We start from the raw sequence: 115343 nt of genomic DNA, 5'->3' as shown, positions 1-115343 counted from the left end.
GCTGGTACCCTTGCTTGAACAGCGCACGCTGGCCGCGACCTTCGACTTCAGCTACCTGGGCGCAGGCGATGGCAGTTTCACCATGCGTCCGAACTCGGATATGCCAGACGGCTACGATCCTCGAACCCGGCCCTGGTTCAAGGCAGCGCGTGACGCGGGCAAGACTATCCTCACCAGCCCCTATGTTGATGCAGCGACTGGTGCATTGATCATGACCATTGCCACGCCGGCGGGCTCGGGTGTTGCGGGTGGTGATCTGAACCTGAAGACTATTTCGCAGATCATTAACGCGCTGGACTTCAATGGTATGGGTTACGCCTTCATGGTCAGCAGCGACGGCACCATCCTGGTCCACCCCGAAGCAGACCTGCAGATGAAAACGCTGCGCGAGATATATCCGCAGAATACGCCGCGCATCGAACGTACTCTCAGCGAAGCCATGCTGAATGGTCAGCCGCGGCTACTAACCTTCGTCCCCGTCCCGGGGCTGCCGGGTGCCGACTGGTACGTTGGTCTGTCGATTGACCGCGATAAGGCCTTTGCCAGTCTGACCCAGTTCCGTTACTCGGCCTTGCTGGCAGTTATCGTGGTGGTGGTAATCATTGTGCTGCTGCTCGGTGTGCTGATGCGCTATCTGCTGCAGCCGCTGGTGTCTCTGGGATCGGCACTGGAAAACATCGCTGAAGGCGAGGGTGATCTGACCCGCCGCTTGCCGGTCACCAGTCAGGATGAGTTTGGTCGGTTGGCGAGCGCCTTCAACCGTTTCGTCCAGCGTATTCACGAGTCGATCAGCCAGGTCGCCAACACCAGCGGCGCGCTGCACGACGTGGCACGTCAGGTGGTTGACGCTTCCAATGCCAACATGGCCAGCTCGGATGAGCAGGCCAGTCGCACCAACAGCGTTGCTGCGGCCATTAACGAACTGGGCGCGGCAGCGCAGGAAATTGCTCGTAACGCCGCCGACGCCTCTGCACAGGCTAGTCAGGCTCGGCAGGGGGCGGAGCAGGGCTCCTCTGTGGTTAGTCAGTCAATCACAGCGATGCAGGAACTGTCGGCCAAGATCAGCGAATCCAGTGAGACGATCCAGGCGCTCAGCCACAAGACTGCCGACATCGGCCGGATTCTGGAGGTGATTCAGGGTATCTCCGAGCAGACCAACTTGCTGGCATTGAACGCTGCGATCGAGGCGGCGAGAGCAGGCGAGGCCGGACGGGGGTTCGCTGTGGTAGCCGATGAGGTGCGTAACCTGGCCCACCGTACCCAGACGTCCGCGAGCGAGATTCACGAGATGATCGAGAATTTACGCACCGACGCGAGTGCGGCAGTCAGCATCATGACCGATAGCCAGCAATACAGTCAGCACAGCGTTGAAGTGGCCGGTCAGGCGGGTGAGCGCCTGACTGAGATCACCCATGGTATCGGCGATATCGACAACATGAACCAGTCGGTTGCAGCTGCGACCGAGGAGCAGACCTCGGTAATCGAGAGCCTGAACGTCGACATTACCGAGATCAACACGCTTAACCAGGAAGGCGTCGACAACCTGCAGGCGACTCTGAGGGCCTGCGCTTCTTTGGAGGATCAGGTTACCCGGTTGCGCCAGTTGGTCGGTAGCTTCCGCATCTAGGGTCAGCCCACCGTCGGGTCGTGCGAGTGCGCTCTCGGCGGGCAGCGTCCGGCTGAATCGGTCTTTCCGGCTGGCAGCCGCCAGGCCAGGGACAAGTGGTTGTGTTGATCGAAGGGCGAAAAAAAGCCCCGCCAGCGTGAACTGGCGGGGCTTTTCTATGCTGGGAAGGATTACATCTGTGACTGCAGGTAGTTCTGCTCGCCGACCATCTTGATCAGGCGCAGTTGCTGCTCAAGCCAATAGGCATGGTCTTCCTCAGTGTCTGCCAACTGGACTTCCAGAATCTCGCGGGTCTGGTAGTCACCTGCGCGCTCGCACAAGGCAATGGCGTTGGCCAGATTTTCGCGCACCTCGTATTCGAGCTTGAGGTCTGACTCGAGCATTTCCTGCACGGTGGAGCCGGGGGTGATGGGCGAGGGGCGCATGTCGGGCTTGCCCTCAAGGAACAGCAGACGCTTGAGAATAGCATCAGCGTGCTGGGTTTCCTCTTCCATCTCATGGTTGATGCGCTCGTACAGCTTGGCGTAACCCATGTCTTCGTAAAGGCGTGAATGCAGGAAATACTGATCACGTGCGCCCAGCTCACCGCGCAACAGATCGATAAGACAGTTAACGACGTCCGGATGGCCTTTCATGGCTGTGTACTCCACTGGCATTTAAGTGCCGATCATTGTGCCGAAGCCGATCGGCCGTGTCACGCCTAAATTTTATGGAAAATCCAATAATTACAATGGTTTATTGGCTTGTTGGTCGTAGAAAAAAAGATAAGCAGAGGCATTTGCGCTCGAGAACTTTTCTCGGCATGCCGTAAGTAGTTGATATTGGGAGTAAAGCAGAAAAGCAGAGACGTGGAGCGGGTGAAGGGAATCGAACCCTCGTATGCAGCTTGGGAAGCTGCCGTTCTACCATTGAACTACACCCGCGCAGGCGCCTTTTTACCAGAGTCGCCTGCGCGAGGGAAGGGGGTCAGAGCTGCCGGCTGGCCTGCATCAGCAAATCGTAGCTGTGCTGACGTGCGTGCTGGTCGAAGATCGGGCTGTTGACGATCAACTCGTTTGCGCCGGTTCGCTCCAGTAGTTCGGCCATTTGGGTCTTCACACCTTCGAGGTCGCCAATCAGGCTGCCAGCCAAGGTCGACATTACCTGATGGCGCTCGTGGGGCTGCCACAAGGACTCCATGTCGTGCGTTGGCGGTGGCAGTTGGCCCGGCGTACCGCGAATCAGCTTGAGAAAGGCCTGCTGGTGTGAACTGGCCAGATAGTGTGCCTGCTCACGGTCATCGGCGACGTAGGCATTGATGCCAAGCATCGCGTATGGCTCGTCATATTGCTCGCTCGGGCGGAAGCTTTCGCGGTACAGCCTTAGCGCGCTGAACAGGTAGTCGGGAGAAAACTGCCCTGCGAAGGCGAAGGGCAGACCGAGCCGTCCTGCCAGCTGAGCGCTGAAGGTGCTGGAGCCGAGCAACCAGATTGGGACGTTCAAGCCGTTGCCGGGCACTGCCCGCAAGCGTTGTCCCGGCTCAACAGGTGCGAATAGACGGCGCAACTCTTCCAGCATCTGCGGAAAGTCTTCGCCGTCGGTACGGCCACGGCGCAGTGCATTGGCTGTGGCTGGGTCGGTGCCCGGTGCACGTCCAAGACCAAGGTCGATGCGACCGGGGTAGAGTGATTCGAGGGTGCCGAACTGTTCGGCGATCTGCAGCGGCGCATGGTTGGGTAGCATGATGCCGCCGGAGCCAATGCGGATTCGCTGGGTGCTGCCCGCCAGATATCCCATGACCACTGATGTGGCGGCGCTGGCGATGCCCAGCATATTGTGATGCTCGGCAACCCAGTAGCGCTGGTAGCCGAGCTCTTCGCAGTGCAGTGCCATTGCCTGGGCGTTGTGTAGCGCATCAGCGGCAGTCGCGCCCTCGCTGATCGAACAGAGATCCAGCACGGAAAGGGGAATGGTCGAGTTAGGCATGTCGGTTCCTGCACATCGGTTTGCAATCACGCTATGCTAGCGTCGTTTGGCAACAGACGACACTGCGGAGCGTCAATCCGCCTTGCATGCCTGTGGCAGCATGCAGTCAGTAGATCGACTTTTGGCGGTAACCCATACCAGGTTGGCGTCTCTTTCTTGGGGGAGAAGTACCATGCAGAATCGTCTGGCAGGGCGCTATCTACGCCGGTGTGGGTTGCTGGGCCTGCTGTTGTTCGCGCAGGCCTGGTTGTCGAGCCAGTCGATGGCGGCGCAGATCACAGTGACGGATGCTGCCGGCGAGCCCTTGGCCAACGCGGTGTTACTGATTGACGGGGTGCCGCCCCGACCTGATGCGAGTTATTTGATGGATCAGGTTGACCGGCAGTTTGTACCCCATGTGCTGGTCGTTCCGGTTGGCGCTCAGGTAGATTTTCCCAATAGCGATGATGTGCGACATCACGTTTACTCCTTTTCCGAAGCCAAGCCCTTTGAGTTGCGTCTGTTCAAGGGTGAAGAGGCGCCGCCGGTCATGTTCGAGCGCCCCGGTGCGGTGGTTCTGGGCTGCAATATTCATGACGCTATGGTGGGCTACATTCTGGTGACCGAACACCATCGATTTGCCGTCAGCGATGCGGCAGGGCTGGTCTCACTGCCTGATTTGCCTGCCGGCAGTTGGCCGGTTTCCTGGTGGCACCCCGCCCAGTTTCAGCAGCCGCCGGTAGCCTTGGGTGAGCTCGACCTCAGCCAGCAGGGGCAGACAGTGAGCCTGCCGATTACACCAGTGGTTGAAGGCACGGCACCAACGTTGTCTCCGCTGCAACAACGCTTCAAGTCGCTGCAGTAACGCCATGCATATGCGCTATCTGCGTACGCGCCTGATCCTGACGTCAGTAGGCCTTTTGGCGCTGGTGCTCGGGGCCGTTTTTCTGGTCGTTTATACGGCAACTGACTTATCTGCCAAGCGTCAGGCGCAAAAGCAACTTGAGGTGGGTAGCAAGGTGTTCAGCAATGTGCTGGAGGCGCGCGCCCGCGAGTTGAGCAATGCCACCGAAATTCTGGTCGCCGACTTTGGCTTCAGGCAGGCGGTGGCGACTGGTGATTTGCCGACCATCCGTTCCGCACTGCTTAATCAGGTTAGGCGCATTGGTGCCGATCAGGCCATGCTGTTCGACGCGCAGGGAATCATGCGTATCGCCTCTGTCAGGGAGGGCGATGCCGAGCCGGTCGACGTGCAGGCGATGCAGCGATTTTCCGATCAGGCGATGATTGCGATCATTGATGAGCGGCCCTACCTGCTGGTTGATGCGGTGGTGCGAGCGCCGGTTACCTTGGGGCAGGTGGCGATGGCGTTCAGTCTCGATGAGGCGCTGGCGCGTGAACTGCAGAAGTTGACCGGGCTGGACATTCGGTTTGTCAGCAGCCACGACGATGCGGTGATGAGCAGTTTCTCGACGCTGACCGATAGCGCGCTGGAGATGGACTCTGCCGACGGCGGACCAATGCAGGACACCGAAGGCTATCTCGCGACAGTCATCACCCTGTTGGATCAGGCCGGGTACCGGGTACTGGTGCAGTTGGCTAGCCCGATGGGCGAGACCTTGGCCAGTTTCGATCTACTCAAGCGTGAGCTGCTGATTATCACGCTGATCGCGCTACTTGCGTCTTCGCTGCTTGCGGTGCACCTGTCTGGCAGCTTGGCTCGACCGGTTGCGATGCTGGCAGAGGCGGCCACACGGATCGGGCGTGGTGACTATTCCGGCCAGGTTCGGCTTGAGCGCCACGATGAGTTGGGTTTGCTGGCTGAACGAATTGACGCGATGCGATCCGGCATCGCCGAGCGCGAAGACCTGATCATGCACAACGCCTTACATGACCCGCTGACCGGACTGCCGAACATCGGGGTAGTGCGGAGCCAGCTCGACGACGCGATCGCGAGCGGAATGGGCGGGGTGCTGGCGCAGTGCAATCTGCTTACGGCTGAGCTGTTGCTCAAAGCGCGCGGCCAAGAATTTCTCGATGCTCTTATACGTCAGTCAGTCGCCAGTGTGGACGGCGTGCTGCCGGCCAACGCCCTGCTGGCATGGCAACCGGGCAGCGGGTTTTTGCTGCTGCTCAAGGGCTGCGAGCTGGAGGAGGCTGTCGTGATCATCGATGGTTTACTGGCGCGACTTGGGGAAAAAATGCAGGTTCAGGATATCAAGCTCAGCTCGCAGTGGTTGGCCGGGCTGGTGGCTTGGCCCCTGCACGGTCGTGATCCCCAGGAGCTGCTGCGCCAGGTCAGTATCGCGCTTAACGATGCGGCGCCGGGCCGAGAACGGATTGCCGTGTATCAGGCACAAAGCGACCAGGCTTATCAGCGGCGCATTCGTCTGGCGCGGGATCTGCGCTACGCACCGCAGCACCGGGAACTGAGCGTGGTCTTCCAGCCCAAGCTGGATCTGGCGTCCGGCGAGATTCGGCAGGTTGAGGCGCTGATGCGCTGGAAGCACAGCGAACTTGGTGTGATCGGGCCTGATGAGTTTATTACCCTCGCCGAGCAGACGGGCAGCATCGGCATGCTTACTCAGTGGATGATGGCCGCGGTGTTGTCGCAGCTGCGGAGCTGGATTGATCGCGGTATCCACTTGCAGGTGGCCATGAATATTTCCGCTCGCGACCTTGATGATCCGGAGTTTCCGCATCGCATGGAGCGCTTGCTGCGCGCCCAGCAGATCAGCCCGGACTACCTTTCGCTGGAAGTGACTGAAAGCGCGGTCATGCGCGATCCGCGGCGCAGTTTGGACAGCCTGCTGGCCCTGCGCGAGCTGGGCATCGCGCTGGCAGTCGACGACTACGGCACGGGCTACTCGTCGCTCGCGACCCTCAAGAGCTTGCCAGTGCAGGACTTGAAAATCGATAAATCCTTTGTGCTCCAGCTGACCGATAACAGCGATGATGCGGTGATCGTAAAATCGACCATCGAGCTGGCTCACAACATGGGGCTGAAGGTGATCGCCGAGGGCATCGAAAACGCTCAGGCCCTTAACTGGCTGAAGGAGCGTCATTGCGATGTCGCCCAGGGCTACTTCATCAGCCGCCCACTGGCGGCGGCTGACCTGGAGCGCTGGATGGTTGAGACGCGCGGAACCTTCGCGTGAGTGGAGCAGTTGTGAAGAAAAGTCTGATGTGCGCGGCATTGTTGTTTAGGGCCGGGAGTGCGCTTGCCGACCCTGGTGGGCGTTTGTTGGCGACCGGCGGGATTACAAGTATTGAAGGTGCTGCCGGTGGCGGTATCGTGCCCTGGGCCGTGCTGTCCGGATACGGCACCCGGGAGGAGTGGGGCGGAGACGTGTTTGCGACCCGTGTCGACACCGGTGACTATCGCCTCGACGCCTTTGGTGCGGCGCTGGCACTGGGTAATCGCCTGGAGCTGTCGGTCGCCCGGCAGCGGCTGAATACGGATGCGCTGACCAAGGCAGCTGGCCTGCCGCACAAGAGCCTTAATCAGGACGTTTTTGGGGTAAAGCTGCGGCTCTTCGGTGATCTGGTCTACGACCGCCTGCCACAGGTTTCGCTGGGCGCGCAGTACAAGCGCCAAACCAACTTCCTGATTCCGTCACTGGTCGGCGCCCAACGGGACTCGGATACCGAGTTCTATCTGGCGGGGTCGCGACTGTTTTTGGGCGCAGTGGGGGGCTACAACCTGCTGGTCAACGGTACGCTGCGCTACTCGCGGGCCAATGAAACCGGCCTGCTGGGCTTTGGTGGTGATCGGCGCGATAGCCGCACGCTGCTCAAGGAGGGAAGCGTAGCGCTGCTGCTCAACCCGCGCTGGGTCGTGGGGGTCGAGTACCGCGAGAAACCGGATAATCTGTCGTTTGCCGGTGAGAGCGATTGGCAAGATGTGTTTGTCGGCTACTTTCCGAGCAAGCGCATGGCCCTGGCTGCCGCTTGGGCGGATCTAGGTGAAATTGCCACGCTCGATGGCCAGCGTGGTCTGTTCCTTTCCATGCAGCTGAGCTACTGAGGTCATCATGCGGAGACAATTACGTGCGACGGCCTGCGCTGCGCTGGTTCTGATCGGCATGGCTGGCTGTGCCAGTCAACCGCCGGCGAATGACAGTCTGTATCACGCCCTGGGGGAGCAGGCGGGTATCAATCGTGTGGTGGAGGGGCTGCTGTATCGCATCGCCGACGATCAACGTATTGCTCACCACTTCGCCGATACCGATATCGCGCGCTTGCAGGAAAAACTGCAGGAACAATTCTGTGTGGAGGCTGGTGGCCCCTGCGAATATACCGGCGACAGCATGGCGCAGGTGCATGCCGGTTTTGGCTTCACGGAGGCCGATTTCAACGCGTTGGTTGAAGACCTGATTGCGGCAATGGAGGCAGAGCAACTGCCGGTAACCGTGCAAAATCGTCTGCTTCAGCGCTTGGCGCCGATGCGCGCTGATATTATTTACCGCTAGTCGCGGGTACTTGGCTCGTCGGCATCCAGGACGCTGACCTCAGTAATCAGGCTGGCCGATGGCATGCCGATGGCGGCGCCCTGGGCAAAGTGAATGCCCAGTTCCTGAACCTTTCTGAGTACTGCAGGGCTGTGTACGAACTCGGCGACGGTCTGCATGCCGAGTTCTTCGGCGAATTGCACGATGCCCCGACACAAGGTGACAGCGGTCGGGTTGTCCTCCAGCTGGCGAATCAGGCTGCCGTCGATCTTGATCAGGTCAACATTGAGTCGCATCAGGTGCTCGAAGTTGGAATAGCCAGTGCCGAAGTCGTCGATGGCAATACGGCAACCCAGCGCCTTGGCGCGGTCGATAAATTGGCGCACCGCGGCGTAGTTTTCGATCCCCTCTGATTCCAGAATCTCGAAAATCACCTGTTCGCCGACGGCGTGGGTGTCGACCGTGTGGATGATGTAATCGGCCAGTTCCGGGTCCAGCAGGTCTTCGCAGGACAGATTGATCGAGAAGCTGCAGTGCTGGTTGGCGAAGCGCTCAATCGCGCTGTCGATCATGCAACGGGTGATCGCGCGATACAGCCGCACCTTTTTCGCCAGGTCGAGGAAGTGAATCGGGCTGACCGGTTCGCCGTGTTCATCGATCATCCGCACCAGGCACTCGTACTTTTCAATGCGTCGGCTGTTGACGTCCATGATCGGCTGAAAGAACGCGACGATGCGGTCCTCGTCCAGTGCGGCGCGTAGACGGTTGGCGCCAAGCAAGTTCTGTTCATACCCCTCTCGCACGCCCTTGCTCGCGTCGTAAAAGACGAAACTTTCGTTGTCTGCGCGCGCGAGCTCCAGCGCGATGTTGGCCGCAGGTAACAGTTGTTCGCCGGTCAGGTCTTGTGCGTCGCGCTGGTTGCAGCACGCAACGCCTACGCTGGCGTTGAGCGGGATATCCTGCTCCTGCCAGTGGATCTGCAGATTGCTGATGAACTTCAGCAGCCGGGTCAATGCGGGTGTGAGCTGCTCCTGGCTGTGATGGCCGGGCAGCCAGATGGCCAGTTCGTCTGCGGGCATGCGATACAGGCGGCTGCCTCGCCAGTCAGCGCGCTCATTCAGGTGCTGCTGCAGCGCCTTGGCCAGGGTCGAAATCACGTGGTCGCCGCACTGGTGGCCGTAGAAGTCGTTAATTTCCTTGAACGCATCGAGGTTGAGCAGCAGGAGACTTGCGGTGTGCGTCTTCTTCAGGTCTGCCAGCAAACGCTCGCGGTTGGGCAGGTGGGTGAGGGTGTCGGTGTAAAGGTTGTGCAGCTGGCGCAGCGTGCCGGCCACCAGATACAGAATCAGCGCCGAGATGATCAGCATGATCGTGCCGGCGAGCAGCTGAATGCGGGTGCTGCTTTCGCGCATCGGTGTGAGCACCGCATCAATCTCCGCCTGTGGAACGCCGATGCCAAAGATCATGCCGGCGCGGGTGGGCGAGAAAAACAGGCTGTAGTCCTGCTGGTCGACCCGATGCAGCAGCTGCTGCACTGGCGAGGCCAACTGTCGGGAGTTGATCACCGGAACCGGTTGCTCTTGCAGTTTCTGATGCAGCTCCAGCGCCGTCACGCTGTCGATCAGTTGTTGGGCTCGGTCGACGTCAGCGGCATCGGACAGGCTGGAGAGATTGCGGTTGTCATGGTCAAGCAGGAACGCGAAGGTGCTGGGCGTGACCTCGACGCGGCTTACCGTGCGGATGATGTCGTCGGCAAGCCAGTCGGTCATCGCCAGGCCGATGGCTCGCCCCTGTAAATCGCGGACCAGGGTCGCGTGGCTGATCACTACAGCGTTGATGCTGCTCTTGTAGTAGGCCGAGGTCCATTGTTTTGCCGGTGAAATCGGTGTGGGCAGAGCGCGCAGCTGCTGGAACCAGTCGCTCACGCGTTGCTGCTCGCTGGCGTTCAGGGGCTCGACTTGAATGTCCTGACCCTGACGGTAGGCATAGCGTGCGCTACGTCCTCCGTCCACGTACCAGAGGCTGCTGCCGTAGCTGTCGGGGAAGTCCTGCAAGGCATTGCGCACGGTATCGGTCAGCGCGGCTGGGGTTGGCGTCGATTGCGCAAGCAGACCGCCAGCGCGCGCGAGGCCGCGGGTGCTCTGTTCCATCAGGCGGTGATGGGCGTTGATGCGGTCGAGATTGGCATAGAAGGTGTCGGTTATCTGCTGTTCGCGCAGTTTGCCCATCGCATTCTCGGCAAACTCCAGGTTCAGGCTGGCGATCAACCAACTGCCGACCAGAAACAGGCCGACCAGCAGGCTGAGAAGAACCATGATTGCGCGTTTGACTGGCAGCATTCCCATTACCTGAGGACGATCAGCGGTTGTTGATATGCTGCTGCAGGGCGCTGCGCGCGCTGATCAGCTGCTCGTTGCTGAGTTGGCCTGACAGCTGTTCAACGTAGCGTCGGCCACGGGACTCTCCATTGACCAGCGCCAGGCTGAGCCAGAAGTAAGCCTGCTCCAGATCCTGTGGGCCGCCATCGCCTTGCATGTAATCCAGCCCCAGACGGTATTGAGCTTCGGCTGAGTCGCGTTCTGCAGCTTCGCTCAGCCAGTGGCGCGCGGAGGCCGTGTTGGGATGGCTGCGAGCCAGTTGCAGCATCGACGGTACGTGGTCAGCCAGCGCTGCGTGGCGCAGTTGACCTTCGGCTTTGTCTGGGCTGACGGCGGTGCCGGTGCCGTTCAGATACGCCTTTGCCAACTGATAGCGTGCGCCGGGCTGGCCGCTGTTGGCCGCTTTTTGCAACCAGGCGAAGGCTTCTCTGTCCGCTTCACTGCTGCGTTGCTGCTGCAGCAGATCCGCTAGCAGCAGTTGGCCTGCGGTGTTGCCCTGTTCGGCTGAGGCGCGGGCCCAGCGCAATGCCGTGCCATTTTGGCCGGAGCTCTCGGCAATGCTCGCCAGATGATGCTGGGCTTTGGCGTCGCCGGCTTCGGCTGCGGGGGTGCAGGCGCTGGTTGCCTGGCTGTAATTGCGAATCGCGAACAGGAGGTAGCAGTTTTCCTGCTGGCTGGTCGCTGTGCCACTGCCTGCGCTTTGCGTTGTTTGCGTTGTTTGCGTTGTGCTGGGTTGCGGTACCCGATCGGCAAAGTCGCTGACCTGCTGTGGGCAGGAGAACTGATAGCCTGCGCGCAGACGCTGGAGGTTGGCCCGGGTCGCCTGTTGAGCCTGATAGCGCTGTCCGATGGCTTGGCAGCGACTGTCGCGTTCTTCACGTACCAGTGGAAGGTAGTCGGCGTAATCCGTGTCGTCCGCGTGTGCATCGAGATAGCGGGTCAGGGGGTCGATGTACTGCTGCGCGAACAGGGCTTCAACTTCAGCGTGACGCTCCTCAGCGGCCGGGTCGCCGGTCAGTCTGGCAGCGAGGTCGGCCAGGCGTTGGCTCTGGGTTTTGATCATTTCACCCGAACGGCTAAGCAAGCTGTCGGGTTGAGAAAGGCTTTGGCATCCGGTGAGGGTGATGCTCAGTCCCAGTAGCAGAGCGATGTGCGCGCGCATGATACCTCTCGGGTTGCGGCCAGTCGGACGACTCTGGCCACGGTGGCAATGGATGGCGAAGCTCGGTCGGCGGCGATGCCCTTGTCGAGTTCTGAGTATGGCCTTCCGTTGCCTTGATAGCGCGAAGCAGTTTATCAGAAGGCACGCATGGCCTGTGCAGCGCTTGGTTACACGTAAACGTCCTTAGGTAGACCTGATCCGGCCCGCCTTGTTCCGAAATTGGAACGCTTCTTGCGTAGACCCCGGTACAACGCAACATTGCGTCAAATATTTGATCTGGGGACCTTTTCGCCAATGGCTGTTGATCGCGCACAAGTGATGGGAAATATGCGGACCAATCTGGCCGGTCTGCGCCACGGCAGTCTGGGTATCCCGATTCTGCTGCTGGTGATGCTCGGCATGATGATGCTGCCGATCCCGCCGTTCCTGCTGGACGTGCTGTTCACCTTCAACATTGCGCTGTCGCTGGTGGTTCTGCTGGTCGGTGCCTATGCGCTGCGGCCGCTCGACTTTGCGGTGTTCCCGACGATCCTGCTGGTCGCTACTCTGCTGCGTCTTGCTCTGAACGTTGCCTCAACCCGCGTGGTTCTGCTCTACGGCCACGAGGGCGGTGATGCCGCCGGCAAGGTTATTCAGGCCTTTGGTGAGGTGGTGATCGGCGGTAACTACGTTGTCGGTCTGGTGGTGTTTGCGATCCTGATGATCATCAACTTTGTGGTGGTCACCAAGGGCGCGGGGCGCATCTCGGAAGTCAGTGCGCGTTTCACCCTGGATGCGATGCCCGGCAAGCAGATGGCGATCGACGCCGATTTGAACTCCGGACTGATCGATCAGGATCAGGCCAAGGCTCGTCGTCAGGAAGTCGCTCAGGAAGCCGAGTTCTACGGCTCGATGGATGGTGCAAGCAAATTCGTCCGTGGTGACGCGGTTGCTGGCCTGCTGATTCTGTTCATCAACGTGATTGGTGGTCTGGCCATCGGTATGGCGCAGCATGGCCTGCCGTTCGCCGAGGCTGGCCGCATCTATGTGCTGCTGACCATCGGTGACGGTCTGGTTGCCCAGATTCCGTCGCTGCTGCTGTCGACTGCGGCGGCGATCATGGTTACCCGGGTGTCTACCTCGGAGGACATGGGCGCGCAGGTACAGCGTCAAATGTTTGCCTCACCGAAGGCACTGGCAGTAGCGGCGGCGATCCTGATTGTCATGGGTCTGATTCCCGGCATGCCGCACTTTTCCTTCCTCAGTCTGGGGGCGATTGCCGCCGGCGGGGCCTATTTCATCGCCAAGCACCAGCAGGCCAAAGCGGAAGAGAAACAGGTGGAAGAGCGCCAGCAGGCGCAGGTGCCGGCCGTTCAGGCGCCAGAAACCCGTGAACTGGGCTGGGATGACGTGACGCCGGTTGACATGGTCGGGCTGGAAGTCGGTTATCGGCTGATTCCGTTGGTGGATCGTAACCAGGGTGGGCAGCTCTTGGCGCGCATCAAGGGCGTGCGCAAGAAACTCTCGCAGGATTTGGGTTTCCTGATGCCGTCTGTACATATTCGCGACAACCTCGATCTGGCGCCCAACGCCTATCGTTTGACGTTGATGGGAGTAGGGGTGGCGGAGGCCGAGATTTACCCTGATCGGGAGCTGGCGATTAACCCGGGTCAGGTATTTGGCGAGGTCAAGGGTATACCGGGCAAGGACCCGGCGTTTGGTCTGGATGCAGTCTGGATCGAACAGAACCAGAAGGATCAGGCGCAGTCACTCGGCTATACCGTGGTGGACGCCAGTACCGTGGTCGCCACCCACATCAATCAGATTCTCTTCAAGCATGCTCACGAACTTATCGGCCATGAGGAAGTGCAGCAGCTGATGCAGGTGCTGGCCAAGGCCTCGCCGAAGCTGGCCGAGGAGCTGGTGCCGGGCCTTATCTCACTCTCCAATTTGCTCAAGGTGCTGCAGGGCTTGCTGCAGGAGCAGGTGCCGGTACGTGACATTCGGACCATTGCCGAGGCGATCGCCAACAACTCCAACAAGAGTCAAGATACCGGCGCGTTGATCGGCGCGGTGCGGGTCGCGCTGAGTCGCTCAATCGTGCAAAGCATTGTGGGGCTTGACTCTCAGCTGCCTGTGATCACCTTGGAACCAAGGTTGGAACAGATGTTGCTACAGAGTCTGCAGAAGGCAGGTCAGGGCGCAGACGACGGTATGTTGCTTGAGCCCGGCATGGCCGAGAAGTTGCAGCGCTCGCTGGCCGAAGCAGTACAGCGGCAGGAAGTGCAGGGCAAGCCGGCAATATTGCTGGTAGCGGGGCCGATTCGGATGATGATGGCCAAGTTCGTACGCTACGCAGCCCCGGGAGCCCATGTACTGTCCTACCAGGAAATTCCGGACAGCAAGCAGGTGACCATCATTGCGACGGTCGGCCAGAACTGAGCTGCAGACTCTGAATGAATGACAGCAGCCGCCAGCGGGCGGCGCCAGAAAAGCGACGAGGTCAGCCATGAAAGTCAAACGTTTCTTTGCCGCAGACATGCGCCAGGCGATGAAGCTGGTTCGCGATGAACTGGGCGCGGATGCGTCGATCATTGCCAATCGCCGGGTTGCCGGTGGTGTTGAGCTGACCGCTGCACTGGACTATGAGGCGCCGCGCCTGACCGCGCCGACGCCCGGCCTGGACACCGAGTTGAAGAAGACCCAGGAGCGCATCGTCGCTGCGCGCGCCGAGCTGGAAGTAGGTTCGATGGCCTCCCACGACCAGCCGCTGGTTAATCGCCAATTGTTTGGTGACACCATGCGTCACGCCGCGCGTCAGGGTTCTGTCGAGGCGCGTGATCTGCTGGATCGTCTGATTCAGGAGCCGGTTGAGCAGGCTGCGCCAGTAGCCCGTCCTGCGGCGGCTGAGGTTGCGCCCGTCGCCGCTGCCGTTGAAGACGCCAGCCTGAGCGCCATGCGTGCTGAAATTGCCGGTCTGCGTGAGATGCTGGAGTCGCAGCTGGGTGGCTTGGCGTGGGGGCAGCTCAATCAGCAAAAGCCCAAGCAGGCAGGGCTGTGGCGCCGTCTGACCCAGATGGGGTTGCCCGCGGAGGTTAGCCAGGATCTGCTGCGTCAGGTTTCTGACGTGAGCGATCCGCGTCAGGCTTGGCGCATGCTGCTGGCCTATCTGGCACATCGCGTGCCGGTGCTGCGCGAAGAGCCGCTGGATGCCGGTGGTGTGATCGCACTGGTTGGTCCGACAGGTGCTGGCAAGACCACCACGCTTGGTAAGCTGGCCGCCCGCTACGTGCTCAAGCACGGGAGTCAGCACGTTGCCCTGGTCACTATGGACACCTACCGTATTGGCGCTCACGAGCAACTGCGTACGCTGGGCCGGATTCTCAACGTGCCGGTCAAGGTGGTCGATGAAAATCAGGACCTCAACGACGTGCTGGCCGATTTTGCCGGCAAGCGCCTGGTGCTGATCGACACCGCCGGTTTGCAGGCCAATGATCCCTATCTGCGCGGTCAGCTGGATACGCTGGCGCGGCAGGGGCGCCGGGTGCGCAATCTGCTGGTGCTCGCAGCGACTAGCCAGCACCGGGTAATGAAGGCGGCCTACCATACTTACAAGGCGTGCGGCCTGTCCGGCTGCATTCTGACCAAGGTCGATGAAGCAGCTACGCTGGGTGAATCACTGGGGCTGGCGATGGAGCAGGGTTTGCCGGTAGCCTATCTGGCAGATGGCCAGCGCATTCCCGATGACATCAGTCGGGCGGTAGGGCACCAGCTGGTCAGCCGTGCAGTCAGCATGGCCGGCAACGAAGCGCCAGCAGATCAGACCATGGCGGACGTATTTGCCGGTATGATGCACACCCAGCAGGCAAGTTAAGCAACTTCACAGAATTAAGGTAATCAGCGCAGATGGGCAGCAATCATCCGGTTCAGGTAATCGCAGTCACCGGTGGCAAGGGTGGCATCGGCAAGACCAACGTGTCGGTGAACCTCAGTCTTGCTCTGGCAGAGATGGGGCGGCGGGTCGTTCTGCTGGACGCTGACCTTGGTCTGGCGAATGTCGACGTGCTGTTGGGGCTCAAGCCCAAGGCAACGCTGGCGGACGTGCTCGACGGCAAGTGTGACCTGCGCGATGTTCTGGTTACCGGTCCTGGCGGCATTCGCATTGTTCCGGCTGCCTCGGGCGCTGCCAACATGGTCAGCCTCAATCATCAGCAGCATGCGGGCCTGATTCAGGCGTTCAGCGAAATCGGTGACAACATCGACGTGCTGATCGTCGATACCGCGGCAGGTATCGGCGACTCAGTTGTCAGTTTTGTGCGCGCCGCTCAGGAAGTACTGGTGGTGGTGTGCGACGAGCCGACTTCCATCACCGATGCCTACGCCCTGATCAAACTGCTCAACCGTGATCACGGCATGACCCGTTTTCGCGTATTGGCCAATATGGTGGGCACGCCCCAGGAAGGCCGCATGGTCTTTGCTAAGCTCACCAAGGTAACTGACCGGTTTTTGGATGTTGCGCTGCAGTATGTCGGTGCGGTGCCATTCGATGAAGCGGTGCGTAAGTCAGTGCAGAAACAGCGCGCGGTGTTTGAAGCGTTCCCGCGCAGCAAAGCCTCGCTGGCCATTCGCGCCATTGCTCAGAAAGTGGATGCATGGCCGTTGCCGGCCAATCCCCGTGGGCATCTGGAGTTCTTCGTCGAGCGTTTGGTGCAGCCGACAGGATCGGGTCTATGACAGCACAGGCTGGCGGATTGAGCATGTATACACGAGCACAGAGTTCAGCAGGTCAGCAGGATCGTCTCGTCGAGCAATATGCTCCGCTGGTAAAGCGTATTGCCTATCACTTGCTGGGGCGTTTGCCATCCAGCGTTCAGGTTGAAGATTTGATGCAGGCCGGGATGATCGGCCTGCTCGAAGCCTCCCGCAAATTTGATTTCGGCAAGGGTGCCAGCTTTGAAACCTATGCCGGCATCCGCATTCGTGGTGCAATGCTGGACGAGGTGCGCAAGGGCGATTGGGCGCCTCGCTCCGTCCACCGCAACACCCGGATGGTCAGCGACGCCATGCGCGCCGTTGAAGCGCGTCTGGGACGGGACGCTAAAGATCACGAGGTTGCGGCCGAACTGGATATGAGTCTTGAGGAGTACTACGCGATCCTCAGCGATACCGCCGGCAGCAAATTGTTCAGCTTTGACGATCTACTGGAGTCAGGTGCGCCGGCCGATGTGCAGGGTGGCGAGGAGCCGCTGTCCGGTCTGCAGGATGAACGCTTTCGGGGGGCACTGATCGAAGCGATCGATACGCTTCCGGAGCGCGAGCGACTGCTTTTGTCGCTTTATTACGAGGAGGAGCTTAACCTCAAGGAAATCGGAGCGGTACTTGGTGTAAGTGAATCGCGGGTCAGCCAATTGCACAGTCAATGTGCTGCCCGGTTGCGCGCCAAGCTGGTCAGTTGGCGAAATGATTGATTTTGTCGTCAACATCCGGACAATGCTCGGATTGCTCGACAGGTAGTAGCACTGTGCCGGTCGCCAGAGGGCGACACCAAGGGCGCATCTGACCAGTCTGCTGACGTAGCAGCTGATTGCTCAGAGCTTCTTTATACGGCTTGTTTGGTTATTTGCGATGGGTTTCTGGGGTGCAGGCCTGCACATTCCCTGGTTTGTACGGAGGTCGACTTGGACAAGAACATGAAAATTCTCATCGTTGATGATTTTTCGACGATGAGGCGCATCATCAAGAACCTGTTGCGCGACCTTGGGTTTACCAACACGGCCGAAGCGGATGACGGTAATACCGCGCTGCCGATGCTGCAGAGCGGCAGCTTCGACTTTCTGGTGACGGACTGGAATATGCCGGGTATGAGCGGCATTGATCTGCTCCGCGCGGTGCGTGCTGATGACCGCCTCAAGCATCTGCCGGTACTGATGGTAACTGCCGAGGCCAAGCGTGATCAGATCATTGAGGCCGCGCAGGCGGGCGTCAATGGCTACGTGGTCAAGCCGTTTACCGCTCAGGCGCTGAAAGAGAAGATCGAAAAGATTTTCGAGCGAGTTCAGCCTAAATAATAATTAACCGGGGTAAAGGTTATGGCTTTGAGTAAAGATCCCGGCCAGGCGACTGCTCAGGAGTTTGAACATTCGCTGAAAGACAATGCGCATCAGTTGGTTGGTCATCTTGAAAGTGGCAACTTCGCTGAAGCGCTGCTGGTCATTCATGCCATCAATCAGGCACGTGATCGTGGTCTGTACCACGAAGTGGGGCAACTGACCCGCGCGCTGCACAACGCAATCGTCAATTTCCAGATCGATACCACCCACGCGCTCGGCGCCGAGTCTGAGACGTCGAAAATCTCTGATGCCTCCGATCGCCTGGACTACGTGGTTCAGCTGACCGATAAGGCCGCCAATCGCACCATGGATCTGGTGGAGGTCAGCGCGCCAAAGGTTACCGATCTGGGCCAGCAGGCCAGTGCCTTGAAAGCCGATTGGCAGCGTCTGCAGCGTCGTGAAATGGCTGCAGACGAGTTCCGCGACCTGTACCGACGGGTCGGCGAGTTTCTCGAAGACACTGAGAAAACCAGCAAAGAGCTATCGACCAATCTGAACGATATTTTGCTGGCGCAGGATTATCAGGATTTGACCGGTCAGGTCATCAAGCGCGTCACCACGCTTGTACACGATGTCGAAGAGAGCCTGGTCAATCTGGTTCGAATGGCGGGTCAAGTTGACCGCATTACCGGCATCAATCACGGCGAGACGCCGGAAGAGACAAAAAAATCCTCTTCCAAGGGTGAAGGTCCGCAAATTCATGCCGATACAAGGGAAGACGTTGTTTCCGGTCAGGATGAGGTCGACGATCTCCTGTCCAGCCTGGGATTCTGATGTCAGCTGTGACTGCCGTGCGTTTAAACAGCCGGCAGCTTGACTGTCCACGGTGGCGACCTGGCAGCAACGTTGAATGACCGCACTGCAACCGAAGGTGGTTTCGGTTGTGCATCCAGCGGTCTTCCGATAACACGCCCGAGGGGAGTGGGTGCATGAGTTTCGATGCGGATGAAGAGATTCTCCAGGACTTTCTGGTCGAGGCCGGTGAGATTCTCGAGCAGTTGTCCGAACAGTTGGTCGAGCTGGAAAACCGGCCCGACGACATGGATCTGCTTAACGCCATCTTCCGCGGCTTTCACACGGTAAAAGGTGGTGCCGGCTTTTTGCAGCTGGATGCTCTGGTCGCCTGCTGTCACATCGCCGAAAACGTGTTCGACATCCTGCGCAAGGGCGAGCGGACCGTTACCCCTGAGTTGATGGACGTGGTGCTCCAGGCGCTGGATACCGTCAACGGCATGTTTGCCCAGGTGCGCGAGAGCGAAGAGCCGACCCCCGCTGACCCCGCGCTGCTGGACGCTCTGTCTGCGTTAGCGCAACCCGAGTCTGCTGATGAAGTAGCAGAAGCCCCAGCTTCAGAACCGCAAGAGCCAGTCGCCGAACCCGACGCTGCCATGGCTCCCGCTGCGACCTCGGCACCGGCCGACGGCGACATCACCGATGACGAGTTTGAGCAACTGCTGGATGCCCTCCACGGCGATGGCAGTGCCGCGACTGCAGCGGCGAAGGTCGCGCCAGCAGCGTCTGATGCGGCATCGGACGAAATCTCTGATGATGAATTTGAAGCGCTGCTTGATGAGCTGCACGGCACAGGCAATGCACCGAGCGTGCCCGCGTCCAGCGAGCCAGCCAAAGCAGCGGCTGGTAGTGATGAAATCACCGATGACGAATTCGAAGCCTTGCTGGACCAGTTGCATGGCAAGGGTTCTGCTCCAGGCGTTGCTGATGCGCCGAGCGCAGCTGCTGCGGCTCCCGAAAGCACACCGACTGCTGAGCCGAGCGGCGGTGATCACATAACCGACGATGAATTCGAAGCGCTGCTCGATCAGTTGCACGGCAAGGGAAGTGCGCCTGGTGCTGCCGAGGCGGCTACCGCACCCGCTGCGGCAAAACCTGCGGAAAAGAAAGAACCCGCCAAGGCGCCTGAAGCCAAGGCTGCGGCGGCCAAACCGGCAGCCAAGCCTGCCCCTGCCGCTCCAGCTGCCGCCAAGCCGGCCGCCGCTGCCGAGGCACCGGCGGCGGATACCACTGTGCGGGTTGATACCGCGCGGCTGGACGAAATCATGAACATGGTCGGCGAGCTGGTACTGGTGCGTAACCGCCTGGTTCGTTTGGGCGTGTCCAGCGGCGACGAAGAACTGAGCAAGGCCGTCGGCAATCTTGATGTGGTGACTGCAGACTTGCAGATGTCGGTCATGAAGACCCGCATGCAGCCCATCAAAAAGGTCTTCGGGCGTTTCCCGCGGGTAGTCCGAGATCTGGCGCGTAACCTCAAGAAGGAAATCAACCTCGAGCTGATCGGTGAAGAGACCGACCTGGACAAAAACCTGGTCGAGGCACTGGCCGATCCGCTGGTTCACCTAGTGCGCAACTCGGTTGATCACGGTATTGAACTGCCGGACGAGCGCGAGGCCGCCGGCAAACCGCGTACCGGCAAGGTGGTGCTGGCTGCGCAGCAGGAAGGCGACCACATTCTGCTGACTATCGTCGACGACGGCCGCGGCATGGATCCGGAAATCCTGCGTGCCAAGGCGGTTGAGAAGGGCATGATGGATAAGGACGCAGCGGATCGCCTGAGCGATACCGAATGCTTTAACCTGATTCTGGCGCCCGGTTTTTCCACCAAGACCGAGATCTCCGATGTGTCCGGTCGCGGTGTTGGCATGGACGTGGTCAAGACCAAGATTTCTCAGCTCAACGGTACGATCAACATCGAGTCGACCAAAGGCCAGGGTTCGCGGATCGCGATCAAGGTACCGTTGACCCTTGCCATCATGCCGACGCTGATGGTCATGCTGGCCGATCAGGCCTTTGCTCTACCGCTGGTCAGCGTCAACGAAATCTACAGCCTCGACCTCTCGCGCACCAACGTGGTTGACGGTCAGGAAGTGATCATCGTTCGCGAGAAGGCGTTGCCGCTGTTCTACCTCAAGCACTGGCTGATGCCGGGCGTCGAGGACACCAGCGACCATTCCGCCGCCAGTGTCGTGATCGTTTCCGTCGGCACGCAGCGGGTCGGTTTCGTGGTTGACCAGTTGGTTGGTCAGGAAGAGGTTGTCATCAAGCCGCTGGGTCGGATGTTGCAAGGCACCGCTGGCATGGCTGGGGCAACTATTACCGGTGATGGTCGTATCGCCCTGATTTTGGATATCCCGAGCCTGCTGAAGCGGTATGCAAGACGCATGTGATAGCCTGAGCTGGCACTGCAATCGCGCTGATTAGGCGATACGCAGCGCCCTTTGCGGGGGAGCACAACCTCGTAAATACGATTGATGAATCATTTCATGTGCAGGATGCAGTTCAGGAGAGGGTATGGCGGTTAAGGTTCTGGTGGTCGACGATTCAGGGTTCTTTCGCCGCAGGGTGACGGAGATCCTGGCGGGCGACCCGCAAATCCAGGTAGTTGGTACTGCCAACAATGGCCGTGAAGCTATTGAGCAGACGCTGGCTTTGCACCCGGATGTGATCACCATGGACTACGAGATGCCGGTCATGGATGGCATTGAGGCGGTGCGTCAGATCATGCAGCGCTGCCCAACGCCGGTGATCATGTTCTCATCGCTGACCTACGAAGGGGCCCGCGTCAGTCTGGACGCACTTGATGCCGGTGCTGCCGACTATTTGCCGAAGAACTTCGAAGATATCTCGCGCAACCCCGACAAGGTTCGCCAGATGCTGTGCGAGCGGGTGACCGCGCTGGCGCGCACCAATCGGCGCTCGCTGGGGTTGCACTCGTCTTCAGCGCATCATGCGCCCGCTGCTGCCCCGAGTTCGACGTCCAGAGCTCCTGTTGGCTCGACGCCCGGTGCGGGCCGGCCGGTCGCGGCTCCGGTAGCGCCTGCTGCGCCAGTCAAGAACAGTCCTGCGCCGCGCAAGCGCAGCTACAAGCTGGTTGCTATCGGTACCTCTACCGGCGGCCCGGTTGCGTTGCAAAAGGTGCTGACTCAGCTGCCAGCCAGTTTCCCGGCGCCCTTGTTGCTGGTTCAGCACATGCCCGCCGCCTTCACCAAGGCCTTCGCCGAACGTCTCGACAAGCTCTGCCGGATTTCCGTCAAGGAAGCCGAGGACGGCGACGTCCTGCGTCCGGGCCGTGCGCTGCTGGCGCCCGGCGGCAAGCAGATGATGGTTGATTCGCGCGGTGTAGTGCGGATTTTGCCTGGTGATGAGCGACTGAACTATAAGCCTTGCGTTGATGTGACCTTCGGCTCTGCGGCCAAGGCGTTTCAGGACAAGGTCCTCGCTGTAGTGCTGACCGGGATGGGCGCTGATGGACGTGAAGGCGCGCGGATGCTCAAGCAGGCAGGCAGTGCTGTCTGGGCTCAGGACGAGGCCAGTTGCGTGATTTACGGGATGCCGATGGCGGTCGCCAAGGCTAATCTCGCCGATGGCATCTACAACCTGGATGAAATCGGCCGATATTTGGCAGAGCTCAGCTAATGGACATCCTCAGCATCATCGGTGTCATTCTGGCTTTTGTCGCCATCATCGGCGGCAACTATCTGGAAGGTGGTCACGCCACCGCGTTGCTGAACGGCCCTGCCGGGTTGATTGTTATTGGTGGCACGCTTGGTGCTGCGTTCATTCAGACACCGCTGACGGTTTTCAAGCGTGCGCTGGCGATCCTGCCGTGGATTATCTTTCCGCCGGCCAACCGCATGCGTGAAGGTATTACTCAGGTTATCAACTGGAGCACGATTGCCCGTAAGGAAGGTTTGCTGGGCCTGGAAAGCATGGCTGAGCTTGAGCCTGATGGGTTCGCTCGTAAAGGTCTGCAGCTACTGGTGGATGGCAGCGAGCCGGAAGCCCTGCGCAGCATCATGGAAGTCGACTTGGTGAACAAGGAACACGGCGACCTGATGGCTGCCAAGGTCTATGAGTGCATGGGCGGCTACGCCCCGACCATCGGCATCATCGGCGCGGTGATGGGCCTTATTCACGTCATGGGTAATCTGGCTGATCCGTCGCGTCTGGGCGCCGGCATCGCAGTGGCATTTGTCGCCACTATTTACGGTGTCGCTCTGGCCAACCTGTTTATGCTCCCTGCTGCAGCCAAACTCAAGGCGGTGGTGCTGCAACAGTCCAAATACCGCGAGATGCTACTCGAAGGTCTAATGTCGATTGCCGAGGGCGAGAATCCGCGCTCAATCGAAATGAAGCTCGAGGGCTTTCTGGATTAGAGGTTGAACCATGCGCCGATCCAGACCGGAAGAGCACGAAAATCACGAACGCTGGCTGGTGTCCTACGCGGACTTCATTACCCTGCTGTTCGCCTTTTTTGTTGTCATGTATTCGATCTCCTCGGTCAACGAGGGCAAGTACAAAGTACTGTCCGATACCCTGGTCGGCGCCTTTAATCAGCCTCAACGCTCGGTAGATCCGATTCAGATCGGGATCGAGATGCCGCGTGGTATTACCCGCGAGAATAACGACGCGACTGGCGCTGGCTCGCCCGAGGGCAGCAGCGAAGCGTTGCAGGATATCACCGCGGCCATGGAGGCGGCCTTTGGCGACCTCATCCAGGCCGGTGAGCTTGAGGTCCGGGGCAACGAGATGTGGGTCGAGATCGAGCTGAGTTCCGGTCTGCTGTTTCCTAGTGGCGATGCGCTGCCGCTGGATGCCGCGTTTGGTCTGATCGACCGCATCGCGGAAATTCTCAAGCCCTACGACAACCCGGTTCACGTCGAGGGGTTTACCGATAACGTCCCCATTCGCTCCGGGCGCTACCCGACCAACTGGGAGTTGTCCGCCGCGCGTGCAGCCAGCGTAGTGCGCATGCTCAGTAACGGTGGGGTCAATCCTGACCGTCTGGCTGCAGTAGGCTATGGTGAATTTAGGCCGGTTGCCGATAACACTACGGCAGCCGGGCGCAAGGCCAATCGTCGAGTAGTGCTGTTGGTGTCGCGGTTTCTTGATAATCGACACGAACAGATTGCCGAGCCTGATGCGCGGGTCGATGTGATGCGAGAAGCGCGCACCGCGCCTGCTTCTGGCACGGGTTCTGCATCGAACGCTCTGCAATAGGTAAAACAGACGGCGGGCTGTCAGAATGTTGGCGTTTCATTATTGTGGCGGGATGCGGCGTAGTACCGGCATCCTCGGAGGTAGGGTATGAGAGTCTGGGCAGTAGCCAACCAGAAGGGCGGGGTGGGCAAGACCACGACAGCCGTCGCGCTGGCGGGCTTGCTTGCAGATCAAGGTCAGAAGGTGCTGGTTGTAGACCTTGATCCTCATGGCTCGATGACCAGTTATTTTGGTCAGGATCCTGACCAGCTGACCAGTAGCGTATTCAACCTGTTTCAGCACAACGGTCATGTGCCTGACGGTTTGGCGGCGGCGCTGCTGAAGGATACCTCCCACCCGAATATCAGTTTGTTGCCCTCCAGCACCTCACTGGCGACATTGGAGCGTCAGTCGGCTGCTCAGGGTGGTTACGGTCTGGTGATTTCGCGCGCGCTGGCGCAGTTATGGAACGAATACCAGTTCGTGATCATCGATAGTCCACCTTTGCTGGGGGTCTCGATGATCAACGCGCTGGCGGCCTGCGAGCAGCTGATTATTCCCGTGCAGACCGAATTTCTGGCGCTCAAGGGGCTGGAACGGATGGTCCATACCCTCAATATGGTCAACCGTTCTCGCAAGCAGGCGCTGCCTTATACCATCGTGCCGACGCTGTTTGACCGCCGCACACAAGCCTCGCTGAACACCTTGCGACTGCTGCGACGTGATTACGCTGAGCACCTTTGGCAAGCCTATATCCCGATTGACACCAAATTGCGTGATGCCAGTCTGGCTGGTGTGGTGCCGTCGCAACTGGATTCGAATGCGCGCGGCGTGCTGGCCTATCGAGCGTTGCTGCGCTTTTTGCTGGCGCAGTCGCTGAGTCGTAATGAAGAGGTGGCTTGAGATGGGGTTTCGCGCTCATCTGTTAATGCTTTGCGCTGGTGGGCCGATACAGAATCAAGGCCGGGACTTCTGGAGTGCCGGCGATGCGAGATGAATTGGTTGTTATGAGTAAACCCTTGTTGCCCGTTCAGGAGTTCGTACCCGAGCAGACCATCCAGCACTATCTGGATGCGCTGCTGCAGGATGCGGCTGAGGAACTGGCACGTGCCGAGCAGGGCACTATTGAGCAGGCTGTGCCCCCTCCTGTGGTTGAGAAGAGTGAACCGGCGCGCCCGCAGCTGCTGCGCGAACCGGTGCCGCCGGTCGTCGAGGCCCCGCCGGTAGTAGAAACCGTTGTTGAATCTGAGCCAGTGGTGGAGGCGCCGCCGGAAGTGGTCAAGCCCCTCCCGGTTTGGCGTGAACAGGCGTTCGAGGCGCTGTTGTTTGATGTCGGTGGCTTGAAGTTGGCAGTGCCGCTGGTGCTGCTCGGTACCATCTACCCGCTGGAAGACGAAATTACCCCGCTGTTCGGCCAGCCGGACTGGTTTCTCGGCATCCTGGCGACCCAGGCTGGCAACATCAAGGTGCTGGATACCGCGCGTTGGGTGATGCCTGAGCGGTACACGCCTGATCTTAAGGACAGTCTCTCTTTTGTGATCTCGGTTGAAGGGTATGACTGGGGTATGGCGGTGCACGGTGTGCATCAGTCGATTCGTCTGGAGCCTGATCAGATCAAATGGCGTTCTCAGCAGGGCAAGCGTCCCTGGTTGGCGGGCACAGTGATTGATCACATGTGCGCTCTGTTGGATGTGTCGGCATTGGCCGAGTTGATTGTTGCTAATGGTGGTACGGCTACCGCTGGTAATGCCGCGACGCCAGCATTAGGATGAGCGGGGCAGGGGCGAGCCGCTAGAAGGCCCACCTGAACCTGGACTTAAATGATGATCGGGAAGCAAGACAATGAAGAATAATTCGGGACAAGGTGCTGAAGATCCGATCCTGCAATGGGTGACATTCCGCCTCGACAACGAGACCTACGGGATCAATGTCATGCAGGTGCAGGAAGTGTTGCGACACACCGAGATCGCCCCGGTGCCGGGTGCCCCTTCCTACGTGCTGGGGATCATCAACCTGCGCGGTAACGTCGTTACGGTCATCGATACCCGTCAACGCTTTGGCCTGAGTCCGGCGCCGATCACCGACAACACCCGCATCGTAATCATCGAGGCAGACAAGCAGGTTGTCGGCATTCTGGTTGATAGCGTTGCTGAAGTGGTTTACCTGCGTCAGTCCGAGATCGAGACGGCGCCGAACGTTGGCACCGACGAGTCTGCCAAGTTCATTCAGGGTGTCTGCAACAAGAACAACGAACTGCTGATTCTGGTCGATCTCGAGAAGATGATGACCGAAGACGAGTGGGCCGAGCTGTCAGGATTTTGATTAATGAATGAGCCCTGGCTGCTGCTGGTGCTCGGCGGCGTGGTTGGCGTACTGCTGGCCGCGCTGGTCGCACTGGTGATGCTGTTCGCGCAAGTGCGCAGGTTGCCGGTGCGGCAACAGCAGCTTGAGGCGCAGCTGCAGGCGCGCATGGACCAGCTCGCCCGTGATCTGGCGACCTTTCAGCAGGGCAGTATTCGCATGGGTGAGGAGCTGACCGCGCTGCGCCAATTGCTCAAGCGTCTTGAAGACAAGCAACTCAAGCTTGAACAAGCCGATCCGCAGTCCATGCCTTACAATCAGGCGGCGCGCTTGGTCGGTATGGGGGCCAGTATTGAAGATCTGACCCAGTCCTGTGGCCTGTCCAAGGCCGAAGCCGAACTTTTCGTCAAGCTGCACGCCTCGCGTCAGGGATAAGTTCGCGCCTTTTTACTCTTCCTTCTTGCTCTCCAGCTGCAGCGGCCGCTCCTTGCCTGCATCCGGATCAAACCCCGCTGGGCGCTTGCCCTTGATATACCAGGCAAAGGCGATGATCTCCGCGATGGTCCGATACAGCGCTTCCGGGATCTGATCGCCCAGCTCCATGCGCGCGAGCATCCGTGCCAGTTCGGCGTTCTCGTAAATCGGTACTTCGTATTGCATGGCCAGGTCGATGATCTGCTGGGCCAGATCACCTTCGCCCTTGGCGGTAATCGTTGGTGCCTGTTCGCCGCCGTCGTAGACCAGCGCGATAGCTTCGCGGGATGTGCTCATCAGGTAACCTCGTCGATCCAGCCCTGTTGTACCGGCTGGCGTGGTGGAGGAGGGGAACCTTGGTGGCAACTCAGCTCGCCGACGTCCAGCCCCTTGGCCAGCAGGCGGTCACGCAGGGCGCCGATTTCACTGCTGATCAGGCCAAGGGTTTCCTGTCTCTCCGCCCAGAGCTCGCTGCTGACTTTGTCATTTCGCAGTCGGGCGATGGCTTGCATGGTGCCGAGATGGTCGAGATTGAACGCGAGTCTGACTTCCCACACCGGCACCGGTTCCGGCTGGCGCGGCGTTGGCGGCGATTCGTCGCGTTGAATTCGCACCTGTACATGGTTGAACTGCTGACCGTCGCGTAACGGGATTTCCAACTGCCAGGTGGTTTGGCTGCTGCCGTCGGAGAAGGTCTGGGTCTGGCCCATGCTCTGCAGTTGATGGTGCTGAATGCGTGACAGCAGGGCTGCGGTGAGCCTCAGCAGGCTGCCTAGATCGTTGTTTTCGCCGAGTGCCTGCAGGGCCCGCGCAGGTAGAGGGAACAGTCCCGGCTTGACGCTGATGCCCTGTTGGGCAAGCTGCATGGCCTGCTGCCAAGGGCCTGCGGGATTCTGTGGTGTCTGTAGCACGGAACCGGGCACCTGCTGTTGCAGGGTGATCAGCAGGCTGACCAGTGCGCCTTTGAGATCGGCGCCTGCCAGTGGCTCGGTGGCACGTGGAGCGCTGAGGCTGGCCAACAGCGGCAGCAACTTGTCCAAAGCAGGCAGAGCTGGTTTGGCACTGTCACCCGGCGTGGTGATCGGGGCTTTGCCGTCTGCAGTTGTGGTTGGCTCCCCCGATTGCTGCCGACCCATAATGTCGGCAAGGCGCGCCAGGTTCGCTTCGAGGAAGCTGCCACTCTGGGCCACTGCATTGGCAACCCCGGTTGCGGTCATGAGTTGCGGTGCGTCGACGATCTGCTTCAGTACATTGGCAACCGCCAGCTGCAGCTGTGGGACTGCCGGTAACTCCTGTGGGGCCGCTGCCAGCGAGGCCAGTCGGGTCAGCAGCAGCTCTGAGGAAGCCTGTTGCTGAAAGGCCGCGCGCAGCCCCTGTAGCAAATCGGCCTGGCGCACCTGTTCTGTACCGCTGAGCACCCGCAGCTCGCCCTGGCTGCCGACGGTGGCGTTGAGCAGGGTGCCGGGTTCAACCGCGCGGGTGCTGGTGATGCTCAGCAGTGTCTGTTGGGCGCTCTGCTGCACCAACTGGGCCACCAGTTCGTAGCGTGCGGCCTGTGTCGCGCTGGCAGGGACTGGCTGCTGGCTGATGACGCGGGCCTGAACGGGAGTGCCGGCGGGGAATTGTTCCGGATCGAGCCGAGTGAGCAGCTGTGTGTTCTGAGATACCACTTGTTGAACAACGGCCATCAGTTGGGTCTGGGTGACGGCCTGAACCACCATATGTGTACCGGTGGGGACCGGCTGGCTGCTGCTGGCTGGCAGCGTGACCGCGCCGCCAGCGTCCTGTTTGGCGATCCGCAGCAATAGATCAAACTGGCCGCTGGCGTTGGGTCTGGTATTGCTTTGCACGACTTCCGCATTCGCCTGATCGCCGCCCAGAACCTGCTGTGCGTCAATTGGCCGCAATAGCTGCAGCGCCATCATGATCACGTCGGCCGGACGCGCCGGTGCAGCAGTTGTGCTGCCGGTTGGCTGGGTCACGCTGGTCGGTGGCAGGCGGAAATCGGGGCTCATGCTGTCACATGTTGACGTAAATCGAGGTCCCCCGCAAAAAGGGGGCATGTATAATGGCGCCGCTGGAAAACAGGCGCTCCCGCAGGCCGTGCTGGCTACAGAGTATAGCGGCAGTTGGCGCGGGACCATTAATTTACCGCGACCTCGATGGTGGCGTACGGAGCAGCGGTGGCAGCTGAGCAGATCGACATTATCGACCTGTCCTGTGAACGGGATGAGCGAGAGCTCTTCGCCGGCCTTAGCTGTCGCCTGCAAGCGGGAGAAGTGCTTCAGGTTGCCGGCCCCAATGGCGCGGGCAAAACCAGCCTGCTGCGCATCCTGGCGGGCCTGATGCCGGCCTCGGCAGGTGATATCCGCTATGCCGATCGTTCTATCCTCCGCGGCAACGGTCGCGAGTACTGGCGCCGCCACCTGCTGTTTCTCGGTCACGCGACGGCGATCAAGGCGACCCTGAGCGCCGAAGAGAACCTCTCCTGGCTGTGCGCCCTTGATCAACCTATCTCCCGTGAGGCGATCTGGGATGCCCTGGCGGCGGCCGGGCTGCGTGGCTATGAAGATGTGCCTTGCCGGCAAATGTCGGCTGGCCAGCAGCGTCGCGTGGCGCTGGCGCGTCTGCGCCTGCAGACCGATAAGCCGATCTGGGTGCTTGATGAACCCTTCACCGCGCTCGATCAGGCGGCGGTGCGTGAGCTGGAACAACAGATTCTGGCGTTTGCTCGCTGCGGCGGCATTGCCGTGCTGACGACCCATCACAGCCTTGATCACCTCAGTGAGGTTCGGCGCTTGGACCTGGGGCGGGCTAGCTGATGGGCAATGTGCTCTGGCAACTGCTGCGCCGGGAATGGCAGCTGACCTGGCGTCGCCCCGGCGAGGTGCTCAACCCGCTGGTGTTTTTTGCCATGGTTATCACCCTATTTCCGCTGGCGGTCGGGCCGGAGCCCGAACTGTTGCAGCGCATGGCGTCGGGGGTGATCTGGGTCGCAGCACTTCTGGCGACGCTGCTTTCGCTGGACGGCATGTTTCGCAGTGATTTTGAGGATGGCTCGTTGGAGCAGTGGGTGCTGTCACCGCATCCGCTGACGCTGCTGGTGCTGGTCAAAGTGCTGCATCACTGGTTGATGTGCGGTGTCATGCTGGTACTGCTGACGCCGGTGCTGGGCATGATGCTGGCTTTGCCCTGGTCGGTGATCCCGGTACTCTGTGCGACCCTGCTGTTGGGCACCGCGGTGCTGAGCCTCCTGGGTGCAATTGGCGCGGCGCTGACGGTGGGGCTGAAGGGCGGTGGTAGCATGCTGTTGGCACTGCTGATTCTGCCGCTGTATATCCCGGTGCTGATTCTCGGCACCGGCGCCATGGATGCGGCATTGCAGGGCTTGCCGGTACAGGGCTATCTGCTGTGGCTGGGCTGCCTTGCAGTACTGGCATTGAGTCTGGCTCCGCTGGCAATCGCCGCGGGCCTGCGAATCGGGGTTAGCGAATAATTGCGGAGTTGAACGGCGAATGAGCTGGACGTTTTTCCACAAACTGGGCTCGCCCAAATGGTTCTATGAGATCAGCGGCAAACTGATGCCCTGGATCGCAGTCTTCAGTCTGCTGGCACTGGTTGTCGGCAGTGTGTGGGGGCTGGTGTTTGCCCCGCAGGACTACCAGCAGGGCAACAGCTTCCGCATCATCTATATCCATGTCCCAGCGGCCATTCTCGCCCAGTCCTGTTACATGATGCTGGCGGTTGCTGGCGTGGTAGGTCTGGTCTGGCGGATGAAACTGGCGGATGTTGCTCTGCAGTGTGCTGCGCCGATCGGCGCCTGGATGACCTTCGTCGCGTTGATCACCGGTTCGATCTGGGGCAAGCCGACCTGGGGTACCTACTGGGAGTGGGATGCCCGACTGACGTCGATGCTGATCCTGCTGTTTCTGTACTTTGGCATCATTGCCTTGCGCATGGCGATCAGCAATCGTGATACCGCGGCCAAGGCGACAGCGGTGATGGCTATTGTCGGGGTGATCAATATCCCGATTATCAAATACTCGGTGGACTGGTGGAACACGCTGCACCAGCCTGCCACCTTTACCATTACCGAAAAGCCAGCGATGCCGCCGGAGATGTGGCTGCCGCTGCTGATCATGGTACTGGCGTTTTACGGCCTGTTTACGCTGAACCTGTTCATGCGCATGCGGCTGGAAATCCTGAAGCGCGAGCACAAGACCCGTTGGGTACGAGACGCGCTGGAGACTAATTCATGAGCGACCTGGCGACCTACTTTGCCATGGGTGGACATGGCCCCTATGTCTGGACTGCCTACGGAATTACGGCTGCAGTTCTGATCCTGTTGTTCCTCACCCCGATGATCGGACGTCGTCGGTTGGTGCAGGCCGAAGCACGCCGTCGTCGGCGAGAGGAATCCTGATGCATCCCGCACGCAAGAAACGCCTGATTCTGATTCTGCTGGTTCTGTTGGGAGTGGGCGCCGCCGTGGCGTTGGCCCTGACCGCCCTGCGCGAGAACATCAATCTGTTCTACACCCCAACCCAGATCGCCAACGGTGAAGCGCCGCAGGGTGCGCGTATTCGCGCTGGCGGTATGGTGGTTGAGGGCAGCGTCAAGCGCGCCAGCGATTCGCTGGATGTGCGCTTTGATGTGTCTGACGGCGCCAAGGCGGTGACCATTGCCTACAGTGGCATCCTGCCGGACCTGTTCCGTGAAGGGCAGGGTATCGTCGCATTGGGTCGCATGAATGCCGAGGGCGTGCTGGAGGCCGACGAGGTGCTGGCCAAGCACGATGAAGAGTACATGCCGCCGGAAGTGGCCAAGGCCATGAACGACGCCATGGCCAACAAGGCCGCACAGCAGCAAGCGGAATAAGGGGCGCAGCATGATTCCCGAACTTGGGCAGATCGCCCTGATCATTGCACTGTGTCTGGCGGTACTGCAGGCGACCGTGCCGCTCTACGGCGCCTGGCGTGGCGACGGCATGGCGATGAGCCTGGGGCAGCCTGCCGCGGCGGCGCAGTTCCTGTTCGTTGCCTTTGCCTTTGGCTGCCTGGTGCAGGCCTTTGTCATAGATGACTTCAGCGTCACCTATGTGGCGCTGAACTCCAACTCTGCGCTGCCGTGGTTCTACAAGGTCAGCGCGGTGTGGGGTGGGCACGAGGGCTCGTTGCTGTTGTGGGCGATGATTCTGGCCGGTTGGACCTTTGCCGTTGCGATTTTTTCGCGCGACCTGCCGGAAGAAATGCTGGCTCGCGTGCTGTCGGTCATGGGCATGATCAGTGTTGGCTTCCTGTGCTTCATGCTGATTACCTCCAACCCATTTGATCGACAGTTGCCGTTCCATCCGGTTGACGGTAATGACCTCAATCCGCTGCTGCAGGACTTTGGCCTGATTGTGCATCCGCCGATGCTTTACATGGGCTATGTCGGTTTCTCGGTGGCCTTTGCCTTCGCCATTGCGGCGCTGCTGGGTGGTCGTCTGGACGCCGCATGGGCACGCTGGTCGCGGCCCTGGACCATCGTTGCCTGGGCCTTCTTGACCATCGGTATCGTGCTCGGCTCCTGGTGGGCCTATTACGAGCTCGGCTGGGGCGGCTGGTGGTTCTGGGACCCGGTCGAAAACGCCTCGTTCATGCCATGGCTGGTCGGTACGGCGCTGATTCACTCACTGGCGGTGACCGAGAAGCGTGGGGTTTTCAAGAGCTGGACTGTGTTGCTTGCCATTGCGGCCTTCTCGCTGAGTCTGCTCGGCACCTTCCTGGTGCGCTCCGGTGTACTTACCTCGGTTCACGCCTTTGCGACCGATCCGGAGCGCGGGGTGTTCGTGCTTGGTTTCCTGCTGGTCGTGGTCGGTGGTTCGCTGCTGCTTTATGCCCTGCGCGCGCCGGTGGTCAAGAGTCAGATCGGTTTTGCCTGGAACTCGCGCGAAGCCCTGCTGCTGGTCAACAACGTGGTGCTGGTGGTGGCAGCGCTGATGGTCCTGCTCGGTACCCTGTATCCGCTGATCATGTCGGCGTTCGATACGCTGGTGTCGGTTGGCCCGCCGTACTTCAACGGCATGTTCCTGCCGCTGATGGCGATTCTGATGGCTGCCCTGGGTGTGGGCATTCTCAGCCGCTGGAAGCAGACCCCGCTGGACTGGCTGGTCGGTCAGCTCAAGTGGGTACTGTTGCTCGCTGCGGTCGGCGCCGTCGGGATTGCCCTTTGGATCGGCGCCCATCAACTTGCCGTTGGCAGCATGCTGCTGCTGGTGATCTGGGTGTGCGGCGCCAGTGTGCGCGACATCCTGCACAAGAGCCGCAACAAGGGTTTGGTTGCCGGTGTGCGTGCGCTGCCGCGTAGTTACTGGGGCATGACACTGGCGCACGTTGGTATCGCCGTCTGCGCTGTTGGGGTGGTTGGTGCCAGCCTGTTCGACAACCAGCGCGACCTGCGTATGGCGCCAGGCGACAGCCTGGATCTGGGCGGCTACACCTTCGTGTTTGATGGCGTGCGCCACCGCGAGGGTCCGAACTGGGTGTCTGATCAGGGCACGGTCAGCGTTTACGCCAATGATCGCCTGCTCACGACCCTGCATCCGGAGAAGCGTCTGTACCGGGTGAAAAACCAGGTAATGACCGAGGCGGGCATCGATGCCGGCTTCACCCGCGACCTGTTCGTCGCCATGGGCGAGCCGCTGGAAGGCGATGCCTGGGCGCTGCGGGTGCATATCAAGCCGTTCGTACGCTGGATCTGGTTGGGCGGTCTGATGATGATGGCCGGTGGTCTGCTGGCGGCCAGTGATAAGCGCTACCGTCTGAAGGCGCGTCAGCGCGCCGACAAACCGGCCAATCGCGTTGCCGAGGAGCTTGCCTGATGCGTCGTCTGTTACTGATTTTGCCGCTGCTGCTGTTTCTGGTCATGGCCGGGTTCTTTCTGCAGAGTCTGATGACCAAGGAAGAGGGCGTTACCGAGCTGGAATTGCCCTCGCCGCTGCTGAACAAGCCGTTCCCGAGCTTCGATCTGCCGTCGGTAATCGACGGTGAGCCGCGCATTACCCAGGCTGATCTCAAGGGCCCGGCGCTGGTCAATATCTGGGCCACCTGGTGCGTCGCCTGCCGCGTGGAGCATCCGGTGCTGAACCGCCTGGCTGCTGACGGTGTAGTGATCTACGGGGTCAACTACAAGGACAACAGCACGGATGCGATCAAGTGGCTGAAGGATTTTCATAATCCCTATCAGTTGAACATCAGTGACGCCGATGGCCGCCTGGGGCTCGATCTGGGCGTTTACGGTGCGCCGGAAACCTATCTGATCGATGCCAAGGGTGTGATTCGCCACAAATTCATTGGCGTGATCGATGACCGGGTCTGGGATACCGATCTGGGCGCGCGTTATCAGGCGCTGATCGAGGAGGCCAAATGAGCCGACGTCTGCATTGGCTGACACTGGGTCTGCTGCTGGTTCTCGGCAGCGCCAGCGCAGCGGTGGATACCTTCGAGTTCAGTTCCGAACAGGAGCGCGATCGTTTCTACGCCATCGGCTCCGAGCTGCGTTGCCCGAAATGTCAGAACCAGAACATCGCCGACTCTGATGCGCCAATTGCTGCTGACCTGCGCCAGGAGGTGTTTCGGTTGCTGCAGGACGGCCGCAGCGACGACGACATCGTCGACTATATGGTCGCGCGCTACGGCGAGTTCGTGCGCTACAAGCCGGCGCTGAACCGCGACACCCTGGTGCTCTGGTTTGGTCCGCTGTTCTTCCTGCTGGTGGGGATGCTGGCAGTTGTCTTACTGGTTCGCCGCCGGCAACGGGCGGTGAGCGAATCGCCGGATACCGGTCTGTCGCCGCAGGAACAACAGCGGCTGGACGACCTGCTGAACAAGAAGAGCCAAGATGATTGATTTGTGGTTGGGAGCTGCCGCGCTGTTGCTTGTCGCGGCCTTGCTGGTGCTGTGGCCGCTGCGCCGTCGTCAGCACCTAGAGCGGGTGGATCGCACCGCGCTGAACGTTGCGCTGTATGAAGAGCGGGTTGCCGAGCTTGAAGCCCAGGCGCGTGCCGGCGACCTGACCGAGGCGCAGCTGGCGGCCGCCAAGGGTGAGGCCAGTCGTCTGCTGCTGGAAGATACCGCCGCTGCCGATGCGCGTCAGGCACCGCTGACCCGCCAGTTCACTTGGCTGTTGATCATCGCTGTGCTGGTGCTGCCGCTGGCAGTGCTGGGCCTTTATCGCCAGTGGGGCGCGGCGGATGGTCTGGCGCTGTACCGCGAAATGCAGGCGACACCGCAGGTCGACTCCCTCGAAGCCCTGATTGATCGTACTCAGCGTGTGGTCAAGGTGCAGCCGGAAAACGGCGAAGCCTGGTACATGCTGGGGCGTGCCTACATCAGTGCGCAGAATCCGGAGAAGGCGGCTGATGCGTTCGGCAATGCGCTGGCGCGGCTGGGTGAGCAGCCTGAGGTGCTGGCGCAGTTGGCGCAGGCACGCTACTTCGCCAACGGCAACAAGCTCGATGCCGAGTCCGCGCTGGCGCTGGACAAGGCCATCGAGCTGGACCCGCAGCAACCTACCGCCCTGGGCTTGCTCGGTATTGCTGCCTTTGAGGCTGACGACTTTGCCGGTGCGATTCGCTACTGGCAGGCGCTGCAGCAGGGCATGGCGGCTGATAGCCCCGGTATTCAGGCGATTCAGGGCGGCATCGACCGCGCCCGGCAGCGCATGATCGACGCTGGGCAAACGCCGCCGGAAGCGCCGGTCCAACTGGCGGTCAAGGCGCAGATCAGCATCGATCCGGCACTGCGCGCCAGTCTGCCGGACGATGCCAGCGTGTTTGTCTTTATTCGTGACCCGAACGGCCCGCCGATGCCTTTGGCGGCCAAGCGTCTGACACTGGCCGAGCTGCCGCTGGAGCTGAGCCTGAGTGAGGCCAACGCCATGCTGCCCGGTGTGCATCTGAGCGCTGAGCAGCCGCTGGAACTGGTGGCACGCGTGTCGCTCGATGGTGACGCTCGCAGTGGCACGCACCTGGGTCGTGTTGATGATGTACGCGCGGGGTCCGAGCAGGTCTATCAACTGGTTATCAACCAGCCCGTCGAGTAAGTCCCTGCAGATTCCCGGCCGTTCGGCCGGGAATCAAGTTCTGCTTCCTGTTGTCTAAACGGCCATGCTCTCACCACCAGCGGGAGAGTGTCAGACAGGAGGCGATCGCCATGTTCACTCAGATTCCCTTTGCTAACGACAAGGTGCTGGGCATCCGCATCGAAGGCAAGATCACCAGTGACATGCTGGACGAGATTTACAAGGTGCTTGATGCCAAGTTGGCGGAGCACCCCAAGGCGCGGATCTACGTTGAGATGCCTGCATTTGAAGGGATGTCCGCCGAAGCCTTCTACCGAGACCTCAAATACAGCCTCAGTCACTGGACGCGCTTCGAGCGCGAAGCGGTGGTTACCGACCAGCATTGGCTGGAGGTCGTCGCCAGTGTGGCTGGGCGCCTGCTTCCGAATGTCGAGGTAAAGGTCTTTTCAATGAGCGAGGCGGACGCCGCCCGAGACTGGATTCAGGCGCTCTGAATCAGTCCTGCTGTACTTCCGGCAGCGATACTGCCAGCAGGGCGCCAAGCAAGCCGATGCCCGACAGCAGTAACAGCATGCCGGCGGCGCCAATCAGCGAGCTGAGCAGGCCGAATAGTCCAGTGGCGAGCAGAATCAGGCCGATCACGCTGTTGCTGACCGAGACGTAGTCGGTGCGCTTGTTGCCACCAGCCATGTCGAGCACATAGGTTTTGCGACCAACGCGAACACCTGCGTGGGCAATGCCGAGCACGAAGAATGCCAGCGGAAACAGCCAGGCGTGCAGCGCGTCAGGCAGGTTGGCCCAACGATCAACTGCAATCACTATCGGCCCCAGCAGGCTTGCCAGCAGCGCGGCGCGAATCAGCACCTGGCGGCTCGATGCATCCGACATCCGCCCCCAGATACCGGCGCTCAGGCTGCTGGCCAGGCCGTTGGCAACCAGGAAGGCGCCGAGCATGCCAAAGCCGCTTTCCACATCCCGCGCCATAACGACGTAGTACGGCGCAGACAGCGCCGAACACAGCAGCAGCGCGCGGGTGACAACAAAACGCCGAAAGGGTGCATCATCGCGCAGCAGGCTGATGTTACCCAGCGCGTGGCTGAAGGCGTTGCCACCCCCTTCGGTCGCACCGGGAGCCTCGTCGATACGGCGATAGACGGCCGCGGCAGCGAGCCAAAGCAGCGCTGAGGCAACCAGCAGACTGGCGTAGAACAGCATGTCATCGTCGCTTGGCGGGAAGAACAGACAGTAGACCCCGAACGCCAGCGCCAGCCAGCCGGACAGGCTGGTCGCCAGGCCGTTAAGGCGGCCGCGGCGGGTCTTGGGAACGGTCTTGCCGATCACATCCTTGCTCGCTACCGAGCACAGGCCGCGGGCGAGGCTGAAGACGATCAGGCAGGTAATGATCAGGCCGCCAGCCAGTGTCCCTTCGAAGAACCAGGCCACCGCGCCCATCGCCAGCAGCGCCAGCGCTTGCAGCAGGCTGCCAATGACCCAAACGCCACGACGATACGGCAGGCGGCGTATCCATGCCGCGATCAGCAGTTGTGGCAGCATCGAGCCGGACTCACGGATCGGCACCAGCCAGGCGATCAGCGCAACCGGTGCGCCGACGACACCCAGCAGCCAGGCGAGGGTGGTTTTCGGGTTGGTCAGGGTGTCGCCGAGGCTGGTCAGGGTGTTGGCCAGCACTTGCAGAAAGAAGTTCTGCGGTACGTCCGAGCAAGCGGAATCGGGAATGTCCTTGCAGACTCTGGCGTCTTCCTCGTTCATGATTTTGCTGTAGAGGCTGTCGAGGCGTGATTCCAGGGCCATTATGCGGTCTCGTGTCCTTAGGGTTGGTGTCCGAAAGTGTGCCGCAAGCAGTGACCTCAGGCCAGTATTTGCCGCAGGGGCTTCTCATCACCGGGCAGACCGGGTAAAAATGCGGGTTTGGCTGGTCGGTTCGGCCAGCGGCAAGGCAGTGCAAGGACATGCCCCCCAATGCGACTCAAGTGCATCAAGCTGGCCGGCTTCAAATCCTTCGTTGATCCGACCACCGTTTACTTCCCGACCAATATGGGCGCGGTAGTCGGGCCGAACGGCTGTGGCAAGTCCAATATCATCGATGCGGTGCGCTGGGTCATGGGCGAAAGCTCGGCCAAGAATCTGCGCGGCGAGTCGATGACCGACGTCATTTTCAATGGCTCCAACTCGCGCAAGCCGGTCGGGCAGGCGTCCATCGAACTGGTGTTCGATAACAGCGATGGCACCCTGCAGGGCGAATACGCCGGGTACAACGAGATCTCCATTCGCCGCAAGGTTACGCGCGAGGCGCAGAACCAGTATTTCCTCAATGGCACCAAGTGCCGTCGCCGCGACATTACCGATATCTTCATGGGCACCGGTCTCGGGCCGCGCAGCTACTCAATCATCGAACAGGGCATGATCTCGCGCCTGATCGAGGCCAAGCCGGAAGACCTGCGCCTGTTTATTGAAGAAGCCGCCGGTATCTCCCGCTATAAGGATCGTCGCCGCGAGACCGAAAACCGTATTCGCCGTACCCACGAGAACCTGTCGCGCCTCACCGACCTGCGTGAAGAACTGGAACGCCAGCTTGCGCATTTGCATCGGCAGGCGCAGGCGGCCGAGAAGTACAAGGAATACAAGGCTGAAGAGCGGCAGTTGAAGGCGCAGTTGCAGGCCCTGCGCTGGCAGAGTCTGAATGAGCAGGTGGGCCAGCGCGAGCACCGGGTACGCGACCTAGAGGTGGCGCTGGAGGCGCTGATTGCCGAGCAGCGCAACGCCGACAGCGAGATCGAAAAACAGCGCGATCAGCACAGTGACCTGACCGAGACCTTCAACCGGGTGCAGGCCCAGTATTACAGCGTCGGTGCCGATATCAGCCGCATCGAGCAGATACTGCAGTTCAATCGCGACCGTCAGCGTCAGTTGCACAGCGATATCGAGGAAACCGAGCAGGCCTGGCAGGAAGCACAGAGCCACCTGACCCAGGACGAAGCCCTGCTGGCTGACCTGCAGGCCGAACTGGATGGTATTGAGCCCGAGCTGGAAATGGCTGGGGCCGCTGAAGAAGACATCGCGATCTCACTGCAAAGCGCCGAAGACGCCATGCAGAACTGGCAGAGCGCCTGGGATCAGTTCAACCAGCGCGCGGCCGAGCCGCGTCAGCAGGCGGAGGTTGAGCAGTCGCGCATTCGCCACATGGAGCAGTCGGTCGAACGGCTCGGTGAGCGCATTCAGCGTCTTGAAGATGAACGCAGCGGGCTGAACGCCGGCTCGCTGGATGACGAATTGGCCGAACTGGCGGAACAGCTGGCCGAGCTGGAGCTGCGCAGCGAAACGGATCAGATGCAGCTGGCCGACGTCGGCGAGCGCCTGCAGCAGGATCGCGAGACGCTGAACGCGTTGCAGCAGGAACAGGATATTCACCGTGGCGAACTGCAGCGTGGCAGTGGCCGTCTGGCCTCGCTGGAAGCGTTGCAGCAGGCAGCGCTGGCCAAGGGCAGCGACGTCGGTGACTGGCTGGCAGACCAGGGCGTGCAGGGCCATGGCCTGCTGGCCGAGCAGTTGCAGGTCGAGAGCGGCTGGGAACGGGCGGTCGAGGCGGTGCTCGCCGACGATCTGCAGGCCATCGCGCTGGATGACCTCGATCAGCTGGACGCCGCGCTGGCCAGTTTCGAGCAGGGTAGTCTGCGTCTGCTGCAGCGCGGTAGCACGGTTGCCACTGTGCCGGGTAGCTTGCTCGACAAGGTCAGCAGCAATCTGGATCTGAGTCCCTGGCTGGCCAGTATTCGCCCGGCCGAGAGTCTGGCGCAGGCGCTGAGCGCGCGCGCGACCCTGGCTGCGCACGAGTCCTTTATTACCCGCGAAGGCCACTGGGTTGGCCCCAACTGGCTGCGGTTCCGTCGTGGCGAGGCCAGCGAGACCGGCGTATTGGCGCGTCAGCAGGAGATGGAGCAGCTGCAGGCCAGTCTCGATCAACAGCAGGCGGCGCTGGAGTCAGGGCAGGAGCGGGTTGACCAGTTGCGTGAAGCGCTGCGGCGACTGGAACTGGAGCGTGACGCGCTGCAGCAGACCTTGGCTGGCACGGGGCGTCAGCAGGGCGAGATCAAGGCGCAGTGGTCGGCGCGCCAGGTACGTCTGGAGCAGATCAACGCCCGTCGCCAGCGCATCGGCGAAGACCTCGAAGAACTCAAACGCCAGCGTGGTGACGAACTGGAGCAGATCGGCGAAGCTCGGTTGACTCTGCAGGCGGCGCTGGACAGCATGGCCGAAGACACCGGCCAGCGTGAAGAACTGCTGCGCCAGCGCGATCTGGCCCGCGAAACCCTCGATTTGGCCCGTCAGCAGTCACGGCAGCAAAAAGACCGCGCGCATCAGCTGGCGCTGCGCGCGCAGTCACTCAACGCACAGCTCAAAAGCACCCGTCAGGGGCTGGAGCGGCAGCAGGTACAGGCCGAGCGCCTCTCCGAGCGTCGCGAGCAGCTGCGCATGACGCTGGAAGAGAGTCAGGCCCCGGAAGACGATCAACGTATCGAGCTGGAAACCCTGCTCGAGCAGCGTATTACGGTCGAGCAGGAGCTGAGTGCAGCCCGTCAGGCGCTGGAAGGGGTCGACCAGCAGATGCGCGCGCAGGAAACCCGGCGCGTGCAGGCCGAACAGCAGGCGCAGGTGCTGCGCACCCAGCTGGATGAGCAGCGGCTCAATGCGCGTGACCTGCAAACCCGCCGCCAAGGGCTGCAGGAGCAGTTGGCCGAGGCCGGTTATGACCTGCATGGCGTGCTGGCAACCCTGCCGCAGGGCGCCAGTGAAACGGATTGGGAGCAGCAGTTGGCGCAGCTGGACGCGCGTATTCAGCGTCTGGGTGCGATTAACCTGGCCGCCATCGAAGAATACGAACAGCAGTCAGAGCGCAAACGCTACCTGGATGCACAGAACGCCGACCTTGAAGAGGCGCTCGGGACGCTCGAACAGGTCATCCGCAAGATTGACCGGGAAACCCGCGCACGCTTCAAGGAAACCTTCGACAAGGTCAATCAGGGGCTGCAGACGCTGTTTCCCAAGGTGTTTGGCGGCGGCCATGCCTATCTGGAACTGACCGGCGACGACCTGCTCGATACCGGTGTCGCCATCATGGCGCGCCCGCCGGGCAAGAAGAACAGCACCATTCACCTGCTGTCGGGTGGGGAAAAGGCGCTCACGGCGATTGCCCTGGTGTTCTCGATCTTCCAGCTCAATCCAGCGCCGTTCTGCATGCTCGATGAAGTCGATGCGCCGCTGGATGATGCCAACGTCGGCCGTTATGCGCGTATGGTGAAGGAGATGTCGGCGCGGGTGCAGTTCATCTACATCACCCACAACAAGATCGCCATGGAAATGGCCGATCAGTTGATGGGGGTCACCATGCATGAACCAGGCTGCTCAAGGCTGGTCACAGTAGACGTGGAAGAAGCGGCTGCGTTGGCGGCAGTGTAGTTTTAATGGCGGCCGTGCTAGCATCCGGCCAGACATAAGGCGGACAGTCAACCGCCCGATCAGCAAAGTGACGACAGGAACGGGTATTCATGGATTTCGGTTTGCGTGAGTGGCTTTTCATCATTGGCCTGCTGGTGATCGCCGGCATTCTGTTTGATGGCTGGCGGCGCATGGGTGGACGCTCAAAGATCCGCTTCAAACTCGAACGCAATCTTGCTGACCTCCCAGAGGACGGCAACGACGAGTTGCTCGGACCGCCGCGTGTCGTCAACCGTCAGGAGCGTGCTGAGCCGTCCTTTGGTGACGACAAACCGGACGTGCCGGTGTCTGTTGAGGGCGAAAAGTGGCACGAGCCCGAGCAGGTAGGTCTGGATCTGGACGAGCCGCCAGTGCTGGTTGACCCTGTCGTCGCTGAGCCGCGCAGCAAGAGCAAGCCCGCCGACAAGCCTGCCGCGAGTGCCTCCGCGCCGCGGCCTGAGCAGCAAAGCCTGCCAGTCGAACTGGTGCTGGTTATCAATGTAGTTGCTCGCGATGAAGAGGGTTTCCCTGGATCGGCGCTGCACCAGAGCATCCTCGAAAGCGGTCTGCGCTTTGGCGACATGAACATTTTCCATCGTCACGAGAGCATGAGCGGCAATGGTGACGTCCTGTTCTCCATGGCTAACGCGCTCAAACCGGGGGTATTTGACCTGGACGAGCTGGACCAGAGCCACGTGCGTGCTGTCAGCTTCTTTATGGGCCTGCCGGGTCCGCGTCATCCGAAGCAGGCGCTGGATCTGATGATCGCCGCAGCGCGTAAGCTGTCCCATGAACTGGGCGGCGATCTGAAGGACGAGCAGCGCAGCGTGCTGACCGCGCAGACCATCGAGCATTATCGTCAGCGCATCGCCGAGTTTGAACGTCTGAATTACAGTCAGCGCCGTTAATCCCTTCCTGACCTCGCTCTGACCGCCTGACGCGGGCAGGGCGCTTGGTTACAATGGGCGACCTGTCAGCCACTGATCGCGTCGCCCAATGACCCAGCAAGCCAACCCTGCCGACCGCGCCCTTGCTCTGCGCGAAGAAATCGCCCAGCACAACTACAGCTACTACGTTCTCGACGAGCCCGCCGTGCCGGATGCCGAGTACGACCGGCTGTTCAATGAACTCAAGGCGATTGAGGCGGAACATCCCGACCTGGTAACACCTGATTCGCCGACCCAGCGGGTAGGCGGCGCGCCGGCGTCGGGTTTTGGCGAGGTCAAGCACGAAGTCCCAATGCTGAGTCTGGGCAACGCGTTTGCCGAGCAGGACATGCTGGACTTTGACCGCAGGGTGCGCGAGGGGCTGGATCTGCCAGCCGGCGATCTGTTCGGCGGCGGCGCTGAAGTCGAGTACTGCTGCGAACCCAAGCTGGACGGTCTGGCGGTCAGCCTGTTGTATGAAAACGGTCTACTGGTGCGCGGTGCTACCCGCGGCGATGGCAGCACCGGTGAAGATATCTCCACCAACGTCCGTACTATCCGCAACATTCCGCTCAAGCTGCGCGGCGAAGGCTGGCCCGCTGTATTGGAAGTGCGTGGCGAAGTGTTCATGAGCAAGGCTGGCTTTGAGGCGTTGAACGAGCGCGCGCGTGAGGCGGGCAGCAAGACCTTCGCCAACCCGCGCAACGCGGCAGCCGGCAGCTTGCGGCAGCTTGATCCGACCATTACCGCCAGCCGCCCGCTGGAGTTCTGTTGCTATGGCTTTGGCCGTGTTGAGGGTGACTTGCCCGACAACCAGTACGCCATCCTGCAGGCATTCAAAGGCTGGGGTATTCCAATCAGCCGTGAATTGAAATTGATGAAAGGCGTCGACGGCACGCTGGATTACTACCGCGATATCGGCGAGCGCCGCGCCGCGCTGGAATATGAGATCGACGGCGTGGTGTTCAAGGTCAATCAGCTTTCTTATCAGCGCGAGCTGGGCTTCCGCGCCCGTGAGCCGCGCTGGGCCATTGCCCATAAGTTCCCCGCCATGGAAGAGCTGACCGAGCTGCTGGACGTTGAGTTTCAGGTTGGGCGCACCGGTGCGGTGACGCCGGTGGCGCGACTCAAGCCCGTACAGGTGGCGGGGGTCACCGTATCCAACGCGACGCTGCACAACATGGATGAAGTCGCGCGTCTGGGTGTGATGATCGGCGACACGGTCATTATCCGCCGCGCCGGTGATGTCATCCCGCAGGTGATGCAGGTGGTCACCGAGCGTCGCCCGGTCGATGCGCGTCCGGTCGAGGTGCCGTCCGTGTGCCCGGTGTGTGGCTCTGCGGTAGAACGCACGCAGCTGGTCAAGCGCGGCAAGTCGGGTTCTACCACTAGCGAGGGTTCGGTCTACCGCTGTGTTGGCCGGCTTACCTGTCAGGCGCAGCTCAAGCAATCGATCATCCACTTCGTCTCGCGCCGCGCCATGGATATTGACGGTCTGGGCGAGAAGAGCGTGGAGCAACTGGTGGATACCGGGCTGGTGGCGTCCCCGGCTGACCTTTACCGGCTGACCTTTGAACAGGTACTGGCGCTGGACGGCTTCGCGGAGCTGTCGACCACCAACCTGCTGACCGCCATTCAGGCCAGTAAGAAGCCGACGCTGGCGCGTTTCATCTATGCCCTTGGCATTCCGGATGTGGGTGAAGAGACCGCCAAACTGCTGGCGCGTGCGCTCGGCAAGCTGGAGCGTATCGAGCGTGCGCTGCCCGAGGTGCTGGTCTATCTGCCGGATGTCGGGCTGGAAGTGGCGCATGAGATTCATTCGTTCTTTGCCGATGCGCACAACCGTCAGGTGATTGATCAACTGTTGGAACGCGGCGTAACGCCTGAGGAGCCGGGTGAATTGGGGGCCGAGTTTGCTGCGTGCGTCTCGTTGGCCGATTTTCTGGCGCGACTGAATATCCCGGGCATCGCCAATACCGGTGCTGAGCGGCTGGCGAGCCAGTTCGGCAGTCTGGAGAAGATCATCAACGCCGAATGGCTGGAGCTGAAACAGGTTGAACGGCTGAACGACAAGGCAATCAAGGCGCTGCGCGAGTATTTTCAGACCGAATCCCTGCGTGCCGGCGCCGAAACCATCGAGCAACAGCTGCGCGAGTTCGGAATGCATTGGGAAAGCCCGCGCGCCGAGGCGTCCGGCGGACTGTCGCTGGCAGGCCAGACCTGGGTGCTGACCGGTACGCTTGAAGCCATGTCCCGCGACGTTGCCAAGGCGCATCTGGAAAGCCTGGGCGCCAAGGTCGCCGGCAGTGTGTCGGCCAAAACCCATTGTGTTGTCGCCGGCCCGGGTGCAGGCAGCAAGTTGGCCAAGGCCGAGCAGCTTGGTGTCACGGTCTGGACCGAGCAGCAGCTGCTCGACATGCTGGCGGAGCAGGGCATCAGCGCATGAGCCGCCCTGAGCGTATGAGTGGCCCTGTTGTGCTGGCCCCGATGGAGGGGCTGGCCGACGCGCCAATGCGCGACGTGCTGACCCGCATCGGCGGTATCGACTGGTGCGTGAGTGAATTTATTCGGGTCACCGAAGGCCTGCTCAACGTTGCCACCATTCGCCGCAGCGTACCGGAGAGCGAACATGGCTGGCGCACCCGCGCCGGTGTGCCGGTACGCCCGCAGTTGCTCGGCTCGGATTCGCGCTGGATGGGCGAGAACGCCGCGCTCCTGGCTTCGATGGATGCGCCGGCGATTGACCTCAATTTCGGCTGCCCGGCCAAAACGGTTAACCGCCACCGCGGCGGCGCGGCGCTGCTGACCGAACCGGAGCTGCTGCGCGAGATCGTTGCCAGCGTGCGTGCGGCGACGCCTTTGCATATTCCGGTCACCGCCAAGATGCGTCTTGGGCTGACCGACACCAGCCAGACGTTGGAGTGCGCACAGGCGCTTGCCGATGGCGGCGCCAGCGAGATTACCGTGCACGCGCGCACCAAGGTCGAAGGCTACAAGCCACCGGCGCATTGGGAATGGCTGGCGCGTATTCGCGAAGCGGTTGATGTGCCGGTGATTGCCAATGGTGAGGTGTGGACTACCGAAGACTACCGCGGGATTCGTGAGGTCAGTGGCTGCGAGGCGGTGATGATTGGGCGCGGGCTGGTGCGCTGCCCCGATCTCGGGCTGCGCATCCGTCAAAACAGCGATGCGGCAGTGCTCGACTGGCCGACGCTCTGGCCCTGGTTGGCCGACTTCTATCGGCAGACTCGCCTGCGGGTGGTGGATCGCCATGCGCCGGGCAGGCTGAAACAATGGCTGGCCATGCTCGGTCAGCATTACCCCGAAGCGCGGGAGTTGTTCGACAGCCTGCGCCGCGAGACCTGCGCCGATGCCGTCACCCGGCGGTTGGAAGGTGATCTCGACGCGGTGGCCTGAGCACCCGCTGTTTACTGCTCAGGTTTATACCCCAAACGCAGCCCGCCCCAGTGCTGTCCGTTCACCCTGATCGGCACCGACAAGTCGTGCATTACTTCACCGGTATCGCGCTTGTACGTCTGCAGCAGCAGTGTCTGCTCGTGGCTGCCGCACCGCCGTCCGGTTGGATCATCGAACAGCCGTTTGCTGCGGCAGTAGAGCGTGTCGTGCTGTACGTCGCCGGTCGGCTGCTTGCTGAAGCGCTGGTTGTGGGTTGGCACGTACCCTGACGGGATGGCGGCAATCGCGTAGACCAGTTCCGGGTGCTGTTGCAGCAGCGGCTCCTGCAGGGCCGGCAGGACCTGGTCGGTGTAGTTGTCGAAGGCGCTGCGATAGCGGGCCGGGTTGCTACCGGGAATCAGCGTCAGGTTGCGGTCGAACAAGGCGGCTCGCTGAATCTGTCCGCTGGCAAGATCGGCCTCGAAACGTTCGGCTATGGCGGCCGCTGTCTGCTGGGCGGCATCGAAGAAACGTTGGTGGTACTCGTCCAGCGCCACGTCGGCCAGCATCTCACTGACTTGTTCTGCTATCGACACCAGATTGACCGCCTCGCCACCGAGGCGCTGGGTCTGCTCGTCGCTTTGCTCGATATCACTACGCACCTGTTCCAGTGCGCTGCTGAGGCTGGCCAACTGATCACGGTTGGTCAGGCTGCTGCCGGCGATCTGCTCGGTCACGGTTTTGACTTCACTGCCCTGGGCGCTGATTTGCTCCAGCTGACCTGCGGCATTCTCAATCAGGGTTACGCCCCCGCGTACCTGCTCGACCAGCGCAGCGAAGTCTGCATTTACGCGCTGACTTTGCTGGTGCATGCGCTCAATAATCTCGGCGACTTCGGAGGTGGATGAGGCGGTGCGGCCGGCCAGCGCGCGCACTTCGTCGGCTACGACCGCAAAGCCGCGACCCATCTCGCCGGCGCGGGCCGCTTCGATGGCGGCGTTCAGGGCCAGCAGGTTGGTTTGGCTGGCGATGGCTTCGATGACCTCGGTTACTTGTACGATCTTGGCTGTCTGAGCGTTCAACTCATTCAGCACGGTATTGGACTCATCCGCCTGGGTAGCCAGACGATGCATGACTGCGGTTGCCTGTTCCAGCGCATTGCGTCCGTCCTGGCTGCGGCTGCGCGCCTGCTCGGCGGCGCTGTCGGCCCGTTCGGCGTACTGGCTGGTGGCATCGACCTCGGCGGCGATCTGCTGCGCGCTGTCGGCCACCTGACGGATGGCAATCAATTGCGACTGCTGGCGCTGGCGCAGTTGCTCTACCGAATGGGCAACCTCGGCTGCGGCGATGGCATTCTGGCTGGTCGCACGGGAAAGGCGGGCGCTTAGATCGGTGTTGTCGCTGGCGGCTGATGCGTGCATTGCCGGGGAGGCGTCATCTGCGGGCGGGTAGAACCACGGCAGACCGATCCAGGGCAGCAGGCAGAGAATGAGGGCAGGGGCTAATGCATCGATGCCGGCAAGGTGGTACAGCCAGCCAAGGGTGCTCAGTTGCAGCAGGGCGAGAATTGCCTTGCTGAGAAATCCGGTGCGCATACGGGTGTGTCCGTTCTGGGCTCGGGGGCCTGATTATTGTGTTTGTTGTGCCATTTAGCCAGCTGTCTCATGGCTAGACAATCGATCTTTGGTCTTGGGTCGCAAGACCGTGATCTCAGTCCATTTGCAGGCTGCGCATGAAATCGGTGTCGAGTTTGTCCTTCAGCCACATCGCGGCGCTGCTGTGAATTGCCAATGGCCCGTAGCAGGCGAGTGCCTGCTGATCGGCGGTGGCCAGCAGGGCCAGCGCCCTGGGTTGCGGTTGGTAATGCTGCTGGGGCTGCTGCCCCCGGAGCAGCGCCCGCAGATTGGCACCTAGTGTCGGCCCCTGGCGCACGGCATAGACGCCAGAGCGTGGGCAGCCCGCCAGTGCTGCGCAGTCACCGCTGGCGAAAATGGACGGGTGCGACTGACTTTGCAGTGTGGCGCTGACTCGGATAAATCCCGCGCTATCGGTTGCGAGCCCGCTACTGTGCTGCCAGGCAGCGGGCGCAGCGCCGGTTGCCAGAATGGCCGCATCGGCAGCAACTGGATCACCTGTGGTCGCGTGCAGGTAGCCATTCTCAATGCGGCTAATGGTGGCTCCCTCATGCAGTGCTATGCCGCGCCGGAGCAGCAAGGTGCGGATCAGGCGGGCAGCGCGCGGCGGTTGTCCGCTCAGTAGTGGGTTGCTGCTGAACAGCAGAATCTGGCATTCGCTCAAGGCCTTTTGCAGTGCCAGCGCTAGTTCCACGGCCGCTGCGCCGCCACCCAAAATCGCCAGGCGGGCTGGAGCGCCACTGCGTCGCCACTGTTGCCAATGTTGATACAGGTCGCCAAAGGGCTTTGCACCTATCACCGGGATGCTGTTGTCGTGTTCGGGAGCGGGGTTGGATGCGCCGCTGTTGAGCGACAGCACGCCGGCGCGCAACTGCTGACCACTGGCGAGGGTTACAAATCGGCTGTCAGCGTCGAGCTGTACCAGTTGCCCCTCCTGCAGGGCCATGCCGGTGGCGTTGCACAACGGGGCAAGGTCGATGCGGCAGTGTTCGGTCTGCCAGCGACCGGCGAGCAGCCCCGGCATCATGCCTGAGTACCAGGCGTAGCGTTCTGGGGTGATCAGCAGACTGCCGGGTGGAGCGTGATAACCCTGTTCAATCCAGCCGCGTAGCGTGACCAGATGGGCATGGCCGGCGCCGACCATAATTAGCGGTTGAGTCATGCTATGACTGCTCTGTCAGGCGGGTTCCGGGAACGCTCTGCGGAACACATAGCCCCCGGTGATAGGTGCGCATTGAAGTTGCTAATCGCTTTATTTCGAAATCGACTTTCGCTGTGCGAACCTGATAGTCTCGACATGCTGATAATTCCAACTACAAGAAATGGAGCATAGCGTGAACGAGAATAATAGCTACCCGTCGCCCAAACGAGCCTGGTTGACGGTAGGAATTCTGCTGATTGCCTATGTTCTGTCTTTTATCGACCGTCAGATTTTGAACCTGCTGGTTGGCCCAATTCGCCAGGACCTGCAGATATCCGATACCGAGATGAGCCTGTTGATGGGACTGTCATTCGCCGTTTTTTACACGGTTGCCGGTATTCCGCTGGGGCGGATTGCCGACTCCAAGAGCCGTCGTGGCCTGATCGCCGCGGGTGTGGCCGTGTGGAGCCTGATGACCGCGTTCTGCGGTCTGGCGCAGCAGTACTGGCACTTCATCATTGGCCGTATCGGTGTGGGCGCCGGTGAAGCAGCGCTGTCCCCCGCTGCCTACTCATTGATTGCTGACAGCTTCCCCGCCAATCGCCGCGCTACCGCCATCAGCGTCTACGCCATGGGTATCTACCTCGGTGCCGGCGCGGCTTTCCTGTTGGGCGGTCTGGTGGTCACCTGGGCTAACGCGCAGGGGCCGATGGTGCTGCCGGTGTTGGGTGAAGTCCGCCCGTGGCAACTGATCTTCCTGGTGCTGGGTGCCGTTGGTCTGATGTTCTGTCTGGTGCTGTTGGCGATCAAAGAGCCGAGCCGCAAGGGTATTGGTGCTGGTGTGGCAGTGCCGTTGCAGGATGTTGGCCGCTATCTGCTGGGTATCCGCAAGGCGGTGCTGTGCCACAACTTCGGTTTTGCCTGCCTGTCGTTCGCCTCTTACGGTGCGTCAGCGTGGATTCCGACCTTCTTTATCCGTAACCACGGCCTGACCCCGGGTGAAGTCGGTGTCTATTACGGCAGCCTGGTGATGGTTGCCGGCTCGCTGGGTATCGTCTTTGGTGGCCGTCTGGCGGACTATTTGGCTCATCGTGGCTACCGCGATGCCAACATGCGGGTCGGTCTGCTGTCGGCTATTCTGACGCTGCTGTGCAATGCGGTGTATCTGGTCGACAACATGCCGTTGCTGTGGACCATCATGTTCTTCAACGTCTTTACTGTAGCAATGCCGTTTGGTGTTGCACCGGCCGCCATCCAGGAGGTCATGCCGAACGCCATGCGCGGTCAGGCTTCGGCGATCTACCTCTTCACCATTACCCTGATCGGTCTGGGTATCGGGCCGACCGCCGTTGCCATGTTTACTGACTACGTGTTCCAGGACGACATGGCGATCCGTTATTCCATATTCATCGTTGCCAGCGTGATTACCGTGGGCGCCATCATCCTTCTGGCTATGGGGCTAAAGCCCTACCGGGAGGCACGGGACACGCTGACACGCTGGGGTGAACAGCAGGGCCAGCCGGGCTGAGGGGCAACCCCGGTCGCAGGCTGATGTACTTGAATTTCAACAGGAGCAACAACATGACAGACGCAGTTATCGTATCCACGGCCCGTACCGGCCTGGGCAAATCCTATCGCGGCGCACTGAACAACACTCACAGTGTTGACATGGCTGGCTTCGTGATCGAAGAAGCGGTCAAGCGCGCAGGTATCGACCCGGCGCTGGTTGAAGACGTGATCCTCGGCGCGACTTTCCACGAAGGTGCGCAAGGCAAGAACATGGCGCGTCTGGCTGCCATCCGTGGCGGTCTGCCGGTGACTACCGCGGGTATGTCCCTGAACCGTTTCTGCAGCTCTGGCCTGCAGTCCATCGCTATCGCCGCTCAGCGCGTTGTCAGCGAGAAGATTCCGGCTATCGTTGCCGGTGGCGTTGAGTCCATCAGCCTGTGCCAGAACGACAAGATCAACATGTTCCACGGCACCAACGAGTGGATCATGAAGAACAAGCCGGAGCTGTACCTGTCCATGATCGAGACCGCAGACATCGTAGCCCAGCGCTACAACGTCAGCCGCGAGTCCCAGGACGAGTACTCCCTGCTGAGCCAGCAGCGCGTTGCCGCCGGTCAGCAGAGCGGCAAGTTCGCTGACGAAATCGTTCCGTTCAAGGCCACCATGAAGGTCCAGAACAAGGAAACCGGCGAAATCACCGACCAGGAAGTGGTTCTGGATCGTGACGAGTGCAACCGTCCGAGCACCACCCTGGAAGCGCTGTCTTCCCTGCAAGCCGTGCGTGGCCCGGGCAACTTCATCACTGCCGGTAACGCCAGCCAGCTGTCTGACGGAGCGTCTGTCTGTACCGTTATGAACAGCAAGGTTGCCGAGCAGCTGAACGTTGAGCCGATGGGTATCTTCCGCGGCTTCGCTGTTGCCGGTTGCGAGCCTGACGAAATGGGCATCGGCCCGGTCTTCGCTATCCCGCGCCTGCTGCAGCGCAATGGCCTGACCATGGACGACATCGGCCTGTGGGAACTGAACGAAGCCTTCGCTTCCCAGGTTGTCTACTGCCGTGACCGTCTGGGCATTCCGGCTGAAAACCTGAACGTCAACGGTGGCTCCATCGCTATCGGTCACCCGTACGGTGTAACCGGCTCTCGCCTGACTGGCCACGCGCTGATCGAAGGCAAGCGTCGCGGCGTCAAGTACGTGGTTGTCACCATGTGCATCGGCGGTGGTCAGGGTGCAGCCGGTCTGTTCGAGATCGTCTGATCCGCCAGTATTGAGCGTCAGCCTGGCTGACGCTTTGGCTGAAGGCCGAACGCCTGCGGGCGCTCGGCCTTCGGTGTCTTAATCTTTAATGTTTGCGGGTTCCTGCAGTACCCGCAGGAGTCTGACCTGTGTCCCAGAAAATCATCAATACCGATGATCTCGCGTTTCTGCTCTATGAAATGCTGGATATCGAACGTTTTACCCAATTTCCGCGTTACGAAGACCACAGCCGCGATACCTTTGATGCCGCCATCGAGCTGGCGCTGAAAGTCGCGAGCGAAACCTTCGCACCGCACAACCGCCTGTGTGACGAAGAAGAGCCGCGCTTCGAGAACGGCAAGGTCGTTATTCGTCCGGAAGTCTCCGAGGCCTTGGCAGTGCTGCGCGACACCGGCCTGATGGCTGCATCGCAGGACTACGAGCGCGGTGGCATGCAGCTGCCGGCGGCTGTTTCTCAGACCTGTATCGGTCTGATCAAGGGCGCCAACGTCAGCACTCAGGCGTACGCCGGTCTGACCATCGCCGCCTGCAACCTGATCATGGCCCACGGCACCGACGAGCAGAAGCAGCGCTATGCCGAACCGATGATGGCTGGTCGCTTCTTCGGCACTATGTGCCTGACCGAGCCGCACGCCGGTTCCTCGCTGGGTGATATCAAGTCCCGCGCCATTCCGCAGGATGACGGCACCTACCGCATCAGCGGCAACAAGATCTTCATCTCCGCCGGTGATCACGAGCTGAGCGAAAACATCGTTCACCTGGTACTGGCCAAGCTGCCTGATGCGCCGCCCGGCGCCAAGGGCATCTCGCTGTTCATCGTGCCCAAGTTCCTGGTTAACGACGACGGCAGCCTCGGCGAGCGCAACGATGTTCAACTGGCTGGCCTGATTCACAAGATGGGCTACCGCGGCACCACCTCCACCATGCTCAACTTCGGTGAGAAGGGCGGCGCGGTCGGTTATCTGGTCGGCGAGCCGCACAACGGTCTGGCCGGCATGTTCCACATGATGAACGAGGCGCGCATCGGCGTTGGCCTGGGTTCGGTCATGCTGGGTTACACCGGTTACCTGCACGCGCTGGAATACGCCCGTGAGCGTACTCAGGGCCGTGGTCAGGCCGAGCGTGATCCGACTACGCCGATGATCCCGCTGGTTCAGCACGCTGATATTCGTCGCTTGCTGCTGGCGCAGAAAGCCTTCGTGGAAGGTGGTCTGTCGCTGTGTCTGTTCTCTTCGACTCTGGTCGACGAGAAGAAGCACGCGCCGGATGCGGCAGTGCGTGAAGAGGCGGCTGGTTTGCTCGATCTGCTCACGCCGATCGTCAAGTCCTGGCCGTCGCAGTTCTGTCTGGAAGCCAACAGCCTGGCGATTCAGGTGCACGGTGGCTACGGCTACACCCGTGAATACCCGGTCGAGCAGTTCTACCGCGACAACCGCCTGAACCCGATCCACGAAGGTACCCACGGCATTCAGGGGCAGGATTTGCTGGGCCGCAAGGTGAGCATGGCCGGTGGTCGTTTCTACCAGAGCCTGCTGACCCGCATCCGCGCGACCCTCAGCGAATGCGCCAACGTCGCCGAGTTGAAGGCGAATGCCGAGCTGCTCAGCAACGCGCTGAACACCGTTGAAGGCGTCACCGAAGCGCTGCAGGCAATGAAGAAGAGCGATCCGGATCGTGCCCTGGCCAACGCCTACCTGTACATGGAGTGCTTCGGCCATCTGGTCGTTGGCTGGCTCTGGCTGCGTCAGGCACAGGCCGCACTGCGCGGTCTGCAGAGCGCTGGCGAGCGTCCGGCGAGCTTCTATCAAGGCAAGCTCAACGCCTGCGAGTACTTCCTGCGCTACGAGTTGCCCAAGCCGCTGGCACTAGCCGACGTGCTGCGTGACGCTGATCGCACCACGCTGGATATGCCGCTGGATTGTTTCTGATCTGGTGAGCGTGAAAAAAACCGGGCCTTGTGCCCGGTTTTTTTATGAGCGTCTGAACAGTTGCTGCTGCGCGCAGGGCGGATTTGTTATCTAGACTTACGCCAGACCATAACAAGCAGCTACGTTCAGCTCGTCGATTGAGCGAGAAAGGACGAGTCAGCTTGTGCGATCCGCAAAGAAGTAAAAGGAGTCTGGGGTTGATTCGAAGAACCTGTCGCCAGCACTGGTTTGGCGCGTTGTTGTTGGGCGTCTTCCTGGCACCGATAACCCTACCGGCTCACGCCGCTAAGTGTTCCACGACGGGACGGTTGATCTTTCTGGGCAAAACCGCTGATCTGTCGCAATCAGTGTGGCTCTCTGGCACCGGGTCCGGCGCTTTTGACCTGGAGGCGCCCGGCAACAACGTGGTCGATAGTTGGACGCGCAGCCGATCTGGTTTGCATCTGTCGCTCTCGCCGGTTGTATCTAATGGTTCCGGGCCGCTGCACACCCTGCTGGATGTGACTGGCGTCCCGTGTGTCCTCGATCGTGGCACGCAGAAAGGCGGCATCATCTTTCCGCCAGCGCTAAACGTCCATCCCGAGTTTCCCATCGGCAAATTGCCACCGGATCTCATCACGCCTGAACAGCCGATTGGGGTGAGGCCGCCTATCGGCACACTGCCGCCAGCGACGATAACGCCTGAAGTACCTGTCGCTTCCAAGCCGCCCATCGGCGTGCTGCCACCCGAGACCATCACGCCGGAGGTTCCGGTGGGGGTGATACCGCCAATCGGCACACTGCCGCCAGTGACGATAACGCCTGAAGTACCTGTCGCATCCAAGCCGCCCATCGGCGTACTTCCTCCAGAACCTATCACACCTGAAGTGCCGGTCGGAGTAAGGCCGCCCATCGGAATCGTGCCACCCGAGACCATCACACCAGAGGTTCCTGTTGCCGTGCGTCCCCCGATTGGAACGCTTCCGCCCGACCCCATCATGCCGGTAGTGCCTATGCGGGAGCTGCCTCCGTTGCCGGCGCTGGACGGTGGCGAGCTGGAAGGCGAGGGGCTGAACGATGCTTATAAACGTCGCTTCCTGCAAGCACCGAAATGGAATTTTTGGGCAGACAATCGATTGCTCTCCGTGACTGATCGCCGCGGCGGCTCGGATCTGGATGGCTATTCGGGTTACATCATGCTCGGCGGTGATTACCGGGTCGCTTCAGATCTCGCGGTCGGTGCGTTGGCGTTTGTGGAACACACCGGTTCGGATGCCTTTGGTGGTGATTGGGAGGTCGACTCAGACGGCATCAGTTTTGGGCCGTATCTGGCCTATCGGCTTTCTCCCCACTGGACCATGGACGCGGCTTACACCTACGGTCGACTGAGTAACGACAACCGCTTGGCCGTTTTGCGAGCGCGATACGACACCGAGCGCCACTCGCTCAGGGTTAATGCCTCGGGGCAGTACGTGGTGAACGAGTTTATTCTGGTTCCGGAGTTTGCGCTGAGCTACAGCCAGTACCAGAACGAAGGGCACCAGATGAAAGGTGTGATTTACGGCCAGCCCATCAGTCTTTCGATCAAACGACAGCATCTCAGTTACGGTTCTGCAGAAGGCGGATTGCGCGTGATCCGCGGCTATCGTGACCGGCGCGGCGGCGACTGGTTTCCCTATGCGGAGCTCAGCGTTATCAACGAGTTTCAGCAGCCTTACGACGGTGACGGCCTCATCGGCAAGCTGATCGAAGACGCGCCGCGCTGGCGCGGCGCTCTGCGACTCGGGTTGCAGGCTTCACCGAGCCCTGCGACCAGAATTGATGGCAATCTGGGGTATCTGAGCATCGGGCAACACGGGCTTGATGTATGGGAAGGGCGCCTGGTTTTCTCGTATCAGTTCTGACGTGATGGCGCCGCCTGATGCGGTCGGCCGCTGTATGCACCGCCAGCGTCGGGTTATCCTAGCGCCATGTTTAGTCTTGCCCATCCCGTTACCAGTACGCTGGAAGTCCGCAAAAGCCGCTTTCTGGCCTGCGTCGAACCCATTGCCGACCGTGCCGCCGCCCAAGCGCGCGTCAATGAGCTGCGTCTGCAGCATCCGGGCTGCGCTCACGTGTGCTGGGCACTGTTGGCGGGCGGCCACAGCGCAGCAGTAGACGACGGTGAGCCGTCCGGCACCGCAGGCCGGCCAATGCTGGATGTATTGCGCCACCAGGATTTGGACGGTGTGCTTGCGACCGTGGTGCGCTATTTCGGCGGGGTAAAACTCGGCGCCGGCGGCCTGGTACGCGCCTACACCGATGCAGTCGCTCAGGCACTGCTGCAGGCGGAAAAAATCGAACACATTCCCAGCATGACGCTTGATTGCGAATTGGCCTACGCCCACGAAGGTGTCGCCCGTAATCTGATTGCTGAGCTGGGTGGTGAGCTGCTGGCGGTCAGTCACGGCCAAGCCGTGTGCTTGCAGGTAAGGTTGCCGACGACCGCAGCTGAGCTGCTCCAGGAGCAGTTGCTGTCGATCACCCGAGGCGAGTTGGGGTGGGCGGTTGTTGCTCCATCTGGCGATTAAGCCATCATCAGGCAAGCTATGCCATTCAGGCGGATTCGGAGTGCATAGCCTTTGCGGCTATGGTCCTTTTCAACCAGGCCTGCTGTTGATTCCAGAGTGTTTGATGGGGCTGCCTGTGTCAGCCCCATTTTTCGTGCTGAATTATCCTGCCTTAGCCAGGCGCGCTGTTGAGACGATCTGCTCTGCCAAGTATTCGGCATCTCTTGCTATGCCGCTGAAGCGTCCAGACCCCCAAGTGTGCAGCCAGGGTAGGCCGAGGAAGTACAGGCCAGGCTGGGCGGTGACGCCGCGGTGGTGTACCGGGTGGCCGTGGCCGTCGAATACGCTGGCCTCCACGTAGCGAAAATCAGGCGCGAAGCCGATGCACCAGATGATGCTGGTTATACCTGCGGTTCTCAGATCCAGTTGCTCGCGCTCTGCCTCTGGCTGCCAGACCGGCTGGTAGTGCGTGCCGGCGGGCGCGTCGATTGCATTTTCCTCGATGTATTTGTCGATGCTGCGATTGATGCGTTCGTACACCGCATCTGCCGCGTCCAGTTTGCTGGCCAAGTCGGGCGCGAACTGCAGGGTGCTGCCCTCCAGTCCAGTCAGCAAACCAAACAGCTCCATGCCTTCGGTAGCGAAACGGCGCAGGTCGATATCGCGCCCGCCGTCGCGGCCTGTCAGGTAATGGTTGGTGTTGTCGCGTACACCCTCACGCAGCGGATGCTTGTCTACGCTGATGTCGTAGTACTTCATTTCGTCCAGCCAATCGACCACATCTCTGCCCCGGTAGAAGCGGGCGCAGCGCGGCGCATCGCCGACGGCCAGAAACACCTTGCGACCGGCAAGGTGCAGGTCTTCAGCTATCTGTGCACCTGACTGCCCGGAGCCCACCACCAGCACGTTGCCTTCGGGTAGCAGATCCGCGTTGCGGTACTGTTCGGAGTGGATCTGTTTAATCTCCGCCGGTACGCGCTCGGCCAGACGCGGGATGATCGGTACCTGATAGCCACCGGAAGCAACGATCACCTGATCGGCTGTGAACTCGCCATCGCTGGTCCGCACCAGATAGCCACCCTGGGCGCGTGGCTTGACCTGTTGCACCGTGACCCCGGTTCGGCAGGGCGCGTTGACCATCTCGATAAAGCCATCAAGGTAGGCAATGATCTCGTCTTTTTTCATGAATCCGTGCGGGTCGTCGCCTGCGTACGGGTAGCCAGGCAGCTGGCATTGCCAGTTGGGGGTCACCAGGCAGAAGGCGTCCCAGCGTTGGGTCCGCCAGGCGTTGGTGAGAGCGCTCTTTTCCAGCAGCAGATGGTCAACACCCTGTTGCTGCAGGTAGTAGCTGGCCGACAGGCCAGCCTGACCGCCACCAATGATGATGACGCTGTGGTGTGGGGTTTTGGTTGTTGAAGTCATGTTGGGGTCCTGTGAATTGGGGGTTGGCTCAGAGCGTTTGCGTGAAGCGGACGTGCACTTCACCTTGGCTGAATGATCTGGAGGCGTGGCGCAGCTGGCTGAGCGTGTCCATCGCCGCGCTGCAATAAAAACCCTTGAGCTCGCGCACGCGCTCGGACGCCGCATCCAGCGCAGTTTCGGCACGTTGCAGGAACTCCTCCATTGGGTAGGAAGCGTTGTGCTCAAGGTGCTGATGAATCACCGTTGAGGGTGAGTAGGCAACGGTCTCCTGGCCATCAGGCCAGCGAACCGTGAAGGTGACGGCGGGCATGTCAGGGCTCCTGTCTTGGATAGGTGAATCCGGTAAAAGGTGTGCTGGCCAGATCCCAGAAGGTCGAAACATGATCGGCCTGGCATACGTCCAGACGGGCGCTGGCATTGATGCTGCCGATGCGCGCACAGCTAATACCCTCTGCGGTAAAAGCGGCCTGTACCGAGTCCCAGTCATCGGCGTTCAAACTGAGCAGAAAGCCGAAGCTGGGAAACGCCTGCAGCCAGCGCAGCAGATCGCCGTCAGCCGGACGGGGTAGCTGATCAAGGTCGATCTCTGCGCCGCAGCCGGTTGGCTCCAGGAGCATCAGCAGGGTGCCGAGCAGACCAGCATTGCTGATGTCCTTGGCTGCTTGCAGAAGGCCAGCTTCTGCCAGTGTTGGCAGCACCTCCAGCTTGCGGCGCAGCAGTTCGGCAGGTACTTGCTCGAAGGCTTTCCAGTAGGGCGTTTCGGCATGCCATTGGCCATTCAGGTCGACCGCCAGTGCCAGAACCTGTCCGGGTGCTACATGCAATGTGGATAGCAGGTGGGTAGCCATGCCGGTAATGGCTACGGCCAGCGCGGCGGGGTTGCCGGTTGCCTGGCTGGTATGACCGCCGGCCAGTATCAGGCCGTAAGCCCGGCAGGCTTCGCGAATACCAGCAAGGACCTGGTCTGCGCAGGTGGGGTCGTGATGCCAGTAAGCGTTGACTACGGCGGTGGCGCGTCCGCCCATGGCGGCGATGTCGCTGACATTGGCCATCACCGCCGACCAGCCAGCGAACCACGGTGCCTGCTCGACAAAGCGCGGAATCATTCCTTCAATTGCCAGCAACTGGTAGTGGTCGCCGCAGCGGATGGCGGCGGTATCATCCCCCGGCAGGGCGTAGAGCGCATCCCGATCCTGTGGCCGGGATTGGCTCAGCGCCGTGGCCGGCCGCTGAATTGAAGCCTTCGAGTGCATGGCCGGGGTCTCGCGCAGTGCATCGAGCAGGGCATCCAGGCTGTGCTTGGCAGGGATCCGCATCGGCTTACCCATGGCGGCGCGCCCGCAGAGGCAGCAGCGAGATTTCTCGCGGCATGAAAGGGTAGTGCTGCAATTCAACCTGCATCACTGCATGCGGTTGGCCATGCAGCTCGATGTGCTCAAGCGTGCGCCAATGCAGGCGCTGAAAATAGTCTTCATTGGACTGCTGAACAGTGGCCAGGAAGCGCTCGCAGCCGATGTCCCGGGCGCGCGACACGGCCTCGTTGATCAAGGCTGTGCCAATCATGCTGTGGCGGCGGTAGTCGGCGGCGACACAGAGCCGGCCGCCATACCAGAGACCCGGTTGCGGCTGGTAGATACGCACGGCGCCGACAACGGCGTTGGGCATGCCGCACTGGCAGGCCAATGCGACGATGGGGATGGCCTGAAAGTCGTGCTCGTCCTTGTCCTGATGCAGTAATTGCTGCTCCTCGGAAAACACGCGGCGGCGCAGCGCAAAGTACTCGGCTTTTTCCCAGGCCTCACTGGCAGGCTTGACCAGTACATCGTCGGCGCGAAAGTCCGGGAAGCTGTCGTCGGTCAATGCAAAGAGATGCTCGGCCATGCGCGGATCCTCACTCGTGTCGTTTCAGTGCCGAGCACGCGCCACACTTGGCGCAGCCGGCCTTGATGTCATCTGAATGCAAGCCGTGACGCTGCAGGCTTGCGCCAATCTGCGGGTACAAGCGCTGCATCATGGCGTTGTCGGGTTTCGGATGGTTGGCCAGGGGCGTGCCGTCAATTGGTACAAACGGCACCACGAAGGGATACACGCCCATGGCTGCGAGTAACTCGCTCATCTCGACGATGGCCTCTTCCGAATCGCCTAGCCCGGCGAGGATGTAGGTGCTCACCTGGCCCCGGCCAAACACCTCGACGGCGGCCTTGAAGGCGGAGAAGTAGCGTGTGAGCGGAACCTCGGCCTTGCCCGGCATGATGCGCGCGCGTACCGGGTCGCTTACCGCTTCCAGATGCATACCCAGCGATACCACGCCGCTGTCCTTCAGGCGCTGGAACCAGCGGTCGTCATCCGGCGGCTCGCATTGGGCCTGGATCGGCAGATCGACCGCTGCGGTCACGGCGGCCGCCGACTCACAGAGGATGGCTGCGCCGCGATCGGAGGTTTGCGGGGTGCCGGTGGTCATCACCATGTGTTTGACCCCGTCCAGCTCAACCGCGGCTTTGGCGACTTCAGCCAGCTGCGCCGGGCGCTTTCGGGCGATGGTTTTGTCGTTTTTTAGCGACTGGTTGATGGCGCAGAACTGGCAGGCGCTGGCGGCGTCGTTCATGCGGATGCAGTGCTGCAAGATGGTGGTCGCCAGTACATCCTTGCTGTGCAGGGTGGCGATCTTCCAGTACGGCGTGCCATCGGCAGTGGACAGCGCATAGAAATTGGGCACGCCGGGGATGCTGACCTGACCGACCACGCGGCCATCGCGCAGGATCTCTGCCTCGCCGCCGTTGGCTGATGGCCGGGCCAGGTAGGGGGAGTCCAGCGAAGCCCGATTGAGAATCGGGATCATCGAGGTGTGTTCGCCGACGCTCAGTGCCTTGTGATCCGACGGCCCGGCACCGCCTTGACGCGACAGCCCGGTGGCGTCCTGCCAGCGCACGCCGTGGCACTGCAGCTCACTGAGCAGATCGGTGACGATCAGTTGATTGGAGGCCAGTTCAGAGGCTTGCATAGTCAGGCTCCTCAGTCATGATCGAGCTGCTGCTCTGGGGCTCGGCATCGCGCTCGTGCAGGTGGGGGGCGGGCCGCCGGTCGATCAGCAGGCTGAGCAACTCAGGACGGCTGTAGTGCCCGACCGAATCCATCATGCGTTTGCGTTTGTCGATCAGTGTCAGGTCCAGGTCGGCGATAACTGCACCTTCGCCGCTGCGCAGCGGCTCACCGAGCAATTTGCCTTCGGGACTAACGATGGCGCTGAAGCAGCCATGACTGATCTGTGCAACATCACAGCCGGTGTCGGCAACGATCTGTTGCTGCTGCTCGGGGTCCAGCCAGGCTGTTGCGTTGACCACAAAACAGCCGGATTCCAGCGCGTGGTGGCGTATCGTCACTTCCATCTGCTCGGCGAAAATGGGGCCGACCAGCGAGCCGGGAAACATCGCGGCATGAATCTGTTCGCCATCGGCCATCAGGGCATAACGCGCCAGTGGGTTGTAGTGCTCCCAGCAGGCCAGTGAGCCGATACGACCAACCTGGCTGTCTACCGCTCGCAGTCCTGAACCGTCGCCTTGGCCCCAGATCATCCGCTCATGGTAGGTGGGGGTTATCTTGCGTCGATGTTGCAGCAGGGTGCCGTCGGCATCGAACAGCAACTGAGTGTTGTAGATGGTGCCGCCGTCACGTTCATTGACGCCGATACTCACCACCATGCCTGCGCGGCGGCAGGCTTCACCGATAGCTGCCGTGGTTGCCGAAGGCACCACTACGGATTCGTCAAGCAGCTTGAGGTGCTCCTTGCCCATCTTGAAGGGAGGCTGCACATAGGAAAAATAGGGGTAGTAGGGCACAACTGTCTCGGGAAAGACCGCAAACTGAACCCCTTGTTGGCCCAGCTCGGCGATGGTCCGGCAGACCTTGTCCACTGTGCCCTCACGGCTGTAGAGCACAGGACTGAGCTGGACGGCAGCGGCTTTGATGATTGTCATACCGGATCCTCCGGTGGAAAACGAAAACAATGAAGCTCCCTCCCGATGGCGGGAGGGATGGGGTTCAGGCGGTCCAGGTATCGATGATCAATGCGCCTTCGCGACGCATCAGCAGGCGCAGGTCCATAACGTCCAATGGGTTGATCGGACGGATGCCTTCGATCAGGGCTTTCTCGGTCTGGCCATACAGGGCTTGCAAGGCAAAGCGGCAGGCATAAACTTCGCCGCCTTCCTCCATGAATGCCTTGATCTGATTGTTGACTGCCAGGTGCCCCGGGAACGCCTCGGCGCCCAGTGTCGGGAAGCCGCGTTGCACACCCAGCTGCACGCCCGGGCCATACAGAAGGACTTTGGTTTCGAAGCCTTTGCGCAACAAGCGCTTGGCCTGAAGCATATTGACCAGGCCGATGGAGCCTTCAAAGGCAATGGTGTGGAAGGTCAACAAGGCTTTTTCGCCGGGCTCGGCTTTGACGTCCTCGAAAACCTTTTCTTCGTAATTGACGAGAAAGTCACCGTCTTTGTAGTGGGGCGTTTCGACTGTAGGCATTCTGATTCTCCAGTTGGGTTAACGACGCAGTGAGTGACTGCGGTTAACCTGACTAGAGCAACGGCTGTGCCAGAGCCGCATATTCTTTCGCAAGCTTTTGACTTAAAAAGAGTTATTGATCTGACACGGTTTTTAATGGCGAAACTGAGCCTGTTGTTGGCCTACGACATGTCGTATAACTACGAAATCGCGTAGCAGCAACCACGAAAGGTCGTAGCCATGAGTTTGGAAGATGTCGATTATTTATCCGGCTGGTCTGGCATGGCCTATCCGTCGCGGCATCTGGTGTTTGAGCATTGCAACGCAGGCATCGTGCAGTTTGATCCTGTAGGTAACCGCTTTGTCGACATCAATATTGCCGCCTGCAAGTTGCTGGGCTATCCACGACATGAAATTCTCGAGCTAACCGTTACCAAGCTGTTTGGCCATGCACTGCCAGAGCTGATTGTCTTCACCCAGGCGGTACTGGAAGAAGGCACGGGCTGGACCGACTCCCTGACCTGCGCGCGTCGCGACGGTGAGCGGATCGAACTTGAGATGTCGGCCTCAACACTCAAGCTCAAGGGCGTGGTCTATCTGATACTGGTTCTGCGCGAGCGGGATGAAGAGCGTTACCGCCAGAACCAGGCCAATGTTGAACGCACCATGCGCGGCGGGCTGATCGAGTGGCAGAACATACTGTCGCTGTTTGAGGAGAGCGAGCGGGAGAACCAGCTACTGCTGAGCGCGGTGGGTGACGGTATTTACAGTATCGACAGTGAAGGCTTGGCTACCTACGTAAACCCGGCAGCGGCCCGCATGCTTGGTTGGGAAGTCGACCAAATGATCGGCAAGAACATCCATCGAATTCATCACCACAGCCATGCCGATGGCAGCCATTACCCGGTGGAGGATTGCCCCATCTACAAGGCGGTGCACGACGGCCTGGTACATGAAGGGCAGCAGGAAGTGTTCTGGCGCCGCGATGGCAGCATGTTTCCGGTGGAGTTCACCAGTACGCCGGTGATCTCGGGTGGCTCCATCATCGGGTCGGTGGTGGTATTCCGGGACATTACCGAAAGGCAAATGACCCAGCAGCGCCTGCAGAGCGCCATGGACGAGTTGCGTGAACTGAAGCAGCGGCTCGAACAACAGAATGCCTACCTGCAGGAAGAGATTCTGATCGAACATCATTTCCGCGAGATCGTCGGGCAGAGCGACCCGATACTGACCATCGTCAAACAGATTGACGTGGTCGGGCCCACCGATGCCAGTGTGCTGATCCACGGTGAATCGGGCACCGGCAAGGAGTTGATCGCTCGCGCCATTCATCAGTCCAGCCGTCGCAGCGACAACCCGCTGATCCGGGTCAACTGTGCGGCCATCCCCGCCGAGTTGTTTGAAAGCGAGTTCTTTGGGCACGTCAAAGGTGCGTTTACTGGCGCCATGCGTGACCGGGTCGGCCGCTTTGAGTTGGCTGATGGTGGCACCTTGTTTCTCGACGAAATCGGCGAGATTCCCCTGGAGTTGCAAAGCAAGTTGCTGCGCGTACTGCAGGAGGGGCAGTTCGAGCGGGTTGGTGAAGAGCGCACGCGCAAGGTTGATGTGCGGATCATCACCGCAACCAATCGCGACCTGCTGGCCGAGGTGAAGGCCAAGCGCTTCCGCGAAGATCTGTACTTTCGACTCAACGTCTTCCCGATCCTGTCACCCGCATTGCGCGAGCGTCCGGAGGATATCCCGCTGCTGGCCAGCCACTTCGTTAAGCAGATCTGCTCGCGGCTCGGCCGACCGCCGGCACGGTTACGCAAGGCCGACGTCGAACGCATGCAAAGCTACAGTTGGCCGGGCAATATCCGCGAGCTGCAGAACGTCATCGAGCGCGCATTGATCACCAGCAAAGGGCCGGATTTGCTGATCGATATGCCGGTTGGCCAATCTGACACCGTGCGGCCCGCGGAAGCCGGTTCGCCGCAGGTCAGTGGCATTCTTACCGAGGAGCAACTGCGCGCGTTGGAGAAAGACAACCTCAACGCCGCATTGGCCGCCTGTGGCGGCAAGATCTTTGGCAAGGATGGTGCCGCAGCCCTGCTGGGCCTCAAGCCAACCACCCTGGCATCGCGGCTGAAGCGCTTTGGTATCGCCACCTAGAGAACTGTGCGGCACCTCGGTGTCGGGATTCCATCTTGAACGAGGCGCTCTCTGTACGGCAGGAACTTTTGCATTCGCGCCTTGGGTCCTCTTGATGGCGCATTCCGGTCGTCCGGTTCTAGGCGAAAGATGCGTGCTTAAGAGGCCAGTATCGGCTAGGCAGAACTGTAGCGGGCGCTCGTTATCTTTCCGCGGTCTGCGTGCCGCTCGGCCAAGCCATGAGGAACACACTTCCCTCGCCACGGGGTAGGCATACTGCATTACCGCCGTGTGCTTGCGCGATGGCCTTGACCACCGCGAGCCCGAGTCCGCTGCCGCCGCTTTTGCGTGAGCGCGAGGGGTCGCCGCGGCGAAAGGCCTCGAATATGGCGTCGGTCAGGGTGCTGTCTATGCCGGGGCCTTCGTCTTGCACACTCAACTGGCACAGGCCGTCTGCCTGACTGAGCCTGACCCGCAGGTTGCCGGGGTTGGCGTGCTGCAGGGCGTTTTCCAGCAGGCCCATCAGCGCCTGCCGGATGCGCACCGGATCGCATTCCACCTGCAGAGTCGCATCCAGTTCACTGTGCAGCTGAAACCCTTTTGCGATAAGCGGCGCGGTATACGCTTGAAGCACCGGGGTGAGCTCCTCCGCCAGCCTGACCGATACCTTTTGGATATCCAGGTGGCCATTTTCATTCAGGCTTAGCACGCGCAGGTCTTCGATCAGGCGACTGAGCCCTTCCACCTGACGCAGCAATCCCTCAAAAATCTCGCCACTGGGTGTGAATACGCCCTCTGCCAGGCCCTGCAACCGGCCGCGCAGAATGGTGACTGGCGTGCGCAGCTCATGGGCAATGGCGGCGCTCCAGAACTCGCGCTCGCGGGTCATCTGTTGCAGGCGCTCGGCCATGGTATTGAAGTCGCGTACCAGTTGCGCTGTCTCACCCATGGTTTGGTCGTCAAGCGAGGCGCGGGCATCGAGTTTGCCTTGGGCAACTTCGCGCAGGCTGTGCGCTACCGAGTTGAGCGGGGTGATCAAGCGACGAGACAGGCGGATTGCGACGAACACAGCCATGCTCAGGGCGGCAATGATGGTGCAGCCGATCCAGATCATCTCCACCTGCGAGGGCACAAAGGTTTCAGAGATGCTGCCCGGCAGATAGGTGACGGCGATCGCGTAAAACACATACGAGCCGAACACGGCTATCACGATGATGCCCAGGGCCATAATGGCGAGGGACTGGATTATCTGCCGACGCAGGCCCGGTGCCGGCTTCATGGCTCGTTACCAAAGCGATAGCCCACGCCCCAGACGCTCGCGGGTACGCCCTGAATGCCGAGCGCTTCGAGCTTTTTACGCAGCTTGCTGATGTGACTGTCTACAGTACGCTCCTGGGTGTCACCCTCGGGTAGACAGTTGACCAGCAGCTCAGCGCGACTGAACGCCCGTTTGGGCGCACGCATCAGGTAGACAAGCAGCTTGAACTCGGTCAGGGTCAGTTCAAGCGCGTGCTGCTTGCCATCACGCTGCACGCTTGCCTCGTGGTTTTCCAGATCGACCTGAAACGCACCGACACGCAGCATTTGCGTGGCGGCGGGGGGCCTTGAGCGGGTGCGCCGCAATACGGCCTCAACCCGCGCCACGACCTCGGCCGGGTTGAAGGGCTTGCCCACATAGTCATCAGCGCCCAGCCGCAGGCCCATGAGCTTGTCGATGTCCTGGTCGAGTGCGGTGAGCATGATGACGGGCGTGTCGGAACTGGAGCGGATTTCGCTGAGGACTTTCCAGCCGTCTGCACGTGGCATCTGGACATCCAGTAATACCAGGTCGGGCTTGAGTGCGCGGTGCATGGCCAGCGCTTCATGACCGTCTGTGGCGTGCTGGGTGCGCAGCCCGCTGCGCTGCAGGTAGGCCGCGAGGATGTCGGCGATCTCGGCTTCGTCCTCTGCAATCAATACCAGTGCTGGCGGCAGGGCATCAGGGCGTACGCTCTCGATCAGATCAGACATGGTCAGGCTCGCAAGCAAAGAGGCGAAAGTATATCGCTCCCTCCACACCATCTCCACACAGCCTCGAATCATTCGCAACAGAGCACCATCAGAATGCACCTGGGTCAGCCTCGGATGCTATCTGCTCGGGGCTCAAGTATTCAGTGAAGGGGGATGGTTATGGGGATCAAACGGCGGCGTCTCGGTTTTCTGCTGGCAGGGCTCGCCGTATTGGGGCTTGTTGGTTGTGACGCGCCCGCGCAGGAGGAGCCGGTGCCCGAGCCGGTGCAGGTATCGGTGATGACCCTGGAGCCGCACGCGATGTCGGTCAGCGAGGTGTTACCGGCACGAATAGCCGCCGTGCGCAGCGCCGAGATTCGTGCGCAGGTCGGCGGCATTGTGCAGCGCCGGCTGTTTGAGCAGGGCGCGGAAATTGACGCGGGCACGACGCTGTTCCAGATCAACCCGGCCCCCTTTAAAGCCGAGGTCGACAGTGCGGCGGCCGCCTTGCAGCGCGCCGAAGCGGTGCTTGCCCGTGCCAGTCTGCAGACCCGCCGCCTTGCGCCCTTGATGGAAGCCGAGGCGATCAGCCGTCAGTTGTATGACGATGCGGTGGCTCAGCGCGACCAGGCTGCTGCCGATGTGGCGCAGGCCAGAGCGACGCTGGCTCGGCGCAAGCTTGACCTGGCGTTCGCCAGTGTTGAGGCGCCGATTGCTGGGCGTATCGATCAGGCTCTGGTCAGTGAGGGGGCGCTGGTTTCGCCGACCGACGCCGCGCCCATGGCGCTGATTCAGCAGATCGACCAGGTCTATGTGGATGTTCGCCAGTCGGCCTCGGTTCTTGAGGTGCTGCGCCGGCAAGCCAGCTCGGCGGCACCGGAGATGGTGGTCGAGGTGCTTGGTAGCGACGGCAAACCGCTCGGTATGCACGGCCGCATTCTGTTCTCCGGCGTTGAAGTGGATGCCGGCACTGGCGACGTGCTGCTGCGCGTCCTGGTCGACAACCCGCAGCGTCGCCTGCTGCCAGGCCTGTACGTGCAGGCGCGGGTGCCGCGTGCGCAGTATGCCAACGCCCTTAGCGTGCCCCAGCAGGCGGTGATGCGCATCGCTGGCCAGGCCAGTGTGTGGGTGGTGGATTCTCAGGGGCAGGTGCAGCAGGTGCCGGTTGAGGTCGGTGAGTTGGTCGAGGGCCGGTATCGCGTGATCTCGGGTCTCAGCGTCGGCCAACAGGTAGTAATCGAAGGTATCGAGCGCTTGAGCCCGGCAGCTGACGTCGCCGTACGCCCTTGGCAGCCTGCTGTGAACAGCGCACCGCACAGTGCCGCAGCGCACTGAGCCCGGAGAATTCCAAATGCCCCAGTTTTTTATCAACCGCCCGGTATTCGCCTGGGTTATCGCGCTGTTTATCGTGCTGATCGGCGTTATTGCCATCCCGCAGTTGCCAATTGCCCGCTATCCGTCGGTTGCGCCACCTTCGGTAAGCCTCTATGCCTCCTACCCTGGTGCGACGCCGCAGACGCTTAACGACTCGGTAATTAGCCTGGTCGAGCGTGAGCTGTCCGGGGTGAAGAACCTGCTCTATTTCGAATCCTCGGCAGACACCTCGGGTAGCGCGCAGATTACAGCCACCTTCAAGCCAGGGACTGATCCCGAGCTGGCCCAGGTGGATGTGCAGAACCGCATCAAGGCGGTTGAGCCGCGGCTGCCGCAGGCGGTGCGGCAAAATGGCCTGCAGGTGGAGTCGGCTTCCTCGAGCTTCCTGATGATTGTCGGCATGACGTCGCCCAATGGCCAGTTCAATGAAGTTGCGCTGAATGACTACTTCGCACGCAACCTTGTTGAGGAGCTGCGCCGTATTGACGGGGTAGGGCGGGTGCAAATGTTCGGTGCTGAGCAGGCCATGCGCGTGTGGGTCGATCCCAACAAGCTCACTGCGTTCGGGCTGACCATGAACGAGCTGGCTCAGGCCATCGAGCAGCAGAATGCGCAGATTGCCCCGGGCCGGATTGGCGACGAACCCGCGCTGCCGGGCCAGCGTCTGACCGTGCCGTTGACGGTGCAGGGCCAATTGACCACGCCCGAGGAGTTCGCTGCCATCGTCCTACGCGCCAGTGCCGACGGTGCAAGGGTTACTCTCGGTGATGTTGCCCGAGTCGAACTAGGCGCTCAGTCCTATGGCTTTTCCAACCGCGAGAACGGCGTGGCGGCTACCAGTGCTGCGATTCAGCTCTCGCCTGGAGCCAATGCGGTACGCACCGCGGCAAAGGTGCGCGAGCGCTTGGCTGAGCTGGCGCCCAGCATCCCCGCGGGTATGACCTATTCGGTGCCGTTCGATACGGCGCCCTTCGTCAAAGTGTCGATCGAAAAGGTGATCTACACCTTGTTCGAGGCCATGGCGCTGGTGTTTCTGGTGATGTTTCTGTTCCTGCAGAACATACGCTACACCTTGATCCCGGCCATCGTCGCGCCCATCGCGCTGCTGGGTACCTTTGCAGTGATGTTGCTGGCCGGGTTCTCGATCAATTCGCTGACCATGTTCGGCATGGTGCTGGCGATCGGCATCATTGTTGATGACGCTATCGTGGTGGTCGAGAACGTCGAGCGGCTGATGGCCAAGCACGGCTTGTCGCCGAAGGAAGCAACCCGCCGGGCGATGCAGGAAATCACCGGCGCGATCATCGGTATTACTCTGGTGTTGACCGCTGTGTTTATCCCCATGGCCTTTGGCAGCGGCTCGGTCGGGGTGATTTATCAACAGTTCACCCTGTCGATGGCGGTATCGATCCTGTTCTCCGCCTTCCTTGCCCTGACTCTGACGCCGGCGCTATGCGCCACGCTGTTGCGTCCGATTAGTGCCGACCATCACCACAAACGCGGCTTTTTCGGTGCATTCAACCGGGGCTTCGAGCGCCTCACGGAACGTTACGGCACGCGAGTAGCACGGTTGGTCGGGCGTAGCGGGCGGATGATGGTGGCGTTCGCGGTGCTCTGCGCGGTCCTGGTTATCGCCGCGCAACAGTTGCCGTCGTCCTTTCTGCCCGAGGAGGATCAGGGCTATTTCATGACGTCCATCCAGCTGCCCACCGGTGCCACCAGCGAACGTACGCTGGAAGTGGTCAAGACATTTGAAGCCCACGTCGCCTCGCGACCGGCGCTGGATGCCAATATGGTGGTACTGGGCTTTAGTTTTGCAGGGTCCGGCCCTAACGCCGCGATGGCGTTTACCATGCTCAAGGACTGGGACCAGCGTGACGGTGCAACGGCTGCCGAAGAGGCAGAACTCGCCCAACAGGCCATGGCCGATAGCGTTGAAGGGACGGTGATGAGCCTGATGCCGCCGGCCATTGACGAGTTGGGGACGTCTTCTGGTTTCACCTTGTTCTTGCAGGATCGCGCCAATCGTGGCGAGGCCGCGCTGCTGGAGGCTCAGGCGCAACTGCTGGAACTGGCCGCGCAGAGCAGCCTGGTCAGCGATGTGTATCCCGATGGTTTGCCGCCTGGCGAGAGTATTCGACTGGAGATTGATCGGCAGAAGGCGGAGGCGATGGGACTGTCTTTCAGCGCAGTGAGCAGTACGCTCTCGGCGGCCATGGGCTCGCTGTATGTTAACGACTTCCCCAATGCCGGACGTATGCAGCAAGTCATCCTCCAGGCAGACGCTGCCGCGCGCATGCAGCTGGATGATGTGCTCGGCCTGCGGGTGCGCAATGCCACCGGCGGCATGGTGCCGCTACGCGAAGTGGTGACGCCAGTGTGGAGTGAATCACCGCAGCAGATGATGCGCTTTCAGGGCTTTTCCGCGGTGCGTATTTCCGGCGGGGCGGCTCCCGGAGTCTCCAGTGGGGTGGCCATGGCTGAGATGGAACGCCTGGTAGCGCAGCTTCCGCATGGGTTTGCGGTGGCCTGGACGGGGCAGTCTTTGCAGGAGCGCCAGTCCGCAGCGCAGGCTCCACTGCTGATGCTGCTGTCTACACTCGTGGTCTTCCTGGTGCTGGCGGCACTCTACGAGAGCTGGAGTATTCCGCTGTCGGTGATGCTGGTCGTGCCGCTTGGCCTACTCGGCGCCGTGGCCGCGGTGATGCTGCGTGGCATGCCGAACGATGTGTTCTTCAAGGTCGGGATGATCACCATCATTGGGTTGTCGGCCAAAAACGCCATCCTGATTGTCGAATTTGCCCGTCAGTTGCGTAGTCAGGGGCATACGCTGATCGATTCGGCCGTAACCGCGGCACGCCTGCGCCTGCGCCCGATCCTGATGACCTCGCTGGCCTTCACATTGGGCGTGGTGCCACTGATGTTGGCCAGTGGCGCGAGCGCAGAAACCCAGCATGCTATCGGCACCGGTGTGTTTGGCGGCATGCTCAGCGGCACGGTGTTGGCGGTGTTCTTTGTTCCAGTCTTTTTCGTTTTCGTCATCGGTGCGCAGGAGCGCTTCAGCGCCTGGCGTACGCAGCGGTCGGCGGTACCGACCGGGGAGAATCCGTGATGCGTTTGTTATTCATCTTGCCGCTGATTGTGAGTCTCTCGGCGTGTTCACTAAAGCCTGATCTGCAGATGCCGCCTGCACCGGTGCCAGAGCATTTTCCGGTGCAGTACCAGGCCGCTGCCTCAGTGCCGCCGGCCAGCGCGCTTGGCTGGCGCGCGATGTTCGGCGATCCGCGGCTGCAACGCCTGATAGAACTGGCGCTGGAGAACAATCGTGACCTGCGCCTGGCCGCGCTTAACGTCCAGGCGGCACAGGCCCAAACGGTTGTAGCGGGTGCCGCGCGTCTGCCTGCGGTTGGGCTGGAAGGCACGCACACGCGAGAACGCGCGCTCGATAGCGGTGGCAGTCGCTCCGGTGCTGGCGCAGTGAGTCAGCAAACCGGCTTGAACGTTGCCCTCAGCGCCTTTGAACTGGACCTGTTCGGTCGCGTGCGTTCGCTCTCCGATGCCGCCTTCGCACGCTATCTTGCCAGCCAGCATGGGCGCGACGCGGCACAGATCACGCTGGTTGGCGCAGTAGCCGAGGCGTACTTTGCCCAGCGTTTGGCTGACGAGCAGGTACAACTGGCCGAACAGACTCTGGCGGACTGGCAGCAGTCATTGGATCTGGCACGCCTGCTCAAACAGTCCGATCAGAGCAGCAGCCTGGATGTGGCCCAGGCCGAGAGCCAGGTGGCGCTGGCCGACGCTGGGCTTGAAGCGGGGCGCCGCAGGTTGCTTCTGGCCAACAACGCACTGCAACTTGTACTGGGCGGCTCGCTACCTGCCGATCTGCCGCCGGCACAGCCGTTGGAGCGCCAACCGGTGATTGCCCGTCTACCGGCCGGGCTGCCAGCAGACCTTTTGCTGAACCGGCCGGACCTGCGGCAGGCCGAGCAGGTGTTGGTAGCCGCCAATGCGGATATCGGCGCGGCGCGGGCTGCGTTCTTCCCGCAGATTTCGCTGACTGCATCGTTGGGCTATGCCAGCACGTCGCTCAAGGATCTGTTTGATCCAGCAATTCAGGTCTGGCGCTTTGCTCCGCAGATCTCGCAGCCGCTGTTTCAGGGCGGGCGCCTGCGCGCTGAGCTGCGTCTGGCGGAGATCCGCAAGTCCGAGGCCGTCGCATTCTACGAGCGCGCGGTTCAGGTCGCCTTCCGCGAGGTGGCTGATGCTCTGGCAGGAACGGCAAGCTTCGACCGTCAGATCGACGCGCAATTGCGCGCGGTTAAGGCTGCGGAGCGCCGTCTGCATTTGTCTGACCTGCGCTACCGGGCAGGTCTGGATGGCCGGCTGGAGCTGCTCGACGCACAGCGCCAGTTGCAGGCAGCGCGGCAAGCCTTACTGGAGCTGCGTGGTGCAGACATTGCCAACCGGGTAGCGCTTTACAAGTCCCTTGGCGGTGGCCTGCACGAGCGCGATGGCGAGAGACCCAGCGTTATTGCCGAGGCCCTTTAGACGCGGCCTAGGTTGGCGTCAATCCGCTGCTGTTGGCGGTACGTTGCCGATAGGCATGGGCGAGCTTGAACGGTCGCTCAATGACGTAGCTGCCGTGCGCCTGGGTACCGCTTGAGTGGCCACAGTCCTGCATGTGTCAAAAGCCGGCGTAAGAGTCCTGCCATACGAAGCAACCAGTCCGACTGTCAGCGCACCTTCCTGAACGTCAGGTTGTACCTGAGCGCACCTGTCTGCGGGTGACTGGCCTTCTTGCCCAGCGGCGCGACGCCGTGGAAGTGCAGCCGGCTCTCGCCACCCCAGACGACTATGTCTCCATGTTCCAGTAACCAGCGGCTGGTCGGGTCGCTGCGGTTGGGGCCGCCGAACAGGAAGGTGATGGGGGCGCCGAGTGAGATGGAGACGATGGGGGCGTTGAAGTCCTGTTCGTCCTTGTCCTGATGCAGGCCCATGCGCGCGCCGGTGGTGTAGCGGTTGATCAGGCAGGCTTCAGGGGCGAAGTGAGCGAAGCCTGCTCTTTCGGCGGCGCGCTCTGCCAGCTCGCTGAACAACCTAGGCATCGCGGGCCAGGGCTGGTTGCCTTGCGGGTCGAGGGCGCTGTAGCGATATCCGTGGCGATCGGTGACCCAGCCGTAGGCGCCGCAGCTGCTCATGGCCGCGGACATCTCATAGCCGCCGGGGGTGACTTGATGGCGAAAGGGCGCCTGCGCTGCGACCCGCTCAATGGCGGCTAGCAGAGCGTCGGCATCGTTCAGCGCGAAGCCTTTCAGCAGCCAGGCATCGGGGCCGATCGGCTGTCTTGCTGCTGACTCGGGTGCGCCGAGATCAAGCAGACCTTGCATGGCTGCAGTCCGGATTCACAGGGTTGGAGGGGAGGTACAACATGGGCGAGCCGGTGGTTGAAAGCGTCGGGCCATGATGGCGTAACGTGACGGTTGGCTCAAGACGCCCCCGCCGGATGGCGGGGGCGATGGGACATCAGAATTTCATGCCCGGCAGGTTGAGCGAGGCGGTGTTGCCGCCGTCGACGGCCAGTGCCTGGCCGGTAACAAAGCTGGCATCGTCGCTGGCGAGGAAGGCAATGGCGCCGGCGATTTCTTCCGGGCGGCCATAGCGGCGCAGCTCGCAGCGGGTGCCGAGTTTGTCTTCCTTGTTGTTTTCGCGGGCGTACTTGAATACCGGTGCGGTCATGCCGGTTTCGATCAGGCCGGGGCACACGGCGTTGACGCGAATATTGAACTGGCCGAGGTCGCAGGCAGCCGTCATGGTGAAGTTGATCACGCCAGCCTTGGAGGCGCTGTAGGCGTTGCCGCCGGCACCGGAGCGAATGCCTGCCACCGAGGCGGTGTTAACGATCGCGCCGGTGTTCTGTTCGCGCATCTGACGCGAGGCGTACTTGGTGAAAAGCATGACGCCGAACAGGTTGACGTTGATGATCTTTTGCCAGGTTTCCAGGCTCTGATCGGTGGCGATGCTGTAGTCACCACCAGCGATACCGGCGTTGTTGCAGAGCACATCCAGGCGGCCGAAATGGGCGATGGTGTCGGCGACACATTGCTCAACGGCGGCTTCGTCACTGACGTCCAGCGCGCGGTGCAGCACCTCGGTGCCTGCCGGGAGTTCGCTGATGGTCTGCTCTAGACCTTCAGCGTTGCGGTCGACCAGCATCAGGCGGGCGCCTTCGCTAGCCAGGCGTTTGGCGGTGGCACGGCCGATGCCGCTGCCGGCGCCGGTGATCAGGGCAATTCGATTCTCGAAGCGTTGCATTTCAAACTCCTTGGCAGGCAATGGGCTGAAAGCCTTCAGCGGGTGTTCAGTGACTGATGCTGGGATCGTCGGCGACAGGATCGTCGACGCCGTTCTGATCAATGCCGAGTTGGTCGGCCATGTTGCCGGTGTCGACCTGCCAGCTGCTGGCAATGTCGCGCTCAAAGCGCACCGGAGACAGGGCGATCAGGCCGTCGCGCAGGGCGCCGACGTCGGTCTGGCGGCCGGTGATGCGGTCGGTCTGGCGCTGGAAGCCGAGCCAGTAGTAGGGCACACCGCGGGTGTCTTCCCGACGCTCGATGTTGACGCCGCCGATGCTGCCGCGTTGCGGGCGGCAGATGGCGACGCCGCGCACTTGTTCTGGTGGCCGGGCTGGGAAGTTGATGTTCATCGCGCAGTCTTCCGGCCAGCCGGCGTCCAGCAGTTGGCGAACCAGTTTGGCGCCGTAGTGGCGCGAGGTTTCCCAGTGCACCTCGTTGCCGGGGTGGTAGGCCTGGCTGAGGGCGATGGATGGAATGCCCAGCAGAGTGCCGGTCAGGGCACCGCCGATGGTGCCGGAGTAGGCGACTGAGTCGCTGATATTGGCGCCGTTGTTGACGCCGGACAGCACCAGATCGGGCTTGACCGGCAGCAGCTCGGCAACGCCCAGCAGGACGCAGTCGCTCGGGGTGCCGCTGACGCTGAAGCGGCGTTCTTCAAACTGATGAACGCGCAGCGGGTGGTGGACGGAAATGGACATGGATACGCCGCTTTGGTCCAGATCGGGGGAGACGATCCACACTTCCTCGGCGATCTCGTGGGCAATTTCTTCGAGCACTTGCAGGCCCGGGCCGCGCCAGCCGTCGTCGTTCGTCAGCAGCACGCGTTTGACGGGTTTGCTCATGGGCAATCCTTATTGTTGGAAACGGGGGGCTTGGATGTGCAACGGGGCAGCTTGAGCTGCCCCGTTTGGTCTTACCGCTGGGCGATTTCCCAGCCACGCTCGGCCAGCAGGCTGGCGCGCTTGCCGACTTCGAGGGCGTCGGCGTTGCTGGCGTTGCCTTGCAGTGCGCGGTGGTACACGCCCTGAACAATGGCCGCCAGACGGAACAGCGAGAAGGCGATGTAGTAGTTCCAGTTCGGCACACCGGTGCGGCCGGTGTACTGGCAGTACCAGTCCAGCAGCTGCTGCTCTTCCGGCAGACCCAGTGATTTCAGGTCTGCGCCGACCATGCCCTTGGCGCCGTCGACGTTGACCGGCATGTGGTAGGGCAGGCAGCAGTAGGCCAGATCCGACAGCGGGTGGCCGAGGGTGGCCAGCTCCCAGTCGAGGATGGAAACCACCTTGGACTCGGTCGGGTGCAGCATCAGGTTGCCGATGCGGAAGTCGCCGTGCGCGATGGTGGTGCTCTCGTCGGCCGGGATGTTTTCCGGCAGCCACTTCATCAGGGCGTCCATCTCCGGCATGTCGTGGGTGCGGCTGGCTTCGAACTGACCGCCCCAGCGTTTGACCTGACGGGCGATGTAGTTGTCGGGCTTGCCGTAGCCTTCCAGACCGATGGCCTTCCAGTCGGCGTTGTGCATCTTGGCCATGGTTTCGATCATCGACTGATAGATCGGCATGCGCTCTTCCTGAGCAACTTCGCTCAGCAGCGGCTGGGAGTAGACGCGGCCTTCGACGTAATCCATGACGTAGAACGCGGTACCGATGATCTCGGGGTCTTCACACAGCAGGCGTGCGGTCGGTACCGGTACGTCGGTCTTGCCCAGGGCGTTGATGACCTGGAACTCGCGCTCGACCATGTGGGCTGAGGGCAGCAGCTTTCCCGGCGGCTTCTTGCGCAGTACGTAGCGCTTGCCGGCGATTTCCAGCAGGAATGTCGGGTTGGACTGGCCACCCTGAAACTGCTGAACCTTGATGCCCTGGTTGGCTCCCGGAAGGTAGTCCTGCAGGTAGTTGGCGAGTTTTGCCTCGTCGAACTTGTGGGCAGGCAATACGTCAATCAGGGTCGCTCCGCTCATCTTTGAAGATCCTGTTGTTGATGGGTCTGATGGGTCAAGTACGGGAAAATAACACGCCAGAGCGAGCCCTGGCGCGTTGAACAGCGAGGTGAATCAGGCGTTATCAGGCAATGGTATCGCCGCCATCGGCGACGATGGTCTGCCCGGTAACGTAGGCCGAGGCGCTGGAGGCCAGGAACAGCGCGACCCCGGCGATGTCTACCGGCTCGCCGACGCGGCGCAGCGGCAGCTTCTCTTCGACCTTGCGCAGGCGGTCCGGATCTTCCAGCAGGGCCTGGGCAAAATCGGTGCGGATCAGGCCCGGGGCGATGCTGTTGACGCGGATGCCCTGCGGGCCCCACTCCAGCGACAGGTTGCGGGCCAGGCCGGCTTCGGCGGCCTTGGACATGCCGTAGACGCCGATGTTGGCGCTGGCGCGCAGACCCGCAATGCTCGACAGCAGCACGATGGAGCCGCCGCCTTGCTCGACCATGTGCGGGATGACCATGTTGCAGAGCCAGAAGGTGCCTTTGACGTTGGTGCCCATGATCTTGTCGAAGGCCTCGTCGCTGACGTTGTGCGTCGGGCCGTAGACCGGGTTGGTGGCGGCGTTGCAGACCAGTACGTCGATACGGCCAAAGGCTTCCAGGGTGCGATCAACCAGATTCTGCAGCTGGGCCTTGTCACCCACGTGGCAGGCAACCGGCAGGGCGTCGAAGCCTTGCGCACGCAGTTCGTCGGCAACCTGTTGGCAGGCGTCAGCCTTGCGGCTGGAAATCACGACCTTGGCGCCAGCCTTGGCGTATTCCTCGGCAATCGACTTACCGATGCCCTTGGTCGAGCCGGTGATGATGGCGACCTTGCCGGTCAGATCAAACAGCTTGCTCATGGTGTTCTCCACAAAAAGGCCGAGCATGAGCTCGGCCTGTTGTATTGCGAATGGATCAGAGGTACTGGCTCATTTCCATTTTGGCGATGGCGTTCAGGTGCACCTCGTCCGGGCCGTCGGCCAGGCGCAGGGTACGGGCTTTGGCGTAGGCGGAGGCGAGGAAGGTGTCTTGGCACACGCCCTTGGCGCCGAAGATCTGGATCGCACGGTCGATCACGTTGCAGGCCATGGTCGGCGCAACGGCCTTGATCATGGCAATCTGCTGACGGGCAACCTTGTTGCCGAACTGGTCCATGCTGCGCGCGGCGTGCAGGGTCAGCAGGCGAGCCTGGTCGATCTCGCAACGGGAGCGGGCGATCATTTCCGGCACGCTGCCCAGCTTGTACATTGGCTTGCCGAAGGCAACGCGCTCGCTGGCACGGCGGCACATGGCTTCCAGTGCGCGCTCGGCGATACCGATGCTGCGCATGCAGTGGTGGATACGGCCCGGGCCAAGGCGACCCTGAGCGATCTCGAAGCCACGACCTTCACCCAGCAGGATGTTGGAAGCCGGGACGCGGACGTTGTTGTATTCGATCTCGGCGTGGCCGTGCGGGGCGTGGTCGTAACCGAACACGTGCAGGTCGCGCACGATCTTCACGCCGGGGGTGTCCAGCGGTACCAGAATCATGCTCTGTTGCAGGTGCTTCGGTGCGTTGACGTCGGTCTTGCCCATGACGATGGCGATCTTGCAATGCTCGTTCATGGCTCCGGAGGACCACCACTTGGTGCCGTTGATGACGTACTCGTCACCTTCACGGCGGATTTCGCACTCGATGTTGGTGGCGTCCGAGGAGGCGACGTCTGGCTCGGTCATGGAGAAGCAGGAGCGGATTTCACCCGCCAGCAACGGTTTGAGCCAGCGCTCTTTCTGCTCTTCGTTGCCGTAGCGCTCGATGGTTTCCATGTTGCCGGTGTCCGGCGCGTTGCAATTGAAAACTTCACCGGCGAAGGACACGCGGCCCATGATTTCGCACAGGTGAGCGTACTCTTCGTTGGTCAGACCAGCACCGCGCTCGGATTCAGGCAGGAACAGATTCCACAGACCCTGTGCGCGGGCCTTTTCCTTGAGCTCTTCAAGGATTGCCGGGTGGCCCCACTTGTTCTGTTTTACCTGCTCGTAGAAGACGGCTTCGTTCGGATAGATGTACTCATCCATAAAACCCTGAAGCTTGGCTTTGAGGTCCTGGACGCGGGGGCTGAGGTCAAACATGGGGAATCCTTTGGCAGTGGTTCATCTGAATGCGGTGTGATGCCGCTGACCATATAGTCACTGGGGCCAAAGGAGAACGATGTGCGGGTGCCGGCAATACGTATGTATAAGCCAGGCTAATAACTCTGGGCGCGCATTATTAGTGCATGCGAGACAAAGTTGTCACACCGCGTTTTGCAGGGTTATGTCTCGCAGCTCGCTGGGCAGTCGGGCGAGATCGCCCGGGGTGTCTAAATCCCATAGTGCGGGGCCTTCCCACAGGGTCAGGCCAGCTGCTTGCAGGCGTTGGCGAGTGTCTTCGAGTACCTGTTCATGGCTCCAGTCCATGCTCTCAAAGGGCGCCGGGTTGGCTTCACGCTGGCCGATCAAGACATAGCCGCCGTCTTCGCTGGGAATGATGGCGGTATCGTGCCGATTTAGTGCACGGCAGGCAGCTAGGACGTGTGCGCTGTCCATGTCGGGGCAGTCGCTGCCGATCAACAGGGCTCCGTCCGGATGCTCGGCGATGGCATTGGCCATGCGTTCGCCGAGGTCTTCACCAAATTGCTGGCGTAACTTCAGGCCATGCTCGGTGGCGAGTGCACGCAATAAAGGATGCGTTGGGTCGCTGGCATAAAGGAAGCGGGGGCCCGGCCAGTCGAAGGTTTGAGTCAGGGTGCGCTTGAGCAGGCGGACGTAGAGGTCGCAGGCGCCGGAAGCGCCGAGTGCCGGTATCAGACGGGTTTTCACCTGGCCCGGCTCGGGTGCTTTAGCGAAGATCAACAAAGGCAGGAAGGCAGATTCGAATTGCATGGCTGTTTCTCGCTCGCAGGGCACTCAGAGGCTATGACCTAGAGCCCTGCAAAATGTTCGCCAGCCTGGCCGCACGGCGGCGGCACAGGCGCATTTTTGTGATGCAGGTCGTTGTTCTCTTTTCAGCATAGATTTTGCGCGGGGCGGCTGCGTTGTCTGCCGACCGCTGGTCATGCCTGTTCACGCCGACCGCTGTAGCGCCGGGCCAGGTCACCCGGGTCTGCACCCAGCCAGTAGCGCAGCCGCAGTTGCCACATCAGCGCGATGGTGCGCAGGGTGCCATATTGCTGCCAGCGTCGACTGGAGGTCGTGAGGCGCTCGGACAGGCACAGCGGTTTGTCGTGGTGCCGCAGCCGTTTGCTCAGCTCGATGTCCTCCATCAGCGCGATCGGCGCGTAGCCACCGAGCTGCTCGAACAGGCTGCGCTCGACAAAGATGGCCTGGTCCCCAGTGCACACGGCGGTTAGCCGCGAGCGCCAGTTCATCATCCATGCGATTACCGCCAGCAGCGGTGAGGAGGGGCTTAGCGCGACATCGAAGCGACCCCATCGATGCGGACTGCCCGGCGCAGGCAGCAGGGAGATGAAACCGTCGGGCAGCCGGGTATCGGCGTGAAGAAACAGCAACCACTCGCCGCTAGCCACTGCCGCTCCGGCGTTCATTTGGGTGGCTCGGCCCGACGCAGACTGAATCAGCTGATCCACCAGCGGTGTAGCGAGGGCGACGGTCTCGTCGGTGCTGCCGCCATCGACCAGGATGATTTCCAGCTCGCCGCGCAGCGGCTGCAGTGGTGTAAGGGCGGCGACGATGCCGGTGGCTTCGTTGCGCACCGGCACGATGATTGACAGCCTCAACCGCGCCTCCAGGCGTGAAAGCGAGCGACCCATTGCAGCAAGCGTTCGGGCTGATGCGCGCGTTTCCACTGGCCGGCGGCGTATTTGTTGGCTTCGCTCAAGGTCGGGTAGCTGTGCACGGTGCCGAGAATCTTGTTCAGGCCGAGGTTGTGCTTCATCGCCAGCACGTATTCGGCGATCAGCTCACCGGCGTGCGCGCCGACAATGGTGACACCGAGAATGCGGTCGCGGCCGGGCTCGGTCAGCACCTTGACGAAGCCTTCGGCGGCTTCGTCGGCGATGGCGCGGTCAAGGTCATCAATGCCGTAGCGGGTCACCTCATATTCCACACCTTGCGCCTGCGCTTCGCTTTCCGACAGGCCGACGCGAGCGACTTCCGGGTCGGTAAAGGTGCAGTGCGGCAGCACTCGGTAGTCCACTTTGAAACGACGGAAGCTGCCGAACAGCGCATTCACGGCGGCATACCAGGCCTGATGCGATGCTGCGTGGGTGAACTGGTAGGGGCCGGTCACGTCGCCGACGGCGAAGATGTTGGGGAAGCGGGTGGCGAGATACTCGTTGGTCTCCAGCGTGCCGTTGTCGCGCACCGTCAGATCCAGCGTATCAAGGCCGTAGCCTTGGGTGTTGGCTACCCGGCCAAGGGCGACCAGCACGCAGTCGAATTCGATCTCGACCGGGCTGTCATTATCCAGTGAGCGGCAGATGACGGTCGGCGTACCATCGCGCAGCTCGAACCGTTCGGCCTGATGGCTCAGGCGCAGATCGACGCCTGCGCTACCCATGCTGACCATCACCAGCTCGCTGGCGTCTGCATCTTCGCGGGGCAGCAGGCGCGCGCCGCGCTCAATCTGGATGACTTGTGAGCCGAGCTGCTGGAAGGCCAGCGCCAGCTCGCAGCCGATCGGGCCGCCGCCGATGACCAGCAACCGGCGTGGTTGCTCGCGCAGGTTCCAGACGGTGTCTGAGGTGACCATCGGTACGCTGTCCAGCCCCGGCAGATCCGGCACTAAGGGGCGGGCACCGGCGGCGATGATGATATTGCGCGTACTGATGCTGCGCCCGTTCACCTCGACGTGCCAGGGCGAGGTGATACGCGCCTCGCCGGTGATGACGTCGACACCGAGGTCGGTGTAGCGCTCGACCGAATCATGCGGCTCGATCTGCTTGATCACCCGCTGGACGCGCTCCATCACCGCGGCAAAGTCGACGGTTGCCTCGGCGTGGCTGTAGCCCAGCGCTGGCGCCTTGCGGATCTCGGCGGCGAGCTTGGCTGAACGGATCAGCGCTTTGGAGGGCACGCAGCCGGTGTTCAGACAGTCGCCGCCCATGGCGTGCTTCTCGATCAGGCTGACGTCGGCCTTCACGGCGGCGGCAATGTAGGCACTAACGAGGCCGCCACTGCCGGCACCAATCACCACCAGATTGCGGTCGAACTGCCTGGGCTTTTGCCAGCCCTGATAGACCCGGCGCGCCTTGATCACGTCCAGCAGGCGCCGGGCGATCAGCGGGAAAAGGCCCAGCAGCACGAAGGCGCCGAGTAGCCCCGGCGAGAGAATGCCCGCCAGCGAGTCCAGTTGGCCGAGTTCACGTCCGGCGTTCACGTACACCAGCGTGCCGGGCAGCATGCCGAGTTGGCTGACCCACCAGAAGGTGCGAGCGGGTAGGCGGGTGAGCCCCATCGCCAGATTGATCAGAAAGAACGGAAACGCCGGCACCAGCCGCAGGGCAAACAGGTAGAACGCGCCTTCGCGGTCGATACCCTGATTGATGCGTTCCAGGCGCGTGTCAAAGCGCTTTTGCACCCAGTCCTGCAGCAGGAAGCGGCTGATCAGCATCGCCAGGGTCGCCCCGGCGGTGGAGGCAAAGGACACCAGCAGCAGGCCCCAGCCAAGGCCAAACAGGGCGCCGCCGATCAGGGTCAGCAGCGCCGCGCCCGGCAACGACAGCGCGGTCACCAGCACATAGAGCCCGACATACAACGCGCTGGCGAGTATCGGCTGGTCGATTACGTGCTGGTTAAGCACCTGCTGTTGGGCTTTCAGCGCATCCAGGCTCAAATGCTGCTGCAGGCCGGAGGCGAAGAAGCCGACGACCAGTGCGGCGACAACGGCCAGTAGCAGGAGGCGGCGCAGATTCATGACAGCATCTCCAGCGCACAGAGTGTGCTCGCGAGGGTGAAGCCTTTGATGCAGGCCTGTTCGGGCGTCATGTTGGTTCCTTGGTTGATGCGCTGCCAGTAAGACAGCGCAGCGGGTGAGTCGTCAGACCACTGGCGTTTGAACTCGTCGGCAAAGGCGCGCTGGTCATAGGGGATGGGTAGCGCTTCGACGACCAGTGGGCCGACCTGTGCGCGGTAGATCGCGGTAGCCGACGCGCTGCGCGCGATGCGGGTGATCAGGCCGTAGCGGCCGTTGTTGAAGTTGGGCATACCGGCGGCACCGTTGTTGATCACCGCCCACTCGCCGTTGCTCAGCGCGGCCGGGCTGCAGGTGTGGCTGCAGGCGAGGGCGCGGATGTGGTGTTTCGTGAACCAGTGGTCCAGCTGCTGCTGGCGTTCGGGGCTTTGCAGTTGGGCATGATCGCACTGCCAGCCGGCCAGCGATTGCTCGTCACCGTGGCTGATGGCGACGCGCTCACCCGCGACCTCGGCGACCAGCCATGCCGGTCGAGCGCCCAGTTGTTCCGCCATGCCGGGCAGGCTGTTGACCGTCTGCTGCAGCAACTGATGAATGCGGTTGGAGCGCTCGACTGTTGCTGTGTCGGTCTGCTCCGGATAGGCGCAGCCGCAGCCGAAGTCGTCGCCTGCACGGGCCAGTTCGGTTTCCACGTTGCCGCGCAGGGGGTAGTGCGCTTGCAGGTGTTGCTCAATAGCGCTGAACACCGCCGGGTCGCGGTCGAACCAGTGGGCGTCGCCATTGAACACCGCGACCGCGCCGGGCTCGGCGGCCAGCCTGCGCTCGATGGCATCCAGTGCCTGCCGGTTACCATAGAGCCCGCCGATCACGTACAGCACATTGCACTCGAGGCTGGCGGGTGCATTGAAGGTCTCGACGGGCAGGCGGTAATCTGCCGGGCAGCTGCGGCCCTTGCTCATGCCACTCTCCGGTTCAGCAGGCTTGGCAGCAGGTAGCCAGCGGTACAGAGGATCAAACCATACAGGTTGGTGCCGAGCAGCAGTGCGTAGCGACCGTCACCAATAGCCCAACTCTGCGGGATCCAACCGAGGGTGAGGGCAATGCCCAGTCCGATGCCGGTCCAGAAGCTCAGATGAAAACCGAGGCGGGTGGGCCGCACGAAGCCGTGCAGCAGAAACACCGGTGCCAGGCCGATGACCATGGTGCCGCTGATGGTCGTGGCTTTGAGAATGTCGGTGCCGGCGAGCATCGGCAGGTTGCCGAGCAGGGCGAATACCAGCATCGTCGCCATGCCGACGCCAATGGCCTTCTGGCCCAGATCGCGCTGCAGCAGGGCTGGCAGCTCGCGGCCGCTGAGACGGGCGAGACTGGAAAAGGTCGAGTCGAGGGTGGAGCCAGCGGCGGAAATCATTACCAGCGTCATCACGATCAGCGCGCCAACGCCCAGACTTTTTGCCAGCGCGGCGGGCACGTTGCCACCGGCCTCGATGCCGCCAAGGGTGGCGTGTACGCCGATCAGGCTGAAGGCGAGAATCGCAACAAAGCCCAGCACGCCAGCCAGCGTAAAGGCGCGCAGCATGGATTTCTCCTCGCTGATGAAGCCGCGGTCGGTCAGCACCGGATCGTGGAAGGGGTAACTCAGCAGTTGCAGGCAGGCCACCAGAAACAGATCCACACCGGCGTTAAGCGCCCAGTGGCTGGTGCTGGTCAGCTCGGCGGTGCTGTGATTCGGCAAGACCAATCCCAGTACCCACACCAGTGCGATGACGAAGATCGCCGCCTGCGCTGCATCGGTCAGGATCGAACTGCGCAGCCCGCCTCGCAGGCTGTAGGCCAGCGTCACAGCGGTAAATAGAAGCGCCGCGCCGATAAACGCCGGGCTGCCGCTGTCGCCGTAGTAGCCGCCCACGACGGCGGTGTTGCTCCAGACCTCGTTGAACAGACGAATCAGAATCGCCGCAGAGAACGCCAGCGCGGCCCCGCGTCCGTAATTGCTGGTCAGAAAGCTGACCAGACTGGTTGCCTGGAAGCGTCGGCGCAGGCGGTAAATCACCAATCCGCAGAGCGGGATGGATAGCCAGTAGGTGGCGTAAGCCAGGCCGCCGACCAGGCCGAACTCGGCACCGAGGTTGGCGGCGTTGGTGACCGACTTGGCAAAGATCCAGCTGATAAAGATGCTGGTGGTCAGCAGCAGCGGCGAGGCCTGGCGGCCCTGGCTGTCTTCGCCGTTGAAGAAGCCGCCAACGGTTACAGTGCGCGGCGAGAGCCAGTACATCAAACCGCCGTAGGCGATCAGAAAGCCCCAGAAGAACAGGCCGGTAAGGCTGGTTACGGTCATGTGGTGCAATCCTGTCTTGGGTCAGTCGTTAACCAGCACGCCGCCACAGCTGGAACCCTGTCCGGCGGTGCAGGCAAAGCAATGGTCGCGGGTGGCGATGGGGTGGTTTGGCAACTCGGCGTTCAGCAGATCACGCAGGTGTGGCCGGTCCGATGCCAGTACCGGCATTGGCAGCTCCAGCATCTGGTTGAAGTCGCAGTCGTATAGATAGCCACGCCAGTCGACGCTGACCGTGCTGCGGCACATGAGACCGGGCAGGTTGCCTGCGCTGAAGTTATCGCGCAGCAGCTGCATGTACTGGTTGAACTGGCCGCGGCTGACCAGGGTACTGCCGAAGCGCGCAATCGGCTGGTTGGTGATGGTGTGCAGGTGGTTGAACTGGATGCCGAAGTCATCCTGCAGATGCTGCTTGTAGTCAGCTTCCAGTGCCTGTTGCGGTGGCGGCAGGCTGGGGCCTTGCGGGTTGTAGACCAAATTCAGCTCCAAGCCGCTTTCAGCCTGGCCGTAGCCAAGGGCGTTCAGTTGTCGCAGGCCTTCGATGCTGCGTTCAAACACGCCGTCGCCGCGCTGGCTGTCGACGTTGTCGCGCGAATAGCAGGGCAGGGAGGCGGAAATGGCGACGCCCGAATCGGCCAGAAATTGCGCCAGATCTTCGTGGCCGGGCTCGGACAGGATGGTCAGGTTGCAGCGGTCGATCACCTTCAGCCCTGCGGCGCGGGCGCGGCTGGCCAGTGTACGAAATTGCGGATGCATTTCCGGCGCGCCGCCAGTCAGGTCCAGCGTGTTGACCGGGTGTGCATCAATCACCTCACAGAGCAGCTCGATCAGCTCGTCCGACATGGCCTCAGTGCGGGTTGGTCCGGCGTTGACGTGGCAGTGCAGGCAGCGCTGGTTGCAGCGGTAGGTCAGGTTGACTTGCAAGGTTTCCAGCACGCCGCGCTGAAGGGGCGGAAAGTCTAGCTGATTCAATAATGGCAGGGTGTCGCGCACGTTGCTTCCTCGTATCTGTTACCCATCAGACGCAGCAAAGCGGGTTCTGTTACAGCGTCGCACAACTTGGCTGTTAGAGCATCAAAGTCTGAGCTTTGAGCTGTTGACGCGCCAGTGTCAGTAAAGCGGCAGAGCAACAGCAAGGCCGACCCTCAGGGTCGGCTATTGGCGTGTGCGCTGGCTGGCGGGGTAGTGGTGGTGGGGCTGCAGGGACGCGGCGGCTCAGTCGCCCTTATTGGTACGCCCCAATTCCCGGCGGTAGGCCGTCGGACTCATGTTTGTCCAGCGTCTGAAGGCACGGGTGAAACTGCTGGGGTCAAGGAAGCCGAGCTCATAGGCAATGCTGGTCAGCGAGAGCTGACCGTCGCTGATCATGCGGATGGCGGCTTCCCGGCGTACGTCGTCAGCCAATTGCTCGTAGCTGGTGCCTTCCTGGCTCAGTTTGCGGCGCAGATGACGAGGGCTGATATTGAGCGGGGCCGCCACACGCTCGGCACTGATATCACCGGAGCCTAGCAGCAGATGGATGCGGCGTTTGACTTGCTCGCTCAGGTCCTGACTGGGAATGACCGCCTGCATCGCTTCCAGAATCTCGACCAGTTTGGGCAGGATAAACGGGCTGGAGGTCGCCAGTGGCTTGTGCATCAGGCGACGATCCAGCACCAGCGCGTAACGGTCGCCAAACTCGACGTTGTTACGTGCAAAAAGACGGCGCTGACCGTCAGGGTCCTCCTCGCCGCGCACCAGCTGTAGCGAGCGCACCAGGCCCTGATCGTCGAGATCAAGTCTGTTGAAATAGCGAGCGAGGTAGCCAATGACGGCTTCAATATGTTGCTGATGCGGGTTGCCGATCGGCAGCAACGTCAGGGCAACACCGTTTTCATCCGGCAGGCAGACGAGCTTCAGTTGAATGCTGAAGATGCTGAAGAAACGGGTCAGCAGTGCGAGTGCTGCTTCGATGTTCTCGCTGGCGGCCGCTGCCAGGGCGAGGGTAGTGAAGGGGGTCGGCACAAATACGCGATGCATGCGCAGGGCGAAGTGAGGATCTTCCGAGACCCGAAGTGCCTCGCTCCAGCCATGGGAACACAGTTCCTGATCAACGAACTGGGGTTGACCCACGGGCAGGGAAATCCAGGGAGCCAGGCGACAGGAGTCACCCAGGGAAACACCATACTGTTTGAGTGCCTGTTCCATGGCGCGTAGCCAGAAAGCACTTTCGCGCACGCGCGCGAAGGAATCTGAGCTGGAGTGTTCTAGCATCGACACACCGATCCGTTCTTGTTGTGACAAAACAGCATTTTGTCTTTTTCGGCGGGCAGTATAACGATTAATCCGGCAGGAAAAAGCCCGTCTTCGGTTCCGCACTGCAGAATTATGTTGCAGTTAATGTATACGTTAGAATTTTTCGAGATCGGTAGTAAGGGTGTACGGCTGTATTGCTGAGGGTGGTCTATTCGGCGTTTTTAAGGCCCTCAGTGCGAGGGAAGATCTTTTGAGCATGCCTCTAGCGCTGATGTTTCACCGACATGCGTCGCTTTGATCCGTTTTTAGCCAACGGTGAAGGGTCAAAAAGTCATTCTGTTTATAGTGTCAATTCATCCGTTGAATGTCCTTCTCGGTCAAATATGTTGGCCGGTAAGGGCAAGTGTTCCGTGCTGGCCTCGTGACAGACTGCGGGGGTCTTGAACACGCACAGGCTGTGCGTGAGTTCATGTCACCCAAACGGAGCAGCACAATGACAAAAAAAATGCATGGCTGGTCTCTTGCCGCATTGCCTCTGGCGATTGGCATGGCCACTTTCTCTGGTTCTGCAAACGCAGTAGCCTTCAATATTGGTGAAGTCGAAGCCCAACTGGACTCTCAGCTGTCCGTTGGTGTGAGCATGTCTACGCAGAATGCGGACAAGCGTTTTATTTCTGTGAGTAATGGCGGTGAAGCCGCTTCTCGTACGTCTGATGACGGCCGTCTGAACTATGGATCCGGTGACGTTTTCTCCAAGATTTTCCGTGGTGTGCACGATTTGGAGCTGCGCTATGGCGACTCCGGTGCATTCCTCCGCGGCAAATACTGGTACGACTTTGAAACTAAAGACGGGCACCAAAGCTTTTACGATATTGACGACTCCGGTCGTGACCCGCTGCAGAAAGGCTCTGGCGTAGCCCTGCTCGACGCATTCGTCTATCACAACTATTTCATCGGCAACAACCCGGGCAACATCCGTCTGGGCCGCCAGGTTGTCAGCTGGGGTGAGTCTACTTTCATCCAGAACTCCATCAACTCCATCAACCCGATTGACGTTGCCGCTCTGCGCCGTCCGGGTGCTGAGTTGAAAGAAGGTCTGCTGCCTGTCGAGATGCTGTATCTGTCTCAGGGTCTGACTGAAAACCTGAGCATGGAAGCGTTCTATCAATTGAAGTGGGCGCCGACCGTTCTGGATAACTGCGGTACTTTCTTCGGCTCAGATACGCTTGCGAAAGGTTGCTATGACCGCCTCGTGGTAAACGGCACCGATTTCCCACAGGGAGACTCCAACCTCCAGTCGGGTTGGCTTCTGAACCCAGGAATGGCGAACTATATCGTCCGTGCGCGTAAAGATAAGGAAGCGAAGGACGAAGGGCAGTTTGGTGTGGCTTTCCGCTGGTTCGTCCCGGAGCTGAACGACTCCGAGTTTGGCTTCTATGCCATGAACTACCACAGTCGCGCTCCGATCTACTCGAACATTGCCGGCCCGGGCTTCGCTGCGGCGCAGGGTGCCAGCGGTATCATCGGTCTAGATGGCATCGAGGGCCCAGCTGGTTATTTCTTTGAATATCCGGAAGATATTCGTTTGTACGGCGTTAGTTTCCAGACCAGTATTGCGGGTGCATCGGTTGGTGGTGAAATCAGCTACCGTCCGAATATGCCAATGCAGATTAACACCGGCGACATGAGCCGCACCGCTCTGCAGCTTGGCCAAGACAACACGCATCGTGATTATGTTGGCGTTGCTGCTGGTTCCTACATTCAGGGCTATGAGCGTAAGGAATTCTGGCAGGCCCAGGTCAGCGTCATTCAGTTCTTTGATCGCGTGCTCGGTGCAAGCCGTCTGGCTCTGGTTGGAGAGGCCGGGGTCAACTACATCGGTGGTTTGGGGGATACGACCAAGTTCGGACGTGACTCTCTATTCGGTCAAAGCCCCTATGTCCCGGGTGATGCTGGCAATGTTGGTGAGTGTGCTTCCCAAACTACCGGCCGCGGGAATACTTGGTGTGAGAATGATGGTTTCTACACTGCCTGGTCTTCTGGGTACCGCATCCGTGCGTCGCTGGACTACAGCAACGTGATCGCCGGTATCAACCTGAGCCCGAACATGTCCTGGTCCCATGATGTTGAGGGTTACGGCCCGAACTTCACTGAAAATGCCAAGGCGATCAGCGTTGGTCTGAACGCGGACTACGGCAACAAGTACAACGCCAGCATCAGCTACACCGACTTCTTCGACGGTAAGTACAACACCGCCGTTGACCGCGACTTTGCGTCCGTCAGCTTCAGCGTAAGCTTCTAAGACTGACCACAGGAGAATAACAATATGCGTATGCAACAAACTCTGATGGGTGTTGGTGGTCTGGCACTCAGCCTGATGGCAACTGGCGTTATGGCTCAAACCCTGACCCAGGCCGAAATTGACCAACTGGGTACCACTCTGACGCCGATTGGTGCAGAGAAGGCCGGCAATGCCGCTGGCACTATCCCGGAATGGACTGGCGGTCTGCCAACTGACGCCGGTCAGTCGCTGCCGAACAACTTCCTGGAAAGCCCGTACAAGGGTGACCAGCCGGAGTTCGTGATCACGGCTCAAAACCTTGAGCAGTACAAGGCCAACCTGACTCCGGGCCAGATCGCGCTGTTCGAGCGTTATCCGGAAACCTTCCGTATGCCGATCTACAAGACCGAGCGTTCTGTGGGCTTCCCGCAGTCTGTCTACGATCAAGTTAAGGCAACTGCTGGTCAGGCCAAGCTGGTCAACAACGGTGACGGCATCTCCAACTTCGCTCACGGCTCCTTCGCCTTCCCGATTCCGAAGTCTGGTGCTGAGGTGGTGTGGAACCACAACACCCGCTACCGCCTGAACATCCACCGCTGGTACATGCAGGCCATGCCGCAGACCAATGGATCGTTCACGCTGATCAAGATGGAAGAGGAAGTGGGCTATCCGGAGCAGATGTCTGATGTAGACGCTGCGTCCATGCCGAACACTCTGCTGTTCTTCAAGCAGCGCGTAAGTGCACCTGCGCGTCTGGCCGGTAACGTACTGCTGGTACATGACAGCCTGGATCAGCTGAAAGAGCCGCGCATGGCGTGGGTTTACAACGCCGGTCAGCGCCGCGTACGTCGTGCCCCGCAGGTTGCCTATGATGGTCCGGGTACTGCTTCTGACGGTATGCGTACTTCCGACAACTTCTCCATGTATAACGGTGCACCTGACCGTTACAACTGGAAGCTGGTTGGCAAGAAGGAAATCTACATTCCGTACAACAGCGGCAAGCTGACCGAGCCAGGCGTTCAGTACGCCGACGTTCTGCAAGCTGGTCACATCAACCCGGACTACACCCGCTTCGAGCTGCACCGCGTGTGGGAAGTGCAGGGCAACGTCAAGGAAGGTCAGCGTCACATTTACGCTCAGCGTAATTTCTTCGTTGACGAAGACTCCTGGATGATCAGCCTGGCCGACCATTACGACGGTCGCGGCACTCTGTGGCGCGTAGGCGAAGGCCACCTTGGCTTCAACTACCAGCAGAAGATCCCGGGTTATGCCATTGAAACGCTGTACGACCTGCTGGCAGGCCGTTACATCGCTCTGGGTATGTACACCGAAGAAAACTCTGCACCGCAGTATGACTTCGATCCGAGCTACAACCAGTTCACTCCGGCCGCACTGCGTGCATCCGGCGTTCGCTGAGTTAAGCTGATCGCAGTACAAAAAGGGAGCCGAAAGGCTCCCTTTTTTGTTGTTCGTGAAATGTGCTGGCCGGCTCGAAACGAGAGGCTCTCGCATGCTGGTGCGGGCAAGCCACATTGTCTAACTGCTTTAGGAGCGCTTTGCGATGGCTGCTTGGGATGGGGCAGATGTAGAGCGTCTTCTACTTGTGAGCTCAGCCGCAGCGTCTGAAACGGCGTGGTGATGGAGGGAGGGGCACAGGATTCTGTGCCCGTTCAGCTCAGGAGGGTACCGCGCTTTGCTTGGCTTGACTGCGGAAGCTGGTCGGGCTCATGCCGGTCCAGCGGCGGAATGCGCGAGTAAAGCTGCTGGGGTCGAGAAAGCCCAGTTCGAACGCAATACGCCCAAGGTTGAGTTTGCCTTCCTTTATAAGGCGAATGGCTAGCTCCATGCGCACCTCGTCGAGCAGCTTCTCGTAAGTGGTGCGTGTTTCGCTTAGCTTGCGACGCAGATGACGGGGGCTCATGTTGAATGGAGTGGCAACAAGCTCTTCGGATACCTCGCGCTCGGAGACCAGCACACGAATGCGCTGTTTTACCTGCTCAGCAAAGTCGAGGTTGGGCAGGTCGCCCAGCATGTCCTCCAGCGAACTGTCGAGCCGCTTGCGCAAAAACGCATCTGCATTGGGCAGTGTGGTGCGCAGCAGTTGACGGTTGATGCGGAACGACATGCGTTTGGCTCCGAGTCGCACGCGGCCACCGAGAATGGTTTCGCACAGATCGCGGTTACGCTCGTGCTCGCCGGTCAGGCGGCTTTCGAGCATTAGTGAGGCCTTGCCGATGCCGAGCCCTTCCCAGATTTTATTGCACTGGCTCATCACTGCTTCCATGTGCAGTGGATGCGGGCTGCCGCGTGGCTGGAAGTAGAGCGTGAGGTACTGGTCGTCTTCAACGGAGTACAGCTGCACCTGGCTGCTGAAGACGGGCATGAAGCGAATCAGCCGCTGGATGGCGTCACCCAGCGTCTCACTGGATGCGGCGGCCAGCCCGAGGAGTGACAGGGTGTTGGATTGATAGTGTCGGCCCATACGCAAGCCGAAGCATTCGTCTTGCGAGAGCTTCGCTGCTGCGTTCCATAGGCGGTTCATGTCGCTCTGGCTGACGTGAGCCTGGCTGAGATCAGCAGGCTTGCAGTGCTGACGCAGATCCGCAGGAAGGTCGCGAACGGTTTTGCCGTATAGCTCCAGGCCTTGGGCAATCCCCTGTGCCCAGAAGCAACGCTCGTGCACGCGCTCTGAAGATAGAGCATGGTTCTGTGGAGTCATGGGCTTTTGATGCCTTGATTTTATTATTTTGATCGACTGCAACTGGCGTTAACAATAAAACACAAAGTCTCATTGTGCAAAATTATGCAACGGATAATTGCAGGCTTTAGATCAAGGGTATTCAGCGCGTGAATGTCCATCTCGGCCAAAAAACTCGTCCGAATCGGTCAAATCGGCCGCGAATCTCATGACAGACTTGGTTCCGGTGCTAGACGGCTCGCGTCGTCTTGAACCCATGATTCAAATCTAACGGAGCAGCACAATGACAAAAAAAATGCATGCTTGGTCGCTCGCCGCGTTGCCGTTGGCAATCGGCCTGGCCAGTTTCTCTGGATCGGCTGGGGCAGTGAACTTCAATCTCGGTGAGGTAGAGGCGCAGCTGGACTCAACTTTGTCCGTCGGCGTAAGTGTTTCTACTCAAAATGCGGATAAGCGCTTTATCCATGCCGCTTCGGGCGGCGAAGCTGCTGCACGTACATCTGACGACGGCCGCCAGAACTACAGTTCTGGAGATGCGTTCTCCAAGATTTTCCGCGGTGTGCACGACCTTGAACTTCGCTATGGCGACTCCGGTGCATTCATTCGCGGCAAGTACTGGTACGACTTTGAGACCAAAGATGGCGACCAAGAGTTTTACAACATTGACGACTCCGGCCGTCCGCCGCTGGTCAAGGGCGCGGGCGTCGCCCTGTTGGATGCCTTCGTTTACCACAACTACTTCATCGGTAATAACCCGGGTAACGTTCGTCTGGGCCGCCAGGTAGTGAGCTGGGGTGAGTCCACCTTCATCGGTAACTCGATCAACTCCATTAACCCGATCGACGTGGCTGCCTTCCGTCGTCCGGGTGCTGAAATCAAGGAAGGTCTGCTGCCGGTTGAGATGCTGTATATCTCCCAAGGCCTGACCGAAAACCTGAGCCTGGAAGCGTTCTATCAGCTGAAATGGCACCCGTACGCGATTGACAACTGCGGTACCTTCTTCGGCGCTGATACCCTGGCAACTGGCTGTATTGATCGATTGGTCGTGGGTGGGGCGGACGCTCCCCAAGGTGATCCGACTCTGAATGGTCGTATTACCGTTCGTGCTCAAAAGGACGAAGAGGCTAAAGATGAGGGTCAGTTCGGTGTCGCTCTGCGTTGGTTTGTCCCGGAGCTGAACGACTCCGAGTTCGGCTTCTACGCGATGAACTACCATAGCCGTACGCCGATTTATAGCAACTTTGCTGGTCCGCAGGCTGGTCTCGGTGGATTGGGTGGCGGCGCAGGGTACTTCTTCGAATATCCGGAAGATATCCGCCTCTACGGTCTGAGTTTCCAGACCAGTGTTGCTGGCACCTCGCTTGGTGGTGAAATCAGCTACCGTCCGAACATGCCGATGCAAATCACTACCGGTAGTGTGAGTGTTGCCGGTCTGACCGGTAGTGGGATGTGGATCGGTCGAGACGATGCTTATGCGGCTGGCGATTATATTCAGGGTTACGACCGCAAGGGCGTCTTCCAGGCCCAGGTAACCGCAATCAAGTTCATCGAGCGCGTTTTGGGTGCTAGCCGTCTGGCGCTGGTCGGTGAAGCTGGTTACAACCATATTGAAGGTATCGGTTCTGATCCGGGCGATACCTTCTACGGCCGTGATTCTCTGTTCGGTCAGAGCCCTCTGGCAAACGGCACTTGCCCGCTTTCTCAAGGCGTTGGTCGTGGCGCGAGCTGGTGTGAAACCGATGGCTTCTACACCAGTGACTCTTGGGGCTACCGTGTTCGCGCGTCTCTTGACTACTCCAACGTCTTCGCCGGTATCAACCTGAGCCCGGTTGTGTCCTGGTCGCATGACGTTGAAGGCTACGGCCCGAACTTCAATGAAGACGCTAAGGCGATCAGCCTCGGCCTGAATGCTGACTACGCGAACAAGTACAACGCCAGCATCAGCTACACCAATTTCTTCGACGGTAAGTACAACACCGCCGTTGACCGTGACTTTGCGGCCGTCAGCTTCAGCGTAAGCTTCTAATCAGACAGGCCATAAGGAGAAACAACAATATGCGTATGCAACAAACTCTGATGGGTGTCGGTGGTCTGGCTCTGAGCCTGATGGCATCCTCTGTAATGGCGCAAACCCTGACCCAGGCTGAGATTGATCAGCTGGGTACTTCCCTGACGCCGATCGGTGCAGAGAAGGCCGGTAACGCCGCTGGCACTATTCCGGAATGGACTGGTGGTCTGCCACGCGATGCTGGTAAGGAATTGGAAGACCACTTCTACGAGAACCCCTTCGCTGGTGAGCAGCCGGAGTTCGTGATCACCGCTCAGAACTACCAGCAGTACAAGGACAATCTGACCCCGGGTCAGGTCGCCATGTTCGAGCGTTATCCGGAAACCTTCCGTATGCCGGTATACCAGAGCCGTCGTACCGTTGGTTACCCGCAGTCGGTCTATGACCAGGTCAAGGCTACTGCTGGCCAGGCCAAGCTGGTTAACGGTGGTGACGGTATCTCCAACTTCAGCCACGGTACCTTCGCATTCCCGATTCCGAAGTCCGGTGCCGAAGTTGTTTGGAACCACAACACCCGCTATCGCGTAAACGCGCAGCGCTGGTACATGCAGGCCATGCCGCAGACCAACGGTTCTTTCACGCTGATCAAGCTGGAAGAAGAAGTGGGTTACCCGCAGCTGATGGATGATGTCGATGAATCGACCATGCCGAACACCCTGCTGTTCTTCAAGCAGCGTGTAAACGCACCGGCTCGTCTGGCAGGTAACGTACTGCTGGTACACGACAGCCTGGATCAGCTGAAAGAGCCGCGCATGGCATGGGTATACAACGCCGGTCAGCGCCGCGTACGTCGCGCCCCGCAGGTTGCCTACGACGGCCCGGGTACCGCCTCTGACGGTATGCGTACTTCCGACAACTTCGCCATGTATAACGGTGCACCTGACCGTTACAACTGGAAGCTGGTTGGCAAGAAGGAAATCTACATTCCGTACAACAGCGGCAAGCTGACCGAGCCAGGCGTTCAGTACGCCGACGTTCTGCAAGCTGGTCACATCAACCCGGACTACACCCGCTTCGAGCTGCACCGCGTGTGGGAAGTGCAGGGCAACGTCAAGGAAGGTCAACGTCACATTTACGCTCAGCGTAACTTCTTCATGGACGAAGACTCCTGGATGATCAGCCTGGCTGACCATTACGACGGCCGTGGCACGCTATGGCGCGTAGGTGAAGGTCACCTGTCCTTCAACTACGACTACCAGATCCCGGGCTACTCGCTGGAAACGCTGTATGACCTGCTGGCAGGTCGTTACATCGCACTGGGTATGTACACCGAAGAGGTCTCTGCTCCGGACCTGACGTACACACCGACGTACAATCAGTTCACACCGGCTGCCCTGCGTGCTTCGGGTATCCGCTAAGTTCTGATGCTGCTTTAGATGTTTGGGTTTGAGGGGATATCTTCGGATATCCCCTTTTTTTATGCGTTGAATGGCCCGGACGGCGAGGATACGGCTGCACTCTGCTAAACTTCGCCTTTGTTTCCTTCCGAACTCCAGAGTGACTTCATTGTTCAGCCAATTTGATCTTCACGAGCGCGTACTCAAGGCGCTCGCCGAGCTTTCCTTTCAGCAGCCCACCGATGTTCAGGCGGCAGCGATCCCGCCTGCTATCGAAGGTAAAGACCTCTATGTCATTGCGCAGACGGGCAGCGGAAAAACTGCTGCTTTTGTGCTGCCGATGCTGCAGCGTCTGCTCGCTGATGACAGCAAGCCGCTGGCGCCGCGGGCGCTGATCCTGGTACCCACACGCGAACTGGCTCGTCAGGTGTCAAAGGATATTGCCGCGCTGGCAAAGTTCACGTTCATCAAGGCTGAGCAGGTCACCGGTGGTGAAGACTTCCGCGTTCAGGCAGCGCGTCTGCGCAAGAACCCGGATATCGTAGTGGCCACGCCAGGTCGTGCGCTGGAGCAGTTGACCGCAGGCAATCTTGAGTTGAACAGTGTGCAGACACTGGTGCTCGATGAGGCGGACCGCATGCTCGACATGGGCTTCGCCGAGGATGTCGGCAAGTTGGCGGGTGCCTGTCCGAGCGAGCGTCAGACCATGCTGTTTTCTGCCACCAAGGGCAACCGCGGTCTGCAGCGGATGATTGATACGGTCCTGACTGAGCCGCAGATTCTTGAGCTGAACTCGGTTCGTGATGACACACCAAGCATTACTCAGCAGGTGATTCCCGCGGATGACAATCCCCACAAGGAAGCGATGCTCAAGTGGCTGATGCTGAACCAGGGCGAGGGCAAGACTATTGTCTTTACTAATACCCGGGTAATGGCGGATCGCATCAATGGTGTGCTCCGAGCGCTTGATTTGCGTGTCTACGTGCTGCACGGCGAGAAGGACCAGAAAGATCGCTACATGGCTGTAGAGCGCTTCAAGCAGGGAGCCAATGGCATTCTGGTAGCTACCGATGTTGCCGCGCGCGGGCTGGATATCGTTGAGCTGGATCGGGTGGTCAACTTTGACATGCCGCGTAGTGGCGATGACTACCTGCATCGGGTTGGTCGCACGGGCCGAGCCGGTGCTGAGGGCCTGGCCATTTCGCTGGTCTGCCCGCATGAGTGGAATCTGATGTCGAGCATCGAACGTTACTTGCGCCGCCAGTTCGAGCGCCGTCTACTCGCTGAGGTGCCCGGCAGTTTCAAGGGGCCGAAGAAGGTCAAGGCGTCGGGTAAGCCGGTCGGCAGCAAGAAGAAGAAAGACGGCAAGAAGGATGGCAAGAAGGCTGCGCCGAAGTCCAAGAAGCCTAGGGCAGGCAAGCGTCCATCGCGTCCGCCGGTGGGGCAGGTGGTCACGTCTTCGGATGGTCTGGCACCGCCAAAGCGTCGCTGATGGACGACAGAAGGGGGTTGCGCCAGGCGCAACTCATCCGTTAGAGTCGGGGCATTGTTCAAAGGTAACCAAGCTATGACACTGCGTATCGCACAGAACAACACCGCCAGCGCCCTGCGTGCTGGCGCTGCTGCGCGCGCGGCGGTTGGTTACTTTTATTTTGGGTATTGGTTTAGCCAAAGGCGCGCCTGATACCCCACAGGCGCCCTGAATTAACGGGACGCCACCAGAGAATCAAGAAACCCCGGTCGGCCTCCCGACCGGGGTTTTTTATTTGGCTTTGCACTTTTGAGGAATGATCATGTACGTACACAGCACTTTTAACCCGCGTTCTTACTGCAGCTGGCGATTTTGCTCTGATGCCATGACCTCACGACATTCTCTCGATCGAACACCCAGATAGTGCCGCGGCGGCAAGACCGCCCCGGCTAAGGACGCAACGAAATGACTGCCACTGTAACTGCACTTGCCAGCGCCGCTTCCTCCGAACGCACCACGGCCCGTCGCACCCACGCCCTGCCGACACCGGCCCAGCTGCGTGAACGTCTCCCTTTGGGTGCGGACCAAGCTGAATCCATCGAGACCCACCGTCAGGCCATCCGCGACATTCTGGCTGGCAAGGATGATCGCCTGCTGGTTATCACCGGCCCCTGTTCCCTGCACGATCCGGATGCTGCCATTGAATACGCCGAACGGCTTGCCGAGCTGCAGAGCCGCGTTGCAGATCGCCTGTTGCTGGTGATGCGTGCCTATGTTGAGAAACCGCGTACGACGGTTGGCTGGAAGGGCATGCTCTACGATCCGCAGCTGGACGGCAGCGGCGATATGGCCGCGGGCCTGGCGCTGTCACGCCGTACCATGCTGGCAATCGCTGAGTTAGGTTTGCCGATCGCAACCGAGTTGCTGCAGCCGCTGGCAGCCAGCTACCTGGATGACCTGCTGAGCTGGGGCTGCATTGGTGCTCGTACCAGTGAGTCGCAGGTTCACCGTGAGATGGTAAGCGGTTTGCACATGCCGGTCGGCTTCAAGAACGGTACCGATGGCAGCATGACCGTCGCCTGCGATGCGATGCGCTCGGCGCAGCACCCGCACCAGCATTTCGGTATGGATATGCACGGCCGTCCGGCACTGGTTGAAACGGTCGGCAACCCGGATACCCATATTGTGCTGCGCGGTGGCCATAGTGGCCCAAACTACCACGCCGAGGCGGTTGCCAAGGTGCGTGCAGAGCTGGACCGTCTGGGTGTGCCGGCTGCGCTGGTGGTGGACTGCAGTCATGCCAACAGCGGCAAGGATCCGCTGCGTCAGCCCGAGGTACTGGCGGATGTGGTTGCCCAGCGAGTGGCGGGCGACAACAGTCTGCGGGGCGTCATGCTGGAAAGCCATCTGTTCGATGGTTGCCAGCCGTTGTCCAGCGAGTTGCGTTACGGTGTGTCCGTTACCGATGGTTGTCTTGGCTGGGTAGCTACCGAGCAGGCTTTGCTGGCTGCAGCAGCTACGCTGCTGCCAGCCTAACCGGACGGATGCATTCGGGTCGCTATTGACGCGCGACCTGCTGGTTGATTGCTTGCAGGTCGTTCTGCCGGTGCAAGGCAAAGCCAATCATGGCTGCGACGGCACCGGTGCAAAGCGTTGCGCCGAGACTCAAACCTGTCGAGAGCGGCAAGGCGCTGATCAGCCAGGTGGCCGTTGCAGCGACAGCCATCTGCAAAAAACCAAGCAGTGATGAGGCAAGCCCGGCCTGCTCGGCAAAGGGTTGCAGGGTGATCGCGATGCCTAGTGGGTTAATGACGCCCATGCCCGCGAGAAACAGGCAGATTGCGATGCTGAACTGGCCCAGCTGCTGATCCTGGTAGAACAACACCTGCAGAACGCCCCCAGTCAGCGCAACCGCGCCCCCCGTCAGCGCCACCGGAACACTACCCCAGCGCTGCGCCAATTTCGGCGCGAGTATGCCCGAACTGAACACCACGAAGACCGTTGCCGCAAAGAAAAGACCTAATTGAACGCTGCTGTATCCCATCCCGCGAATCATGATCGCGGGGGCTGCGGCGAAAAAGGCGTAAAGGCCGCCAATAACAAGGCTGACTGCCAACGCGGGAAGCGCAAATCGCCGGTCACCCAAGAGCTGCAGGTAGGCCTTGACGATGGCGCTGGCGGTCATCTTGAGGCGAGCCGATGGCGCGTGTGTTTCCCCGAGCGAGAACGTGTAACCGACAATCAGAATGACGCCCGCGGCGGCTACCAGCAGGAAACTGATGCGCCAGCCGAGATGGCTGTCGATCAAACTGCCAAGCAGTGGCGAGAACCCCGGCGCTGCCGCCATGGCAACCATGATGAAGGCCAGGGCTTTGGCCAGCGCCGGGCCGTCATACAGGTCGCGGGCAACCGCACGTGCCAGTACCGATGCCGCGCACACGCCGGCGGCTTGTATCACCCGAGCAGCAATCATGGAGTTCAGGTCGGTTGCGCTGGCACCCAGCAGGCTGCCGAGTACAAACAGAACCAGGCCTGACAAGATCACTGGGCGGCGCCCATAGCGGTCAGAAAGCGGCCCGACCAGCAGCTGCCCGACGGCAAACACCAGGAAAAAACAGCTTAGCGTCAGTGCCATGTCCTGGGGCGCTGCATTTAGCGATGCAGCCATCGCCGGGAAGGACGGCAGAATGATGGTCGTCGACAGGGTGCCGACCGCTGCCAGACCGGACAGCAGCGCCAGAGTGCGGCTCGAGGTACTCATGCCTGCGCTCCGGCTTTATGGGCGCTGCTAAGCAGTGCGCAACTGCGGGCAATCACCTGAGGGTCGGTCAGAATACGGCGATGTCCGAGACCTTCCAGCTCGACCAGCTCGGAGCCGGGCCAGTGGCGGTGCAGGTCTGTCGAAGCGGCGAATGGCACAACGCGGTCGGCCGGGTCGTGCATGATCAGCGCCGGGTGTTGCAGCCCATGCTTCAGCGACGGGAGATCCATCTCTGCTGGCGTGATGCCGATGTGCTGCTCCACCCATGTGTGGAATTCGGCCTGTTCCTCCGGCGAGAGGCTATGCCCGAGCGCCTGCAACTGCAGCATCGGGCTGAGCGAGGAGGGGCCGCAAAGGTGCACGCTGGCGTTGACCTTCAGACCGTGGGCAAATGCCCACAGACTTGCTGCCGAGCCCAGCGAGTGCGCTATCACACCGTGGATTGGACCGAGCTGTTCTGCCAGCGCGGCCAGGGCGCGACCAGCGTGTACCGGACTGCTGAGGCTGCCACCGGAGTCGCCGTGGGCGGGCAAGTCAAACAGCGTAACGGCAAAGCCAGCGCGCAGCAGTGGCTCGACGAAGGCTGCCAGGTGCGAGCCGCGGCTGTCCCAGCCGTGGACCAGCAGCACACGCGGGCCGAGCCCGAGGCTCCAGACCGAGATATCGCCGTCGTCGTAAGGGAAGGTGCTGTGCTGAGCTTGAGCGAGGGCTGAACGTTCAAGGCTGCTCGCCTGAATACGCTGGGGCACGCTGAATGCGCGGCAGGCGCCATCCAGTGCAGAAGAGGGGGCGGCGCTAGCGTGATGACTGTTCATGACGGTGCTCCTTTTATATGACGGTGTTAATTTAAATTAAATGTCGTTCATCATCTAAAAAGAGTCAAGCCTTTTTTCGCTTCCAGCAAGGAGGGTTAGCTGGAAGCGGAGTCCCCAGCCAGTGCGTCGAGAAAGCTTTCGAGTACCAAATGCGGCCGCCGGCCTTTGCGTGTCACGGCCGACAACACAAGATCGTAGTGATAGCGGGCGGGATCCAGGGCCCGCATCCGGCCGCTTGTTACCCATTGGGCGGCGTAGTGGTCGGGCAGGTAACCGATGTAATGCCCGGTCAACAGCAGGAAAGCGATACCTTCGCGGTCCGAGGCAGTGGCGGTGCAGCGCAGAGCCTGAAACTGCTCCTGCACCTCTGCCGGGACGCGAAAACTGGGTGAGATCGCATCGTGGCGACGCAGTGTATCCAGCGTCAGCTTGCTGTCTTCCAGCGCAAACAGCGGGTGCCCGGCGGCGCAGTAGAGCTGGGCGCGTTCACTGTACAGCGGCTGATACTCGAGCCCTGACAAGGCGCCGACCTGCGGGATGACGCCGACGTGCAGACGGCCGTCGAGCACGCCTTGCTCGACCTGGCCCGGCGCCGACATGCTGATCTGTATGCGCACATCCGGGCCGCGGGTTTTGAGGCGCGCCAGCGCATCGGTAACGCGCATGTGCGGCATGGTGACCAGATTGTCGGTCAGTCCGATATTGAGTTCACCGCGCAGGTGCTGATGCAGCCCATTTACCTCGGTGCGGAAGTTTTCTACCGCTGAAAACAGTTGCAGTGTCGCCTGATAGACCTCGCGGCCGTCTTCGGTCATGGCGAAGCCGGCGCGTCCGCGCTGGCACAGGCGCAGGCCCAGACGCTGTTCAAGGTCACTCATCTGCTGACTGATCGCCGAGCGGCCGATACCCAGCACGCTTTCGGCGACCGAAAAGCCGCCGCATTCGACAACGGTGCGGAATACGCGCAGCAGGCGCAGATCAATATCCGAGAGCTGGGCAAGCGGGGCAGGGCGACGGGATTTCATTGTTTAGTGGTTTCCGAACTGAAGGTATAAAAAGTCATGTTTTATCATAACTTTTGCTGTGGCAACGTATAGCCATTGAAAACACCGGTGCAGACGCGCCCTTTGCCGACTTTTCGTGAGGCAGCAGCATGCAAGACCAAAACACTCAACAGCTCGCCAGCCAGCTCAAGCTGGATGCGCACTGGATGCCGTTTTCGGCTAACCGCAACTTCCATCGCGACCCGCGGCTGATCGTTGCCGCAGAAGGTAGCTGGCTGACCGATGCCGACGGGCGGCGGGTCTATGACAGCCTCTCTGGTCTCTGGACCTGTGGGGCGGGCCACTCCCGTAGCGAGATCCAGCAGGCGGTTGCCAAGCAACTCGGCACCCTGGACTACTCGCCGGGCTTCCAGTTCGGGCATCCGATGTCGTTCCAACTGGCTGAACAGATTGCTGCCAAGCTACCGGGTGACCTGAACCATGTGTTTTTCACCAACTCCGGGTCAGAGTGTGCCGACACGGCGGTGAAGATGGCCCGAGCCTACTGGCGCTTGAAGGGGCAGCCCAACAAGGCACGGATGATCGGCCGCGCCCGTGGCTATCACGGCGTCAATATCGCCGGCACCAGCTTGGGTGGCATTGGTGGCAATCGCAAGATGTTCGGTCAACTGATGGAGGCCGATCACCTGCCGCACACCCTGCAGCCGGGCATGGCGTTCACCCGTGGCATGGCCGAGACCGGCGGTGTCGAGCTGGCCAACGAGATGCTCAAGCTGATCGAGCTGCACGACGCCTCCAACATTGCGGCGGTTATCGTCGAGCCGATGTCCGGCTCGGCAGGTGCCATCGTACCGCCCAAGGGCTACCTGCAGCGCCTGCGCGAGATCTGTGATCAGCACGATATTCTGCTGATCTTTGACGAGGTGATCACCGGTTTTGGTCGTCTGGGCACCTGGACCGGCGCCGAGTACTTCGGCGTTAAGCCGGACATCATGAATCTGGCCAAGCAGATCACCAACGGCGCGATTCCGATGGGTGCGGTGGCTGCGACCAGTGAAATCTACAACACCTTCATGCAGCAGAATGCCCCGGAGCACGCGGTCGAATTTGGCCACGGCTACACCTATTCGGCGCACCCGGTGGCCTGTGCGGCCGGCCTGGCCACGCTGAAACTGCTGGAAGATGACGCGCTGGTGCAGCAGGCTGCCGAGTTGGCGCCACACTTTGAGCGCACTCTGCATGGCCTGCAGGGCGCTAGTCATGTACTGGATATTCGTAACTGTGGTCTGGCGGGTGCCATCCAGTTGGCGCCGCGTGGCAGTGATCCGACCATTCGCCCCTTTGAAGCCGGCATGGCACTGTGGAAAGCAGGCTTTTATGTGCGCTTCGGTGGCGATACCCTGCAGTTCGGACCGACTTTTAATGCGCGCCCGGATGATCTGGACCGCCTGTTTGATGCTGTAGGCAGCGTGCTGAGCACGCTGGCCTGATTATTTTCCGGCTGTCTGCGCAGCAGGCAGTGACATGTTTCCGAGGAGTAGACGATGAATAACATTACCCACTTGATCGACGGCCATCCGGTCGCTGGCAGCGGTCGCAGCGCCGACGTGTATAACCCGTCCACCGGCACCGTCAGCGGTCAGGTACCGCTGGCCGACGACGCGGTCATTCAGCAGGCCATCGACTCGGCCAAGGCGGCTTTCCCGGCCTGGCGCCGTACCCCGGCAGCCAAGCGCGCGCAGATCATGTTCCGCTTCAAGCAATTGCTGGAAGAGAACGAAAACACCATCGCCGAGATGATCAGCGCCGAGCACGGCAAGACCATCGAGGACGCCATCGGCGAACTTAAGCGTGGTATCGAGAACGTCGAGTTCGCCTGCGCCGCGCCCGAGATCCTCAAGGGTGAGTACAGCCGCAACGTTGGCCCGGATATCGACGCCTGGAGTGATTTTCAGCCGGTTGGCGTGGTGGCTGGCATCACCCCGTTCAACTTCCCGGCCATGGTGCCGCTGTGGATGTACCCGCTGGCGATCGTTTGCGGTAACTGCTTCATCCTCAAGCCGTCCGAGCGCGATCCGAGCTCCACCCTGTTTATCGCCGAGCTGCTGCACCAGGCGGGTCTGCCCAAGGGTGTATTGAACGTTGTGCATGGCGACAAGCAGGCGGTTGACGCGCTGATCGCAGCGCCCGAGGTCAAGGCGCTGAGTTTTGTCGGCTCAACCCCGATTGCAGAGTACATCTACGCCGAAGGCACCAAGCGCGGCAAGCGCGTGCAAGCGCTTGGCGGGGCCAAGAACCACGCGGTGCTGATGCCCGATGCGGATCTGGACAACGCGGTCAGCGCCTTGATGGGCGCCGCTTACGGTTCCTGCGGCGAGCGTTGCATGGCTATTTCGGTCGCGGTCTGCGTTGGCGATCAGGTAGCTGATGCGCTGGTCGAGAAACTGGTTCCGCAGATCAAGGCACTGAAGGTTGGTCCGGGCACTACCTGCGGTCTGGATATGGGGCCGCTGGTGACTGGTCAGCATCTGGATAAGGTCACCGGTTACGTCGAAGACGGCGTGAAGGCCGGCGCGGAGCTGGTGGTCGATGGTCGCGGGCTGAGCATTGATGGCCACGAGCAGGGCTTCTTCCTCGGTGGTTGCCTGTTCGATCGCGTCACCCCTGAAATGCGCATCTATCAGGAAGAAATCTTTGGTCCGGTGCTGTGCGTCGTGCGCGTCAACAGCCTGGAAGAGGCGATGCAACTGATCAACGATCACGAGTACGGTAACGGCACGTGCATCTTCACCCGTGACGGTGAGTCTGCACGCCTGTTCTGTGATGAGATCGAAGTCGGCATGGTCGGCGTGAACGTACCGCTGCCGGTACCGGTTGCCTATCACAGCTTTGGTGGCTGGAAGCGTTCGCTGTTTGGTGACCTGCATGCTTACGGTCCGGACGGTGTGCGTTTCTACACCCGCCGCAAGGCGATCACCCAGCGCTGGCCCAAGCGCGCCAGCCATGAGGCCGCGCAGTTTGCCTTTCCCAGTAATGGCTAAGTAGTCCTGCATGGAAAGGCCGCCTTCGGGCGGCCTTTTTCGTTCAGGGGCTCATTGTTCTCACGCTATGGCCGATACAGTTCAGTGAGCGCAAAATGATATCGCTCGCATGGCTTGGCTCAGGGATACGGGCAGCCTACAATCAGCCTAGGGTTATAGGTGCGCGGCTCTGTCCGCTAGTTCAGGAGAGAACGAGAAGGCATGCCAGATAATAAAGTTGCGGATATGCACCGCAGTGAGCAGCGTCCCCAGTTCTGGGCTTTGTCCATGCGCTGTTGCCAACTGGCAGGCACGGTCGACATCAGTTTCTTTGTGATCTTTCTCTGGCTCGGCTCGCCGATTCTGGCCTGGGTCAACGTCATCAGTGTCGCGATGTATGTCTATGCCTATCGCGCCTTCCGCGACCACCGCAATCGCCTGGCAATCATGCTTATCCGTACCGAAGTGCTGGTCCATGCCGCACTCGGGACCTTGCTGATCGGTTGGGATAGCGGCTTTCACTACTTCCTGCTGATGTTTATCCCGGCGCTGTTTGCCACTATGCGACAACGCAGTGCCTGGACCTTGGCTATCTGCCTGTGGGCTTACTACGTCGGTATGTATGTGCTGATGTGGTTCGTGGATCCGCTGCAGCCGATCTCTGCAAATGCTTTGCTGTACGTGAACATCTTCAACTTCACCGTTGTCTTCCTGATGTTCTCTTACCTGACTATGTTCTATGTGTTGACGGTGACTCGAGCGCATCGCCGGCTGGCGCGCATGGCTACCACTGATCCGCTGACCGGACTGTTCAATCGCCGGCATATGGTCGAGCTGACCGAAAAACTGCTCGCCCGCGAGCAGCGTCAGCCGGGCAATCTGACGTTGATGCTGATGGATCTGGATCACTTCAAGGAAATCAACGACCAGTACGGCCACGAGTTGGGCGACCGGGTGCTGGAGCGGGTGGCAGCGCTACTGCGCGAGCAAGGACGTGAGCAAGACTTTGTCGGCCGCTGGGGTGGGGAGGAGTTTTTGGCAGTGATGCCGGAAACCGACCCGGTGCAGGCTCAGGCTGCTGGCGAGCGCATCCGTGCCGCGGTACAGGCGATGGACTGGCAGGACGTGCAGCCCGGACTGCAGGTGACGCTCTGCGTCGGCATTACGCAGTTGGGTGAAGAGGAAAGCTTCAGCAATGCCATTGCCCGCGCTGACCGTGCGCTCTACCGCGGCAAGGCCCATGGCCGAAATCGCGTCGAGCAGGGTGATGTCGGCGATCTTGATTCAACTCTGGTCGATCAGCCGGCCTGATCGCCTATTCGGCGTCGAGCGAGGGTCCGATCATTGCGGCAACCTGCTCATAGACGCCGGGGCAGGCCACCAGATAGGGGTTGCCTTTGAGCAACCCTTCGCCGCGCAAGAAGTCATTGCCGCGTCCGCCGGATTCCGCCAGTAATGCCAGGCCGGCAACACAATCCCAGCTCTTCAGGCAGGTTTCGTAGTAGCCGAGCAGCCGCCCGGCCGCGACGTACGCCGTCATCAGCGCGCCGGAACCGTTACGCAGGAACATGCCGCCTGCGTCCAGCAGCTTGCCCAAAAATGGCATGAAGTGCTGCTTGCCCTCAACGTAGAAAGTACCAACCCCCAGCAATCCCGCGTGCAGGTCGGTGGCCTGGCTGACCTGCATCGGCTGTTCATTAACCCAAGCGCCAAAGCCACGGCCGCCGTGGAACAGCTCGTCGTGGTTGGGGTCGGCGACCGCGCCGATGCAGGGTACCCCATCGACCAGCAGGCCAACGGAGACGCACCAGTTGTGCAGGCCGTGCAGGAAGCAGGCGGTGCCGTCGATCGGATCGATGACCCATACGCAGCGTGCATCCAGCCGCTCGGCGCCGGTTTCCTCGCCGACAAAGCCGTCTTCGGGAAATGCCTTCATCAGCTCGGCGCGAATAAACACCTCCAGCTCGCGGTCGGCGGCGCTGACCACATCCTGGCTGAACCCGCCTTTGTGCTCGACAGCCAGCAGGTCGCGCTGACGATACAGCCGCAGGCCACGTTGCGCTGCCTCGCGGGCTAGCTGGCAGGCCAGTTCGTAGCGGCGGCTAAGGTCGAGATCCTGAGTGTTTTGCATGACGGCTGCCCGGCTTGATGAAAGCGGGCAGCCTACTCAATTCAGCCACTGATGGTAAGGGGCAGCGGGGCATTTTGCTCTGCGCTTGTCCTGCAATCTAAACAGCGGGCGGGCGAACTCCTGCTCAAGCTCGGCGCGATTCTGGCCAATATCCGCCAGCATCCGGTCATCCAAGCGCAGCAAGAGGCGACAGGTACGCCTGCGACGCAGTACGGTTCGCCAGTGTTGTAGCAGTGCTGTGATCATCTCTAGTCCTCCAAACGGTGCGATGACCAATTTAGAGCTGGCAGCAAATTGGATACAGATGTAAATTTTATTTTTTTATAGATACAGATATCGATAGCGAGCCAGGTGTACGGCCGCTCGGTATCTAATCTGTATTGTTCTTGGAAGATTCTTGAGGTCTGTAATGAAGCGCTACGAGCTGGTTGCTGTAACCCTGCGTCAGCGTTTGGAGTCTGGTTTGTACCAGCCGGGCGATCGCTTACCGTCCATTCGGGATCCGTGTGCCGAGTTTGCGGTTAGTGTGTCGACGGTGCAGACAGCGTATGCCGAGCTTGAGGCGGCTGGGCTGGTCGCCGCTCGGCCTAAGTCGGGATACTTCGCTTTGGCGCGCGCGCGCCCTGGCACGTTGCCTGCGCCAAGCCGTCCAGCGCAGCGTCCCTTGGAAGTATCGCAGTGGGATCAGGTACTGAGTCTGGTTAACCAGCCGCCAGAGCACGGCTGCCTGCTGCTCGGCAGTGGCTCGCCTGATACAACGGGCGATACGCTTAAGCCCCTGCGCAGAAGTTTGTCTCGGTTGTATCGCCTTGCCGGCGCCGAATACGACAACTACGACTCGCTGGTCGGCAGCCCGTTGCTGCGCCTGCAGCTGGCGCGTCTGGCGGGCGCGTCGGGGACGGTTCTGCACGAGGACGATATTGTCATCACCTCCGGTTGCCAAGAGGCCCTGTCGATAGCCATCCGCACGCTCACCAGCCCCGGAGACGTGGTCGCGGTTGACTCTCCGAGCTTCTACGGCAGCATGCAGACGCTCAAGGCGCAGGGGCTGAAGGCGCTGGAACTGCCGACCGACCCGCAAACTGGTATTAGCCTTGAGGCGCTTGAACTGGCACTGGAGCAGTGGCCGATCAAGGCCATTCAGGTAACCCCAACGCACAACAACCCGCTCGGCTACACCATGCCTGATGCGCGCAAACGCGCCTTGGTGGCGTTGGCTCGGCGCTTCGACGTGGCCATCATCGAAGACGATGTATACGGTGATCTGGCCTATACCGCACCGCGCCCGAGAACCATCAAGTCCTGGGATGAGGACGGCCGCGTGCTGCTCTGCAGCGGTTTTTCGAAAACCCTGATGCCGTCGATGCGGTTGGGCTGGATTGCTCCCGGCCGGTATCGTGATCAGGTGCTGCACATGAAGTACGTTTCGACCGGGACAACGGCGATTGTTCCGCAACTGGCGGTCGCGGAGTTCATCGAGTCGGGTCAGTACGAGCGGCACCTGCGACATGTGGTGCGATCCTACCAGCGCAATCTTAATCTGGTACTGGGCTGGATTCACGCACTGTTTCCTGCTGATACCGCCGTTAGCTGCCCGCAGGGCGGCTTTGTACTGTGGCTAGAACTGACTGGGCTGGATTGTGTTCGCCTGAACGACAGGCTGGTTCAACAGGGTGTCCAGGTTGCGCCCGGCGTGCTGTTCTCCGCTTCGGGCAAGTATCGCGATTGCCTGCGGATCAATTTCACCAGAGCTGACGCTGAGGTCTACGCAGGGTTGCAGCGGATGGCGGATGAAATTGCGACGATGCGGCGGGAACTTGAGGAGCAGGTCTCTGGATGAGACCTGCTCTCGGGTTCAGGCATTGCTGGCGACGCAGTTAGGCTCGGCAGTGAAGGTACGCGAACTGTCGACGTTGCCGAGGCGGTCCAGGGTGCGGCGGCCAAGCAGCACGGGGTAATGCATGTTGCTGCGGTCGCGCAGCGAGAATTCTTCGTTCAGCCGTTCGCCGGCGATACAGACTTCCATCCGCACCACCGGGCGGTCTTCCGAGCCGCCAGCGCCGCGCACGCGCAGGTCACGTTCCAGCGGGCGCTCGAATACTTCACTGATCTGGTCCCGGGACTTGAGGTCCTCCAGGGCGACCCGGAAGCGTACCCATTGCTGGCCGTCGCGTTCGAAACGCTCGATGTCCTCGGCGTGCATGGAAGAGGTGAGGGCGCCGGTGTCCAGTTTGAACTTGACGGTCATGTCTGCTGGCTCGATGACACCTTGCTCAATCCAGCCCAGATTGCGGGGACTGTCGGCCAGGGTGAGCGGGGAGAAGGATGCAGCGGTGGTGATCAGGGTAGAGATGAACAGGGTCTTGATAGTGGAAGGCATCGGGATGTCTCCTGTTTACAGCCATTTCAATATGCACAAATGGAATGACCACGGGGAGCGGTAGATAATTCCGCTCCCCCTGACAGGAAAGGCTCCGTTTTCGCTATCGAGGGCGGGTCGTTGCAGTCTCTGCATCGACCCGCCCTATCACTGTGGGGTGAGTCGATAGAGGGCGTTGTCGATGTCGGACGCGAAGTATACGCGGCCCTCGCTATCGGCTGCCAGAGCCGTTGGTATGCCGGTCGGCGGCATGCCGGGGCCCGGGGCCAGACCAATCGGCAGCTGCTCTGCGGCAACCTCGGATTGACCGGTTTTCGGGTCAATGATCAGCAGCCGTTGGGCGCTGGGTTCAGCCACCAGCAGCCTGCCGTCCGGCAGCTCGGCCAGGCCCTCGGGCAGGCGCAGGCCTTCGGCAATGTTGGTCAGTTCACCGGTTTCAGGGTTGAAGCGGCTGACGGCGCCGCTCATTTGAGTCACATAGACCATACCGTCGCTGCCACGCATCATCTGCACCGGGCCTTGCAGGCCGGTGGCCGCATCACTGCGCTCGCCTAGGTCGGCGCCGGCCAGACGCAGTAGCTTGCCGCTGCCCATTTCGCTGACCAGGATGCTGCCGTCGTCCAACTCGACTGCTGCCGAAGGCGCGTTGAGGTGGTGGACCATTGCCAGCGTGCTGTTGTCGGCGCGGCTGATCAACTGCAGGGTGCCCGTGGAGAAACTGGTGACCAGCAGGCGCTCACGGCCAAGGCCGACGTTGATCGGGTATTCGGCGTCCGAGCCGTGGGCGCGGCGCAGGTCGGTCACCTTGCCGGTGGCGGTATCGACTGCACGCAGCGAGAAGACGTCTGCGAGATACAGCGTCTTGCCGTCTTCGCTGAGTGCCAGTCCGGCGGGGACTGCCAGCTCGCCACCGACAATCTGCCGGGTGTCGCCGGTCTGCGGGTTGACCCGGGTGATCCGGTTGTTGGCCATGTTGGAGACGTAGATGTTGTCCTGCGCGTCCACTGCCAGGTTGTCCAGCGCGCTGTCGAGCTGGGCGATCACGCGGGTTTCGCCGCTGCTCTGGTCAATCTGCTTGAGCTGACCGCTGAAGGTATCGATGGCGTAGAGATTGCCCTTGGAGTCGAAGTTGGCGGCAGCCGGGGTCTTGAAGTCACTGGAGATGACCTTGATCTCGCCGTCGGCCGGGTTGATGCGAACCACTTGTCCCTTGAACCAGAGCGGGCCATACAGCCAGCCATCGGTGCCGACCTCAAAGCCGTTGAAGCCGCCCATTTCCTTGACGATCAGTCTGGGAGGCTGCTCGCCAGCGCGGTCGATTTCCCAGAGTGCGTCGCCGAGAAACACCTGGCTGGCGTAGAGCGCGCCGGTCTCGTCGTTGAAATCCAGCGAGTTGATACCGGGCAGATCGCTTGCGAGCACCTGAATGGGCGCGGCGTCATTCTCCCGGTACATGACTTTGCCGGAGTAGAAGCCGGTCCAGGCCATTTCGCCATTAGGGCCGATAGCGATGTCGTCCGCTTGCCCCTCATCTGGACCGATCAGGGTAGTTACTTCGCCGCTCTCCGGGTTGACCTGATAGAGGCTGGCACCGACCACGCTGCCAGCAAGCAGGCGCCCCTGCTTGTCGACGGCCAGACCGTGGACGCCCTTGAACGGGGAGGGGGCGACGATGACTTCAGGATTGGAGTAGCTGGTGGCGAGAGCCAGAGGGGCGAGGCTGAACAGCCCGGTGAGGGCCAGTGCCCGCATGGGAGACTTCATCTGCGATCTTCCTTGTTGTTGTTTTGCTCCGATTCTAGACCCAGATAGCCGCCCGTGCGGGCGGCATCAACTGGTTTGATGACAGCGGATAAGTGAACAGCGAGAAAACGGTCGATCAGACCGGCTCGCTGGTCTCTTCCAGATCCTCGCCAATAAACCCGCCAGACTGGCGGGCCCAGAGGCGGGCATAGACGCCACCGTGAGCGATCAGTTCGGCGTGGGAGCCCTGCTCGATGATCTTGCCTTGCTCCATGACCACCAGTCGGTCCATCTGCGCGATGGTGGACAGGCGGTGGGCGATGGCGATCACGGTCTTGCCTTCCATCAATCGGTTGAGGTTCTCCTGAATCGCCGCTTCCACGTCGGAGTCGAGCGCCGAGGTGGCCTCGTCGAGAATCAGGATTGGTGCGTCCTTGAGCATCACCCGGGCAATGGCGATGCGCTGGCGCTGACCGCCGGACAGCTTGACTCCGCGCTCACCGACGTGGGCGTCGTAGCCGAAACGGCCCTTGGCATCTTCCAGGCTGGCAATGAACTGATCGGCTTCGGCGTTGCGCGCGGCTTTGCGCATCATCTGCTCATCGGCGTCCGGGCGACCATATAGGATGTTGTCGCGGACCGAGCGGTGCAGCAGCGAGGTATCCTGGGTGACCATGCCAATCTGCGCGCGCAGACTGTCCTGCTGCACCTCGGCGATGTTCTGGCCGTCGATCAGAATGCGGCCACTTTCGACGTCGTAGAAGCGCAGCAGCAGATTGACCAGGGTCGACTTGCCCGCGCCGGAGCGGCCGACCAGACCGATCTTCTCACCGGGGCGGATATGCAGGTTGAGGTGGTCCATTACACCGCCGCCCTTGCCGTAGTGAAACTCCACCGCCTCGAAGCGGATGTCGCCGTGCGGCACCAGCAACGGCTTGGCCTCGGGCAGGTCGTTGACCACCTGTGGGCGGGAGATCGAGTTGATGCCGTCCTGCACGGTGCCGATGTTCTCGAACAACGCAGACAGCTCCCACATGATCCACTGCGACATGCCCCACAGGCGCAGTACCAGACCGACCGCCACGGCAACCGCGCCGACGCTGATGGTGCCTTGCACCCAGAGCCACAATGCGGTTCCGGCCACGCCCAGCAGCAACAGGGCGTTGAGGATGTACAGCAGGGTGTAGAGCGTGGTGACCAGCCGCATCTGCTGGTACACGGTGACCATGAATTCGTTCATGCCCTCGCGGGCGTAATCGGATTCACGCTTGGCGTGGGAGAACAGTTTGACCGTCTGGATGTTGGTGTAGCTGTCGACGATGCGCCCGGTCATCACCGAGCGGGCGTCCGCCTGCACGTTGGCGACCTGACCCAGTACCGGAATGTAGTGGCGCATCAGCAGGATGTAGCCGACCAGCCAGGCGAGCATCGGCAGGGTCAGGCGCCAGTCGGCCAGGCCGACCAGCACCAGCGTGCCGATGAAATAGACGGCGATGTAGTTGAGGACGTCGATCAGCTTGATCACGCACTCGCGCACGGCCAGTGCCGTCTGCATCAGCTTGGTGGCGATGCGCCCGGCAAACTCATCCTGATAGAACGCCATCGACTGCTTGAGCAGGTAGCGGTGCACCAGCCAGCGGATGCGCATGGGATAGTTGCCCATCAACGTTTGATGGGTTGTCAGGCTGTTGATGAAGATCAGCGCAGGCAGGGCGACGAGCACGATGAACGCCATGCCGGCCAGCTTCCAGCCTTCGTTCTGCAGGAAGGTTTCGCGGGTCTGCGCCGACAGCCAATCCACGATATTGCCAAGGAAGCCGAACAGCCAGACCTCGGTCATGGCGATACCGGCCATCAGGATTGAGGCCAGGATGATGTAGGGCCAGGCGCCGCGGGTGAAATGCAGGCAGAACGGCAGCAGCTTGCGCGGCGGCTCGCTCAGCTCTTCGACGGGAAACGGATCAAGACGGTTTTCAAACCAGCGGAACATGCGTTGGGCCTGCGGAATGACAAGAATGGCGGGCCGAGCATTATGAGCGCCAAGGCGCTGTGTCTCAAGGGATGGCTGTCAGGAGGACCGAGCTGAAACTCGGCCCTCCCGGAGCATCAATCCAGTGCTTGCAGGATGCGGTTGGACAGCACACGGGAGCCAGCGGCGGTTGGGTGAATGCCATCGCTGGTGATGTAAAGGGCTTCACGGCCAGCGAAGTCGGCGCGCACATCCACAAACTTCACGCCCATGCCCGGATAGGCGGCGGCCTTGTAGTTCATGCTGTAGTTGTTGATGTCGTGCAGATCCTCGGCGCTGCCGACGGCGTTGTAGTAGCCGAGGAAGATGATCTCCTCGATGCCGTCGTTGCGCATTTTCTGCACCAGGGTAGCGATGCGGTCTTCCAGATCATTGAGCAGCGGCATGCAGGCGCTGAGCGACGGGCGGCAGCTGTTGAGCTGAATATCGTTACCGCCGCCGTTGAAGATCACCGTGCGGATGCCGCTCTTGTCGGCACGGGCGTACTGGTTCTCTACCGAATACAGGCGCGAGCAGAGGATGTTGCCACCGGTCAGCTGGCAGCCTGAGCGGGCGTAGGTGTCGATGTTTTCGTCGAGATCCGCTTCCAGATTCTCGTGGATATCCCCGGACAGGGCGAAAATCGAGTCGCCGAGGATCATGGTATCCGGGCGGCTGATACCTGGGTTGCTGGCCATTGCCGGGATGCTGAACAGGGCGCTGAGGGCGAGTGCTGCCAGGCCGTGCTTGAACAAAGTGTGCATGGGAGTTCCTTCTTGTTGTGGTGCTTATGGGTCTCCAGTAAGGCTGAATCTGATAATGAAACAAATGGAGACAGTTGCGCGTTATGCATCGCGCATCTTAGGCAGCAAGGCGGGTTAAACAAGCACCCAAACGGGCGACCGTGGCCGAACCCTGAGTGCACCATTGCGGACTCTGTAACGGCTTGATGCACCGCACTGGTTCGCGCGTAGGTGTGTCATGGCGTTCGGTATGGCTGGTTTTATTGTATTTAATTCTTTATTTATCAATAGTTTGTGTTGTTTATTTGGGCGCTTTTCAGATCTGGCACAGCTGTTGCTGGAGAGTTCTGCAAGGCCGACTACGATAGCCAGGCCCGTTGCTCAGGCACACAACGCACAGCGTCAGGGCCGAGCACCACAATTTGAGAATCAAAGGCAAAGGCGCCTGCAACTGGAGACAGTTGCAGGCGCCTTTTTTTGTTGTCTGCCCGAAAAGCAGACCCGTGACTGAGGACAGGCCATGAATGCGTTCGTCGCCCCGATCAAGAAAGAAACGCTGATCATCATCGGCAATGGCATGGTGGGTCACCATTGCATCGAGCAGCTCGTCGAGCAGGGTGCACTTGCCCATTATCAGGTGCACGTGTTCGGCGAAGAGCGCCAGCGGGCTTATGATCGAGTCCACCTGTCGGAGTACTTCGGTGGGCGTGATGCCGAGTCGCTGGCGCTCTGTGCTGCAGACTATTACAGCGAGCACGGCGTGCAGGCGCATCTGAACGAGGCGGTGCTGGAGATCGACCGCGAGCAGCAAGAGGTGGTCACTGCCACCGGCCGTCTTGCCTACGACAAGCTGATTCTGGCCACGGGTTCTTACCCGTTTGTACCGCCGATTCCGGGCGCCGAGGGTAACTCGCGACTGGTGTACCGCACGCTGGATGATCTGGATGCGATTCGTGCCGCAGCGGCCGGTGCCCGTCGCGGTGTAGTGGTCGGCGGCGGTTTGCTCGGGCTGGAAGCGGCCAACGCGCTGAAGTCACTGGGGCTGGAGGCGCACGTGGTCGAGTTCGCGCCACGGCTGATGCCGGTGCAGCTGGATGACGACGGTGGCGCGGCGCTGAAGGCACGGATCGAAGCGCTCGGCGTTGGCGTGCACCTGTCACGGGCCACCAGTGAGATTGTCGCTGGTGAGGATTACGCCTACCGCATGAACTTCGCCGACGGCGAATCGCTGGAAACTGACCTGATCGTGTTCTCTGCCGGTATCCGTCCGCAGGATACGCTGGCGCGGGCCTCAGGGTTGGCCGTTGCCGAGCGCGGCGGTGTGGTGATCGACGATGGTTTTTGCACCAGCGATCCGGCGATCTTCGCGATTGGCGAGTGCGCGTCCTGGCAGGGCCGGGTGTTCGGCCTGGTCGCCCCGGGTTACAGCATGGCGCGCAATCTGGCCGCGCTGCTGGTAGGTCGCCCGCACGAGGCGTTCTCCGGCGCGGACATGTCGACCAAACTCAAGTTGCTGGGCGTTGATGTGGGCTCCATCGGCGACGCCCACGGCGCTACCGAAGGCGCGCGCAGCTATCGCTATATCGATGACATCACCCACAGCTACCGTCGCCTGGTGGTGTCTGCCGATGGCAAGCGGGTGATTGGCGCGGTGCTGGTGGGTGACAACAGCTACTACGACACCCTGCTGCAATACGCCCTGAACGGCATCAAGCTGCCGGCGGATCCGGCCAGCCTGATTCTGCCGGTGGGCGAGGGTGCCCCGACGCTGGGTGCTGATGCACTGCCGGATACCGCAACCATCTGCTCCTGCCACAACGTCAGCAAGGGCGCGGTCTGCTGTCAGGTCGATGCCGGTTGCACCGATCTGGGCGAACTCAAGGCCAATACCAAGGCGGCGACCGGTTGCGGTGGCTGTGCTGCGCTGCTCAAGCAGGTGTTCGAGCACGAACTGTCGGCGCGTGGTGTTGAAGTCGACAAGAGCCTGTGCGAGCACTTCGCCCACACTCGTCAGGAGCTGTACGGCATCGTCCGCGTTGAGGGCATTGAGAGCTTTGAAGAGCTGCTGACCAAGCACGGCCGTGGCCATCATGGTTGCGACATCTGCAAGCCGGCAGTCGGTTCGATTCTCGCCTCCTGCTGGAACCAGCCGATCACCGATCCGGGCCTGATTCCGCTGCAGGACACCAACGACACCTTCATGGCCAACATGCAGAAGAACGGCACCTACTCGATTGTGCCGCGCATCGCCGGTGGCGAAATCACGCCGGAGAAGCTGATCGTGCTCGGTCAGGTTGCCAAGAAGTATGACCTCTACACCAAGATCACCGGTGGTCAGCGTATCGATCTGTTTGGTGCCGAACTCCACCAGCTGCCGGATATCTGGGGTGAGCTGATCGAAGCGGGCTTCGAGACCGGCCACGCCTACGGCAAATCGCTGCGGACCGTGAAGTCCTGTGTCGGCAGCACCTGGTGCCGCTACGGCGTGCAGGACAGCGTCGGCATGGCGCTGACCCTCGAAGACCGCTACAAGGGCCTGCGCTCACCGCACAAGATCAAGTTCGCCGTGTCCGGTTGCACCCGCGAATGCGCCGAGGCGCAGAGCAAGGATGTGGGCGTGATTGCCACCGACAAGGGCTGGAACCTCTACGTAGCTGGCAACGGCGGCATGCGTCCGCGTCACGCGGAACTGTTTGCCACAGACCTCGACGACGCGACGCTGATCAAATACATCGACCGCTTCCTGATGTTCTACGTGCGTACCGCCGATCGTCTGCAACGCACCTCGGTCTGGCGCGAGAGTCTGGAAGGCGGGCTGGAATACCTGCAGGACGTGATCATCAACGACAGCCTGGGCCTCGGCGCCGAGCTGGAAAGCCAGATGCAACTGGTGGTTGACCGCTACGAGTGTGAGTGGGCCAACGCCATCAGTGATCCGGAGAAACTCAAGCGCTTCCGCACCTTCGTCAACGATGAGCGTAATGATCCGGACATTCACTTCGTCAGGGAGCGCGGCCAGCGTCGTCCGGTCAAGGCTTCCGAACTGCACCTGATTCCCGTTGCCGAGGAGGCCGCGCAATGACCCGTTCCAGCACATCTTCGCAAACCGCTTTGCAATGGCGCCCGCTGTGCGCCCGTGACGACCTGGTTGCCAACTCCGGCGTGGTCGCCTGGCTCGATGGTGAACAGGTGGCGCTGTTCCACTTGCCGAGCGAGAAACAGCTGTTTGCCATCGCCAACCGCGATCCCAAGTCCGGCGCCAACGTGATCGGCCGCGGCATCGTCGGTCAGCTCAAGGGGGATTTGGTGATTGCTTCGCCGTTGTACAAGCAGCACTTCCGTCTGAGCGATGGCCAGTGCATCGAATACCCCGATCAGCAGCTGCAGGT

The 115343-nt window shown here is 60.9% G+C and carries 95 protein-coding genes and 1 tRNA gene (2 of these 96 running past the window's edge); 54 read left to right on the top strand and 42 right to left on the bottom strand.

Features of this window, described 5'->3' with window-relative positions:
* Positions 1 to 1627, top strand: partial view of a methyl-accepting chemotaxis protein gene (locus AAFM31_RS01535; protein WP_341706125.1) — the 3' portion only. It extends 245 nt beyond the left edge of the window; the window shows 1627 of its 1872 coding nt (coding positions 246–1872); the start codon falls outside the window, past its left edge; the stop codon is at positions 1625 to 1627.
* A 170-nt stretch (positions 1628 to 1797) separates the two neighbouring features.
* Here AAFM31_RS01535 and bfr read toward each other — a convergent pair whose 3' ends face one another.
* The 3 genes from bfr to AAFM31_RS01520 all read right to left on the bottom strand — a co-directional run bounded on the left by bfr (position 1798) and on the right by AAFM31_RS01520 (position 3592).
* Positions 1798 to 2262: a bacterioferritin gene (bfr, locus tag AAFM31_RS01530; RefSeq protein WP_341706124.1), complete on the bottom strand. Its 465-nt coding sequence runs from the start codon at positions 2260 to 2262 to the stop codon at positions 1798 to 1800.
* A 214-nt stretch (positions 2263 to 2476) separates the two neighbouring features.
* Positions 2477 to 2550 (bottom strand) — tRNA-Gly (locus tag AAFM31_RS01525).
* 43 nt (positions 2551 to 2593) lie between these two features.
* On the bottom strand, positions 2594 to 3592 hold the full coding sequence (locus tag AAFM31_RS01520) for an LLM class flavin-dependent oxidoreductase (protein WP_341706123.1): 999 nt from the start codon (positions 3590 to 3592) through the stop codon (positions 2594 to 2596).
* A 172-nt stretch (positions 3593 to 3764) separates the two neighbouring features.
* On the opposite strand from AAFM31_RS01520, the gene AAFM31_RS01515 reads away from it, so the two are divergent.
* From AAFM31_RS01515 to AAFM31_RS01500, 4 genes are read left to right on the top strand one after another with little or no spacing between them, the layout of a single operon-like run.
* Positions 3765 to 4436 (top strand): methylamine utilization protein, encoded by a 672-nt coding sequence (locus AAFM31_RS01515; RefSeq protein WP_341706122.1) that lies wholly within the window; start codon positions 3765 to 3767, stop codon positions 4434 to 4436.
* A gap of 4 nt (positions 4437 to 4440) precedes the next feature.
* Positions 4441 to 6729 (top strand): EAL domain-containing protein, encoded by a 2289-nt coding sequence (locus AAFM31_RS01510; protein WP_341706121.1) that lies wholly within the window; start codon positions 4441 to 4443, stop codon positions 6727 to 6729.
* A 26-nt stretch (positions 6730 to 6755) separates the two neighbouring features.
* On the top strand, positions 6756 to 7598 hold the full coding sequence (locus AAFM31_RS01505) for a DUF3034 family protein (protein ID WP_341706146.1): 843 nt from the start codon (positions 6756 to 6758) through the stop codon (positions 7596 to 7598).
* Positions 7599 to 7605: 7 nt separating this feature from the next.
* Complete coding sequence (locus AAFM31_RS01500) at positions 7606 to 8043, top strand: group 1 truncated hemoglobin (protein ID WP_341706120.1); 438 nt, start codon at positions 7606 to 7608, stop codon at positions 8041 to 8043.
* Here AAFM31_RS01500 and AAFM31_RS01495 read toward each other — a convergent pair.
* Positions 8040 to 10361, bottom strand: a complete 2322-nt coding sequence (locus AAFM31_RS01495; RefSeq protein WP_341706119.1) for an EAL domain-containing protein — start codon at positions 10359 to 10361, stop codon at positions 8040 to 8042. The genes AAFM31_RS01500 and AAFM31_RS01495 overlap by 4 nt on opposite strands.
* A gap of 19 nt (positions 10362 to 10380) precedes the next feature.
* Positions 10381 to 11562 carry a tetratricopeptide repeat protein gene (locus tag AAFM31_RS01490; protein ID WP_341706118.1) on the bottom strand — a complete coding sequence of 394 codons (1182 nt, stop codon included), beginning with the start codon at positions 11560 to 11562 and terminating at the stop codon, positions 10381 to 10383.
* 294 nt (positions 11563 to 11856) lie between these two features.
* On the opposite strand from AAFM31_RS01490, the gene flhA reads away from it, so the two are divergent.
* The 14 genes from flhA (at position 11857) to AAFM31_RS01420 (ending at position 26381) form a co-directional block, all read left to right on the top strand.
* A complete protein-coding gene (gene flhA, locus AAFM31_RS01485) occupies positions 11857 to 13983 on the top strand; it encodes a flagellar biosynthesis protein FlhA (RefSeq protein WP_341706117.1) in 2127 nt (708 codons plus the stop codon).
* 67 nt (positions 13984 to 14050) lie between these two features.
* A complete protein-coding gene (gene flhF / locus AAFM31_RS01480) occupies positions 14051 to 15415 on the top strand; it encodes a flagellar biosynthesis protein FlhF (protein ID WP_341706116.1) in 1365 nt (454 codons plus the stop codon).
* 32 nt (positions 15416 to 15447) lie between these two features.
* Positions 15448 to 16275: a flagellar synthesis regulator FleN gene (gene fleN, locus AAFM31_RS01475; RefSeq protein WP_341706115.1), complete on the top strand. Its 828-nt coding sequence runs from the start codon at positions 15448 to 15450 to the stop codon at positions 16273 to 16275.
* A complete protein-coding gene (locus AAFM31_RS01470; protein ID WP_341706114.1) occupies positions 16272 to 17009 on the top strand; it encodes an RNA polymerase sigma factor FliA in 738 nt (245 codons plus the stop codon). The genes fleN and AAFM31_RS01470 overlap by 4 nt, the downstream gene beginning before the upstream one ends.
* Positions 17010 to 17231: 222 nt before the next feature.
* Positions 17232 to 17609: a chemotaxis response regulator CheY gene (locus AAFM31_RS01465; protein WP_341706113.1), complete on the top strand. Its 378-nt coding sequence runs from the start codon at positions 17232 to 17234 to the stop codon at positions 17607 to 17609.
* Positions 17610 to 17630: 21 nt separating this feature from the next.
* A complete protein-coding gene (locus AAFM31_RS01460; protein WP_341706112.1) occupies positions 17631 to 18425 on the top strand; it encodes a protein phosphatase CheZ in 795 nt (264 codons plus the stop codon).
* Between the two features lie 155 nt (positions 18426 to 18580).
* The gene (locus AAFM31_RS01455; protein WP_341706111.1) at positions 18581 to 20833 is read left to right on the top strand and encodes a chemotaxis protein CheA; all 2253 of its coding nucleotides are present in this window, start codon (positions 18581 to 18583) and stop codon (positions 20831 to 20833) included.
* Between the two features lie 124 nt (positions 20834 to 20957).
* Positions 20958 to 22082, top strand: coding sequence for a chemotaxis response regulator protein-glutamate methylesterase (locus AAFM31_RS01450; protein WP_341706110.1), 1125 nt, complete (start codon positions 20958 to 20960; stop codon positions 22080 to 22082).
* Positions 22082 to 22822 carry a flagellar motor protein gene (locus AAFM31_RS01445; RefSeq protein ID WP_341706109.1) on the top strand — a complete coding sequence of 247 codons (741 nt, stop codon included), beginning with the start codon at positions 22082 to 22084 and terminating at the stop codon, positions 22820 to 22822. Before AAFM31_RS01450 ends, AAFM31_RS01445 begins: the two co-directional genes overlap by 1 nt.
* A gap of 10 nt (positions 22823 to 22832) precedes the next feature.
* A complete protein-coding gene (gene motD / locus AAFM31_RS01440) occupies positions 22833 to 23666 on the top strand; it encodes a flagellar motor protein MotD (RefSeq protein WP_341706108.1) in 834 nt (277 codons plus the stop codon).
* A gap of 87 nt (positions 23667 to 23753) precedes the next feature.
* A complete protein-coding gene (locus tag AAFM31_RS01435; RefSeq protein ID WP_341706107.1) occupies positions 23754 to 24548 on the top strand; it encodes a ParA family protein in 795 nt (264 codons plus the stop codon).
* A 104-nt stretch (positions 24549 to 24652) separates the two neighbouring features.
* Positions 24653 to 25417 (top strand): CheW domain-containing protein, encoded by a 765-nt coding sequence (locus AAFM31_RS01430; protein ID WP_341706106.1) that lies wholly within the window; start codon positions 24653 to 24655, stop codon positions 25415 to 25417.
* Positions 25418 to 25487: 70 nt separating this feature from the next.
* Positions 25488 to 25967, top strand: a complete 480-nt coding sequence (locus AAFM31_RS01425) for a chemotaxis protein CheW (RefSeq protein WP_088273668.1) — start codon at positions 25488 to 25490, stop codon at positions 25965 to 25967.
* Positions 25968 to 25970: 3 nt separating this feature from the next.
* A complete protein-coding gene (locus AAFM31_RS01420) occupies positions 25971 to 26381 on the top strand; it encodes a DUF2802 domain-containing protein (RefSeq protein ID WP_341706105.1) in 411 nt (136 codons plus the stop codon).
* 12 nt (positions 26382 to 26393) lie between these two features.
* On the opposite strand, the gene AAFM31_RS01415 is transcribed toward AAFM31_RS01420, so the two are convergent.
* Both AAFM31_RS01415 and AAFM31_RS01410 read right to left on the bottom strand, forming a co-directional pair.
* A complete protein-coding gene (locus AAFM31_RS01415; RefSeq protein ID WP_341706104.1) occupies positions 26394 to 26717 on the bottom strand; it encodes an EscU/YscU/HrcU family type III secretion system export apparatus switch protein in 324 nt (107 codons plus the stop codon).
* A complete protein-coding gene (locus AAFM31_RS01410; RefSeq protein ID WP_341706103.1) occupies positions 26717 to 28435 on the bottom strand; it encodes a flagellar hook-length control protein FliK in 1719 nt (572 codons plus the stop codon). The genes AAFM31_RS01415 and AAFM31_RS01410 overlap by 1 nt, the downstream gene beginning before the upstream one ends.
* A 147-nt stretch (positions 28436 to 28582) precedes the next feature.
* On the opposite strand from AAFM31_RS01410, the gene ccmA reads away from it, so the two are divergent.
* The 10 genes from ccmA to AAFM31_RS01360 all read left to right on the top strand — a co-directional run bounded on the left by ccmA (position 28583) and on the right by AAFM31_RS01360 (position 35977).
* Positions 28583 to 29242, top strand: coding sequence for a cytochrome c biogenesis heme-transporting ATPase CcmA (gene ccmA / locus AAFM31_RS01405; protein ID WP_371832995.1), 660 nt, complete (start codon positions 28583 to 28585; stop codon positions 29240 to 29242).
* Complete coding sequence (gene ccmB, locus AAFM31_RS01400) at positions 29242 to 29916, top strand: heme exporter protein CcmB (protein WP_341706101.1); 675 nt, start codon at positions 29242 to 29244, stop codon at positions 29914 to 29916. Before ccmA ends, ccmB begins: the two co-directional genes overlap by 1 nt.
* Positions 29917 to 29935: 19 nt before the next feature.
* Positions 29936 to 30679 (top strand): heme ABC transporter permease, encoded by a 744-nt coding sequence (locus AAFM31_RS01395; protein ID WP_341706100.1) that lies wholly within the window; start codon positions 29936 to 29938, stop codon positions 30677 to 30679.
* On the top strand, positions 30676 to 30843 hold the full coding sequence (gene ccmD, locus AAFM31_RS01390; protein ID WP_088273675.1) for a heme exporter protein CcmD: 168 nt from the start codon (positions 30676 to 30678) through the stop codon (positions 30841 to 30843). The genes AAFM31_RS01395 and ccmD overlap by 4 nt, the downstream gene beginning before the upstream one ends.
* Positions 30843 to 31298 (top strand): cytochrome c maturation protein CcmE, encoded by a 456-nt coding sequence (gene ccmE, locus AAFM31_RS01385; protein ID WP_341706099.1) that lies wholly within the window; start codon positions 30843 to 30845, stop codon positions 31296 to 31298. The genes ccmD and ccmE overlap by 1 nt, the downstream gene beginning before the upstream one ends.
* A 10-nt stretch (positions 31299 to 31308) precedes the next feature.
* Complete coding sequence (locus AAFM31_RS01380; protein WP_341706098.1) at positions 31309 to 33282, top strand: heme lyase CcmF/NrfE family subunit; 1974 nt, start codon at positions 31309 to 31311, stop codon at positions 33280 to 33282.
* A complete protein-coding gene (locus AAFM31_RS01375) occupies positions 33282 to 33830 on the top strand; it encodes a DsbE family thiol:disulfide interchange protein (RefSeq protein WP_341706097.1) in 549 nt (182 codons plus the stop codon). Before AAFM31_RS01380 ends, AAFM31_RS01375 begins: the two co-directional genes overlap by 1 nt.
* A complete protein-coding gene (locus AAFM31_RS01370) occupies positions 33827 to 34309 on the top strand; it encodes a cytochrome c-type biogenesis protein (RefSeq protein ID WP_341706096.1) in 483 nt (160 codons plus the stop codon). Before AAFM31_RS01375 ends, AAFM31_RS01370 begins: the two co-directional genes overlap by 4 nt.
* Entirely contained in the window at positions 34302 to 35504 is a 1203-nt protein-coding gene (gene ccmI, locus AAFM31_RS01365) for a c-type cytochrome biogenesis protein CcmI (protein WP_341706095.1), read from the top strand. The genes AAFM31_RS01370 and ccmI overlap by 8 nt, the downstream gene beginning before the upstream one ends.
* Before the next feature lie 110 nt (positions 35505 to 35614).
* Positions 35615 to 35977, top strand: coding sequence for an STAS/SEC14 domain-containing protein (locus AAFM31_RS01360; protein ID WP_341706094.1), 363 nt, complete (start codon positions 35615 to 35617; stop codon positions 35975 to 35977).
* 1 nt (position 35978) lies between these two features.
* Here the strand turns inward: AAFM31_RS01360 and AAFM31_RS01355 are convergent, their stop codons facing one another.
* Positions 35979 to 37295 carry an MFS transporter gene (locus AAFM31_RS01355; protein WP_341706093.1) on the bottom strand — a complete coding sequence of 439 codons (1317 nt, stop codon included), beginning with the start codon at positions 37293 to 37295 and terminating at the stop codon, positions 35979 to 35981.
* A 168-nt stretch (positions 37296 to 37463) separates the two neighbouring features.
* Between AAFM31_RS01355 and smc the strand changes: the two genes are divergently transcribed.
* The 4 genes from smc (at position 37464) to AAFM31_RS01335 (ending at position 45319) form a co-directional block, all read left to right on the top strand.
* Positions 37464 to 40958, top strand: a complete 3495-nt coding sequence (gene smc, locus AAFM31_RS01350; protein WP_341706092.1) for a chromosome segregation protein SMC — start codon at positions 37464 to 37466, stop codon at positions 40956 to 40958.
* An 89-nt stretch (positions 40959 to 41047) separates the two neighbouring features.
* Positions 41048 to 41884 carry a cell division protein ZipA gene (zipA, locus tag AAFM31_RS01345; RefSeq protein ID WP_341706091.1) on the top strand — a complete coding sequence of 279 codons (837 nt, stop codon included), beginning with the start codon at positions 41048 to 41050 and terminating at the stop codon, positions 41882 to 41884.
* Positions 41885 to 41972: 88 nt separating this feature from the next.
* Entirely contained in the window at positions 41973 to 44348 is a 2376-nt protein-coding gene (ligA, locus tag AAFM31_RS01340; protein ID WP_341706090.1) for an NAD-dependent DNA ligase LigA, read from the top strand.
* Positions 44345 to 45319, top strand: coding sequence for a tRNA-dihydrouridine synthase family protein (locus AAFM31_RS01335; RefSeq protein ID WP_341706089.1), 975 nt, complete (start codon positions 44345 to 44347; stop codon positions 45317 to 45319). The genes ligA and AAFM31_RS01335 overlap by 4 nt, the downstream gene beginning before the upstream one ends.
* Positions 45320 to 45330: 11 nt before the next feature.
* Here the strand turns inward: AAFM31_RS01335 and AAFM31_RS01330 are convergent, their stop codons facing one another.
* Together AAFM31_RS01330 and AAFM31_RS01325 are read right to left on the bottom strand one after the other, a co-directional pair.
* Positions 45331 to 46893 (bottom strand): methyl-accepting chemotaxis protein, encoded by a 1563-nt coding sequence (locus AAFM31_RS01330; protein WP_341706088.1) that lies wholly within the window; start codon positions 46891 to 46893, stop codon positions 45331 to 45333.
* A 115-nt stretch (positions 46894 to 47008) separates the two neighbouring features.
* Entirely contained in the window at positions 47009 to 48094 is a 1086-nt protein-coding gene (locus AAFM31_RS01325) for an FAD-dependent oxidoreductase (protein WP_341706087.1), read from the bottom strand.
* 172 nt (positions 48095 to 48266) lie between these two features.
* Here AAFM31_RS01325 and AAFM31_RS01320 point away from each other — a divergent pair, with 172 nt between their 5' ends.
* The 5 genes from AAFM31_RS01320 to AAFM31_RS01300 all read left to right on the top strand — a co-directional run bounded on the left by AAFM31_RS01320 (position 48267) and on the right by AAFM31_RS01300 (position 55316).
* On the top strand, positions 48267 to 49601 hold the full coding sequence (locus AAFM31_RS01320; protein ID WP_341706086.1) for an MFS transporter: 1335 nt from the start codon (positions 48267 to 48269) through the stop codon (positions 49599 to 49601).
* Positions 49602 to 49654: 53 nt separating this feature from the next.
* Positions 49655 to 50839 carry an acetyl-CoA C-acyltransferase gene (locus AAFM31_RS01315; protein ID WP_341706085.1) on the top strand — a complete coding sequence of 395 codons (1185 nt, stop codon included), beginning with the start codon at positions 49655 to 49657 and terminating at the stop codon, positions 50837 to 50839.
* A gap of 128 nt (positions 50840 to 50967) precedes the next feature.
* Positions 50968 to 52767, top strand: a complete 1800-nt coding sequence (locus AAFM31_RS01310; RefSeq protein ID WP_341706084.1) for an acyl-CoA dehydrogenase — start codon at positions 50968 to 50970, stop codon at positions 52765 to 52767.
* 197 nt (positions 52768 to 52964) lie between these two features.
* Positions 52965 to 54650 (top strand): autotransporter domain-containing protein, encoded by a 1686-nt coding sequence (locus AAFM31_RS01305; protein ID WP_341706083.1) that lies wholly within the window; start codon positions 52965 to 52967, stop codon positions 54648 to 54650.
* A gap of 66 nt (positions 54651 to 54716) precedes the next feature.
* The gene (locus AAFM31_RS01300) at positions 54717 to 55316 is read left to right on the top strand and encodes a YigZ family protein (protein WP_341706082.1); all 600 of its coding nucleotides are present in this window, start codon (positions 54717 to 54719) and stop codon (positions 55314 to 55316) included.
* A 141-nt stretch (positions 55317 to 55457) separates the two neighbouring features.
* Here the strand turns inward: AAFM31_RS01300 and AAFM31_RS01295 are convergent, their stop codons facing one another.
* The 7 genes from AAFM31_RS01295 to AAFM31_RS01265 all read right to left on the bottom strand — a co-directional run bounded on the left by AAFM31_RS01295 (position 55458) and on the right by AAFM31_RS01265 (position 61238).
* A complete protein-coding gene (locus AAFM31_RS01295) occupies positions 55458 to 56717 on the bottom strand; it encodes an MSMEG_0569 family flavin-dependent oxidoreductase (RefSeq protein ID WP_341706081.1) in 1260 nt (419 codons plus the stop codon).
* Positions 56718 to 56745: 28 nt separating this feature from the next.
* Positions 56746 to 57027: an MSMEG_0570 family nitrogen starvation response protein gene (locus AAFM31_RS01290; protein WP_341706080.1), complete on the bottom strand. Its 282-nt coding sequence runs from the start codon at positions 57025 to 57027 to the stop codon at positions 56746 to 56748.
* Between the two features lies 1 nt (position 57028).
* Positions 57029 to 58045, bottom strand: coding sequence for a sll0787 family AIR synthase-like protein (locus AAFM31_RS01285; RefSeq protein ID WP_341706079.1), 1017 nt, complete (start codon positions 58043 to 58045; stop codon positions 57029 to 57031).
* Positions 58038 to 58598, bottom strand: coding sequence for an MSMEG_0567/Sll0786 family nitrogen starvation N-acetyltransferase (locus AAFM31_RS01280; protein ID WP_341706078.1), 561 nt, complete (start codon positions 58596 to 58598; stop codon positions 58038 to 58040). Before AAFM31_RS01280 ends, AAFM31_RS01285 begins: the two co-directional genes overlap by 8 nt.
* 10 nt (positions 58599 to 58608) lie before the next feature.
* Positions 58609 to 59718: an MSMEG_0568 family radical SAM protein gene (locus AAFM31_RS01275; protein WP_371832994.1), complete on the bottom strand. Its 1110-nt coding sequence runs from the start codon at positions 59716 to 59718 to the stop codon at positions 58609 to 58611.
* The gene (locus AAFM31_RS01270) at positions 59705 to 60691 is read right to left on the bottom strand and encodes a Nit6803 family nitrilase (RefSeq protein ID WP_341706077.1); all 987 of its coding nucleotides are present in this window, start codon (positions 60689 to 60691) and stop codon (positions 59705 to 59707) included. Before AAFM31_RS01270 ends, AAFM31_RS01275 begins: the two co-directional genes overlap by 14 nt.
* Before the next feature lie 64 nt (positions 60692 to 60755).
* The gene (locus tag AAFM31_RS01265) at positions 60756 to 61238 is read right to left on the bottom strand and encodes an MSMEG_0572/Sll0783 family nitrogen starvation response protein (RefSeq protein ID WP_182248245.1); all 483 of its coding nucleotides are present in this window, start codon (positions 61236 to 61238) and stop codon (positions 60756 to 60758) included.
* 219 nt (positions 61239 to 61457) lie between these two features.
* On the opposite strand from AAFM31_RS01265, the gene AAFM31_RS01260 reads away from it, so the two are divergent.
* Positions 61458 to 63368: a sigma 54-interacting transcriptional regulator gene (locus AAFM31_RS01260; RefSeq protein WP_371832993.1), complete on the top strand. Its 1911-nt coding sequence runs from the start codon at positions 61458 to 61460 to the stop codon at positions 63366 to 63368.
* A gap of 181 nt (positions 63369 to 63549) precedes the next feature.
* Here AAFM31_RS01260 and AAFM31_RS01255 read toward each other — a convergent pair whose 3' ends face one another.
* Complete coding sequence (locus tag AAFM31_RS01255) at positions 63550 to 64626, bottom strand: HAMP domain-containing sensor histidine kinase (RefSeq protein WP_341706076.1); 1077 nt, start codon at positions 64624 to 64626, stop codon at positions 63550 to 63552.
* Positions 64623 to 65357, bottom strand: coding sequence for a response regulator (locus AAFM31_RS01250; RefSeq protein WP_341706075.1), 735 nt, complete (start codon positions 65355 to 65357; stop codon positions 64623 to 64625). The genes AAFM31_RS01255 and AAFM31_RS01250 overlap by 4 nt, the downstream gene beginning before the upstream one ends.
* Positions 65358 to 65516: 159 nt before the next feature.
* Between AAFM31_RS01250 and AAFM31_RS01245 the strand changes: the two genes are divergently transcribed.
* From AAFM31_RS01245 to AAFM31_RS01235, 3 genes are read left to right on the top strand one after another with little or no spacing between them, the layout of a single operon-like run.
* Positions 65517 to 66671: an efflux RND transporter periplasmic adaptor subunit gene (locus AAFM31_RS01245; protein ID WP_341706074.1), complete on the top strand. Its 1155-nt coding sequence runs from the start codon at positions 65517 to 65519 to the stop codon at positions 66669 to 66671.
* 16 nt (positions 66672 to 66687) lie between these two features.
* Entirely contained in the window at positions 66688 to 69822 is a 3135-nt protein-coding gene (locus AAFM31_RS01240; RefSeq protein WP_341706073.1) for an efflux RND transporter permease subunit, read from the top strand.
* Positions 69822 to 71258 carry an efflux transporter outer membrane subunit gene (locus tag AAFM31_RS01235; protein WP_341706072.1) on the top strand — a complete coding sequence of 479 codons (1437 nt, stop codon included), beginning with the start codon at positions 69822 to 69824 and terminating at the stop codon, positions 71256 to 71258. Before AAFM31_RS01240 ends, AAFM31_RS01235 begins: the two co-directional genes overlap by 1 nt.
* A gap of 185 nt (positions 71259 to 71443) precedes the next feature.
* On the opposite strand, the gene alkB is transcribed toward AAFM31_RS01235, so the two are convergent.
* From alkB to AAFM31_RS01170, 13 genes are all read right to left on the bottom strand, one after another.
* Positions 71444 to 72097, bottom strand: a complete 654-nt coding sequence (alkB, locus tag AAFM31_RS01230; RefSeq protein WP_341706071.1) for a DNA oxidative demethylase AlkB — start codon at positions 72095 to 72097, stop codon at positions 71444 to 71446.
* 136 nt (positions 72098 to 72233) lie between these two features.
* Complete coding sequence (locus AAFM31_RS01225) at positions 72234 to 73022, bottom strand: SDR family NAD(P)-dependent oxidoreductase (protein WP_341706070.1); 789 nt, start codon at positions 73020 to 73022, stop codon at positions 72234 to 72236.
* A gap of 46 nt (positions 73023 to 73068) precedes the next feature.
* Complete coding sequence (gene surE, locus AAFM31_RS01220; RefSeq protein ID WP_341706069.1) at positions 73069 to 73905, bottom strand: 5'/3'-nucleotidase SurE; 837 nt, start codon at positions 73903 to 73905, stop codon at positions 73069 to 73071.
* A gap of 71 nt (positions 73906 to 73976) precedes the next feature.
* Positions 73977 to 75023, bottom strand: coding sequence for a phosphotransferase (locus AAFM31_RS01215; protein ID WP_341706068.1), 1047 nt, complete (start codon positions 75021 to 75023; stop codon positions 73977 to 73979).
* A 103-nt stretch (positions 75024 to 75126) separates the two neighbouring features.
* Entirely contained in the window at positions 75127 to 75891 is a 765-nt protein-coding gene (locus tag AAFM31_RS01210) for an SDR family oxidoreductase (RefSeq protein WP_341706067.1), read from the bottom strand.
* A 55-nt stretch (positions 75892 to 75946) separates the two neighbouring features.
* Positions 75947 to 77143, bottom strand: coding sequence for an acyl-CoA dehydrogenase family protein (locus tag AAFM31_RS01205; RefSeq protein WP_341706066.1), 1197 nt, complete (start codon positions 77141 to 77143; stop codon positions 75947 to 75949).
* A 162-nt stretch (positions 77144 to 77305) separates the two neighbouring features.
* A complete protein-coding gene (locus AAFM31_RS01200) occupies positions 77306 to 77935 on the bottom strand; it encodes a TIGR04282 family arsenosugar biosynthesis glycosyltransferase (RefSeq protein WP_341706065.1) in 630 nt (209 codons plus the stop codon).
* A gap of 170 nt (positions 77936 to 78105) precedes the next feature.
* Entirely contained in the window at positions 78106 to 78789 is a 684-nt protein-coding gene (locus AAFM31_RS01195; protein WP_341706064.1) for a TIGR04283 family arsenosugar biosynthesis glycosyltransferase, read from the bottom strand.
* Positions 78786 to 80927, bottom strand: coding sequence for an FAD-dependent oxidoreductase (locus AAFM31_RS01190; RefSeq protein WP_341706063.1), 2142 nt, complete (start codon positions 80925 to 80927; stop codon positions 78786 to 78788). Before AAFM31_RS01190 ends, AAFM31_RS01195 begins: the two co-directional genes overlap by 4 nt.
* Positions 80924 to 81883: a hypothetical protein gene (locus AAFM31_RS01185; RefSeq protein WP_341706062.1), complete on the bottom strand. Its 960-nt coding sequence runs from the start codon at positions 81881 to 81883 to the stop codon at positions 80924 to 80926. The genes AAFM31_RS01190 and AAFM31_RS01185 overlap by 4 nt, the downstream gene beginning before the upstream one ends.
* Positions 81880 to 83262, bottom strand: coding sequence for a sodium:solute symporter (locus tag AAFM31_RS01180; protein WP_341706061.1), 1383 nt, complete (start codon positions 83260 to 83262; stop codon positions 81880 to 81882). Before AAFM31_RS01180 ends, AAFM31_RS01185 begins: the two co-directional genes overlap by 4 nt.
* A 21-nt stretch (positions 83263 to 83283) precedes the next feature.
* On the bottom strand, positions 83284 to 84252 hold the full coding sequence (gene arsS, locus AAFM31_RS01175; RefSeq protein WP_341706060.1) for an arsenosugar biosynthesis radical SAM (seleno)protein ArsS: 969 nt from the start codon (positions 84250 to 84252) through the stop codon (positions 83284 to 83286).
* Positions 84253 to 84474: 222 nt separating this feature from the next.
* Positions 84475 to 85512 carry a helix-turn-helix domain-containing protein gene (locus AAFM31_RS01170; RefSeq protein ID WP_341706143.1) on the bottom strand — a complete coding sequence of 346 codons (1038 nt, stop codon included), beginning with the start codon at positions 85510 to 85512 and terminating at the stop codon, positions 84475 to 84477.
* Positions 85513 to 85987: 475 nt separating this feature from the next.
* Here AAFM31_RS01170 and AAFM31_RS01165 point away from each other — a divergent pair, with 475 nt between their 5' ends.
* Positions 85988 to 87796, top strand: a complete 1809-nt coding sequence (locus AAFM31_RS01165; RefSeq protein ID WP_341706059.1) for a DUF1302 domain-containing protein — start codon at positions 85988 to 85990, stop codon at positions 87794 to 87796.
* Between the two features lie 24 nt (positions 87797 to 87820).
* Positions 87821 to 89191, top strand: coding sequence for a DUF1329 domain-containing protein (locus AAFM31_RS01160; RefSeq protein ID WP_341706058.1), 1371 nt, complete (start codon positions 87821 to 87823; stop codon positions 89189 to 89191).
* 259 nt (positions 89192 to 89450) lie between these two features.
* Here the strand turns inward: AAFM31_RS01160 and AAFM31_RS01155 are convergent, their stop codons facing one another.
* A complete protein-coding gene (locus AAFM31_RS01155; RefSeq protein ID WP_341706057.1) occupies positions 89451 to 90494 on the bottom strand; it encodes an AraC family transcriptional regulator ligand-binding domain-containing protein in 1044 nt (347 codons plus the stop codon).
* A gap of 262 nt (positions 90495 to 90756) precedes the next feature.
* Here AAFM31_RS01155 and AAFM31_RS01150 point away from each other — a divergent pair, with 262 nt between their 5' ends.
* From AAFM31_RS01150 to AAFM31_RS01135, 4 genes are all read left to right on the top strand, one after another.
* Complete coding sequence (locus AAFM31_RS01150; RefSeq protein ID WP_341706056.1) at positions 90757 to 92499, top strand: DUF1302 domain-containing protein; 1743 nt, start codon at positions 90757 to 90759, stop codon at positions 92497 to 92499.
* A 29-nt stretch (positions 92500 to 92528) separates the two neighbouring features.
* A complete protein-coding gene (locus tag AAFM31_RS01145) occupies positions 92529 to 93899 on the top strand; it encodes a DUF1329 domain-containing protein (RefSeq protein ID WP_371832992.1) in 1371 nt (456 codons plus the stop codon).
* A 148-nt stretch (positions 93900 to 94047) separates the two neighbouring features.
* On the top strand, positions 94048 to 95370 hold the full coding sequence (locus AAFM31_RS01140; protein ID WP_341706055.1) for a DEAD/DEAH box helicase: 1323 nt from the start codon (positions 94048 to 94050) through the stop codon (positions 95368 to 95370).
* A 444-nt stretch (positions 95371 to 95814) separates the two neighbouring features.
* Positions 95815 to 96885, top strand: a complete 1071-nt coding sequence (locus AAFM31_RS01135; protein WP_341706054.1) for a 3-deoxy-7-phosphoheptulonate synthase — start codon at positions 95815 to 95817, stop codon at positions 96883 to 96885.
* A 22-nt stretch (positions 96886 to 96907) separates the two neighbouring features.
* Here AAFM31_RS01135 and AAFM31_RS01130 read toward each other — a convergent pair whose 3' ends face one another.
* From AAFM31_RS01130 to AAFM31_RS01120, 3 genes are all read right to left on the bottom strand, one after another.
* The gene (locus AAFM31_RS01130; RefSeq protein ID WP_341706053.1) at positions 96908 to 98110 is read right to left on the bottom strand and encodes a multidrug effflux MFS transporter; all 1203 of its coding nucleotides are present in this window, start codon (positions 98108 to 98110) and stop codon (positions 96908 to 96910) included.
* A complete protein-coding gene (locus AAFM31_RS01125) occupies positions 98107 to 98925 on the bottom strand; it encodes an alpha/beta fold hydrolase (protein WP_341706052.1) in 819 nt (272 codons plus the stop codon). The genes AAFM31_RS01130 and AAFM31_RS01125 overlap by 4 nt, the downstream gene beginning before the upstream one ends.
* Positions 98926 to 99020: 95 nt before the next feature.
* Positions 99021 to 99950, bottom strand: a complete 930-nt coding sequence (locus AAFM31_RS01120; protein WP_341706051.1) for a LysR family transcriptional regulator — start codon at positions 99948 to 99950, stop codon at positions 99021 to 99023.
* Positions 99951 to 100078: 128 nt separating this feature from the next.
* On the opposite strand from AAFM31_RS01120, the gene AAFM31_RS01115 reads away from it, so the two are divergent.
* The 3 genes from AAFM31_RS01115 (at position 100079) to AAFM31_RS01105 (ending at position 104260) form a co-directional block, all read left to right on the top strand.
* Complete coding sequence (locus tag AAFM31_RS01115) at positions 100079 to 101419, top strand: aspartate aminotransferase family protein (RefSeq protein ID WP_341706050.1); 1341 nt, start codon at positions 100079 to 100081, stop codon at positions 101417 to 101419.
* A 54-nt stretch (positions 101420 to 101473) separates the two neighbouring features.
* Entirely contained in the window at positions 101474 to 102970 is a 1497-nt protein-coding gene (locus AAFM31_RS01110) for a CoA-acylating methylmalonate-semialdehyde dehydrogenase (protein ID WP_341706049.1), read from the top strand.
* Between the two features lie 201 nt (positions 102971 to 103171).
* Positions 103172 to 104260 carry a GGDEF domain-containing protein gene (locus AAFM31_RS01105; protein WP_341706048.1) on the top strand — a complete coding sequence of 363 codons (1089 nt, stop codon included), beginning with the start codon at positions 103172 to 103174 and terminating at the stop codon, positions 104258 to 104260.
* A gap of 4 nt (positions 104261 to 104264) precedes the next feature.
* On the opposite strand, the gene AAFM31_RS01100 is transcribed toward AAFM31_RS01105, so the two are convergent.
* Both AAFM31_RS01100 and AAFM31_RS01095 read right to left on the bottom strand, forming a co-directional pair.
* Positions 104265 to 105080: an inositol monophosphatase gene (locus AAFM31_RS01100; protein ID WP_341706047.1), complete on the bottom strand. Its 816-nt coding sequence runs from the start codon at positions 105078 to 105080 to the stop codon at positions 104265 to 104267.
* A gap of 36 nt (positions 105081 to 105116) precedes the next feature.
* The gene (locus AAFM31_RS01095; protein ID WP_341706046.1) at positions 105117 to 105326 is read right to left on the bottom strand and encodes a DUF1127 domain-containing protein; all 210 of its coding nucleotides are present in this window, start codon (positions 105324 to 105326) and stop codon (positions 105117 to 105119) included.
* A 163-nt stretch (positions 105327 to 105489) separates the two neighbouring features.
* Here AAFM31_RS01095 and AAFM31_RS01090 point away from each other — a divergent pair, with 163 nt between their 5' ends.
* Complete coding sequence (locus AAFM31_RS01090; protein ID WP_341706045.1) at positions 105490 to 106920, top strand: PLP-dependent aminotransferase family protein; 1431 nt, start codon at positions 105490 to 105492, stop codon at positions 106918 to 106920.
* 15 nt (positions 106921 to 106935) lie between these two features.
* On the opposite strand, the gene AAFM31_RS01085 is transcribed toward AAFM31_RS01090, so the two are convergent.
* From AAFM31_RS01085 to AAFM31_RS01070, 4 genes are all read right to left on the bottom strand, one after another.
* Positions 106936 to 107460, bottom strand: coding sequence for an ATP-dependent zinc protease (locus AAFM31_RS01085; protein ID WP_341706044.1), 525 nt, complete (start codon positions 107458 to 107460; stop codon positions 106936 to 106938).
* A gap of 147 nt (positions 107461 to 107607) precedes the next feature.
* Positions 107608 to 109224: an SMP-30/gluconolactonase/LRE family protein gene (locus tag AAFM31_RS01080; RefSeq protein ID WP_341706043.1), complete on the bottom strand. Its 1617-nt coding sequence runs from the start codon at positions 109222 to 109224 to the stop codon at positions 107608 to 107610.
* Positions 109225 to 109339: 115 nt separating this feature from the next.
* The gene (locus tag AAFM31_RS01075; RefSeq protein ID WP_341706042.1) at positions 109340 to 111193 is read right to left on the bottom strand and encodes an ABC transporter ATP-binding protein; all 1854 of its coding nucleotides are present in this window, start codon (positions 111191 to 111193) and stop codon (positions 109340 to 109342) included.
* A gap of 116 nt (positions 111194 to 111309) precedes the next feature.
* Positions 111310 to 111975: an SGNH/GDSL hydrolase family protein gene (locus AAFM31_RS01070; protein ID WP_341706041.1), complete on the bottom strand. Its 666-nt coding sequence runs from the start codon at positions 111973 to 111975 to the stop codon at positions 111310 to 111312.
* Between the two features lie 499 nt (positions 111976 to 112474).
* Here AAFM31_RS01070 and nirB point away from each other — a divergent pair, with 499 nt between their 5' ends.
* Positions 112475 to 115036 carry a nitrite reductase large subunit NirB gene (gene nirB / locus AAFM31_RS01065; RefSeq protein ID WP_341706040.1) on the top strand — a complete coding sequence of 854 codons (2562 nt, stop codon included), beginning with the start codon at positions 112475 to 112477 and terminating at the stop codon, positions 115034 to 115036.
* Positions 115033 to 115343 carry the 5' portion of a nitrite reductase small subunit NirD gene (nirD, locus tag AAFM31_RS01060; RefSeq protein ID WP_341706039.1) on the top strand. 52 nt of this gene lie beyond the right edge of the window, so the window shows 311 of its 363 coding nt (coding positions 1–311); it begins with the start codon at positions 115033 to 115035; its stop codon lies beyond the right edge, outside the window. Before nirB ends, nirD begins: the two co-directional genes overlap by 4 nt.

Source organism: Halopseudomonas sp., from assembly GCF_038130085.1.
In the GTDB taxonomy this organism is placed as follows: Bacteria; Pseudomonadota; Gammaproteobacteria; order Pseudomonadales; family Pseudomonadaceae; genus Halopseudomonas.
The sequence above is the reverse complement of the archived record's forward strand: the minus strand, read 5'-3'. Positions and strand labels throughout refer to the sequence as shown.

Bases quoted from the DNA above. Each gene is read 5' to 3' on its own strand.
- AAFM31_RS01255 (WP_341706076.1), bottom strand. From the start codon at position 64,626: ATGAAGCCGGCACCGGGCCTGCGTCGGCAGATAATCCAGTCCCTCGCC.
- AAFM31_RS01185 (WP_341706062.1), bottom strand. From the start codon at position 81,883: ATGAGCAAGGGCCGCAGCTGCCCGGCAGATTACCGCCTGCCCGTCGAG.
- AAFM31_RS01070 (WP_341706041.1), bottom strand. From the start codon at position 111,975: ATGCACACTTTGTTCAAGCACGGCCTGGCAGCACTCGCCCTCAGCGCC.
- AAFM31_RS01105 (WP_341706048.1), top strand. From the start codon at position 103,172: ATGCCAGATAATAAAGTTGCGGATATGCACCGCAGTGAGCAGCGTCCC.
- motD (WP_341706108.1), top strand. From the start codon at position 22,833: ATGCGCCGATCCAGACCGGAAGAGCACGAAAATCACGAACGCTGGCTG.
- alkB (WP_341706071.1), bottom strand. From the start codon at position 72,097: ATGCAAGGTCTGCTTGATCTCGGCGCACCCGAGTCAGCAGCAAGACAG.
- AAFM31_RS01205 (WP_341706066.1), bottom strand. From the start codon at position 77,143: ATGTTTGACCTCAGCCCCCGCGTCCAGGACCTCAAAGCCAAGCTTCAG.
- AAFM31_RS01380 (WP_341706098.1), top strand. From the start codon at position 31,309: ATGATTCCCGAACTTGGGCAGATCGCCCTGATCATTGCACTGTGTCTG.
- AAFM31_RS01170 (WP_341706143.1), bottom strand. From the start codon at position 85,512: ATGCTAGAACACTCCAGCTCAGATTCCTTCGCGCGCGTGCGCGAAAGT.
- AAFM31_RS01100 (WP_341706047.1), bottom strand. From the start codon at position 105,080: ATGCAAAACACTCAGGATCTCGACCTTAGCCGCCGCTACGAACTGGCC.
- AAFM31_RS01415 (WP_341706104.1), bottom strand. From the start codon at position 26,717: ATGAGCACATCCCGCGAAGCTATCGCGCTGGTCTACGACGGCGGCGAA.
- AAFM31_RS01180 (WP_341706061.1), bottom strand. From the start codon at position 83,262: ATGACCGTAACCAGCCTTACCGGCCTGTTCTTCTGGGGCTTTCTGATC.
- ligA (WP_341706090.1), top strand. From the start codon at position 41,973: ATGACCCAGCAAGCCAACCCTGCCGACCGCGCCCTTGCTCTGCGCGAA.
- ccmD (WP_088273675.1), top strand. From the start codon at position 30,676: ATGAGCGACCTGGCGACCTACTTTGCCATGGGTGGACATGGCCCCTAT.
- AAFM31_RS01090 (WP_341706045.1), top strand. From the start codon at position 105,490: ATGAAGCGCTACGAGCTGGTTGCTGTAACCCTGCGTCAGCGTTTGGAG.
- ccmA (WP_371832995.1), top strand. From the start codon at position 28,583: ATGGTGGCGTACGGAGCAGCGGTGGCAGCTGAGCAGATCGACATTATC.
- AAFM31_RS01250 (WP_341706075.1), bottom strand. From the start codon at position 65,357: ATGTCTGATCTGATCGAGAGCGTACGCCCTGATGCCCTGCCGCCAGCA.
- AAFM31_RS01135 (WP_341706054.1), top strand. From the start codon at position 95,815: ATGACTGCCACTGTAACTGCACTTGCCAGCGCCGCTTCCTCCGAACGC.
- AAFM31_RS01370 (WP_341706096.1), top strand. From the start codon at position 33,827: ATGAGCCGACGTCTGCATTGGCTGACACTGGGTCTGCTGCTGGTTCTC.
- AAFM31_RS01235 (WP_341706072.1), top strand. From the start codon at position 69,822: ATGCGTTTGTTATTCATCTTGCCGCTGATTGTGAGTCTCTCGGCGTGT.
- AAFM31_RS01430 (WP_341706106.1), top strand. From the start codon at position 24,653: ATGAGTAAACCCTTGTTGCCCGTTCAGGAGTTCGTACCCGAGCAGACC.
- flhA (WP_341706117.1), top strand. From the start codon at position 11,857: ATGGCTGTTGATCGCGCACAAGTGATGGGAAATATGCGGACCAATCTG.
- AAFM31_RS01505 (WP_341706146.1), top strand. From the start codon at position 6,756: ATGTGCGCGGCATTGTTGTTTAGGGCCGGGAGTGCGCTTGCCGACCCT.
- AAFM31_RS01165 (WP_341706059.1), top strand. From the start codon at position 85,988: ATGACAAAAAAAATGCATGGCTGGTCTCTTGCCGCATTGCCTCTGGCG.
- AAFM31_RS01190 (WP_341706063.1), bottom strand. From the start codon at position 80,927: ATGAATCTGCGCCGCCTCCTGCTACTGGCCGTTGTCGCCGCACTGGTC.
- AAFM31_RS01445 (WP_341706109.1), top strand. From the start codon at position 22,082: ATGGACATCCTCAGCATCATCGGTGTCATTCTGGCTTTTGTCGCCATC.
- AAFM31_RS01470 (WP_341706114.1), top strand. From the start codon at position 16,272: ATGACAGCACAGGCTGGCGGATTGAGCATGTATACACGAGCACAGAGT.
- surE (WP_341706069.1), bottom strand. From the start codon at position 73,905: ATGAGCAAACCCGTCAAACGCGTGCTGCTGACGAACGACGACGGCTGG.
- AAFM31_RS01145 (WP_371832992.1), top strand. From the start codon at position 92,529: ATGCGTATGCAACAAACTCTGATGGGTGTCGGTGGTCTGGCTCTGAGC.
- AAFM31_RS01265 (WP_182248245.1), bottom strand. From the start codon at position 61,238: ATGCCTACAGTCGAAACGCCCCACTACAAAGACGGTGACTTTCTCGTC.
- AAFM31_RS01280 (WP_341706078.1), bottom strand. From the start codon at position 58,598: ATGGCCGAGCATCTCTTTGCATTGACCGACGACAGCTTCCCGGACTTT.
- ccmB (WP_341706101.1), top strand. From the start codon at position 29,242: ATGGGCAATGTGCTCTGGCAACTGCTGCGCCGGGAATGGCAGCTGACC.
- AAFM31_RS01225 (WP_341706070.1), bottom strand. From the start codon at position 73,022: ATGCAACGCTTCGAGAATCGAATTGCCCTGATCACCGGCGCCGGCAGC.
- AAFM31_RS01275 (WP_371832994.1), bottom strand. From the start codon at position 59,718: ATGCAAGCCTCTGAACTGGCCTCCAATCAACTGATCGTCACCGATCTG.
- AAFM31_RS01245 (WP_341706074.1), top strand. From the start codon at position 65,517: ATGGGGATCAAACGGCGGCGTCTCGGTTTTCTGCTGGCAGGGCTCGCC.
- AAFM31_RS01160 (WP_341706058.1), top strand. From the start codon at position 87,821: ATGCGTATGCAACAAACTCTGATGGGTGTTGGTGGTCTGGCACTCAGC.
- AAFM31_RS01330 (WP_341706088.1), bottom strand. From the start codon at position 46,893: ATGCGCACCGGATTTCTCAGCAAGGCAATTCTCGCCCTGCTGCAACTG.
- AAFM31_RS01520 (WP_341706123.1), bottom strand. From the start codon at position 3,592: ATGCCTAACTCGACCATTCCCCTTTCCGTGCTGGATCTCTGTTCGATC.
- AAFM31_RS01460 (WP_341706112.1), top strand. From the start codon at position 17,631: ATGGCTTTGAGTAAAGATCCCGGCCAGGCGACTGCTCAGGAGTTTGAA.
- zipA (WP_341706091.1), top strand. From the start codon at position 41,048: ATGGATTTCGGTTTGCGTGAGTGGCTTTTCATCATTGGCCTGCTGGTG.
- AAFM31_RS01080 (WP_341706043.1), bottom strand. From the start codon at position 109,224: ATGAAGTCTCCCATGCGGGCACTGGCCCTCACCGGGCTGTTCAGCCTC.
- AAFM31_RS01450 (WP_341706110.1), top strand. From the start codon at position 20,958: ATGGCGGTTAAGGTTCTGGTGGTCGACGATTCAGGGTTCTTTCGCCGC.
- AAFM31_RS01300 (WP_341706082.1), top strand. From the start codon at position 54,717: ATGTTTAGTCTTGCCCATCCCGTTACCAGTACGCTGGAAGTCCGCAAA.
- AAFM31_RS01110 (WP_341706049.1), top strand. From the start codon at position 101,474: ATGAATAACATTACCCACTTGATCGACGGCCATCCGGTCGCTGGCAGC.
- AAFM31_RS01200 (WP_341706065.1), bottom strand. From the start codon at position 77,935: ATGCAATTCGAATCTGCCTTCCTGCCTTTGTTGATCTTCGCTAAAGCA.
- AAFM31_RS01075 (WP_341706042.1), bottom strand. From the start codon at position 111,193: ATGTTCCGCTGGTTTGAAAACCGTCTTGATCCGTTTCCCGTCGAAGAG.
- ccmI (WP_341706095.1), top strand. From the start codon at position 34,302: ATGATTGATTTGTGGTTGGGAGCTGCCGCGCTGTTGCTTGTCGCGGCC.
- AAFM31_RS01355 (WP_341706093.1), bottom strand. From the start codon at position 37,295: ATGGCCCTGGAATCACGCCTCGACAGCCTCTACAGCAAAATCATGAAC.
- AAFM31_RS01435 (WP_341706107.1), top strand. From the start codon at position 23,754: ATGAGAGTCTGGGCAGTAGCCAACCAGAAGGGCGGGGTGGGCAAGACC.
- AAFM31_RS01410 (WP_341706103.1), bottom strand. From the start codon at position 28,435: ATGAGCCCCGATTTCCGCCTGCCACCGACCAGCGTGACCCAGCCAACC.
- AAFM31_RS01120 (WP_341706051.1), bottom strand. From the start codon at position 99,950: ATGAAATCCCGTCGCCCTGCCCCGCTTGCCCAGCTCTCGGATATTGAT.
- AAFM31_RS01155 (WP_341706057.1), bottom strand. From the start codon at position 90,494: ATGACTCCACAGAACCATGCTCTATCTTCAGAGCGCGTGCACGAGCGT.
- AAFM31_RS01510 (WP_341706121.1), top strand. From the start codon at position 4,441: ATGCATATGCGCTATCTGCGTACGCGCCTGATCCTGACGTCAGTAGGC.
- AAFM31_RS01335 (WP_341706089.1), top strand. From the start codon at position 44,345: ATGAGCCGCCCTGAGCGTATGAGTGGCCCTGTTGTGCTGGCCCCGATG.
- AAFM31_RS01425 (WP_088273668.1), top strand. From the start codon at position 25,488: ATGAAGAATAATTCGGGACAAGGTGCTGAAGATCCGATCCTGCAATGG.
- AAFM31_RS01465 (WP_341706113.1), top strand. From the start codon at position 17,232: ATGAAAATTCTCATCGTTGATGATTTTTCGACGATGAGGCGCATCATC.
- AAFM31_RS01285 (WP_341706079.1), bottom strand. From the start codon at position 58,045: ATGGGTAAGCCGATGCGGATCCCTGCCAAGCACAGCCTGGATGCCCTG.
- AAFM31_RS01130 (WP_341706053.1), bottom strand. From the start codon at position 98,110: ATGAGTACCTCGAGCCGCACTCTGGCGCTGCTGTCCGGTCTGGCAGCG.
- AAFM31_RS01490 (WP_341706118.1), bottom strand. From the start codon at position 11,562: ATGCGCGCGCACATCGCTCTGCTACTGGGACTGAGCATCACCCTCACC.
- AAFM31_RS01495 (WP_341706119.1), bottom strand. From the start codon at position 10,361: ATGCTGCCAGTCAAACGCGCAATCATGGTTCTTCTCAGCCTGCTGGTC.
- AAFM31_RS01115 (WP_341706050.1), top strand. From the start codon at position 100,079: ATGCAAGACCAAAACACTCAACAGCTCGCCAGCCAGCTCAAGCTGGAT.
- AAFM31_RS01125 (WP_341706052.1), bottom strand. From the start codon at position 98,925: ATGAACAGTCATCACGCTAGCGCCGCCCCCTCTTCTGCACTGGATGGC.
- flhF (WP_341706116.1), top strand. From the start codon at position 14,051: ATGAAAGTCAAACGTTTCTTTGCCGCAGACATGCGCCAGGCGATGAAG.
- AAFM31_RS01210 (WP_341706067.1), bottom strand. From the start codon at position 75,891: ATGAGCAAGCTGTTTGATCTGACCGGCAAGGTCGCCATCATCACCGGC.
- ccmE (WP_341706099.1), top strand. From the start codon at position 30,843: ATGCATCCCGCACGCAAGAAACGCCTGATTCTGATTCTGCTGGTTCTG.
- AAFM31_RS01375 (WP_341706097.1), top strand. From the start codon at position 33,282: ATGCGTCGTCTGTTACTGATTTTGCCGCTGCTGCTGTTTCTGGTCATG.
- AAFM31_RS01500 (WP_341706120.1), top strand. From the start codon at position 7,606: ATGCGGAGACAATTACGTGCGACGGCCTGCGCTGCGCTGGTTCTGATC.
- AAFM31_RS01150 (WP_341706056.1), top strand. From the start codon at position 90,757: ATGACAAAAAAAATGCATGCTTGGTCGCTCGCCGCGTTGCCGTTGGCA.
- AAFM31_RS01325 (WP_341706087.1), bottom strand. From the start codon at position 48,094: ATGACTCAACCGCTAATTATGGTCGGCGCCGGCCATGCCCATCTGGTC.
- AAFM31_RS01360 (WP_341706094.1), top strand. From the start codon at position 35,615: ATGTTCACTCAGATTCCCTTTGCTAACGACAAGGTGCTGGGCATCCGC.
- AAFM31_RS01515 (WP_341706122.1), top strand. From the start codon at position 3,765: ATGCAGAATCGTCTGGCAGGGCGCTATCTACGCCGGTGTGGGTTGCTG.
- AAFM31_RS01290 (WP_341706080.1), bottom strand. From the start codon at position 57,027: ATGCCCGCCGTCACCTTCACGGTTCGCTGGCCTGATGGCCAGGAGACC.
- AAFM31_RS01455 (WP_341706111.1), top strand. From the start codon at position 18,581: ATGAGTTTCGATGCGGATGAAGAGATTCTCCAGGACTTTCTGGTCGAG.
- nirB (WP_341706040.1), top strand. From the start codon at position 112,475: ATGAATGCGTTCGTCGCCCCGATCAAGAAAGAAACGCTGATCATCATC.
- AAFM31_RS01420 (WP_341706105.1), top strand. From the start codon at position 25,971: ATGAATGAGCCCTGGCTGCTGCTGGTGCTCGGCGGCGTGGTTGGCGTA.
- smc (WP_341706092.1), top strand. From the start codon at position 37,464: ATGCGACTCAAGTGCATCAAGCTGGCCGGCTTCAAATCCTTCGTTGAT.
- AAFM31_RS01240 (WP_341706073.1), top strand. From the start codon at position 66,688: ATGCCCCAGTTTTTTATCAACCGCCCGGTATTCGCCTGGGTTATCGCG.
- AAFM31_RS01260 (WP_371832993.1), top strand. From the start codon at position 61,458: ATGAGTTTGGAAGATGTCGATTATTTATCCGGCTGGTCTGGCATGGCC.
- AAFM31_RS01315 (WP_341706085.1), top strand. From the start codon at position 49,655: ATGACAGACGCAGTTATCGTATCCACGGCCCGTACCGGCCTGGGCAAA.
- AAFM31_RS01270 (WP_341706077.1), bottom strand. From the start codon at position 60,691: ATGACAATCATCAAAGCCGCTGCCGTCCAGCTCAGTCCTGTGCTCTAC.
- fleN (WP_341706115.1), top strand. From the start codon at position 15,448: ATGGGCAGCAATCATCCGGTTCAGGTAATCGCAGTCACCGGTGGCAAG.
- AAFM31_RS01215 (WP_341706068.1), bottom strand. From the start codon at position 75,023: ATGAGCGGAGCGACCCTGATTGACGTATTGCCTGCCCACAAGTTCGAC.
- bfr (WP_341706124.1), bottom strand. From the start codon at position 2,262: ATGAAAGGCCATCCGGACGTCGTTAACTGTCTTATCGATCTGTTGCGC.
- AAFM31_RS01095 (WP_341706046.1), bottom strand. From the start codon at position 105,326: ATGATCACAGCACTGCTACAACACTGGCGAACCGTACTGCGTCGCAGG.
- AAFM31_RS01295 (WP_341706081.1), bottom strand. From the start codon at position 56,717: ATGACTTCAACAACCAAAACCCCACACCACAGCGTCATCATCATTGGT.
- AAFM31_RS01085 (WP_341706044.1), bottom strand. From the start codon at position 107,460: ATGCCTTCCACTATCAAGACCCTGTTCATCTCTACCCTGATCACCACC.
- AAFM31_RS01395 (WP_341706100.1), top strand. From the start codon at position 29,936: ATGAGCTGGACGTTTTTCCACAAACTGGGCTCGCCCAAATGGTTCTAT.